The sequence below is a fragment of the Streptococcus sp. V913 genome (assembly GCF_054353455.1).
The window spans coordinates 57,672-173,014 of sequence record NZ_JBTHHX010000004.1 but is presented as its reverse complement, the minus strand read 5'-3'; the positions used below and the strand labels follow the sequence as shown (position 1 = coordinate 173,014).

At 40.4% G+C, this 115,343-nt stretch carries 111 protein-coding genes, 10 pseudogenes and 1 riboswitch (2 of these 122 cut by a window edge); of the genes and pseudogenes, 27 read left to right on the top strand and 94 right to left on the bottom strand.

The features are described 5' to 3' along the window. From infB to ACXYSL_RS07860, 31 genes and pseudogenes are all read right to left on the bottom strand, one after another. A protein-coding gene (infB, locus tag ACXYSL_RS08010) for a translation initiation factor IF-2 (protein ID WP_458624438.1) crosses the window boundary here: on the bottom strand, positions 1-97 show its 5' portion. 2,669 nt of this gene lie to the left of the window's left edge; only the first 97 of its 2,766 coding nucleotides appear in the window; the start codon lies at positions 95-97; its stop codon lies beyond the left edge, outside the window. Positions 98-113: 16 nt separating this feature from the next. Continuing rightward, a complete protein-coding gene (locus ACXYSL_RS08005; protein ID WP_001041396.1) occupies positions 114-413 on the bottom strand; it encodes a YlxQ-related RNA-binding protein in 300 nt (99 codons plus the stop codon). Then, positions 406-699, bottom strand: coding sequence for an RNase P modulator RnpM (rnpM, locus tag ACXYSL_RS08000; protein ID WP_458624437.1), 294 nt, complete (start codon positions 697-699; stop codon positions 406-408). The genes ACXYSL_RS08005 and rnpM overlap by 8 nt, the downstream gene beginning before the upstream one ends. Before the next feature lie 21 nt (positions 700-720). After that, positions 721-1,857 carry a transcription termination factor NusA gene (nusA, locus tag ACXYSL_RS07995; RefSeq protein ID WP_000032280.1) on the bottom strand — a complete coding sequence of 379 codons (1,137 nt, stop codon included), beginning with the start codon at positions 1,855-1,857 and terminating at the stop codon, positions 721-723. Between the two features lie 42 nt (positions 1,858-1,899). Then, complete coding sequence (rimP, locus tag ACXYSL_RS07990) at positions 1,900-2,379, bottom strand: ribosome maturation factor RimP (protein ID WP_000338692.1); 480 nt, start codon at positions 2,377-2,379, stop codon at positions 1,900-1,902. A 126-nt stretch (positions 2,380-2,505) separates the two neighbouring features. Further along, positions 2,506-3,141 (bottom strand): tRNA (guanosine(46)-N7)-methyltransferase TrmB, encoded by a 636-nt coding sequence (gene trmB / locus ACXYSL_RS07985; RefSeq protein ID WP_458624436.1) that lies wholly within the window; start codon positions 3,139-3,141, stop codon positions 2,506-2,508. Then, a complete protein-coding gene (ccrZ, locus tag ACXYSL_RS07980) occupies positions 3,138-3,932 on the bottom strand; it encodes a cell cycle regulator CcrZ (protein WP_000363022.1) in 795 nt (264 codons plus the stop codon). The genes trmB and ccrZ overlap by 4 nt, the downstream gene beginning before the upstream one ends. A 162-nt stretch (positions 3,933-4,094) precedes the next feature. Continuing rightward, positions 4,095-4,705 (bottom strand): annotated as a pseudogene (locus ACXYSL_RS07975) (lysostaphin resistance A-like protein). Positions 4,706-4,735: 30 nt separating this feature from the next. Continuing rightward, positions 4,736-4,984: an immunity protein BlpZ gene (gene blpZ / locus ACXYSL_RS07970; protein WP_295590090.1), complete on the bottom strand. Its 249-nt coding sequence runs from the start codon at positions 4,982-4,984 to the stop codon at positions 4,736-4,738. A 42-nt stretch (positions 4,985-5,026) separates the two neighbouring features. Then, a complete protein-coding gene (locus ACXYSL_RS07965) occupies positions 5,027-5,716 on the bottom strand; it encodes a lysostaphin resistance A-like protein (RefSeq protein ID WP_458624435.1) in 690 nt (229 codons plus the stop codon). A 31-nt stretch (positions 5,717-5,747) separates the two neighbouring features. Continuing rightward, complete coding sequence (locus tag ACXYSL_RS07960; RefSeq protein WP_000379953.1) at positions 5,748-5,981, bottom strand: ComC/BlpC family leader-containing pheromone/bacteriocin; 234 nt, start codon at positions 5,979-5,981, stop codon at positions 5,748-5,750. Between the two features lie 353 nt (positions 5,982-6,334). Beyond that, positions 6,335-6,619 (bottom strand): annotated as a pseudogene (locus tag ACXYSL_RS07955) (lysostaphin resistance A-like protein); the annotation flags it as partial. A 576-nt stretch (positions 6,620-7,195) separates the two neighbouring features. After that, on the bottom strand, positions 7,196-7,405 hold the full coding sequence (locus ACXYSL_RS07950; RefSeq protein ID WP_049537864.1) for a Blp family class II bacteriocin: 210 nt from the start codon (positions 7,403-7,405) through the stop codon (positions 7,196-7,198). Positions 7,406-7,420: 15 nt separating this feature from the next. Continuing rightward, the gene (locus tag ACXYSL_RS07945; RefSeq protein ID WP_458624434.1) at positions 7,421-7,669 is read right to left on the bottom strand and encodes a Blp family class II bacteriocin; all 249 of its coding nucleotides are present in this window, start codon (positions 7,667-7,669) and stop codon (positions 7,421-7,423) included. A 243-nt stretch (positions 7,670-7,912) separates the two neighbouring features. Then, positions 7,913-8,116, bottom strand: coding sequence for a Blp family class II bacteriocin (locus ACXYSL_RS07940; RefSeq protein WP_198459247.1), 204 nt, complete (start codon positions 8,114-8,116; stop codon positions 7,913-7,915). A 15-nt stretch (positions 8,117-8,131) separates the two neighbouring features. Continuing rightward, positions 8,132-8,386, bottom strand: coding sequence for a two-peptide bacteriocin subunit BlpM (blpM, locus tag ACXYSL_RS07935; protein ID WP_038804497.1), 255 nt, complete (start codon positions 8,384-8,386; stop codon positions 8,132-8,134). 250 nt (positions 8,387-8,636) lie between these two features. After that, positions 8,637-9,605, bottom strand: coding sequence for a thioredoxin domain-containing protein (locus ACXYSL_RS07930; protein ID WP_458624433.1), 969 nt, complete (start codon positions 9,603-9,605; stop codon positions 8,637-8,639). Between the two features lie 699 nt (positions 9,606-10,304). Then, positions 10,305-10,601: a bacteriocin immunity protein gene (locus ACXYSL_RS07925; RefSeq protein ID WP_458624432.1), complete on the bottom strand. Its 297-nt coding sequence runs from the start codon at positions 10,599-10,601 to the stop codon at positions 10,305-10,307. Next, on the bottom strand, positions 10,601-10,822 hold the full coding sequence (locus ACXYSL_RS07920) for a leucocin A/sakacin P family class II bacteriocin (RefSeq protein WP_295590069.1): 222 nt from the start codon (positions 10,820-10,822) through the stop codon (positions 10,601-10,603). The genes ACXYSL_RS07925 and ACXYSL_RS07920 overlap by 1 nt, the downstream gene beginning before the upstream one ends. Before the next feature lie 179 nt (positions 10,823-11,001). Beyond that, on the bottom strand, positions 11,002-11,406 hold the full coding sequence (locus ACXYSL_RS07915; protein ID WP_458624431.1) for an immunity protein: 405 nt from the start codon (positions 11,404-11,406) through the stop codon (positions 11,002-11,004). A gap of 28 nt (positions 11,407-11,434) precedes the next feature. Continuing rightward, entirely contained in the window at positions 11,435-11,755 is a 321-nt protein-coding gene (locus ACXYSL_RS07910; RefSeq protein WP_000645118.1) for a hypothetical protein, read from the bottom strand. Between the two features lie 13 nt (positions 11,756-11,768). Then, positions 11,769-11,984 (bottom strand): ComC/BlpC family peptide pheromone/bacteriocin, encoded by a 216-nt coding sequence (locus tag ACXYSL_RS07905; RefSeq protein ID WP_458624430.1) that lies wholly within the window; start codon positions 11,982-11,984, stop codon positions 11,769-11,771. A 93-nt stretch (positions 11,985-12,077) separates the two neighbouring features. Further along, a complete protein-coding gene (locus ACXYSL_RS07900; RefSeq protein ID WP_458624429.1) occupies positions 12,078-12,653 on the bottom strand; it encodes a lysostaphin resistance A-like protein in 576 nt (191 codons plus the stop codon). Positions 12,654-13,789: 1,136 nt separating this feature from the next. Further along, positions 13,790-13,990, bottom strand: coding sequence for a bacteriocin BlpI (locus ACXYSL_RS07895; RefSeq protein WP_458624428.1), 201 nt, complete (start codon positions 13,988-13,990; stop codon positions 13,790-13,792). Between the two features lie 39 nt (positions 13,991-14,029). Next, positions 14,030-14,206, bottom strand: coding sequence for a Blp family class II bacteriocin (locus tag ACXYSL_RS07890; protein ID WP_221161133.1), 177 nt, complete (start codon positions 14,204-14,206; stop codon positions 14,030-14,032). Positions 14,207-14,392: 186 nt separating this feature from the next. Continuing rightward, positions 14,393-14,797 carry an immunity protein gene (locus ACXYSL_RS07885; protein WP_458624427.1) on the bottom strand — a complete coding sequence of 135 codons (405 nt, stop codon included), beginning with the start codon at positions 14,795-14,797 and terminating at the stop codon, positions 14,393-14,395. 28 nt (positions 14,798-14,825) lie between these two features. Beyond that, positions 14,826-15,146 (bottom strand): hypothetical protein, encoded by a 321-nt coding sequence (locus ACXYSL_RS07880; protein ID WP_000645118.1) that lies wholly within the window; start codon positions 15,144-15,146, stop codon positions 14,826-14,828. Positions 15,147-15,160: 14 nt separating this feature from the next. Next, the gene (locus ACXYSL_RS07875; RefSeq protein WP_458624450.1) at positions 15,161-15,379 is read right to left on the bottom strand and encodes a bacteriocin class II family protein; all 219 of its coding nucleotides are present in this window, start codon (positions 15,377-15,379) and stop codon (positions 15,161-15,163) included. A gap of 67 nt (positions 15,380-15,446) precedes the next feature. Further along, complete coding sequence (gene blpJ / locus ACXYSL_RS07870) at positions 15,447-15,716, bottom strand: bacteriocin-like peptide BlpJ (RefSeq protein ID WP_001093246.1); 270 nt, start codon at positions 15,714-15,716, stop codon at positions 15,447-15,449. A gap of 298 nt (positions 15,717-16,014) precedes the next feature. Then, positions 16,015-16,176 (bottom strand): Gip family bacteriocin immunity protein, encoded by a 162-nt coding sequence (locus ACXYSL_RS07865; RefSeq protein WP_080566851.1) that lies wholly within the window; start codon positions 16,174-16,176, stop codon positions 16,015-16,017. 4 nt (positions 16,177-16,180) lie between these two features. Further along, positions 16,181-16,378 (bottom strand): class IIb bacteriocin, lactobin A/cerein 7B family, encoded by a 198-nt coding sequence (locus ACXYSL_RS07860; RefSeq protein ID WP_000379957.1) that lies wholly within the window; start codon positions 16,376-16,378, stop codon positions 16,181-16,183. A 282-nt stretch (positions 16,379-16,660) separates the two neighbouring features. Between ACXYSL_RS07860 and blpA the strand changes: the two genes are divergently transcribed. Genes blpA through blpC form a run of 3 tightly spaced genes read left to right on the top strand, consistent with a single transcriptional unit; the run spans position 16,661 to position 20,398 of the window. Then, on the top strand, positions 16,661-18,814 hold the full coding sequence (gene blpA, locus ACXYSL_RS07855; protein WP_458624426.1) for a peptide cleavage/export ABC transporter BlpA: 2,154 nt from the start codon (positions 16,661-16,663) through the stop codon (positions 18,812-18,814). 10 nt (positions 18,815-18,824) lie between these two features. Then, positions 18,825-20,186 (top strand): peptide export ABC transport accessory protein BlpB, encoded by a 1,362-nt coding sequence (gene blpB, locus ACXYSL_RS07850; protein ID WP_458624425.1) that lies wholly within the window; start codon positions 18,825-18,827, stop codon positions 20,184-20,186. A 56-nt stretch (positions 20,187-20,242) separates the two neighbouring features. Beyond that, positions 20,243-20,398, top strand: coding sequence for a quorum-sensing system pheromone BlpC (blpC, locus tag ACXYSL_RS07845; protein ID WP_000360258.1), 156 nt, complete (start codon positions 20,243-20,245; stop codon positions 20,396-20,398). 42 nt (positions 20,399-20,440) lie between these two features. On the opposite strand, the gene ACXYSL_RS07840 is transcribed toward blpC, so the two are convergent. From ACXYSL_RS07840 to ACXYSL_RS07830, 3 genes are read right to left on the bottom strand one after another with little or no spacing between them, the layout of a single operon-like run. Then, positions 20,441-21,781 carry a sensor histidine kinase gene (locus tag ACXYSL_RS07840; RefSeq protein WP_458624424.1) on the bottom strand — a complete coding sequence of 447 codons (1,341 nt, stop codon included), beginning with the start codon at positions 21,779-21,781 and terminating at the stop codon, positions 20,441-20,443. A 13-nt stretch (positions 21,782-21,794) separates the two neighbouring features. Continuing rightward, entirely contained in the window at positions 21,795-22,532 is a 738-nt protein-coding gene (locus ACXYSL_RS07835; protein ID WP_070800389.1) for a response regulator transcription factor, read from the bottom strand. Positions 22,533-22,536: 4 nt separating this feature from the next. Beyond that, positions 22,537-22,875, bottom strand: coding sequence for a LytTR family DNA-binding domain-containing protein (locus tag ACXYSL_RS07830; RefSeq protein ID WP_001106571.1), 339 nt, complete (start codon positions 22,873-22,875; stop codon positions 22,537-22,539). A gap of 278 nt (positions 22,876-23,153) precedes the next feature. On the opposite strand from ACXYSL_RS07830, the gene ACXYSL_RS07825 reads away from it, so the two are divergent. Next, on the top strand, positions 23,154-23,483 hold the full coding sequence (locus tag ACXYSL_RS07825; RefSeq protein ID WP_458624423.1) for a helicase BlpT: 330 nt from the start codon (positions 23,154-23,156) through the stop codon (positions 23,481-23,483). Positions 23,484-23,542: 59 nt separating this feature from the next. On the opposite strand, the gene ACXYSL_RS07820 is transcribed toward ACXYSL_RS07825, so the two are convergent. Next, positions 23,543-24,592, bottom strand: a complete 1,050-nt coding sequence (locus ACXYSL_RS07820) for an ABC transporter permease (protein ID WP_458624422.1) — start codon at positions 24,590-24,592, stop codon at positions 23,543-23,545. Continuing rightward, on the bottom strand, positions 24,589-25,320 hold the full coding sequence (locus ACXYSL_RS07815) for an ABC transporter ATP-binding protein (protein ID WP_295590039.1): 732 nt from the start codon (positions 25,318-25,320) through the stop codon (positions 24,589-24,591). The genes ACXYSL_RS07820 and ACXYSL_RS07815 overlap by 4 nt, the downstream gene beginning before the upstream one ends. Positions 25,321-25,387: 67 nt before the next feature. On the opposite strand from ACXYSL_RS07815, the gene ACXYSL_RS07810 reads away from it, so the two are divergent. The 3 genes from ACXYSL_RS07810 to ACXYSL_RS07800 all read left to right on the top strand — a co-directional run bounded on the left by ACXYSL_RS07810 (position 25,388) and on the right by ACXYSL_RS07800 (position 26,809). Further along, positions 25,388-25,798 (top strand): HIT family protein, encoded by a 411-nt coding sequence (locus ACXYSL_RS07810; RefSeq protein ID WP_001278312.1) that lies wholly within the window; start codon positions 25,388-25,390, stop codon positions 25,796-25,798. Between the two features lie 9 nt (positions 25,799-25,807). Beyond that, entirely contained in the window at positions 25,808-26,086 is a 279-nt protein-coding gene (locus ACXYSL_RS07805) for a hypothetical protein (RefSeq protein WP_295590036.1), read from the top strand. A 63-nt stretch (positions 26,087-26,149) separates the two neighbouring features. Then, the gene (locus tag ACXYSL_RS07800) at positions 26,150-26,809 is read left to right on the top strand and encodes a hypothetical protein (RefSeq protein WP_295590033.1); all 660 of its coding nucleotides are present in this window, start codon (positions 26,150-26,152) and stop codon (positions 26,807-26,809) included. Between the two features lie 79 nt (positions 26,810-26,888). On the opposite strand, the gene dnaJ is transcribed toward ACXYSL_RS07800, so the two are convergent. The 8 genes and pseudogenes from dnaJ to ACXYSL_RS07760 all read right to left on the bottom strand — a co-directional run bounded on the left by dnaJ (position 26,889) and on the right by ACXYSL_RS07760 (position 33,980). Continuing rightward, on the bottom strand, positions 26,889-28,025 hold the full coding sequence (gene dnaJ, locus ACXYSL_RS07795; RefSeq protein ID WP_001066316.1) for a molecular chaperone DnaJ: 1,137 nt from the start codon (positions 28,023-28,025) through the stop codon (positions 26,889-26,891). 455 nt (positions 28,026-28,480) lie between these two features. Then, complete coding sequence (gene dnaK / locus ACXYSL_RS07790) at positions 28,481-30,304, bottom strand: molecular chaperone DnaK (RefSeq protein WP_458624421.1); 1,824 nt, start codon at positions 30,302-30,304, stop codon at positions 28,481-28,483. A gap of 252 nt (positions 30,305-30,556) precedes the next feature. After that, positions 30,557-31,072, bottom strand: a complete 516-nt coding sequence (gene grpE / locus ACXYSL_RS07785) for a nucleotide exchange factor GrpE (RefSeq protein WP_250315778.1) — start codon at positions 31,070-31,072, stop codon at positions 30,557-30,559. A gap of 26 nt (positions 31,073-31,098) precedes the next feature. Beyond that, complete coding sequence (gene hrcA, locus ACXYSL_RS07780; protein WP_458624420.1) at positions 31,099-32,133, bottom strand: heat-inducible transcriptional repressor HrcA; 1,035 nt, start codon at positions 32,131-32,133, stop codon at positions 31,099-31,101. A gap of 160 nt (positions 32,134-32,293) precedes the next feature. After that, positions 32,294-32,806: a DUF2812 domain-containing protein gene (locus ACXYSL_RS07775; protein WP_458624419.1), complete on the bottom strand. Its 513-nt coding sequence runs from the start codon at positions 32,804-32,806 to the stop codon at positions 32,294-32,296. Between the two features lie 34 nt (positions 32,807-32,840). Then, positions 32,841-33,416, bottom strand: a complete 576-nt coding sequence (locus ACXYSL_RS07770; RefSeq protein WP_458624418.1) for a DUF2812 domain-containing protein — start codon at positions 33,414-33,416, stop codon at positions 32,841-32,843. After that, entirely contained in the window at positions 33,416-33,736 is a 321-nt protein-coding gene (locus ACXYSL_RS07765; RefSeq protein ID WP_458624417.1) for a PadR family transcriptional regulator, read from the bottom strand. Before ACXYSL_RS07765 ends, ACXYSL_RS07770 begins: the two co-directional genes overlap by 1 nt. Before the next feature lie 17 nt (positions 33,737-33,753). After that, positions 33,754-33,980: pseudogene (locus tag ACXYSL_RS07760) on the bottom strand (hypothetical protein). On the opposite strand from ACXYSL_RS07760, the pseudogene ACXYSL_RS07755 reads away from it, so the two are divergent. Next, positions 33,941-35,511 (top strand): annotated as a pseudogene (locus ACXYSL_RS07755) (IS1182 family transposase). The pseudogenes ACXYSL_RS07760 and ACXYSL_RS07755 overlap by 40 nt on opposite strands. Before the next feature lie 4 nt (positions 35,512-35,515). Here ACXYSL_RS07755 and ACXYSL_RS07750 read toward each other — a convergent pair. The 7 genes from ACXYSL_RS07750 to ACXYSL_RS07720 form a co-directional block, all read right to left on the bottom strand. Continuing rightward, on the bottom strand, positions 35,516-39,535 hold the full coding sequence (locus ACXYSL_RS07750) for an SHIRT domain-containing protein (RefSeq protein ID WP_458624416.1): 4,020 nt from the start codon (positions 39,533-39,535) through the stop codon (positions 35,516-35,518). Between the two features lie 589 nt (positions 39,536-40,124). Continuing rightward, on the bottom strand, positions 40,125-41,471 hold the full coding sequence (gene glnA / locus ACXYSL_RS07745; RefSeq protein WP_458624415.1) for a type I glutamate--ammonia ligase: 1,347 nt from the start codon (positions 41,469-41,471) through the stop codon (positions 40,125-40,127). A gap of 36 nt (positions 41,472-41,507) precedes the next feature. Beyond that, entirely contained in the window at positions 41,508-41,864 is a 357-nt protein-coding gene (gene glnR, locus ACXYSL_RS07740; RefSeq protein WP_007522286.1) for a transcriptional repressor GlnR, read from the bottom strand. Between the two features lie 76 nt (positions 41,865-41,940). Continuing rightward, the gene (locus ACXYSL_RS07735) at positions 41,941-42,468 is read right to left on the bottom strand and encodes an FUSC family protein (RefSeq protein WP_061588778.1); all 528 of its coding nucleotides are present in this window, start codon (positions 42,466-42,468) and stop codon (positions 41,941-41,943) included. A gap of 133 nt (positions 42,469-42,601) precedes the next feature. Beyond that, positions 42,602-47,155, bottom strand: coding sequence for an antigen I/II family LPXTG-anchored adhesin (locus ACXYSL_RS07730; protein WP_458624414.1), 4,554 nt, complete (start codon positions 47,153-47,155; stop codon positions 42,602-42,604). Between the two features lie 169 nt (positions 47,156-47,324). Further along, on the bottom strand, positions 47,325-48,524 hold the full coding sequence (locus ACXYSL_RS07725) for a phosphoglycerate kinase (RefSeq protein ID WP_001096770.1): 1,200 nt from the start codon (positions 48,522-48,524) through the stop codon (positions 47,325-47,327). A 242-nt stretch (positions 48,525-48,766) separates the two neighbouring features. Further along, positions 48,767-53,491: an endo-beta-N-acetylglucosaminidase gene (locus tag ACXYSL_RS07720; protein WP_458624413.1), complete on the bottom strand. Its 4,725-nt coding sequence runs from the start codon at positions 53,489-53,491 to the stop codon at positions 48,767-48,769. Positions 53,492-53,824: 333 nt separating this feature from the next. On the opposite strand from ACXYSL_RS07720, the gene ACXYSL_RS07715 reads away from it, so the two are divergent. Next, the gene (locus ACXYSL_RS07715; protein ID WP_458624412.1) at positions 53,825-55,456 is read left to right on the top strand and encodes a Na/Pi cotransporter family protein; all 1,632 of its coding nucleotides are present in this window, start codon (positions 53,825-53,827) and stop codon (positions 55,454-55,456) included. 201 nt (positions 55,457-55,657) lie between these two features. Here ACXYSL_RS07715 and ACXYSL_RS07710 read toward each other — a convergent pair whose 3' ends face one another. Both ACXYSL_RS07710 and pepA read right to left on the bottom strand, forming a co-directional pair. Next, a complete protein-coding gene (locus tag ACXYSL_RS07710) occupies positions 55,658-55,954 on the bottom strand; it encodes an enterocin immunity protein (protein ID WP_061853115.1) in 297 nt (98 codons plus the stop codon). Between the two features lie 21 nt (positions 55,955-55,975). Continuing rightward, the gene (gene pepA / locus ACXYSL_RS07705) at positions 55,976-57,040 is read right to left on the bottom strand and encodes a glutamyl aminopeptidase (RefSeq protein ID WP_458624411.1); all 1,065 of its coding nucleotides are present in this window, start codon (positions 57,038-57,040) and stop codon (positions 55,976-55,978) included. 236 nt (positions 57,041-57,276) lie between these two features. On the opposite strand from pepA, the gene ACXYSL_RS07700 reads away from it, so the two are divergent. From ACXYSL_RS07700 to ACXYSL_RS07685, 4 genes are all read left to right on the top strand, one after another. Next, positions 57,277-58,236 carry an ABC transporter permease gene (locus ACXYSL_RS07700; protein ID WP_458624410.1) on the top strand — a complete coding sequence of 320 codons (960 nt, stop codon included), beginning with the start codon at positions 57,277-57,279 and terminating at the stop codon, positions 58,234-58,236. Then, a complete protein-coding gene (locus ACXYSL_RS07695; RefSeq protein ID WP_458624409.1) occupies positions 58,226-59,182 on the top strand; it encodes an iron chelate uptake ABC transporter family permease subunit in 957 nt (318 codons plus the stop codon). The genes ACXYSL_RS07700 and ACXYSL_RS07695 overlap by 11 nt, the downstream gene beginning before the upstream one ends. Continuing rightward, positions 59,179-59,931, top strand: a complete 753-nt coding sequence (locus ACXYSL_RS07690; protein ID WP_458624408.1) for an iron ABC transporter ATP-binding protein — start codon at positions 59,179-59,181, stop codon at positions 59,929-59,931. The genes ACXYSL_RS07695 and ACXYSL_RS07690 overlap by 4 nt, the downstream gene beginning before the upstream one ends. A 97-nt stretch (positions 59,932-60,028) precedes the next feature. Then, positions 60,029-61,000, top strand: a complete 972-nt coding sequence (locus ACXYSL_RS07685) for a siderophore ABC transporter substrate-binding protein (protein ID WP_458624407.1) — start codon at positions 60,029-60,031, stop codon at positions 60,998-61,000. 31 nt (positions 61,001-61,031) lie between these two features. Here ACXYSL_RS07685 and yidD read toward each other — a convergent pair whose 3' ends face one another. From yidD to treP, 12 genes are all read right to left on the bottom strand, one after another. Beyond that, entirely contained in the window at positions 61,032-61,274 is a 243-nt protein-coding gene (yidD, locus tag ACXYSL_RS07680; protein WP_000821624.1) for a membrane protein insertion efficiency factor YidD, read from the bottom strand. Further along, the gene (locus ACXYSL_RS07675; protein WP_001222214.1) at positions 61,274-61,996 is read right to left on the bottom strand and encodes a pseudouridine synthase; all 723 of its coding nucleotides are present in this window, start codon (positions 61,994-61,996) and stop codon (positions 61,274-61,276) included. The genes yidD and ACXYSL_RS07675 overlap by 1 nt, the downstream gene beginning before the upstream one ends. Continuing rightward, complete coding sequence (gene scpB / locus ACXYSL_RS07670) at positions 61,983-62,552, bottom strand: SMC-Scp complex subunit ScpB (RefSeq protein ID WP_000105288.1); 570 nt, start codon at positions 62,550-62,552, stop codon at positions 61,983-61,985. Before scpB ends, ACXYSL_RS07675 begins: the two co-directional genes overlap by 14 nt. Before the next feature lie 24 nt (positions 62,553-62,576). Then, the gene (locus ACXYSL_RS07665; protein ID WP_458624406.1) at positions 62,577-63,299 is read right to left on the bottom strand and encodes a segregation/condensation protein A; all 723 of its coding nucleotides are present in this window, start codon (positions 63,297-63,299) and stop codon (positions 62,577-62,579) included. After that, positions 63,299-64,033, bottom strand: coding sequence for a site-specific tyrosine recombinase XerD (gene xerD / locus ACXYSL_RS07660; RefSeq protein ID WP_458624405.1), 735 nt, complete (start codon positions 64,031-64,033; stop codon positions 63,299-63,301). Before xerD ends, ACXYSL_RS07665 begins: the two co-directional genes overlap by 1 nt. Then, on the bottom strand, positions 64,030-64,491 hold the full coding sequence (cbpB, locus tag ACXYSL_RS07655) for a cyclic-di-AMP-binding protein CbpB (RefSeq protein ID WP_000560696.1): 462 nt from the start codon (positions 64,489-64,491) through the stop codon (positions 64,030-64,032). Before cbpB ends, xerD begins: the two co-directional genes overlap by 4 nt. Then, positions 64,488-65,009, bottom strand: coding sequence for a metallophosphoesterase (locus ACXYSL_RS07650; RefSeq protein WP_001118939.1), 522 nt, complete (start codon positions 65,007-65,009; stop codon positions 64,488-64,490). The genes cbpB and ACXYSL_RS07650 overlap by 4 nt, the downstream gene beginning before the upstream one ends. Next, on the bottom strand, positions 64,985-65,956 hold the full coding sequence (locus ACXYSL_RS07645; protein ID WP_458624404.1) for a nucleoside-triphosphate diphosphatase: 972 nt from the start codon (positions 65,954-65,956) through the stop codon (positions 64,985-64,987). The genes ACXYSL_RS07650 and ACXYSL_RS07645 overlap by 25 nt, the downstream gene beginning before the upstream one ends. Continuing rightward, on the bottom strand, positions 65,953-66,747 hold the full coding sequence (racE, locus tag ACXYSL_RS07640) for a glutamate racemase (RefSeq protein WP_000370379.1): 795 nt from the start codon (positions 66,745-66,747) through the stop codon (positions 65,953-65,955). Before racE ends, ACXYSL_RS07645 begins: the two co-directional genes overlap by 4 nt. Before the next feature lie 207 nt (positions 66,748-66,954). After that, positions 66,955-67,200, bottom strand: a complete 246-nt coding sequence (locus ACXYSL_RS07635) for a YneF family protein (protein WP_000364980.1) — start codon at positions 67,198-67,200, stop codon at positions 66,955-66,957. A 141-nt stretch (positions 67,201-67,341) separates the two neighbouring features. Next, positions 67,342-68,967, bottom strand: coding sequence for an alpha,alpha-phosphotrehalase (treC, locus tag ACXYSL_RS07630; RefSeq protein ID WP_458624403.1), 1,626 nt, complete (start codon positions 68,965-68,967; stop codon positions 67,342-67,344). A 63-nt stretch (positions 68,968-69,030) separates the two neighbouring features. Continuing rightward, entirely contained in the window at positions 69,031-70,998 is a 1,968-nt protein-coding gene (gene treP / locus ACXYSL_RS07625; RefSeq protein ID WP_458624402.1) for a PTS system trehalose-specific EIIBC component, read from the bottom strand. 290 nt (positions 70,999-71,288) lie between these two features. Between treP and treR the strand changes: the two are divergent. Next, a pseudogene (treR, locus tag ACXYSL_RS07620) lies at positions 71,289-72,002 on the top strand (trehalose operon repressor). Between the two features lie 238 nt (positions 72,003-72,240). Next, the gene (locus tag ACXYSL_RS07615) at positions 72,241-77,442 is read left to right on the top strand and encodes an SIALI-17 repeat-containing surface protein (RefSeq protein ID WP_458624449.1); all 5,202 of its coding nucleotides are present in this window, start codon (positions 72,241-72,243) and stop codon (positions 77,440-77,442) included. Positions 77,443-77,511: 69 nt separating this feature from the next. On the opposite strand, the gene mraY is transcribed toward ACXYSL_RS07615, so the two are convergent. From mraY to rsmH, 4 genes are read right to left on the bottom strand one after another with little or no spacing between them, the layout of a single operon-like run. Then, positions 77,512-78,492 carry a phospho-N-acetylmuramoyl-pentapeptide-transferase gene (gene mraY, locus ACXYSL_RS07610; protein ID WP_458624401.1) on the bottom strand — a complete coding sequence of 327 codons (981 nt, stop codon included), beginning with the start codon at positions 78,490-78,492 and terminating at the stop codon, positions 77,512-77,514. Position 78,493: 1 nt separating this feature from the next. Further along, positions 78,494-80,749, bottom strand: a complete 2,256-nt coding sequence (gene pbp2x, locus ACXYSL_RS07605) for a penicillin-binding protein PBP2X (protein WP_458624400.1) — start codon at positions 80,747-80,749, stop codon at positions 78,494-78,496. 3 nt (positions 80,750-80,752) lie between these two features. Next, positions 80,753-81,070 (bottom strand): cell division protein FtsL, encoded by a 318-nt coding sequence (ftsL, locus tag ACXYSL_RS07600; protein WP_000840795.1) that lies wholly within the window; start codon positions 81,068-81,070, stop codon positions 80,753-80,755. Between the two features lie 10 nt (positions 81,071-81,080). Next, complete coding sequence (gene rsmH / locus ACXYSL_RS07595; RefSeq protein ID WP_009730646.1) at positions 81,081-82,031, bottom strand: 16S rRNA (cytosine(1402)-N(4))-methyltransferase RsmH; 951 nt, start codon at positions 82,029-82,031, stop codon at positions 81,081-81,083. A 163-nt stretch (positions 82,032-82,194) separates the two neighbouring features. Between rsmH and ACXYSL_RS07590 the strand changes: the two genes are divergently transcribed. From ACXYSL_RS07590 to ACXYSL_RS07580, 3 genes are read left to right on the top strand one after another with little or no spacing between them, the layout of a single operon-like run. Beyond that, on the top strand, positions 82,195-82,389 hold the full coding sequence (locus ACXYSL_RS07590; protein WP_001082467.1) for a helix-turn-helix transcriptional regulator: 195 nt from the start codon (positions 82,195-82,197) through the stop codon (positions 82,387-82,389). Positions 82,390-82,403: 14 nt separating this feature from the next. After that, positions 82,404-82,946 carry a DUF3278 domain-containing protein gene (locus ACXYSL_RS07585; RefSeq protein ID WP_458624399.1) on the top strand — a complete coding sequence of 181 codons (543 nt, stop codon included), beginning with the start codon at positions 82,404-82,406 and terminating at the stop codon, positions 82,944-82,946. Between the two features lie 10 nt (positions 82,947-82,956). After that, on the top strand, positions 82,957-83,289 hold the full coding sequence (locus ACXYSL_RS07580; protein ID WP_458624398.1) for a hypothetical protein: 333 nt from the start codon (positions 82,957-82,959) through the stop codon (positions 83,287-83,289). A gap of 122 nt (positions 83,290-83,411) precedes the next feature. Here the strand turns inward: ACXYSL_RS07580 and ACXYSL_RS07575 are convergent. The 5 genes and pseudogenes from ACXYSL_RS07575 to ACXYSL_RS07555 form a co-directional block, all read right to left on the bottom strand. Next, positions 83,412-83,609: pseudogene (locus ACXYSL_RS07575) on the bottom strand (DUF5960 family protein); the annotation flags it as partial. After that, complete coding sequence (locus tag ACXYSL_RS07570) at positions 83,602-83,964, bottom strand: hypothetical protein (RefSeq protein WP_007522345.1); 363 nt, start codon at positions 83,962-83,964, stop codon at positions 83,602-83,604. The pseudogene ACXYSL_RS07575 and the gene ACXYSL_RS07570, both read right to left, overlap by 8 nt. Beyond that, positions 83,961-85,376: a Y-family DNA polymerase gene (locus tag ACXYSL_RS07565; RefSeq protein WP_458624397.1), complete on the bottom strand. Its 1,416-nt coding sequence runs from the start codon at positions 85,374-85,376 to the stop codon at positions 83,961-83,963. Before ACXYSL_RS07565 ends, ACXYSL_RS07570 begins: the two co-directional genes overlap by 4 nt. 3 nt (positions 85,377-85,379) lie before the next feature. Beyond that, positions 85,380-86,066: an XRE family transcriptional regulator gene (locus ACXYSL_RS07560; protein ID WP_458624396.1), complete on the bottom strand. Its 687-nt coding sequence runs from the start codon at positions 86,064-86,066 to the stop codon at positions 85,380-85,382. A gap of 234 nt (positions 86,067-86,300) precedes the next feature. Then, entirely contained in the window at positions 86,301-86,813 is a 513-nt protein-coding gene (locus ACXYSL_RS07555; RefSeq protein WP_458624448.1) for a GNAT family N-acetyltransferase, read from the bottom strand. Positions 86,814-86,955: 142 nt separating this feature from the next. Here ACXYSL_RS07555 and ACXYSL_RS07550 point away from each other — a divergent pair. The 3 genes and pseudogenes from ACXYSL_RS07550 to ACXYSL_RS07540 form a co-directional block, all read left to right on the top strand. Beyond that, a pseudogene (locus ACXYSL_RS07550) lies at positions 86,956-87,114 on the top strand (site-specific integrase); the annotation flags it as partial. Between the two features lie 508 nt (positions 87,115-87,622). Then, on the top strand, positions 87,623-88,831 hold the full coding sequence (locus ACXYSL_RS07545; RefSeq protein ID WP_458624395.1) for an ATP-binding protein: 1,209 nt from the start codon (positions 87,623-87,625) through the stop codon (positions 88,829-88,831). Positions 88,832-89,170: 339 nt separating this feature from the next. Then, positions 89,171-89,554, top strand: a complete 384-nt coding sequence (locus ACXYSL_RS07540; protein WP_458624447.1) for a tyrosine-type recombinase/integrase — start codon at positions 89,171-89,173, stop codon at positions 89,552-89,554. 572 nt (positions 89,555-90,126) lie between these two features. Here ACXYSL_RS07540 and ACXYSL_RS07535 read toward each other — a convergent pair. Then, positions 90,127-91,196 (bottom strand): annotated as a pseudogene (locus tag ACXYSL_RS07535) (IS3 family transposase); the annotation flags it as partial. A gap of 376 nt (positions 91,197-91,572) precedes the next feature. Between ACXYSL_RS07535 and gshAB the strand changes: the two are divergent. After that, positions 91,573-93,837, top strand: coding sequence for a bifunctional glutamate--cysteine ligase GshA/glutathione synthetase GshB (gshAB, locus tag ACXYSL_RS07530; protein ID WP_458624394.1), 2,265 nt, complete (start codon positions 91,573-91,575; stop codon positions 93,835-93,837). A gap of 120 nt (positions 93,838-93,957) precedes the next feature. Here gshAB and ACXYSL_RS07525 read toward each other — a convergent pair. Both ACXYSL_RS07525 and ACXYSL_RS07520 read right to left on the bottom strand, forming a co-directional pair. Continuing rightward, positions 93,958-94,341 (bottom strand): annotated as a pseudogene (locus tag ACXYSL_RS07525) (transposase); the annotation flags it as partial. 1 nt (position 94,342) lies between these two features. After that, a complete protein-coding gene (locus ACXYSL_RS07520) occupies positions 94,343-94,558 on the bottom strand; it encodes a hypothetical protein (protein ID WP_000456789.1) in 216 nt (71 codons plus the stop codon). A gap of 365 nt (positions 94,559-94,923) precedes the next feature. Between ACXYSL_RS07520 and ACXYSL_RS07515 the strand changes: the two are divergent. Further along, a pseudogene (locus ACXYSL_RS07515) lies at positions 94,924-95,301 on the top strand (hypothetical protein). A gap of 460 nt (positions 95,302-95,761) precedes the next feature. Here the strand turns inward: ACXYSL_RS07515 and ACXYSL_RS07510 are convergent. The 4 genes from ACXYSL_RS07510 to ACXYSL_RS07495 all read right to left on the bottom strand — a co-directional run bounded on the left by ACXYSL_RS07510 (position 95,762) and on the right by ACXYSL_RS07495 (position 97,758). Continuing rightward, the gene (locus ACXYSL_RS07510; protein WP_000469564.1) at positions 95,762-95,956 is read right to left on the bottom strand and encodes a hypothetical protein; all 195 of its coding nucleotides are present in this window, start codon (positions 95,954-95,956) and stop codon (positions 95,762-95,764) included. Further along, entirely contained in the window at positions 95,937-96,269 is a 333-nt protein-coding gene (locus ACXYSL_RS07505; RefSeq protein ID WP_049531919.1) for a hypothetical protein, read from the bottom strand. The genes ACXYSL_RS07510 and ACXYSL_RS07505 overlap by 20 nt, the downstream gene beginning before the upstream one ends. A gap of 359 nt (positions 96,270-96,628) precedes the next feature. Next, positions 96,629-97,468 (bottom strand): phage replisome organizer N-terminal domain-containing protein, encoded by an 840-nt coding sequence (locus ACXYSL_RS07500; RefSeq protein ID WP_049531917.1) that lies wholly within the window; start codon positions 97,466-97,468, stop codon positions 96,629-96,631. Positions 97,469-97,476: 8 nt separating this feature from the next. After that, complete coding sequence (locus ACXYSL_RS07495; protein ID WP_049531916.1) at positions 97,477-97,758, bottom strand: DNA-binding protein; 282 nt, start codon at positions 97,756-97,758, stop codon at positions 97,477-97,479. 148 nt (positions 97,759-97,906) lie between these two features. Between ACXYSL_RS07495 and ACXYSL_RS07490 the strand changes: the two genes are divergently transcribed. Together ACXYSL_RS07490 and ACXYSL_RS07485 are read left to right on the top strand one after the other, a co-directional pair. After that, positions 97,907-98,425, top strand: a complete 519-nt coding sequence (locus ACXYSL_RS07490; RefSeq protein ID WP_102210592.1) for a helix-turn-helix domain-containing protein — start codon at positions 97,907-97,909, stop codon at positions 98,423-98,425. A 51-nt stretch (positions 98,426-98,476) separates the two neighbouring features. Further along, positions 98,477-99,631 (top strand): site-specific integrase, encoded by a 1,155-nt coding sequence (locus ACXYSL_RS07485; RefSeq protein ID WP_458624393.1) that lies wholly within the window; start codon positions 98,477-98,479, stop codon positions 99,629-99,631. Positions 99,632-99,763: 132 nt separating this feature from the next. Here the strand turns inward: ACXYSL_RS07485 and rpsI are convergent, their stop codons facing one another. From rpsI to ACXYSL_RS07430, 11 genes are all read right to left on the bottom strand, one after another. Continuing rightward, positions 99,764-100,156 carry a 30S ribosomal protein S9 gene (gene rpsI, locus ACXYSL_RS07480; RefSeq protein ID WP_000075973.1) on the bottom strand — a complete coding sequence of 131 codons (393 nt, stop codon included), beginning with the start codon at positions 100,154-100,156 and terminating at the stop codon, positions 99,764-99,766. A gap of 18 nt (positions 100,157-100,174) precedes the next feature. After that, on the bottom strand, positions 100,175-100,621 hold the full coding sequence (gene rplM, locus ACXYSL_RS07475; RefSeq protein WP_001044624.1) for a 50S ribosomal protein L13: 447 nt from the start codon (positions 100,619-100,621) through the stop codon (positions 100,175-100,177). Positions 100,622-100,831: 210 nt separating this feature from the next. Further along, positions 100,832-102,031, bottom strand: a complete 1,200-nt coding sequence (locus ACXYSL_RS07470) for an ABC transporter permease (RefSeq protein ID WP_458624392.1) — start codon at positions 102,029-102,031, stop codon at positions 100,832-100,834. After that, positions 102,028-102,921 (bottom strand): ABC transporter ATP-binding protein, encoded by an 894-nt coding sequence (locus ACXYSL_RS07465; protein WP_458624391.1) that lies wholly within the window; start codon positions 102,919-102,921, stop codon positions 102,028-102,030. The genes ACXYSL_RS07470 and ACXYSL_RS07465 overlap by 4 nt, the downstream gene beginning before the upstream one ends. A 251-nt stretch (positions 102,922-103,172) precedes the next feature. Then, positions 103,173-105,578 (bottom strand): phenylalanine--tRNA ligase subunit beta, encoded by a 2,406-nt coding sequence (gene pheT, locus ACXYSL_RS07460; protein WP_458624390.1) that lies wholly within the window; start codon positions 105,576-105,578, stop codon positions 103,173-103,175. A gap of 75 nt (positions 105,579-105,653) precedes the next feature. Then, a complete protein-coding gene (locus ACXYSL_RS07455; protein WP_458624389.1) occupies positions 105,654-106,163 on the bottom strand; it encodes an N-acetyltransferase family protein in 510 nt (169 codons plus the stop codon). Next, complete coding sequence (gene pheS / locus ACXYSL_RS07450; RefSeq protein WP_084911780.1) at positions 106,163-107,209, bottom strand: phenylalanine--tRNA ligase subunit alpha; 1,047 nt, start codon at positions 107,207-107,209, stop codon at positions 106,163-106,165. The genes ACXYSL_RS07455 and pheS overlap by 1 nt, the downstream gene beginning before the upstream one ends. A 310-nt stretch (positions 107,210-107,519) precedes the next feature. Beyond that, entirely contained in the window at positions 107,520-107,939 is a 420-nt protein-coding gene (locus ACXYSL_RS07445) for a chromosome partitioning protein ParB (protein WP_458624388.1), read from the bottom strand. Between the two features lie 27 nt (positions 107,940-107,966). Then, positions 107,967-108,617, bottom strand: a complete 651-nt coding sequence (locus tag ACXYSL_RS07440; RefSeq protein ID WP_458624387.1) for a phosphatase PAP2 family protein — start codon at positions 108,615-108,617, stop codon at positions 107,967-107,969. Continuing rightward, positions 108,607-109,170: an ECF transporter S component gene (locus ACXYSL_RS07435; RefSeq protein WP_458624386.1), complete on the bottom strand. Its 564-nt coding sequence runs from the start codon at positions 109,168-109,170 to the stop codon at positions 108,607-108,609. Before ACXYSL_RS07435 ends, ACXYSL_RS07440 begins: the two co-directional genes overlap by 11 nt. 153 nt (positions 109,171-109,323) lie before the next feature. Beyond that, a riboswitch (FMN riboswitch) is annotated at positions 109,324-109,542 on the bottom strand. Between the two features lie 40 nt (positions 109,543-109,582). Then, positions 109,583-110,086 (bottom strand): tRNA (cytidine(34)-2'-O)-methyltransferase, encoded by a 504-nt coding sequence (locus ACXYSL_RS07430; protein WP_000181362.1) that lies wholly within the window; start codon positions 110,084-110,086, stop codon positions 109,583-109,585. A gap of 402 nt (positions 110,087-110,488) precedes the next feature. Between ACXYSL_RS07430 and trkA the strand changes: the two genes are divergently transcribed. Then, positions 110,489-111,838, top strand: coding sequence for a Trk system potassium transporter TrkA (trkA, locus tag ACXYSL_RS07425; RefSeq protein ID WP_458624385.1), 1,350 nt, complete (start codon positions 110,489-110,491; stop codon positions 111,836-111,838). A gap of 3 nt (positions 111,839-111,841) precedes the next feature. Then, on the top strand, positions 111,842-113,281 hold the full coding sequence (locus ACXYSL_RS07420; protein WP_458624384.1) for a TrkH family potassium uptake protein: 1,440 nt from the start codon (positions 111,842-111,844) through the stop codon (positions 113,279-113,281). 88 nt (positions 113,282-113,369) lie between these two features. Here the strand turns inward: ACXYSL_RS07420 and ACXYSL_RS07415 are convergent, their stop codons facing one another. Together ACXYSL_RS07415 and ACXYSL_RS07410 are read right to left on the bottom strand one after the other, a co-directional pair. Continuing rightward, on the bottom strand, positions 113,370-114,299 hold the full coding sequence (locus ACXYSL_RS07415) for an ATP-binding cassette domain-containing protein (protein WP_247946723.1): 930 nt from the start codon (positions 114,297-114,299) through the stop codon (positions 113,370-113,372). Positions 114,300-114,309: 10 nt separating this feature from the next. Continuing rightward, on the bottom strand, positions 114,310-115,343 hold the 3' portion of the coding sequence (locus ACXYSL_RS07410; protein WP_458624383.1) for an ABC transporter ATP-binding protein. Its footprint extends 34 nt past the window's final position; the window shows 1,034 of its 1,068 coding nt (coding positions 35-1,068); its start codon lies off the right edge, out of view — the gene reads right to left on this strand; its stop codon occupies positions 114,310-114,312.

Here is a 115,343-nt window from a genome sequence, read left to right as displayed (position 1 = left end):
TTTTTACATCCAAGCCCAACTCTTTTGCACGCGCTACAACTTCTTTACTTTCTTTTCCAAGTTCTTTTGCGATTTCGTACAATCTTTTCTTAGACAAATCATGTCCTCCTCTTCTATTCCATAAGAGACCTCATTTTCTTTGTAAATCCAGCATCTGTCACAGCCAAAACCTTTCTCGATTTTCCAACTGCTATGCTTAATTCCAGTGTTGAAAACACGGTTATAACTTCTACTTGATAATAGTCACTTTTATCTTGAATCTTCTTGGTTAGATTAGGGCCAGCATCATGGGCTAGAAAGACTAGCTTGGCTTTCTGGTCTTGGATGGCTTTAACCACCAATTCCTCACCTGATATGATCCGGCCTGCTCGTTGAGCAAGTCCCAAGAGATTACTTATCTTTTGCTTATTCAAGCCCTAACTCTCTTCTTTTTACTTTGTGATCCACATAAGCGATCAACTCGTCATAAAAGCTTTCTTCCACTTCCATGTTAAAGCTGCGGTTAAAGACTTTCTTCTTTTTTGCCTCTTGGGCTTCTGCATTGTCTAGCTTGATATAAGCGCCACGGCCATTGGCCTTGCCTGTCGGATCGATAAAGACTTGTCCTCCTTTATTCTTGACAATGCGGAGCAAATCACGCTTGTCAATCACTTCGTTAGACACAACAGACTTGCGCAAAGGGATTTTTCTTGTTTTCATCTTTCCCTCCTCTAGCAGCTTTTATTCTTCGATCAATTCATCCGCAACTGCGTAATCAACTTGACCTGCTTCTTCCATAGCTTCAAACTCACTGGCAGACTTGATATCGATACGGTAACCCGTCAAGTGAGCTGCCAAGCGAACGTTTTGTCCACGACGACCGATGGCAAGAGAAAGCTTATTATCAGGTACAACGACCAAGGCACGTTTGCTGTCGTTTTCATCAAAGATAACTTGGTCAACCTCTGCAGGTGCGATGGCATTGTAGATAAACTCAGCTGGATCTGCTACCCACTCGATAACGTCGATGTTTTCTTCTACAGGAATCATACGATCGCTCTTGGCGTCATAGCGAGCTGGGTGGAATTTGCTGGTGATCTTCTTGATGTTGGCACCACCACGACCAACGATTGTCCCGATAGCATCCACGTTTGGATTGTGGCTACGAACAGCAACCTTAGTACGGTCGCCTGCTTCACGAGCTACGCTCATGATTTCAACAGTTCCGTCATAAACTTCTGGAATTTCTTGCTCCATCAAACGTTTGATCATTTCTGGATGGCTACGACTGACAAAGACGTTGACACCACGAGGATTGTCTTCGACCTTATAAACATAGACTTCGATACGGTCGTGAGAAGCAAAGACTTCTCCAGGGATTTGGTCTTGTTTTGACAATTGGGCTTCAATGCTACCAAGGTTGACATAGATAAAGCGATTGTCAAAACGTTCTACTGTACCAGACATGATTTCTTGTTCATGTTCTTTGTAAGTATTATATGTGATGGCACGTGTTTGCTTGCGCATTTTTTCCATGATGGTTTGTTTAGCAGATTGGGCTGCTACACGACCAAACTCAGCTGGTGCTTCTTCAAACTTAATCTTGTCACCAAGCTCATAGGCTGAATTAATAGCAAGGGCATCTTTCAAGCTGATTTCCAAACGGCTATCAAATACTTCATCTACAACTTCACGGACAGTATAAACTGTAAAGTCACCTGTTTTTTCGTTGAAGTCAATGGCTACGCTATCAGATTGACCATAACGTCTGCGATAAGCGGAACGAAGCGACTCTACTACTGCGTCGATGATGTCTTCTTTTTTGATTCCCTTGTCTTCTTCCAAAATGCGGAAGGCCTCTAGCATTTCTTTACTCATGTTCTTTTTACTTTTGAATCCTCAAAAGCTATCCTTTCTTTTCTATAGTTTTACTGCTAAACGTGCTTTTGATACTAAACTGTATGGAATTTGGACGGTTTTCTTACGTGTCTTGTCCATATACTCCATAGTCAACTCATCCTCTTCAAAGGACAGCAAGGTTCCTTCAAAGACTTTTTGCTTATCGATGGCTTGGTAGAGCCCGACATGGATGTATTTTCCAACTGCTCCAGCGACGGCATCCTTGGTTTTCAAAGGACGTTCCAAGCCTGGACTGGTGATTTCTAGGAAATATTGTTCTGGGAAGGGATCAGGCTTGATGGTGTCTAGAACAGGACTGATAATTTCTGTCAGGTCTGCCGTGTCGTTCAAGGTAATTCCTTCAGGTTTATCTACAAAAATACTGAGAATCATGTCACTGCCAATCTTTCCATACTCGATATCCACGAGTTCAAAAGGTGCTTGGATGACAGGTTCTACAACTTCTCTGACTAATTCTACGATTGTTGCGATTGCGTCCACCTCCTCATAAGCAAGAGGCGAAGATATTTCCCCGCCTCTCTTTCTCATATTCTAACTATCAGTATAGCACGTTTATCAATTTATGTAAAGCATTAGCACTCAAACGGCTGGTTTTTAAGCTATTTCTTAAAATTCTGCCTCAACTCGGTAGATAACCTGACCCTTATTAGAGAATTTTTGCTCATATTCTGTCATGACATTGTCTTCAAAGTCACTAGCATGTAAGTCCAACCAAACACCATTGAGTTTCATCCCATACTGAGAAAAGCTCACTAGACTGTACTCAAACAAGCCACGGTTATCTGTCTTGAAATGGATTTCCCCATTCTCAGGCAAGATGCGCTTGAAGGTATCCAAGAAACTCTTGTAAGTCAAACGACGTTTTTCATGGCGTTTTTTAGGCCAGGGATCAGAAAAGTTTAGGTAGAGACGATCAGTCTCACCGTCTTCAAAGTAGTCCGTCAAATCTGAACCATCAACCCACAACAACTTGATATTAGGAACTCCAACTTCTAATACCTTATCCAAGGCATAACTCAACACCGACTTTTGGATGTCAATCCCGATATAGTTGATGTCAGGGTTTTGTTTGGCCATTCCTGATACGAAGGCCCCTTTCCCACTTCCAACTTCAACATGAATCGGATGATCATTTCCAAACAAGTCTCGCCATTTCCCTTTAGCTTCCAAGGGATTAAGGACAACATACTGGGGATTAGCCTCTAGTAACTCTGTCGCCCCTTTACGATTTCTAACTCTCATCTTTTCTTTCCATACTTGTCACGGAAGACACGCAAGGCATAAATCTCCCGGTTTACATTGTCTAAATCTTGATTTTCACAGTATTTGGCAATCTGGTTCAAATAAGAATACTGACCATACCAGTACAATTTATCTAACACTGTCTGATTGTACTTATAGCCATAGTCTCTCAACCATTGGCGCCACTGATGATCTGGAATGTAGTGGCATAGCAAATGCGCCACATCAAACATACGATCCGTCAGGCGAACCGAATCCCAATCCACTAGATAAACAAGCCCACTCTCTGTCTCGATCCAATTACTATGGCGAAGGTCTCCATGCACAATCGTTGCATGCTCTTCCCTAAAGCCTGGAACCGTCTTACCTAGTTCAGCAATCACACTGTTCAAATAGTGATTCTGCTTCAAGATTTCTGGTACTTCTTGTTGCCAAGAACGCAATAAATCAACTGGTTTTTCCATGGTATATCCCAAACGGCTCAACTGCTTCATCAAGGGACGCGAGCGGTGAAGGCGGTTCAAGATATTGATAATCTGCTTGCGATTCATGTCGTAAGGGGTCAATATTTTGCCCGTCAACCATTCCTGGGCACACATATCACTGCCATCTGGCAAACGACGAGTCCATAGTAATTGAGGAGCGATTTGTTCTCTGGCTAAGCCAGGTAGGATTGGAGAGGTGTTCATTTTTACAAAGACGCGCTTCCCATCAGGGTAGCTTCCCATATAAGCCTTGCCGCTCTTCCCAGGTATAGGGGTCAGCGTTAGCTCATTATCACCCAAGTCCATTTCTTTCCTCCGTATAAAGTTTCCTTACTATTCTACTAGTTTTTAGTCTATTCGTCAACCGCTCCACACCTGATTCTCAAAGAAAAGCATCTCAATTGGTTCAGGCTATCATTATAGTTTAAAGAAGGCAAGCACCGTCTTCTGCTTACCTTTTCATGATTTTTAGAAATAAGTTAAAAGTGGCAAACTGTTGTAAGACATGTGGACTAGAGTAGAAACCCACAAATTTTGGCTCTTTTTATAAGCAAAGCCCAGTAACAAGCTCCCAAGTAAATAATAGAAAAACGAAGGCACATCATAAGGTTCATGCATGAAAGAAAAGGGAGAGGAAGTCAGTACAAACCCTAACCAAGAATTTTCAAATATAGCTCCCTGAAGAAGTCCTCTGAACATGAGTTCCTCCTGGATTGGTCCCAAAACTGTAACACTTACAATAAAGGAAAGCGGGAGTCCTTTACTCGTTTCCTCAAGGTGTTGAGCCGAGGCACCAGAAGCAACTGAGAAAAAAGCATGATAGCCTATATTTACCAGCATAGTGAGAAAAAAGATTCCAATAAAGAGCAAGAGTTGTTTCTTGCTTAAAATCCCAAAAGAAATCATATCAAACCATTTCGCATAGCCAAAACTAAGGAAAAGCAAGAGACTCTTTACAGCAATGAATGTGTACTGGTGTTGAAAATAATCTCCTTGATTGATGGAATAACCCGCTGCACCAAGGATTTCAAATACTAAAAATCCAAAAACAAGGCGTGGCACTTATTGAAAATGGCCATAAAGCTATCCTCCTCAACAAACAAACTTCCCTACAAGTCATCCTTGAGCTCTAGTCTTTCCAAAACAAACCATTTTAGTAACCAAAATCCGACAACATAGCCAGCCCCCAAAAATATAACTATAAAAGCTAGCATGGGATTCAGGGAAGAAAAGACCGCCGCAGATACAAAGGTTAACACAAAAACATTAAAGGCAATGGTGTCAGAAGACAAGACTAGAATATAAGGTGTCAGCCAGTCTACGGTTTTTGAATCTAGGAAAAATAAGTGTTTATACATGATAACCTCCTCTATAGCTAAAAAGCAAGCCTTTTGGTTTTTTCACCCTAAGACCCTATGTAAAAAAGTCAGCAAAAATGGTAATGTCGCTACGATATTATTGATAACATGCACCGCATAGGATGGATAAATGCTCTTGGTATAGCGGGTCAAACCAGCAAAGATGATTCCAACTGTTGCAAAGACGAAGATATCTAACAGACTAGGCAGGCTTGAAAAATGAGGGAGAGCAAATAAAATAGAAGGAAGAAGCAAATCAAGACCAAATCGCGAATGCTTAAAGAAAGCGTGTTGCAGTAATCCTCTATAGATTAACTCTTCCATCAGTGGAACCAGAAAGAACAGGGCTATATAAATACCTAGCTCTGCAAAGTTAGTCCCACTATAACCAATCAATACAGCCCAACCTTCCGCAGTTGACTGAACATGTTTAGCTGTCTGAACGTTAAAAGAGATCTGGAACACTACCACTAATACTGTCAAAATCGAATACCAAAGCCATTTTTTTCTTGGAATGCGAAAGAGATAACCATGGCCTGTCTTAACAAGAACCACAATCATGACTCCAATAAAAAGTAAACTCAAGATATTTTGAATCCAGAATAAATTGCCTATCTGAGAAGAAAATTGCCAATAGTTTTGGACGATAAGCGTCAGCTGAGAAAGTCCAAATACGAAAAATAGGTAAGACAAGACTGCACTTATTTTGAAGAGAAGCTGATACTTTTTCATAGAAATTCTTCCTCATTTCTCATATTTCAGCCTATATTCCACATAAATGAAAACCTGCTCCTATATAACCAAGGTCACGATAACCACGCGGGCAGTACCCACTTACTGGAAAAGGACCTGAATTTTTTAATATAGAAGGGTAAGAACCAAATGGACTTCCCTGATAAGCATACCCTCTATAAATATCAGATACATCTCCACCCTCTATATGATCAAGCATCTCAGTATCCATAATTTCAAATTGTGACAACATTTTTGTATCCATGACAAATACTCCTTTTTTATTTTTAATTTTTGTCTTGTTACAACTTTGACAAGTTTAGTATATCATCGTTTATTAATTTTTTTCATCCAAATCTTGAATTGTCATCGAAACATCTTGAATTACTCAAAGAGCACAATCTTCCCAATCAACTAATAAGAAGAGACTGGGACAAAAAGATTTTGATTTTAGGAATTCTATATTATAAATTTTTAAAATCGATAGATTAGACAAAAAAGCGAACAAGACAGAATTCTGAGTGTTAGATAACTGATTTTGTTCGCTTTTTATATTTAAGATTAGACTTTTGTCCCAGTCTCTTCTTAGAATCGATAATTATTTTTACTCCACTATTTTTAGCTAAATATCCTGTGTAAAAAAGTCAGCAAAAATGGTGATGTCGCGACAATATTATTGATAACATGCACCGCATAAGATGGATAAATGCTCTTGGTATAGCGGGTCAAACCGGCAAGGATGATTCCAAATGTTGCAAAGACGGAAATATCTAACAAACTAGGTAGGCTTGAAAAATGAGGAAGTGCAAATAAAATGGAAGGAAGGAGCAAATCAAGGCCAAATCGCGAATGTTTAAAAAAGGTGTGTTGAAGTAATCCTCTATAGATTAACTCTTCCATCAGTATACCTATTTGTGCTTTAGAGTGTGAAGCCACTTTATCCTCTAAACGTGTCTTACTATAACATTCCTGTTCTTTAAGCCACGATTTCGCTATGCCTTCTTCTCCCCGCTACCTCACGATAGTCAGGCTTGAGAATCGCTATTGAATTCATCGGTAGCGGGTGCACACGGAGGACTTACACATCAAATACACGACATGCCCGTCGTACTCAAAAAAGAAAGGACGAAATTCGTCCTTTCTCGATCTTAGCTTTTCTTCAACTCACTACAGTTGACAATGAGCCAAAGGATAGTTAATAACCTATTGAAGTGTCAAATGTTGCTAACTCCATTTATCTTCAAATTTAAATAGACACATTATCGGAGTTATCAGTAAGAAAAAATCTAACCAATTCAGATAATTCATAATATAGGATATAATACCAGCCATAACGAAAAGGTACAAAGCCGTACGATATCCTCTCTTTGGGTTTTTATCAGCCTTGGTGTTAAAAATAATGTACACACAACAAATTGCAATGAGTATAAGCTGAATCATAGTTTCATTTAACATATTAATACCCATTCCTTTTTTAAACTATTTTGGGGGTCTCAATCCAAAAGCTATAATGCCACCTACTATAGCGCCCCCTGTTGCGCAAATCAAGTAAGCTTGAGGGCCTCCAGCGATACAAGATTGTCCTGCCTGAAATGCACCCGACAAGGCTCCTACAACTACATCTCCTCCCAATCCACCTCCAGAAATATTACTTAATTCTTGATTGTCTACTATTTTGTAATCAAACATAATTTCTACTCCCTTCTATGGCCAAATATTATCAGCAATTGCAGTAAAAGAACCACCAAGTTTAGCTCCAGCCCAAGCACAGCCAGCAGTCATAGCCCATGTGGAACCACCAGTAAGGAGTCCTCCTACCGCACACATAGCAACTCCGATACCTGCTCCATAGACAGCTCCTTTTCCTACTGTTCCCCAATCAGTTCCTCCCTCAATGCTAGCCAGCACATCAGTATCCATAATCTTAAATTGTTCCATCATTTTTGTATTCATATAGTATTTAACTTTTCAGTTACGGAACAAGTTTAATATAAAAATTATCAAAAAAACATAGGCAATGAAGAGAAAAAATAATTTATCATAGATTAGAAATAATATGACAAAACAATTCAATGATGTTAATTCAATAGTCTTTTGTTTTTTATCAGAGGTACTTATAGATAGATAAATGAGATATGTTTGGAAAGCGAAGAGAATAATATAGAATATAGCCTTCATAAAATATAGCTTCCATTTTTATGATGTAGCACTATAGGCTAAATATCCACAAATCACTGCTCCTCCAATTCCTCCTATTGCAGCGCCCCATGGTCCTAGAAACTTCCCATATTTCACTCCACCCGCTGCACAACCTAAAGCAGCAACTACAGCCGCTCCTCCGGAATTACCTCCATAGATCTCACTTAACATTGTTTCATCTACATTATAATAAGTATTCATACAAATCTCCTTTTATCAAAATCCACCCGTTGCACCTGTTACTCCTGCCCAAAGAGCCACACCAAATTTAGCTCCTATGTATCCACATGCTCCCATAAATGGCGCTCCAACACCACTCGCAGCACAAATGGCTGTTCCTAAGCCCCAGCCACCAAAAGCTGCACCACCACCTTCTAAGACATTAGTTTGCCAATTATTCTTGCCTCCTTCAATACTGGATAACATAGTTATATCCATTTCATGAAATTGTTCTATCATTTTTGTATCCATAACGAATACCTCCATTCTAATCTTAATTTTAATTTTTGTCTTGTTGCAACTTTGACAAGTTTAGTATATCACTGTATATTATATTTTTTCATACAAATCTTGAATTATCATCGAAACGTCTTGAATTGTTAAAAAATTTAAAAAGCAAGCATTAAAAACATACTTGCCCTTTCACTCTTGTCTATAGGAAAATTCTAGCCATATGTTATTACAAACAAATAATATCATTGCACCTGTTTACCATCTATTTTTATTTATGAATTCTTTGTCTCCACTTAATCATACCTGAAGTAATTAAGAGTGCAACCGCTAAACGTAATAGATTGTAACTTTCTTCCACTCCTGTATTAGGTAGTAATTGTTTACTCAAATGACTGGTTTTGGAGGGAGAATCATTCCCCTCAACCTTGGATAAAGGAGTTTGTAACTTCTCAGTATTTTCAGAAATCGTCTGAGATGACTCCCCTCGCTTCTTCTTATCTATCATTACCAAATCTTCAGACTGAACAGTTATAGTGTTAGAAGGAGGAATATTATCCTTCAATGGCTCTCTGTTATCACTGTTATTAGTCGAATTTTCCTTTGAATTCTTCACCTCTCCTGTTTTCTCATCATGCACACTTTCAGTTACTGTTTCCTCGGACGATGCTATTGTTTCCGTTTGCTTAGGTGAGTTTCTCGAGTACATATAATCATAAACCTGTTGTGCAGTCGCTCCCCCACCAACCCATCCAGATATCGGACGTCCATTTCTTAAATACAAAATTGTTGGTGTTCCTGGAATCCCGACTTTTTTAAATAGAAACTCTCTCGCCTCCCCATCAAAATCCTTACCATCCAAATCATAATACTCTAACTTTTTTTCAATCAAGTTATTAAATTCTTTCAATTCAGGAGAAAATTGACGACAATGAGAGCAAGTTTTTCTACCAAAATAAATAGTATGTTCCAATTGATCCTCTGTAAAAGATTGACGTACAGCTTCAATATCTATCTTTTTAAAGTCCGTAACATTCTGTTCATACTCTTCTGGAGTTACAACGGCAGGTTTTTTCTCCACCTTTTCCTTAGTCGATGGTAAATCTGGTGCCACAAGAGAACTATCATTAGTCTGTATAGAGGAAGAAGTTGTCTGATCTTCTGCATATACAACACCCGTAGTAATAGATGCAAATACAAGTGGCACAAGTAATAGCGATTTTATATTTTGTTTCTTCATAAGAATACTCCTTTACATTTGTTAGCTTTATCTTACCTTATTTAAGATTACAAATTCATATAAATCTTAAATGGTCATCGAAACATCTTGAATTGTACAAACTTCATTAAAAAAGGTAAGTATTTCGAAAACACTTACCTTTTATAATTCATTAGCTTCTACTTTTTATAATACTTCAAACCCCAAACGAAAGGAAGATGTTCCGTTTTTTAGCAAGAAAAGTTTTCATTTCTTTGCTCCTTTCTTTTTCATTAAAGCAAAATAGATCATAACTGCAATCACATAGGCTATAGTATAAAATAGCTGATACCAAATACTTTCCCTAAGCGGATAAAGAAAGATAGACATGATCAGATACAAGATGAAAATGATTAATATTTTTTTCTTCATAAGATTTCCTCCTAAATGTGTGCTTTATCTTAGTTGAGCTACAACCTTTACACTGCTAGTATAGCACCCATTTTGACCTTGGATCACTCAAATCATGAATGGTCATCAAAACATCTTGAATTGCAAAAACTTTATTATAAAAGGTAAGTATTTCAAAAACACTTACCTTTTAATTTGAGTTTTCTGTCTTGTTGCAACCTTGACAAGTTTAGTATAGCACTGTTTTAATTTTTTTCACTCAAATCCAGAGTCACAATAAAAATATTAGAAATACATAAACTATAATTAACATATCACCTGGACTACACCCTAGTATCCATATCTAATATTAGATAATTCTCTTAATTTTTTTATCTGATCAGACTGAATTTCAGATAAATGTAGTCCATTTTCAATTAATACATTCGAAATTTCAATGTTCATTCGACTAAGGGTATAAGGAATCGATACACTTCCTTTCTTTAATTCATATTCGTAAGAAATCAATATATTTTTCAAAGGGAGAAGTTGAGAATCACATTTTATATTTTGAATAAGTTTTTCTAATATGATGATAGCTTCACGGCGTCTTTCAACTCCTCCAGAAAACCACTTTAAACCTCTCATTATAAAGGTCCCCCCGAATTCCAACCTGCATTCCCACCTGAAAATCCATTAACAATAGAATTAGTAAGAATTTTATTTATAGCTTCAGGCCAGTTTACCCAGCAACCTTTAGAGTTATCACAATATAAACCATTACCGTAATATATTGTTTTTCCTCCTACTTTACTCGCAAGCATATCAGTATCCATAACCTCAAATTGTTCCATCATTTTTGTATCCATGAAAAATACTCCTTTTTTATTTTTGTCCTGTTGCAACTTTGACAAGTTTAGTATATCATTGTTTGTTAAAGTTTTTCATCCAAATCTTGAATTATCATCGAAACGTCTTAAATTGCAAAAACTTTATTATAAAAGGTAAGTATTTCGAAAACACTTACCCTTTTATACTTCATTAACCTCTACTTTTTATAATGCTTCAAGCCCCAAATGAGCAGAAGCATGATGATTAAGCAGAGAACAGCGCCAATATAGGCAATTAATTGCTGATAGAATTCTCCTGCTGTGATACCTCTATACAAACAGATAATAGACATAAAGCCTGTCAAGCCGATGAACATGAGTTGATTGGTTCTAGGACTAACCAAATCATCATCTTCAAACTCTCTTATCTTCATTTCCCTAGTGAGATAAACAGTAGCCAAAATAGAAGCTAAGTTAATAACCACTAAAAGAAATTGGAGGACTAAGGAAAAATTTAAAAATTGACGAGATAGAAATAGATAAGTAGAGACAAGCAAGGGCAACTGCCCTAGGAACAATCTCGCAAGGAAGATGGTCCGTTTTTTTAAAAATATTTTTTTCATTGCTTTCTCCATTACAATTAAATGACATCTAATCATTTTCTAAAATTTGATAACTTTTGTGAAATGTTTTAGCAGAAACAACTCTATGATTGGTGATATCTATATAATCACCTGGATAACCAAGAACATACATTCCATAACCAGCGAATCCTCCTCCAACTGTTCCAACTAGACCAAACTTGATATTCGTTGCGAGAGAAGTGTTGAGACCTGCCATTAGAATGCGCACATGATTATCCAACCAAACCATATAGTTTTTTTGAAAAGCTTCCTCTACCCAACTTGGTTTAGGAGTTGCTTGACCAATTTCCCAAACATCAACAATTTGATTCCCATATTTTGCCTTCATAGTTCAATCCTTTTTAAATACCATTACATGAGTTTGGAGTTCCCCCTATACCATAAGGACCACATGGTTTTGAAAAATGTATAATAGGCCACTTACCATTTAATTGATCCAAAGTTGGAGAAGGTGCTAGCCCACCCAATAAACCAGAAATCATATCTCCCCAACCTCCGAAACCTCCTTCAACTTTCGCAAAAATTTCGGTATCCATAATCTCAAATTGTTCCATCATTTAATATTGTTAATCTAAACAGTAATAGTATCCATTTCCCTATTTTTTAAGATTTTTTGTCCAATATTATGTCATATTGGTTACTTACATTTACTACAAGAATGATAAACAGTTATAACAGATATGAACTAAAATAGCCACCGATAGATTTTGACTCTTTTTATAAGCAAAGCCCAGCATGAAACCTCCAAATAGATAATAAATAAACGAAGGAAAATCATAAGGTGCATGCAGGAAAGAGAAGAGAGAGGCAGTCAGTACAAGACCCAACCAAGAATTTTCAAAAACCGCACCTTGAAGGATTCCTCTGAAAACAAATTCCTCCAGAATAGGCCCAAAAACTGTCGCGCTTGCAATAAAGGATAAGGAAATTCCTGTACTAGCAGCCTCAAGGTGTTGATATCCTGCACCAGAAGAAACTGTAAAAAAATTATGATAACCTATATTTACTAGCACGCAAAGAAGAAAGCTTCCAATAAAAAGTAGAACTTCTTTTTTCGTTAATCTTCTTAGCGAAACCATATCAAACCATTTCGCATAGGCAAAACTCAGTGAAATCAAGAAAGTCTTTGCGATAATAAATATGTGCTCGTTTTGAAAAAAATCTCCTTGATTGATGGTGTAACCTACTGTAGTAACTATTATAAAGACTAAAAATCCAACAAACACGGCATGACATTTATTACACAGGTTTGAGTTCTACGCTTAAATAAGCTTCAATTTCTCCTCGCTCAGCTTCAGATAAGTACTTGTATGATTGATTTGTGGTAGAATAGTTTGTGGACATGTTCTTCTCCCTTTATACTGTTTTTCGCAACTCTAGTATATCAGATGAACATGTCTTTTGTGTTGCACTTCATTTTACAACAGAGCGAATATATTTAATTGTAAAAGTACCAATTATGATATTTTTCGCTCTGCAGAATAGAAACATCATTTGCTTTCAAAATAATGATTAACACAATCATATTTATTTGTTACAAAGATTTCTTTAACTACCTCCTCTCTCAGGTTACATAAGCATTTTATTCGGGTGTCCTATATTTTATGAGCAATAGCCACCATTTATATTTTCATACTACCATCCTATCAAACAAATAATCAAAACAGACAATTCTACTTTCAATTGTGTAGCCTTTCGCTCCTCTTCCATTATAGAATCATCCTGACTACTATAGGATTGACTGACTTCTCATGATTCGTTGTTACTATGCTTTCAGCTATCATCATAATCTCTCCTCAATATATAAGTTGTACATCTTTCCTCATTACTATCGACCTATTTGAACTTTAGAATTCAGAAATCCCTCATCTACTATCCCTTCCTCTTCCTACTACCTCATGATTATCTTGCTTACAAGTAACTGTTTAGCCCACCAGTAGCAGGTGCTCACGGAGAACTTACACCTCAGATGAGATACTTGACCTGCTCGTCGTACCCAAATAATTAGGCTAGTCAAAAACTCATTTTTAGGAAAAATAATGCGAATCTCACTACAATAAAACGCATAATATCAAGGTTGTTCAATGCCTGATAATATGCGTTTTTCTGATTTTAAAGACTTTTCCCAGCCTCTTTGATTATTATATTGTACAAATTAGTTAAATTAAGATTATGAAATTAAACTAATTTGAAATGATTTTAACATCTTTTATACTCTCTAAAAACACCTCTGTAATACATCATAATACCTAATACAGCAATAAATTTATGAATAATAGTATTTGATCCGAATAAAATGTTTAGGACCATAGTCGTCATTATAAAACTAATTGCAAATATAAAATAACGCTTCATTTATACCTCAACTAACTGTATCGTAGCAAAAAGCTCCAGTTCCCCCAAGAAATCCTACAACAGCTCCACCAGGTCCAAAACCAGCACCACCTAAAATAGTAGAACCCAGTGTACCAATAATACATCGTGCAGCATCTAAACCACCATTAATGATAGTTAGTTCGCTCGTATCAACTGTATCAAATTTTTCTAAAATATCAAATGTCATAATTATAATTCCTTAAAATTTTGTTTTAGCTAAAAATTATTACATGCAAAAACTTGCATATCCTACTAGCACTCCTCCAAGTGCTCCCCAAGGTCCTGCTGCAGCACCAAGACTTCCTATACCAACTACACCTTCAAAGCATGAAACTCCACCTTCAATATTGGATAGCATTACTTCATCCATTACTTCAAATTGTTCCATCATTTTTAGATTCATGACAAATACTCCTTTTTTATTTTTAATTTTTGTCTTGTTGCAACTTTGACAAGCTTAGTATATCATTATTTTTTAAAATTTTTCATCCAAATCTTGAATTGTCATCGAAACGTCTTGAATTGTAAAAACTTTATTATAAAAGGTAAGTATTTCGAAAACACTTACCCTTTTATACTTCATTAACCTCTACTTTTTATAATACTTCAAGCCCCAAATGAGCAGAAGCATGATGATTAAGCAGAGAACAGCGCCAATATAGGCAATTAATTGCTGATAGAATTCTCCTGCTGTGATACCTCTATACAAACAGATAATAGACATAAAGCCTGTCAAGCCGATGAACATGAGTTGATTGGTTCTAGGACTAACCAAATCATCATCTTCAAACTCTCTTATCTTCATTTCCCTAGTGAGATAAACAGTAGCCAAAATAGAAGCTAAGTTAATAACCACTAAAAGAAATTGGAGGACTAAGGAAAAATTTAAAAATTGACGAGATAGAAATAGATAAGTAGAGACAAGCAAGGGCAACTGCCCTAGGAACAATCTCGCAAGGAAGATGGTCCGTTTTTTTAAAAATATTTTTTTCATTGCTTTCTCCATTACAATTAAATGACATCTAATCATTTTCTAAAATTTGATAACTTTTGTGAAATGTTTTAGCAGAAACAACTCTATGATTGGTGATATCTATATAATCACCTGGATAACCAAGAACATACATTCCATAACCAGCGAATCCTCCTCCAACTGTTCCAACTAGACCAAACTTGATATTCGTTGCGAGAGAAGTGTTGAGACCTGCCATTAGAATGCGCACATGATTATCCAACCAAACCATATAGTTTTTTTGAAAAGCTTCCTCTACCCAACTTGGTTTAGGAGTTGCTTGACCAATTTCCCAAACATCAACAATTTGATTCCCATATTTTGCCTTCATAGCTTCAATCCTTTTTAAATACCATTACATGAGTTCAGAGTTCCCCCTATACCATAAGGACTACATGGTTTCGAAGGATGTCTAATAGGCCACTTACCATTTAATTGATCCAAAGTTGGAGACGGTGCTAGTCCACCCAATAAACCAGAAAGCATATCTCCCCAACCTCCTTCAACTTTCGCAAGCATATCAGTATCCATAATCTCAAATTGTTCCATCATTTTTGTATCTATGACAAATACTCTTTTTTAAAAAACTAAAATAAATCAGAATAGAATCCTCATAATTTCACTATAAGTCTTACCAACTTAGTCCCAATTTATCACCAACCATACCTCCTAGGCATGTTAATCCACCCCCAATTGCACCAATGTGTGCTCCAACAAATGCACCAGCAAGTCCACCTACTCCTAAAGTGGCCAAACCTGCTCCAGTTCCACCAGTTATAATTCCCGTAGTGACTCCTGCAATCAGTGCATTTCGACAATCAGTGGAGCTATACCCGCCTTCAACTTTCGCAAGCATTTCAGCATCCATAACCTCTAACTGTGACAACATTTTTGTATTCATGATAAATACCTCCTTTTTTATTTTCATTTTTTTACCAAAGTCTTAAATTCAATAAACAAATAGAATTTTTTTATAGTATCTTTTTGATTTTTCTAAAAAAGTATGTACGTATACTATCTTCTTAAAGGTAGCAGTACCTATTTTTTAGTTTAAGATTTCAATAATCTTGAGTATCTAAAATATCTTAATTTTCGTTACTCTCCTTGCAATAAAAAGTTTTACTATACTATTTATTATCTTGCAGAAATTAAAAAATATTAGTAAATTAATAGTTTGTAGTTAAGTTTTTTTATTTCCATCAACCAAGTAAAGCATCAACAATTATATAAACTATTGATAATATAATTAAAATTTTGCTAACTACCTTATTTCCATCATTCTTAGATAGCTGTGATATTTTGTAAGTAAGTAAATAAGATAGTAAATTAATAGCAATAATAATACTATATTTAAAAATCATAATCTTACAAAGAGGACATAATTCCTGAACCTACACAAATAAGTGTTGCTGCTCCCCCAGTTATCGGACCAGCCGCAGCAGCTAATAGCACTGCTCCAATACAACCACCGATTGCAGATCCTAAATTGCCTCCTCCTCCACTAACTATTTCGAGTTCCTCAGCATCCATAATCTCAAATTGTGACATCATTTTTGTATCCATGACAAATACTCCTTTTTTATTTTTAATTTTTGTCTCGTTGCAACCTTGACAAGTTTAGTATATCGCTGTTTATTAATTTTTTTCATCCAAATCTTGAATTGTCATTGAAACGTCTTGAATTAGCTTTTTATTTCAAATCACACCTATAGATTTTTAAAGAAAGATAGTTTCTAATCACTTTTTTACCATTCAGGAAGTTTCAATGACAATTCAAGATTTTATAAAATATGGACTTAGTATCATGGTATAATAAATTCATATTTTATATGAAAGGATTTGCCAATGACTTCTTATAAACGTACATTTGTTCCTCAAATAGATGCCAGAGACTGTGGTGTCGCTGCCTTAGCCTCGATTGCCAAATTCTATGGTTCAGATTTTTCTCTAGCTCACTTGAGAGAACTTGCAAAGACCAATAAAGAAGGGACGACTGCTCTTGGCATTGTAAAAGCCGCTGATGAAATGGGCTTTGAAACAAGGCCTGTTCAAGCAGATAAAACGCTCTTTGATATGAGCGATGTTCCCTATCCATTTATCGTTCACGTTAACAAAGAAGGGAAACTCCAACATTACTATGTTGTCTATCAAACAAAGAAAGACTATCTGATTATTGGTGATCCTGATCCTTCTGTAAAAATCACCAAAATGTCAAAAGAACGCTTTTTCTCTGAATGGACTGGAGTAGCTATTTTTCTAGCTCCCAAACCCAGCTATCAACCCCATAAAGATAAAAAGAATGGTCTACTGAGCTTCCTCCCTCTGATTTTCAAACAAAAACCTCTCATTGCTTACATTGTTCTCTCAAGCTTATTAGTCACTATTATCAATATCGGTGGTTCTTATTATCTCCAAGGAATCTTGGATGAGTACATTCCAAATCAGATGAAATCAACTTTAGGAATTATCTCAATTGGTCTAATTATCACCTATATCCTCCAACAAGCCATGAGCTTCTCCAGAGATTATCTCCTAACTGTTCTGAGTCAGAGATTAAGTATTGATGTGATTTTATCCTATATTCGCCATATTTTTGAACTTCCTATGTCTTTCTTTGCGACACGTCGTACAGGAGAAATCATTTCACGATTCACAGATGCTAACTCTATTATAGATGCCTTGGCTTCTACCATTCTCTCTCTTTTTCTTGATGTTTCCATTCTGATTCTTGTAGGGAGCGTCTTACTGGCACAAAACCCTAATCTCTTCCTTCTTTCTCTTATTTCCGTTCCTATATACATGTTCATCATCTTTTCTTTTATGAAGCCTTTTGAAAAAATGAACCACGATGTCATGCAAAGTAATTCTATGGTTAGTTCTGCTATTATCGAAGATATCAATGGGATTGAAACCATCAAGTCACTCACAAGTGAAGAAAATCGCTACCAAAATATCGACAGTGAATTTGTCGATTATTTGGAAAAATCCTTTAAACTCAGTAAATATTCTATTTTACAAACTAATTTAAAACAAGGAACAAAGTTAGTTCTGAATATCCTTATCCTATGGTTTGGCGCTCAATTAGTCATGTCGAGTAAAATTTCTATCGGTCAGCTGATTACCTTTAACACACTTCTTTCTTACTTTACAACTCCTATGGAAAATATTATCAACCTACAAACTAAACTCCAATCTGCGAAGGTTGCTAATAATCGCTTGAACGAAGTCTATCTAGTTGAATCTGAGTTTCAAGTTCAAGAAAGCTCTGTTCATTCACATTTTTTGATGGGCGATATTGAATTTGATGATCTTTCTTATAAGTATGGTTTTGGGCGAGATACCTTAACGGATATTAATCTCACGATTAAACAAGGAGATAAGGTTGGCCTAGTTGGAGTTAGTGGTTCTGGTAAAACAACTTTAGCCAAAATGATTGTCAATTTCTTTGAACCTTACAAAGGACATATTTCCATCAATCATCAGGATATTAAAAACATTGATAAAAAAATCTTGCGACGTCATATTAATTACCTGCCCCAACAAGCCTATATCTTTAATGGATCTATCTTGGAAAACTTAACATTGGGCGGTAATAATATGATTAGCCAAGAAGATATTCTAAAAGCTTGTGAATTAGCTGAAATCCGTCAAGACATTGAAAGAATGCCTATGGGCTATCAAACTCAGCTCTCTGATGGAGCTGGTTTATCAGGAGGACAAAAGCAACGAATCGCTCTCGCTCGTGCTCTCCTAACTAAAGCTCCTGTTTTAATACTAGATGAAGCTACTAGCGGTCTTGATGTCTTGACCGAGAAAAAGGTTATAGATAATCTTATGTCCCTAACTGATAAAACCATTCTTTTTGTAGCCCATCGTCTCAGTATAGCCGAACGAACCAACCGTGTCATTGTTCTTGACCAGGGTAAAATCATTGAAGTTGGGAGTCATAAAGAGTTAATACAGGCGCAAGGCTTCTACCATCATCTGTTCAATAAATAAGGAGAATGTTATGAATCCTAATCTTTTTAGAAGCGTCGAGTTTTATCAGAGACGTTACCATAACTATGCGACAGTATTAATCATACCACTTTCATTACTGTTTACTTTCATCTTGATTTTCTCCCTTGTTGCCACAAAAGAAATTACTGTTACTTCCCAAGGAGAAATCACCCCTACAAGTGTCATTGCATCCATTCAGTCAACAAGTGACAATCCTATCCTTGCTAATCATTTAGTGGCAAATCAAGTAGTTGAAAAAGGAGACTTACTCATCAAATACTCTGAAACAATGGAAGAAAGTCAGAAAACTGCCTTAGAAACTCAATTACAAAGACTTGAGAAGCAAAAAGAAGGACTTGGAATTTTGAAACAAAGCTTAGAAAAAGCGACTGATCTTTTTTCTGGCGAGGATGAGTTTGGCTACCATAATACCTTTATGAATTTTACTAAACAATCCCATGATATTGAACTGGGTATCACAAAGACTAACACTGAGGTTTCAAATCAAGCTAATCTTGCCAATAGCAGTTCATCAGCCATCGAACAAGAAATTACAAAAGTGCAACAACAAATTGGAGAATATCAGGAGCTGAGAGATGCTATCATAAATAAAAGGGCACTCTTACCAACCAGCAATCCACACCAGTCAATTTTGAATCGTTATCTTGTAGCCTCACAAGGACAAACACAGGGAACTGAAGAGGAGCCATTTTTATCTCAAATCAATCAAAGTATTGCAAATCTTGAATCATCTATCGCAAGCCTCAAAATTCAGCAAGCTGGTATCGGAAGTGTAGCAACTTATGATAATAGTTTAGAAACCAAAATTGAAGTACTCCGCACTCAGTTTTTACAAACAGCTTCTCAGCAACAACTAACCGTGGAGAATCAATTAACAGAATTAAAAGTACAACTAGATCAAGCGACACAGCGTTTGGAAAACAATACCTTAACCGCTCCAAGTAAAGGTATCATTCATCTGAACAGCGAATTTGAAGGTAAAAATAGAATTCCAACTGGTACAGAAATTGCTCAAATATTCCCTATTATAACAGATACAAGAGAAGTACTAATCACTTACTACGTATCATCTGACCATCTCCCCTTACTAGATAAAGGACAAACTGTAAGATTAAAACTTGAGAAGATTGGAAATCACGGCATTACCATCATCGGTCAACTTCAGAGCATTGATCAAACTCCCACCAGAACAGAGCAAGGCAATCTCTTTAAATTAACCGCTCTTGCAAAACTATCTAATGAGGATAGTAAACTCATCCAATATGGCCTACAAGGTCGCGTCACTAGTGTAACTGCAAAGAAAACATATTTTGATTATTTCAAAGATAAAATTTTAACACATTCTGATTAATTTTCAGATAACACTCTAGAACTATTTATTATCTTATCAAAAAGGAGAATCGTAACATGGATAAGAATCAAAACCTAACTTCATTTCAAGAACTAACAACTACTGAACTCAACCAGATTACAGGTGGAGGATGGTGGGAAAATTTCTTATATAGCGTTAATAGATATTCTCATAACATCACACAAGGACTTCATCAGCCAATACAACTATAAAAAAATAAGACCGAGATACAAGAACTCTCGGTCTTATTTTCATCATTCTGTATGCATCATAGTAAGTATCTGACGAAAGACTTGATTTTGACAGATAGTATTGAGACTAGCATTGGGATAACTTTCCACTATCTTCATAACGGTATAAAGACCAACTCCTCTCTCCTCCCCTTTAGAACTAACTCCAAAAGAGAAGATTTCAGAAACATCTATGTCCTCTTCTTTGATGGAGTTTTCAATGATAAAGGTCTCCTGTGCCCCATTTTTAAAAAGGGCGATTGAAACATGAGGTTGACTGGCCTCTTCACTAGCTTCAATAGCATTGTCACAAAGGATAGACACAATGGTTAGAAAATCAAGTAGACTCATCCCCTCAACTTGAATCTCCTCAGGAACTTCGACATTAAAGACAATATCCTTTTCTCTGGCTTTTATAAATTTTCCTGCGAGGAGACTTTTGAGGGCACGATCCCGAATATTCACCAATCTACCAAGGTCATATTTGTTGTCCTGCAATTTTTCACTAGAATCCTTCAAGACGGAGTCGTAGATCTCTTTTATCTGCTCCATATTCTCCTCTTCAATGCCTAGGCTTAAGCCGGTCAAGAGGTTGGCATAATCATGACGAAAGCTCCGAACTTCCTTATAAAGCTCCTCTATATGCCGACTATACCGTTCCATATCTCTATAGCGCAGGGCCTGTTCTTGGTTCAGTTTCTCCTGAAGTTTTTCCTTCAAATAGGTATCCAGCTTCTTGATAACCCCCATAAAAAAGAGCATGTAAAACACTAGGATCAGATGGCGAACAGTCTTTGATTGAATGCTTTGTTCATATTCAAAGAAAGACAGAGTTTCCATAACTAGATAGTAGGTTCCCATTATCCAGTTAATTTTAGTCAGGGACTTTTGAAAACCTTTATCTAGAATCTCCCTTCTCAAACTAGTAAAATCATAGTCCAACCATTTCAAAAAGACTAGAGAAATGAAGAAATTGAAAATCATTATACATAACCAAATAAATGAATAACTGTCATATACTTGCCCTTGTCCCAAAAATGGAAGAACAAAATAAGAAACACCTCTATAAAAGAGATTCACCAATATCATTGGAAAGAGACCATAAAAGAAAAGGAGTTTTTTAGGAAGCCCTCTTAACAATAAGAAAGATAACCCTATGCCAAACAAAGGTTCTATAAAATATGACAAATATTCACTCACAGCTAAAAATTGAAAAGTCGCAAAAATGGCCCCTAGGAGAAATTTCAGAAGAAAGGCCTTAAAAATCCTCTCGAAAGTAAGATCAATTCCATCTACCTTAAAGAAAATGACAATTTCTAGCCCATTAGTAATAAGTGTATACAATAATATCCAGGCAATATTCATAAATTCTCCTAGCTCAATGCAAATTATTGATAGCCTCAGAAACTTCCCTAACCTTATAACGCGCGATTAGACAACTTCCACCATTGGGAAAGAAAAGCAGTTTTTCTTTCTTATCCAAATGCACCACATTTGCAGGATTGATGAGAAAAGAACGATGACACTGCAAGAGACGAGGCTCCTGCTTGAGAACCTCCTCTAGGCTCGCCGTAAATTCCAGTCTATCCGTCTTGGTATAGAGAATAACACGATGGGCTCTAGGAGACGTTTCGAGATAGTAAACCTCTTTAAAAGGATACTGGAATTGAGCAAATTTTGATTTAAAGTAAAAGCAATCTTCCGCCAGGCTTTTGCTGTCTTGACTATCGGCATAGAGAAGAGCTGTCTCGATACGAGACTCAAACTCCTCTGCCGACAAGGACTTATCAATGTAGTCCAAAGCAGACACTTGGTAGCGAAAGGACAGGGGCATAAACTCCGAGTGAGTCGTCACAAAGACGATCAGGGCATAAGGATCTCGATCCCGAATCTTTCTTGCCACTTCTAGGCCTTTCATCTCCTCATTTCGAATCTCAATGTCCAAAAAGAATAGCTGATGTGCTCCCTTCTCATGCATCTCTGCCAGAAGTTGGTCTGGCTTGCCAAAGACTTCAAAAGAGCTGGGAATGATATGATGTTCTTTCAAGAGTTTCTCAATCGTCGTTTCAATCCTAGCTTGTTGGGAGAAATCATCTTCTAAAACAAATATTCTCATCTTCTTACTCTCCTTGTTTCAACCATCTTTGGCGAATATCTCTATAGCGACGTCTGGCATACTGAACAGCATATCGACCTTCTTCTCCAAGAAAAAGAGTCTTTCTTTGGATATCCATGGATTTTAGCCGTTCAAGGTTAACCAGACAATTTCGATGACATCTCGTCAAGGTTTCTCCATATTGTTTCTCAAGATTGCTTAAATTTTGAAATAGATCAAAGCTAGCGTTTTCTGTAACAATCTGCACGGTATGGGCTTTGCTTGGATGCGTTTGGATATAGTAGATATCCTCTATGTTTAATTTGAAAATTTCTTTCTCTTTTTGGATGATAATGTAGTTCATGGATAAAACCTCCTAAAAAGAGGATAGCATAAATCTAGAAACTATTTTTCACCAAATCCTAAACGGTTCTCAAAAATTCCTAAAGTGTCGAATCATTCGTAAAATATCTATAATAATCTTACAATTATTTTATCATAAAATCCTGCAATTACCATTCAGGAAATTTCAATGACAATTAAAGATTTGAAGATAAAAAAAGAATTAAAAGTGATAAGCTATGATTATAGAAAGACAATCACTTGAAACAGCTTTAGAACCATCACAAAGGAGGCATTCTCATGACAGATACAGACCCTATTAAAAGAGCTCATACTTTGATTACTGACTTAAACAAAGCCTACCAAGTCTGCAAACAGGCAACAGCTGACGATGTCCGCTTTCAGGAGCAGCTGGACAATATCCTTGACTTTCTCTCTAAAACTGAGACAGTGGATAATCGATTCTTGATTGAACTGGAAAAATTTTACCAGACTTCCAGTCTTCTCCTGGGTCTCAGCGCTCTCAATCCAGATGCTCCTACTCGCGCCACTTGGCGGGCCTATGACCGTTTCCACTTTGACCAAGTCAAAACCAAGCTAAGTCTCTACGGACCAACTATTATCTTGTAGAAAATAAAAGAAGCTGAGACAGACTGAACTCAACTTCTTTTTGTATTGTTTAAGCAATGTTAGTCTTGCATCTGACGTTTTACCTGATAAGGCAAATACAAGACTTGTAAAACCAGTCCAGCTCCAAGCAGGGCTAGAAGGGCTAGTTTTTCTTGGAGGGTAATCAAACCAATTATCAGTTGAACCATTAAAACAAAACCTGTCAATCCTCGGATAACTGCCTGTAGTCCTTTCTCTTTTTCACCCTTTTCTAAAGGAAAGAGCTGGGTCAAGTACTGGTAGTCAAAAGCTCGATAGAGAGCCAACAACTGGAAGAGCAGGAGGTAATTAAACAGGACAACCACTGCTGTCGCAATCCAAGACTGCTCGATAAAGATTTCAGCTAACAAGGATAAGAACAAGAGGCGGAGACTGAGGGCAAAGAGGTCTCCATTTCGCAGATAAGAACGAAGATAGAGGTTTTGCCAGATCTTCCCTGGCGCCTTTTGAACAGTCTTTAGGATGAAATCCAGATAAGCGCGACGTTTGACACTATTTGAAACGCCCTTGACCTGAGTAAAGAGGGCAAAGAAACGAAGCAAGACTTGCTTGCGCTTACTTTCTTGGGAAATGACATAGTCCCAGTCCAGTCCAGTCTCTGTAAAAAATTTACTGGCTTTTTGGCGAAAGAGGAGGTATTTCCCAGTCCCCAATAAAAGCACATAGGCAAGAAAGACTGGCAAGCCATAGCCCATAGCTAAAAACAAGGGAGCAAACAAGAGTAAAAAGAGAGTTTGAACAATTGTCCAGAAAACCAGTGAACGCACCGTCTGCCCTTTGAGGTATGACTTGACCTCCTCTTCAGCTACTAAGAGAAAGAGCTTGTCAGGTGCCTCCATATAAGTGGCAATCCCTCCCCAAGCCAAAAGCAAGGCAGATACAATCCCCAAAAACAAGAGGATGGGCCAATGATTTTCAGGAAAATCTTGCAAGAGTTGACTGTACTGGTAAGATAGAAAACCGATGAGAACTAGTAGGAACAAGACAAAGTGGTCATTGAGAACATAACGCAGATAACCTACACACTCCTTACGAAAAGCCTGCTTTCGCTTTAAAAACAAGTCTTTCATAACTCCTCCTCTTTGGTCAGAGCCAAGTAAATATCATTCAAACTCGCTTCAGGCATGTCAAAGGCTTCGCGGAGTTGCTGGAGGTTCCCCTGAGCCCTCACCTCCCCCTTGTGGAGAATAACAAAGGCGTCACACATCTTCTCCGCCGAGTCCAGCACGTGGGTACTCATGAGGATAGACTTGCCTTTTTGCTTTTCTACTTCCAAAAGCTGAATCAAGTCAGAAATAGCCAGCGGATCGAGGCCAAGAAAAGGCTCGTCCACGATAAAGAGGCTCGGATCCACGACAAAAGCACAGATAATCATGACCTTCTGCTTCATCCCTTTGGAGAAATGAACTGGAAACCAGTCCAATTTTTGGTCCAAACGAAACATTTTCAACAAAGATTCTACTCGCTCAAAAGCCACATTTTGCTCAATACCATAGGCCATGGCAACCGTTTCAATATGCTCTCTGAGGGTCAATTCCTCATACAAGCTAGGCGTTTCTGGGATGTAGCCAATCTGTTTGCGGTAGTTGGTCGCATCTTTTCGCAGAGTTAGGCCATTAATCTTGATTTCCCCACTGTAAGGTGTCAAAAGACCGATAATTTCATTGATTGTCGTTGATTTCCCAGCACCGTTGAGACCAATCAAACCGACCAACTGCCCACTTTCAACTGTAAAGGACACATCTTTCAAGACAGGGACATGAATATAGCCCCCTGTCAGGTTTTTAATTTCTAACATATTTTCTCCGAATCTGGTATAATGTAGCTATATTATATCAAAATTCAATACAGTAGAGGTGGATTTTATGTCAGATTGCATTTTTTGTAAGATCATCGCAGGGGAGATTCCTGCTTCAAAAGTATACGAGGATGAGCAGGTTCTTGCCTTTCTTGATATCTCTCAAGTAACGCCTGGACACACGTTAGTCGTACCAAAAGAACATTATCGCAATCTTTTGGAGATGGATGCAGCAAGTGCCAGCCAACTCTTTGCCCAAGTGCCACTAGTAGCTCAAAAAGTTATGAAAGCTACCAAAGCTGCTGGTATGAATATCATCGCCAACTGCGAGGAAGTCGCGGGTCAAACGGTCTTTCATACACACGTGCACCTCGTACCTCGCTACAGTGCAGAAGATGACCTTAAGATTGACTTTATCGCCCACGAACCAGACTTTGACAAACTCGCTCAAGTCGCTGAAACCATCAAAAACGCCTAAGGAGTTGCCATGAAATTATCCAACCTACTGCTATTTGCAGGAGCTGCAGCCGGAAGTTATCTGGTCACAAAAAATCGCCAAACCATCACAGATGAAGTCTTGAATACCACTGACCGCGTTCAAGCTATCAAGGATGATGTGGATATTATCCAAAACAGCCTGCAAATCATCGACCAGCAAAAAGAACTCATCAAGGAATACCAAGAAGACATCACTTACAAGTTTAAAGTCTTGGAAAAGGATTTCCAAACCAGAATGGCGGTCCTCCAAGACGAAAACCAAGGATAAGAATGCCTCCAACTTTCCTTAAATCCATTTTGGGTTACTAGATTCGAACAGAAAAGGGAGGGAATGAAAGTGAAACAGTTTTTAAAAGTTCTAGCGAAGGTCATCGCGATTCCTTGTGGTTGCCTCTGCCTGCTTGCAGCCTTGGCATTTCTACTAGTGGCCAATCTTTTCAAGGCCTCACCGAGTGACATCCAAAAAGGGAATGACGACTTAAAACAAATCTTTACCTCCCTTGACCTCCCTCCCGAGAAAGTCGAATCAGATGGACACTATCAATACGAGGGTGGAGGCTTAAACTTTTATGTTACTTTCTCAGATGAGGTTATCAATAGTCACCCCGTCCTAAAAGAAAGTCCAAAACTCACCAAAAACCGACTGGAAGTCTATGTCCTACAGGCAGGGGATATTTCATACTATAAGGTAGGAGACAACTTGTTCAATCGTGGTTTAATACAATTTTTAGAGGAGGAGGGCGAGAAGTATTTCCAAGAAAAAGGAAAGAAATCAAAATCTTCTTACACAATTCTAAATTGGAAAGATCAGGAAAGTCTCAAAAAGGGAATCGCATTCTATGAAAAAGCCTTGACCTTGGTAGATATTCAGGATAATTCGGCGATCAAACACATTGATACCATCACAGTGAAATCTGGTAAAGAAGCAGAAATCAAGCAACTCATCCAGGAGATGGATGCGGCTGGTTTGCTCACTCAAAAGTATAAATAGTAGGCTAACTGGAGAAAGATTTCTCGATACTAAATTTCCCAAGATTATACAAAAAAAGAGCCCGCTGGCTCTTTTTACTTTATTCTCCTTCAAAGGCATCTTTTATGTGGTCAAAGAAGCCTTTTTTCTTTGGATTGACTTTCAAGTCACCTGCAGCTGCGAATTCTTTAAGCGCAGCTTTTTGGCGGTCGTTCAAACCTGTCGGAGTCACGACATTGACAGTCACGTATTGGTCACCAACGGCACCGCCACGAAGGCTCGGTGCTCCCTTACCACGTAGACGGAATTTCTTGCCGGTCTGAGTTCCTTCTGGAATGACCAATTCAACATCACCATGCACGGTTGGAATTTCCACAGTATCACCAAGAGCTGCTTGGACAAAGTTGAGGTTCAGATTGTAGAAGATAGTGGTTCCTTCACGTTCAAACTTATCACTAGCTTCTACTGAAACCACCACATACAAGTCACCATAAGGTCCACCGTTAAATCCTGCTTCACCTTGACCCGCTAGGCGGATTTGTTGGCCTGTTTCCACACCCGCAGGGATCTTCACATGTACGCTATGAGCTTGTTTTTCATGACCTGTTCCGTGACAAGTTGTACATGGATCTTTGATTTCTTTTCCGCGACCATGACAGACATCACAGGTTACTTGGCGGCGCATCATACCAAGCGGAGTCTGCGTATCGACGTTAATAACACCAGCGCCATGACAGCGTCCACAAGTGACTGGACTTGTCCCTGGCTTAGCACCAGATCCATTACATGTACGACAGCTAGCTTCACGATTGTATTTAACTTCCTTTTCTGTTCCGAAGATAGCTTCTTCAAAGGTCAAGTTCACACGGTACTGGAGGTCATCCCCTTGACGAGGAGCGTTTGGATTGCGCGAAGCTCCGCCTCCACCGAAGAAACTTGAGAAAATATCCTCAAAACCACCGAAGCCACCTGCTCCGTCAAAGCCACCAAAACCACCGGCACCACCAAAGCCACCGTTGGCACCTGCAGCACCATATTGGTCGTAGGCTGCACGTTTTTGGTCGTCACTCAAAGTCTCATAGGCTTCTTGAACTTCCTTGTATTTTTCCTCAGCACCAGGCTCCTTGTTGATATCTGGGTGGTATTTTTTGGAAAGCTTACGATAAGCCTTTTTGATCTCGTCTGCCGAAGCGTTTTTTGACACCCCCAGACGATCATAAAATTCAGTATTGTTCATACAAGATACTAAGAGCGAACAGAAAGCGACTGAAATTTAGGAAACCGACAAGAAATCCTGATTTCTTAGGAGGTTTATCTAATTTCCAAGCTTTCCGCTCGAGTTCAATTACGAACACCCTTATTCCTTTCTGTTAATATTGCGGAACGAGACCACGATTTAAGTCGGGTTCAATTCCTTTCTTTTATATTCCCAAACAAATCAGGTTCAGTCCCTTTTTACCGAAAAACAGAGGCTGGGTTGCAACCTCTGGATTTCTTCTTATCATTACGACGTTCGAGTTTTAAAAATCAAACTAGTAATGCTAAATCGAGCACTCCCTAACCTCTTGGTGAAAAAGAGACGTAGCTGTTTTCGTTTTAGCGAACTACAGATATGGCTACCTTTAGGTGCAAATCTTCCTAGAAACTAAAAGATTCCTATTTTCACTGTGAGGTTTTAACGGGCTTTGCATCTTATTTTTCAGTAAACTCTCCGTCTACGACGTCATCGCCTGTGTTTCCTGTTGCTTGTGCGCCCTCTGCTCCTGCTTGAGCTTGTTGAGCAGCTGCGGCTTGTTCGTAGAGTTTAACAGCAAGGCCTTGAGCTTTTTCGTTCAATGCTTCAAGTTTTGCTTTCATTTCGTCCAAGTTATTGTCTTCTTGAGCTTTTTTAAGGTCATCAAGGGCAGCTTGGGCAGCATCACGTTCTGCATCGAATCCTTTGCCTTCAGTTTCCTTGATTGTCTTTTCAGTCGCAAAGATAGCTTGGTCTACTTCGTTACGAAGATCTACTTCTTCCTTACGTTTCTTATCTGCTTCAGCGTTTGCTTCTGCATCTTTCATCATGCGGTCGATTTCTTCGTCTGTCAAACCTGAGTTTGATTGGATAACAATTGTTTGTTCTTTTTGAGTTCCAAGATCTTTAGCCTTAACAGACACGATACCGTTCTTATCGATATCAAATGTTACTTCGATTTGTGGGATACCACGAGGTGCAGCTGGGATATCAGTCAATTGGAAACGTCCAAGAGTCTTGTTATCTGCTGCCATTGGGCGTTCACCTTGAAGAACGTGGATATCAACGGCTGGTTGGTTGTCTGCTGCAGTTGAGAAGACTTGTGACTTAGATGTTGGAATAGTAGTGTTGCGATCGATAAGTTTTGTAAATACTCCACCCATTGTTTCGATACCGAGTGATAATGGCGTTACGTCAAGAAGGACAACGTCTTTAACATCACCAGTGATCACACCACCTTGGATGGCAGCACCCATAGCAACTACTTCATCAGGGTTTACTGATTTGTTTGGTTCTTTACCAGTTTCAGCCTTAACAGCTTCTACAACGGCTGGGATACGAGTTGAACCACCAACAAGGATGACTTCATCGATTTCTGACAAGCTCAAACCTGCATCTGAAAGGGCTTGACGAACTGGAGTTTTAGTACGTTCAACAAGATCACGAGTCAAATCGTCAAATTTCGCACGAGTCAAGGTCATTTCTAAGTGAAGAGGTCCAGATTCACCAGCAGTGATGAATGGCAAGCTGATTTGAGTTGAAGTTACACCAGAAAGGTCTTTCTTAGCTTTTTCAGCCGCATCTTTCAAACGTTGAAGAGCCATCTTGTCAGTAGACAAGTCAATACCATTTTCTTTCTTGAATTCTGCAATCATGTGATTGATGATTTTTTGGTCAAAGTCGTCACCACCGAGTTTGTTGTCCCCTGCAGTCGCCAATACATCGAAGACACCGTCACCCAATTCAAGGATAGATACGTCGAATGTACCACCACCAAGGTCAAATACCAAGATTTTTTCTTCTTTGTCAGTCTTGTCCAAACCATAAGCAAGAGCTGCTGCAGTTGGTTCGTTGACAATACGTTCTACTTCAAGACCAGCGATTTTACCAGCGTCTTTTGTAGCTTGACGTTGTGCATCATTGAAGTAAGCAGGTACTGTGATAACAGCTTTAGTTACTTTTTCACCAAGGTAATCTTCAGCGTAACCTTTCAAGTATTGAAGGATCATAGCTGAGATTTCTTGTGGAGTGTATTCTTTTCCGTTAGCAGAAACTTTTTCAGAAGTTCCCATCTTAGATTTGATAGAGATAACTGTATCTGGGTTTGTAACTGCTTGACGTTTTGCGGCATCACCAACGATGATTTCACCGTTTTTGAATGAAACTACAGATGGAGTTGTGCGATTTCCTTCTGGATTTGCGATGATTTTGCTTTCAGTTCCTTCAAGAACTGCTACTGCTGAGTTTGTTGTACCTAAGTCAATACCGATAATTTTAGACATGTGTTTTTCTCCTTAAATTTTATATTCTATTTTCTTTTTGATACTCTTCTTAGGTGGCGGCGCCGTCAGAGCTTGACTCGTCAATCTCTTTGACTAAACTTTGAGCCTAAGATCTCAAAGTTTGCGCAAATAACGCCACGGCGAAGAGTATCGTCTTTAGTTCGCTTCGCTCACTATTGCAAAGTTGACCAACATTCTTAACTTTCTTCATAGTTTATTGTCGTTTCGGACAAAATTTTTAAACTCTATTGCCTAGTTATAGACTACCACCATGGCTGGGCGTAGAATGCGGTCATGGAGTTTGTAGCCTTTTTGAAAGACTTGGGCGATGGTATCTGCTGGATGTTCATCGTCTGCTGGGAGAGTTTGGATGGCCATGTGATAGTTATGGTCAAATTCGCCGTCAGCTGCGATTTCTTCGATTCCTTCTTCTTTCAAAGCGTGAATCAAGCTCTCTTGCACCATCTCCAATCCTTTTTTCACATCATCTGTCAAACCTTCAACTGCTAGTGCACGTTCTAAGTTGTCGAGCGATGGTAAGATTGCTTTTGCTAGGTCCTGGCTACGGTAACGTTGCAAGTTTTGACGTTCTTCATTGGCACGGCGCTGGATATTTTGCATTTCCGCATGAGCACGAAGGTATTTGTTTTCGAACTCATCCGCACGTTCATTTGCCAAGTCCAACTCAGACTTCTCAGGAGTTGTTTCTTCAGTTGTTTCCACAACTTCCTCTTCTTTTATTTCTTCGTTTTTTTTATCTTGGGCCATTTTCGCCTCCTTTAATGATTTCAAAATTAATTTACTTCGTAATGATTACTGCTGAGGTAGCGATAAAAATCTGTCAACTTCATGGTCAAAACACGATTGACCACATTGACTTGGTTGACCAATTGCTGGTAATCCAGGTTGACTGGACCGATAATCGCTAGAATTCCAAAACCTCGATAAGGAATGAGGAATTTACTGCTAATCACCGCCAAGTTTGCTAGACAAGACTCCTGACTGTCCGCAACACGGACATTTTGCATCTGATCTTCATGCAGACCCTCACGAATCTCCAAAGCCACCTTTTGCGGTTGGTCAAAGAACTGATAGGCCGCTAGATTGGCAAAATTCAAGAGATTGACTTTGCCCGATACCACAATGTTTTCGTTGAACATTTCTTTAAAAATGTGTTCAAAGAGATCCATGACATTGTCCGTTGTTGTAAAGTAACGCTGGATAATCTGCGGAATCTCCGTCCGAATCTTGTAGTGAATATCTAGAACGGTATGACCGAGGAAACGTTCCTGAATGATGCTCTTCAGTTTCAGCAAATCCTCCTGCAAAAAGTTTCTTGGAATCAGAAACTGACTAGTAACTGTTCGTGACTCGTCTAGAGTGAATACTGCCAAGGCTGTATGTTGCCCTAAAACAACGATATCAAAGGCTGTCAACCGCTGCCTACTGGGCTCAACATCCAGTGCTACTACCGTACAGCCACTCAGGTCTGTTAGTAGATTAGCAGCCTCTTGTAGAATATCCTCCAATTTGAAGAACTCCTGATCAAAGGCTTTGACAATCTCATAAACCTCATTTTCAGCCAGTCGGTCAAAATCCAGTGAGTGTTTCACATAGTACTGAAAACCAGCAACACTTGGCATCCGACCGCTTGAAGTATGAGCTTTCTCAAGCAAACCTTGCTTTTCTAAAGCCGCCATATCATTACGAATGGTAGCACTGCTAGAGTTAATAGACTCTTGCAAGGCTTTGGATCCGACAGGTTCGTGCGTTTTGGTAAAGATGTCAATAATCAGATTTAAAATATCCTGCTGACGCTCTGTAACCATCTCATCACTCCTCTCTGTCCGATCGATTAGCACTCTATGCACTCAAGTGCTAACTCATGATTCTATTATACACCCTTAGAAGAGAATGTCAAGACAAAAACTCAAAAAATTAGCACTCTTTTACCAAGAGTGCTAAAAATCAGTCTGAAGACCTAGAATCTCACTTCTCATCTACTTGGTATTTCCTTTTAAGCCTGAAAAAACCATAGATTAGATAAGAAATTAAACAAGCGTATAAAAAGAAAATAATAAAGAAAGACCGAGACAAGTTTTCTCGATACAAACTCATGCAAACAACAAGACCACCTGAAAAAGTGGCTATACAGGAACGAAGTCTAGACCGCATAACTTCCCATCTGAGACCTTTACTCATATAGACTTTCTCCTCTGAAAGTATATCAGAAGTTGGTTTACGAAGAATTGAACAAAAACCTGTTTCTATCAATTCCCAACCGCTATTTCTAAAATCTTGTAGTTCATGCTTATACTTTTTAAGAAATCTAGAATCACAGATATGATAGATGACATCATCTGGTTGACATTGTTCAAAATAGAAAAAACCAAAACGGTTAGTTCTATATCTCCAACCTTTCAAGTGCATCTCATGTAAATATTCTTCTTCCTTGTCCAAATCAACAATGGTGAAAATCCGAAATTGCTTTTTATTTATCATGTCTTTCCCTCCAGATTAGAAAACAGGTATTGCTTCATTTATCAGATAATTCTTTCCACTTTTGACTCAATTTCCAAAAAATATAAGAAATCTGAATCGCAAAAACGATCAATAAAATCCAATCTATTATGAAAATCAAAAATACTTCCCATCTGAAAGAACTAGCTCCACTGACAAACTTTGAGAAAACCGGTAGTAGAGCTAAAAATAGAATCAAAATAGGAAGCATCCGCATTATTAAAATCCGTTTGATCATAGCTAACTTCCCTGTAGCGTCATTATAGATTTCAAACTCAGTATCCGATTCAATTTCAGAATGTGCTTTTCTAAAATAGGAAAAACTATTAAAGTCTGTAATATGCTCCCAGCCACAGTCTTTAAATAGTTGTAAATAGGAGGCTCTCTCTGATTTTTTCATGGGATAAAAGTCCAACTGATAAGACACCTGCTCCGGTTGGCACTTTTCAAAAGTATACTTAACCGCAACTACTAAGTTAGAGTAGCTTACTTCCTTAAGTTTCCAGCCCTTAGCATGCATTTCCCCAAGGTATAAAGCCTCTCTATCATAATCTGCAATTGTAAAAATTCGATAAACATTTTTCTTTTCCATCAACCTTCCTCCCGACTATTTCTATAGAGCCGTTCAATACGTTTCAGTTCAATCTCCAAAACTTTTCGTCCCAAGTCTGTGATCTGATAGATTTTACGTTTTTCCTCTTCTCGGACAAAGGAGATCAAGCCATCCTTTTCCATTTTTGACAAGGTTCCATACATAGTTCCAGGACTAATCAAAACTTGCGAATCAGTCATCTCCTTGACCTTTTGTGTGATACCATATCCATGATTCTCCTTCTGTAAACAAAACAAGATATAAAAACCTGTTTCAGTCATGGGAAGGTAAACACGCCTGATCTTATCTGTTAATTCCATTTAACCACACCTCCTATTTAATTCGATATATCGCACTTCGTTATATAAAATGTATCACAGCTCGATATAAAACACAAGAAAAAAATCTGGGACAATAGTCCCTTATCTCCAAAAAAAGCAACGGATTTGCCGTTGCTTTTTGCATGATTGCGATAGTCTTGCTAAAATAGAATTGCTCAATAAACCATTTAGAAAGGCTATCCCATGCACATTCACTATAACACAAATCAAACGACTTTACCACTAGAAATCAGTTCTTTCTTGCCACAAGACCATCTTGTCTTTACCATTGAAAAAGTGGTGAATGCCTTGGAGGATCGTCACTTCCACGCCTTTTATCATGCCTTTGGTCGCCCGTCTTATCACCCTAAAATGCTTGTATCTACTCTTCTATTTGCCTATTCACAAGGGATTTTCTCTGGTCGATAAAATGATGATTGAAAATCTGGCTATGCAGTACCTAACAGGAAAGTTGGTTGTCAGCTATCGCACCATCAATCGATTTCGAGTCGCTGAAGGGATGGAAGAACTCATCCGTGGTCTGTTCATCGACCTCAATCTTCGTTTAAAAATGGAAGAGTTAGTGGCCTTAGATTGTCTGTTTATTGACGGGACTAAGATTGAAGCCAATGCCAACAAGTATAGTTTCGTGTGGAAGAAAGCGACAGAGAAATTCTCCGCCAAACTTCAAGAACAGATACAGGTCTATTTTCAAGAAGAAATCACTCCCCTGATCCATCAAGCTATCGAACTGGATACACAAGAGCCTATCTCCTCAGAGCAGTTGCTTGCATTCGCTCAAGTCCTTGAAGAAGAATTGGAAAAATTGAACCAAGACATTGAGGAGACACCCGTTAAAGGGAAGGATGAACGTAAAACCCAGCGTCGTAAACTCAAGAAAATCTTGCGTAAAGTCAAGGAGGATTTTTCAGTACGTGCTGAAAAATTTGAGAGCTATCAGGAGACATTTGAAGGTCGTAACAGCTTTTCCAAAACAGATCCAGATGCCACTTTTATGCGCATGAAAGAAGACCATATGAAAAATGGCCAACTCAAGGCTGCTTATAATCTTCAAATCGCTACTGAAAACCAATTTGTGCTTCACTATGATGTCTTCTCAAATCCGACAGACACCCAGACTCTTCTACCCTTACTTGAAACCTATCCGCATGACTTGAAGACAGTTGTCGCAGATGCTGGATATGGAAGTGAAGAGAACCTCCTTCGTTTAGATGAAAAGAAGGTGAACCATCTGATTAAATAGGCCATGTTTGATCAGGAACAGAAGAAAGGGTATAAACAGTCGGCTAGAAACTTAGCGAATTGGCACTATAATGACAAGGAGGATAGCTATACACATCCTGATGGCTGGTGCTATCGTTTTCATCATATCAAACATCAGAAAACACAGGCGGACTTTCAACAGGAAATCAAGGTTTACTACGCTGATCAACCTGAATCAGCCCCTCAAAAGGGACTGTATATGAACGAACGCTATCAAAACTTGAAAGCTAAAGAATGTCAGGCGTTTTTATCTCCCCAAGGTAGACAGACAGATTTTCGCTCAACGCAAGATTGATGTGGAACCTGTCTTTGGGCAGATAAAGGCTTGTTTGGGTTACAAGAGATGTAATCTGAGAGGGAAGCGTCAAGTGAGAATTGACATGGGATTGGTACTTATGGCCAATAACCTCCTAAAAAACCCAACTAATCGCTTGATTAGTTGGGTTTTCATTTATGAAATTGAATTCCTTTGTTTAATCTTTAATGATTAAAACATTAGTCTTCTTTTTTCTTGCGTGCCACAAGACCAAATCCGCTCAATACTCCAAGAAGTCCAAGAGCTGCTAGGCTAGAGTGAACTTCTGCACCAGTATTAGGTAATTCTTTGGTTGCTTTAGTCGGTTTTTGTTGAGGGGCAGTAACAACTTTTTCGTAGACATGTTCAGTGTCGCCGTTTGGAAGTTTCTTAGTTTCTACGAAGCGGTAGCCTGGAATGTCTTTCTTAGGTTGTTCGCCATCTTCACTTGGATATCCTGGAATGTCGTTGCCTTCCTTATCCTTGTGACTGGTCTTCACTTTTTCGTAGACATGTTCAGTGTCGCCGTTTGGAAGTTTCTTAGTCTCTACGAAGCGATAACCTGGAATATCTTTCTTAGGTTGTTCGCCGTCTTCGCTTGGATATCCTGGAATGTCGTTGCCTTCCTTATCCTTGTGACTGGTCTTCACTTTTTCGTAGACATGTTCAATGTCGCCGTTTGGAAGTTTCTTAGTCTCTACGAAGCGGTAACCTGGGATGTCTTTCTTAGGTTGTTCGCCGTCTTCTGTTGGATAGTTTGGAATCTCGTTTCCTTCTTTATCCTTGAATGATGTCTTAACTTTTTCGTAGATGTGCTCTGTATCTCCATTTGGAAGTTTCTTAGTTTCTACGAAGCGGTAGCCTGGAATGTCTTTCTTAGGTTGTTCGCCATCTTCACTTGGATATCCTGGAATGTCGTTGCCTTCCTTATCCTTGTGACTGGTCTTAACTTTTTCGTAGACATGTTCAGTGTCGCCGTTTGGAAGTTTCTTAGTCTCTACGAAGCGATAACCTGGGATGTCTTTCTTAGGTTGTTCGCCATCTTCACTTGGAATTAATGTATTCCCCTTAGTATCTACAAAAGAAGTAATTGGATGTACAGTTGGAGCTGGGGTTTTCTTCTTGTAGACATAAATCACATGGCTGTCACCTTCAGTCACCTTACCATTAGCTGACGCGGAATTTGGAGATAATTTCACAAATTCATAGCCGTCAACATTTTTCGGACTTGTAGTGTAGTCTTCGCCCACTGGAGCGTTGGTCTTCACTTGCGTTGGACCTTCTAACACATTGCCGTCTTCATCAACGTATTTCACGTCCACATTACCAGTCTTCGGTTGTGGTTGAGGAGCTGGAGTGAATTCCCAAGTACCGACGAAGTGGGCATCCGCTCCATTGATGGTTTCTGATGCCTTGTCATAGGACTTGAAGCTCCATGTGCCTTCTGCCGTCTTCACTTCTGTTTGACTTGGTTGAGTCGGAGTCGCTTGACTACCGTCTTTCAAGTCTGTTTGGTCTGCTGGAAGCAAGGATTTCACTTCTTGTGGAAGGTCTTTTCCTGGCGTTCCGCTTACAAATTCATGTGTTGCCTTGTAAGTTGGTGCTGGAGTGAATTCCCAAGTACCGACGAAGTGGGCATCCGCTCCATTGATGGTTTCTGATGCCTTGTCATAGGACTTGAAGCTCCATGTGCCTTCTGCCGTCTTCACTTCTGTTTGACTTGGTTGAGTCGGAGTCGCTTGACTACCATCTTTCAAGTCTGTTTGGTCTGCTGGAAGCAAGTCTTTTACTTCTTGTGGAAGCTCTTTGCCTGGAGTTCCGCTGACAAATTCATGTGTTGCCTTGTAAGTTGGTGCTGGGGTAAATTCCCATGTACCGATGAAGTGGGCATCCGCTCCATTGATGGTTTCTGATGCCTTGTCATAGGACTTGAAGCTCCAAGTGCCTTCTGTAGTCTTCACTTCCGTTTTACTTGGTTGTGTTGGAGTCGCTTGACTACCGTCTTTCAAATCTGTTTGGTCTACTGGAAGCAAGTCTTTTACTTCTTGTGGAAGCTCTTTGCCTGGAGTTCCGCTGACAAATTCATGTGTTGCCTTGTAAGTTGGTGCTGGGGTAAATTCCCATGTACCGATGAAGTGGGCATCCGCTCCATTGATGGTTTCTGATGCCTTGTCATAGGACTTGAAGCTCCAAGTGCCTTCTGTAGTCTTCACTTCTGTTTGACTTGGTTGTGTTGGAGTCACTTTGCTGCCATCTTTCAAGTCTGTTTGGTCTGCTGGAAGCAAGGATTTCACTTCTTGCGGAAGTTCTTTTCCTGGAGTTCCGCTTACAAATTCATGTGTTGCCTTGTAAGTTGGCGCTGGGGTGAATTCCCAAGTACCGACGAAGTGGGCATCCGCTCCATTGATGGTTTCTGATGCCTTGTCATAGGACTTAAAGCTCCATGTACCTTCTGCTGTCTTCACTTCTGTTTGACTTGGTTGAGTCGGAGTCGCTTGACTACCATCTTTCAAGTCTGTTTGGTCTGCTGGAAGCAAGGATTTCACTTCTTGCGGAAGTTCTTTTCCTGGCGTTCCGCTGACAAATTCATGTGTTGCCTTGTAAGTTGGCGCTGGAGTGAATTCCCATTTACCGATGAATTTCACATCTCCATTTTCAACAACTTCTGAATCCTTATCATAACCTTTGAATACCCAGTTTCCTTCTGGAACAGATACTTTAGTAGTTGTTGGTTGAGTAGGATTTACAGTCGTTCCATTTGCAAGACCTGATACTTTAGCTGGTAACAAGTTTGTAACTTCTTGTGGAAGGGTCTTACCAGGTGTACCGCTCTCAAATTCATGAATCTTGTTGTAAAGTAAGGTCGTTGTTACCTTGTTTGATGCGAAATAAAGGTTATCTGGTTGCATAGCTACAATGTTTTCGATAGGTCCTGAAGCTTTGTCACCAACCTTATTATTTGTTACTGTATTATAAGTAATACGAATAGGTGTTCCGGCCTTATCTTTGTTCAAGTAGGCAGTAGCCATCTTGACAGTTACTTTTTGACCTGACTTCTCAACAGTATAGTCTGTATCCTTTGCCAACACAACACCATCTGCATCAACTGTAAGATCTTTGAAATCTAAACGATCATCAAAGGTATCAACGAAATCAAGGCTTGATAAAGCTGCAATGATTTCTTTACCTGGTTTTGGAATCTTGAAAAGAGTTTTATAAGTAACTGCCTCTCCTGCTTGTGCTGGGATTTGAGCTGGATCTACCTCCTTTTCTGGGGCAAACTGTACTTGTTCCATGTAAAGAGAGAAAGTTGCAGAGGCATAGTTCGCTGAACGGTAACCAAAGTTCATGGTGTTGTTAACTGAGCGTAGGGCTAAACCGGAAATATTATTTTCGGCCTCCGCACCACTTGTACCACCACCTGGGCCTGCATTCCAAACAGTTTTATCACCTTCTTGAACCGCTTCCAAATTATTGCGGTTGTTCATCACTCGCTTGTCAACGCTAGTGTTGTAATTGGTAACATAGAAAGCTTCCTTGGTATTCCATAGACCATTTGCATCAATATCAGTTGGTTTCATCACCAATTTCATGTCAGGTTCTGAACCATCTGAATACTTAAGTTCTGCTGTTATATCTGCATCAACCGTAAAGGTATTTTTCATGACATCGTCATGTGCCTCATCAACATATGCGATATTCCCAATTTCAAATTGGTTTGCTCCCCATAAATTAGAAACGTTGAAAAAGTTAACTGTTTTCTTATTAACATCAGCCATTTGAGCCGGAGCTTCTGAGTTGTTGATATAATGAAGAGTAACTTTATTAATCGTTAAATAAGCATCTACTTGCTTACCATTGACTGTTCCAGCATTGGCAAATTTCAAAGACAAAGGTTTATCAAAGGTTTGATCTTCCTTTTTGGTTTTATCTACCTTGAGGGTGAAATTTTCCATTGGATAACCAGGATATTTATGTTGTAGATCTCCAAAACCTGGAGCATCCATATGGTATTGCTGCACGGCAGATGACTTAGATACAACACTCATGTTATCCGTAGTTAACTGAAACTGGTAAAGACTTAGTGCAGAAAGATCTGTGTCATCCTTTATTTCTTGCGGTGCCGCAAAAAGGCCTTGAAACGGCAGTAAGAAAAACGCTAAAACAAAGGTTATCATTCCAACGATTGTCTTTTTAAGCCTGTTTTTCGACTTTATCATTCTTTTTCTCCTTATTAAATTTCTTTTTACTTTTTATGATTACACATAAAAAGAAATTTATTGCCATTCTCCATATGGTAAGAACTCCGTTATTAGTACCCAAATTAGTAGTTTTCCCAGCTAACCTACCAATTCTTATCAAAAGAGCTTGTCAATAAATGCTTTTTAGTTTAGCACTCAAAGTAAAAGTTAAAGACAAGAGTTATAGCTCTCAGAGAGACTAGTAACCCACACTCAATTATATCATTAATCAAGCATTTTGGGCAAGCACTTCATTAAATTTTTCTTAAACAAAAAAAGGTCAATTAAAAGCAGATATAAAAAATATTTACTTTTTTTGTAGTGTTACAATAGATGTGAGACAAAGTAGAAAATCGCCATTAAATACGATCTTTATAAAGAAAATCTAAAGATAAACTTAATATCTCTTTCTGAGATTTGTCAGAATATTCCCATTCTGATGCATAATTGTAAGCTAGACAAAAAAACATAAATAGCCTATATTATCTATACTAAAAACTGTATCAAAATACATTTATAACTTAGCAAACAAAAAAGATTGCCCATTCGGACAACCTCTTTTCTACTATTAATACAAATCTAGATAATTATCAACTTCCCATTGTGACACAAAGGTCGCATAGCTAGCCCACTCGATACGCTTGGCTTCAAGGAAGCTCGTATAGATGTGCTCACCTAGTGCAGCCTTGACCACTTCGTCTTCAGTCAAAGCTTTCAAAGCGTTGTGAAGAGTTGATGGAAGGTCTGTAATACCAGCTTCCTTACGCTCTTCTGCTGTCATGATGTAGATATTTTCTTCGATAGGAGCTGGTGCTTCGATTTTGTTTTCAATACCGTGCAAACCAACTTCCAACAGAACCGCCATAGCGATGTACGGGTTAGCCATTGGATCCACTGAACGCAACTCAAGACGAGTTCCCATACCACGTGAAGCTGGTACGCGCACAAGTGGCGAACGGTTACGACCAGCCCAAGCGATGTAAACCGGCGCTTCATAACCTGGAACCAAACGTTTGTAGGAGTTAACAGTTGGGTTCATGATGGCAGTATAGTTGTAAGCATGCTTGATCAAACCACCAAGGAAATGGTAAGCTATTTCTGACAACTGCATTCCTTTTGGATCATTTGGATCAAAGAAGGCATTGTTTCCTTCTGCATCAAACAAAGACATATTACAGTGCATACCTGAGCCAGCAATACCAAATTTTGGTTTCGCCATAAAGGTTGCGTAAAGACCATGTTTACGAGCAATAGTTTTAACAACGAGTTTAAAGATTTGAATCTTATCACAAGCGCGGAGCACTTCATCATACTTGAAGTCAATTTCATGTTGTCCAACCGCAACCTCGTGGTGACTCGCTTCTACTTCAAATCCCATTTTGGTCAAGACATTCACGATTTCACGACGTGTATTGTCTGCAAGGTCAGTAGGGGCCAAATCAAAGTAGCCACCCTTGTCATTTACTTCAAGTGTTGGGTCTCCATTTTCATCTAGTTTAAATAGGAAGAATTCTGGCTCTGGTCCAAGGTTGAAGGATTTGAATCCTACTTCTTCCATATGGCGAAGAGCACGTTTCAAATTGCCACGAGGGTCACCTGCAAATGGTTTACCTTCTGTTGTATAGACATCACAGATCAAACCTGCAACACTTCCGTTTTCATCTCCCCAAGGGAAGACTCTCCATGTATCCAAGTCTGGGTACAAGTACATATCTGACTCATTGATACGTACAAAACCTTCAATAGAAGATCCATCAAACATTGCCTTGTTAGTCAAGACTTTGTCTAGTTGTTCATCTGTAGCAGGAATTTCGACGTTTTTCATCGTTCCCAAAATATCTGAGAACATGAGACGAATAAAGGTAACATTTTTTTCCTTGACTTCACGACGAATATCTGCAGCTGTGATTGGCATGGTTATTCTCCTTAATATATGACTACTTGCGGTTGCCTAACCGCGACCAAAAGGTGAATGTGCTGAAGCAAAGCGTCCCTGCTGGAGGAGTTCATTATGAAGTGCGCGACGCACCTCCGTCTGACTCACCACTTTCTTGGACTTCGCCTCACGTTCAGCATATTTTTTCTTAATGGCAGCGATATTGTAGCCTTCAGAGATATAATCTTTGATTTCAAGCAGACGATCCATATCATTCAACGAATACATGCGACGGTTCCCTTCGTTTCGATCAGGTTTAATCAACTCTTGATCTTCATAATAACGAATCTGACGCGCTGATAGATCGGTCAACTTCATCACACTACCGATAGGAAAAACAGCCATATTTCGGCGAAATTCTCTTTCCTTCATTTACAATTTCCTTCTTTCTGTCTATTATAGTCTAAAAAAATAAATACGTCAATCGATAATGTTATAAAATGTAACATTATTTTTCTTTTTTCTCTAAAAAGAGATGAATACGATCAATATCATAATTTACGAGAATTGCGACAAAAACTCCCATAAAAGTTTCCGATACACGCGCAAACACGTACAAAATTGTTTCACCGCTCGGTATTGAGAGGGTAATGATTAACATAGCTGCTACACCACCAATAACCCCCGATTTATTATTCATGGCCACATTTGTCATAATGGTTAACATAGTGCAGATTGGAACAACCACCAAGGTCACCCAAAAGGCTCCGTGAAATAAGGTATTTAAGAGAAAAAAGATAAGAGCATAGAAACCACCGATACTATTTCCTAGAATACGTGAAGTTCCAAAATGAACACTCTTATCAAAGCTTTCTCTCAAACTAAAGACTGCTGTCAAAGCCCCAATTTGAAGTCCCTTCCAACCAAAAAATCCAAAAATCAAGAGAACTAAAAAAACAGCAATTCCGGTTTTAAAGGTTCGTAGACCAAACTTGAACTGTGACTTGTCAAATTTATATTTTTTAAAATAACTCATAATCTCAACTTTCTACTTCCATTTTATCATAAATTAGTTGATTTTATGAGTAAAAATCAATAGGAAACGTTTTTAATTCAAATAACAAGAAAAAGAGAAAACTAAGTTCCTCTTTTAATCGAGTTTTCAGGCATTACTTGCTTTCGTCTTCTTTTCGTTTCAACTGACCAAGTCCTAAAACTCCCACTAAGGCAGCTAGACCAAGATATGGCATGTAGCTTGAATCATTTGTTCCTGTTTTTGGAAGTGTAGTTATTTCTTTACCAACAGAAACAGGAATTGGTGTTGAAGGTTCTTCAACTTTTGGACTAGGAACTCTTGGTTCTTTTGGTGTCTCAGGTTTGTCAGGATCCTTTGGTTTTGGAGTTGGAATTGGTGTCGGTTTGTCTGGATCCTTTGGTTTTGGCGTTGGAATTGGTGTCGGTTTGTCTGGAGTTCTTGGTATTGGAGTTGTTGTACGTACTGTGTTAGATGCATAAGTAACCTTATTAACAGTATTTACATAAGTATTTTCAAATGTTCCAATAGCAATTCTGCGCATTTGAAGGTAGGTTTCAGCTTGGAATGGTGAATCCAAACTAATCTTTTGTAAGAATTCTTCCTTGAAACGAACAGTTACAATACCATTTGCAGCATCTGTTTCAGCAGTTGTTTGAGATGTTAGATCTGTACCTGCCTTAATCACTGAACCATCTTTCATTGTCAAGTTCAGAGAGCTGAATGTCTTGTAATTACCAGTATACTGATCACCAGCTTGGTCATAATCATCCACAAAGTTGTAATCTTCTAATTCCTCTGAATGATTTTGTGGAATGAGGCCACCAATCAGACGATAGTTAAATGTTTGATAAAATTGAATTGTTTTACCATCCAGATTTTCACTAGTTGGATCTAGACTTACTGTTACATCTTTTTTCGGTGTGATTTTCGGTACGTTGTTAACCACTACTTCTGTAGCATAGCCATTTCCGAAATCAATTTGATAGGCCTTATTTTCATACTTACCACCTGTCTTACCAAATTCAGACTTAACAGTCATCGGATCTGTAATGACTAATGATGTTCCAGTTGCTACATATTGCTTGTAAAATTCTTCTGGATTATCAGCAGAGAAGAGTTGGAAAGCACCCTTAACAGTAATGTTAGCTTTCTTCAACAAGTCTTGAACTTTCTTAGGAGCAGCTTCTAGACTGTCATATTTTTGAACGCTGACACCTGATACTTGATTTCCTTTTTCATCTGCAACCTTAATCAAATCAGGACGAACATCTAAAGCTTCTTCTGGATAATCATCTACATAGTAGAAGCCGTTTTGGATTGCTTCCTTAGAAGATTTATCACCCTTATATTGATCCAAATCCCATGTTAATTCGTAGTAGTTGGTTGAACCAGCTAAAACTTCTTTTCCATCGATATTAAGGCCTTCTTTATTCTTATTTACTTTCGTTGGCTTAATATAGTTGTTATTTGGATTATCAGGATCATTTGGTTTACCAGGAGTCGTTACACGAACAACATTTGACTTAATACCATAAGCATCATTGACTGTCAAAGTGAAGTTATTCGTATAAGTTGCCCCATCGTTCAATACTCGACCAACAACCGTTGGATGAAGAGTCTCAACAGGTTTAGTTAAGTCAGCATTGTATGTTGCCAATGTCTCATCAGTCGCCTTAAAAGTTACAGTATGACTGGCTTCATCATAAGTTGTATCAAAGCCTGTACTTGCAGCCTTAGTTGCATCCAAGTCAAACTTATAACCAGTTGGAAGCGGATCTACCAATACAAATGAAGTAGTTTTTGGACGTCCAGCTGTCAAGGCTTCAGTTTTCAATTCAAACTTAACAATTGACTGTTTAGCAACCAATGTCCGGTCAATATCTACACCATCCTCATTCTTAATTTCTTTATTAATCTGAGGCTGAGCTAATAAACTGCTATAGTGGAAATGAACTGTCGGTACCACTGGTGGAGTTGGCAACTGCTTAGGAGTTGGTGCTAGCGGTGGAGTTGGCAATGGATCATATGTTGGCTCTTCCGGTTTTGATGGCTCCGGTTGATCTGGAGTCTTAACTGGTGGAGTTGGCTCATTTTCATATGTTGGTGCTACTGGAGCTGGTTCCAATGGTTTCTCTGTCTCATATGTTGGCTCTTCTGGTTTTGATGGCTCCGGTTGATCTGGAGTTTTTACCGGTGGAGTTGGCTCATTTTCGTAGTTTGGTGCTACTGGAGCTGGTTCCAATGGTTTCTCTGTCTCATATGTTGGCTCTTCTGGTTTTGACGGCTCTGGTTGATCTGGAGTTTTTACCGGTGGAGTTGGCTCATTTTCATATGTTGGTACTACTGGTGCTGGCTCCAATGGTTTTTCTGTCTCATACATTGGTTGAGTTGGAGCTGTTGGTGCAACAGGTTTCGTCGGAACCCCAATTGCATTAATGTTTGAATTGAAAGCAAACCAAATATTTCCACTTTTAGAAGAAGCCATATTAAAGCTAATCTCCGATTGAGTTATTTCACCGACAATAGCTCCGTACCAATTATTTGGACTAGAGGTTGTATCCCATTCCGATGTATTCCAACGAGCGCCTAGCGATTTTTCTGCATTTGATGAATCTGCATAAGCAGAGTTATTTTCATGAATCTTGATAGATGAACCAGAAATTGGAATATATCGACCGTTAAAGTTTCTAACACTTTCAATTGCATCTTTATCAATTGCTCCACTACCGTTACCTCTATTTAGAGATGAAAAATTAACTAATCCTCCTGTGAGATTCATAAGTTGACCTTCTTCATCATAAAACTTGACTTTTACATTAATGTTTGTAGAAGTAAAATAATCATTATACCATGCTGTCACAGTTGGATCACTCGAGGCAAACATAGTCATTTTGGTTCCATCGTTAAAACCTGTTTCTTTTAATGTGTAAGTGTAAACTACTTTTGAAATTTTCTTACCATTAAAACTTGAATTTTTTAGACCAGTATAGGTAACATCGACTGGTTTATCCTTTTCTAATACAAGCTTTGCATAAGTGTTATTCGAATTGATTGCATTGAAATATGAATATGCTGTAGATTTTTTCCTATCAGGATTTGTTGGCGAAATCCCCCATGATTTTACCAGAGCATCCAATTCCTGCTGCCCATATTGATGTACAGATGAATCAATTGTTCGTATTGCATTTGGTTCTGATTTAAAGTTCAACGATTGTGATCTTGGTTCTGAAAGATAACCATCTTGTTTCTTTTTACTCTCCGCTTCTGCGAGTGCTGCAGTATAAGCTGCGAACTCTTTCTTATATTTGGCAAGATCTGCTTCATACTGCTTCATCGCCGCTTCATAAGTTGCTTTTGCAGTTTCATTACGTTGTTTAATCGCTTCATTTTCAGCTTGAAGCGCTGCATTTTTTGCCTTGTTGTCTTCAACAGCCCTTTCATAGGCTGCTTTTGCATCGGCATTTGCTTTTTGAACGCGAGCTAGTTCTGTCTGATAAGCCGCTAGCTTAGCTTGGTAGTCTGCTTCATTGGTAGCATTTGCTTGCTTAACTGCCGCCAAATCTGCTTCGTATTTCTTCACCGCTGCGTCATAAGTCGCTTTAGCCGTCTCATTACGTTGCTTAATCGCTTCATTTTCAGCTTGAATGGCTGTATTTTTTGCAGTATTTTCTTTTACTGCTTTATCATATGCCTCTTTAGCTTCAGCATTAGCTTTTTGTACTCGAGCTAATTCTGTCTGGTAAGCTGCTAATTTAGCTTGATAATCAGCATCATTATCTTCTTTAGCTTTCTTAATAGCTGCAAGATCTGCTTCATACTGCTTCATCGCCGCTTCATAAGTTGCTTTTGCAGTTTCATTACGTTGTTTAATCGCTTCATTTTCAACTTTAAGCGCTTCGTTTTTCGCAGTGTTTTCTTTTACTGCTTTTTCATAAGCTTCTTTAGCTTCAGCATTAGCTTTTTGTACTCGAGCTAATTCTGTCTGGTAAGCTGAAAGTTTATTTTGATAATCCACTTGACTATCTTCATTTGCTTTTTTGACAGTTGCTAAATCTTTTTGATATTGTGCTAGCTTAGCCTCATATTCTGCTTTAGCTGTTGCATTGGCAGTGTTGATTTTTTCAACTTCTTCTTGATGACTTTTTAGATCTTTTTGATACTTGTCATCCGCTGCTTTGTTTTCAGCATTGATTTTATCTGTTTCTGCCTGATGAGCTGCGACTTCTTTTTTATATGCTTCAGTTGTCTTCTTTATTTCTTTTGCTTGTTTAGCATAGTCGCTTTTAATTTCATCTTGTTTTTGAGCATTTTCTGTAGCAGTTGTGGCTGTTCCTTTGTCTTTTGTTTCATCTTGAACCACCTTAACTCCTGCAGATTTTGCATCAGCAACTGTTTTATCCAAATCAGCTGATGATACTTCTACTGGCAAAGCTGAGTCTTTAGAACCAGCCTTAGCTTGGCTTTCTTTGGCAACTTGGCTCATTTCACCCTGTGCCTCAGGTAGATTTGTGGCTGGGTTTCCTGTAGTAGCTACCTCAACTGTACTTGTGCTCTTCGTCTCTGTGACTTCGTCAGCAAAAACTGCCTGATCTGCAAAAGCAATCAAAGCAGTTCCTAAAACAGCACCACACAAAGTTTTCGCAACTTTGCTTTTACGAAATCCATAGACTTCTTTTTTATTTTTCATTATAAGCCATTTCCTTATCTAAATTTAGTCGTTACTTCTTATACTAGCACTTTACAAGGCAAGATGCAAATATTTACTCTTTTTTCTCTCTATTTATAGAAAAATTCCACATGTTTATAAATTAAATTAAAAAGAAGATGATCAAACCATCTTCTTTTAGTTAAACTATTTATTTTTCAGTCAAGGCTGCAAGTCCTGGAAGAACTTTACCTTCGAGGAGCTCCATTGAAGCTCCACCACCAGTAGAGATCCATGAGAACTTGTCTGCGCGACCAAGGTTGATCGCTGCAGCAGCTGAGTCACCACCACCGATGATTGATTTCACACCTGGTTGTTTCACGATAGCGTCCATGACACCGATTGTACCAGCTTGGAAGTCAGGGTTTTCAAATACACCCATTGGTCCATTCCATACAACTGTTTTGGCACCAGTCAAAGCTTCGTCAAATTTAGCGATAGATTTAGGACCGATATCCAAACCAAGGAATCCTGGATCTACTGCTTCACCTTCAGTGTCTTTCACTTCAGTGTAGTCAGCAAATGCGTTTGCTTCTTTTGAGTCAACTGGCAAGATCAATTTGCCGTTTGCTTTTTCAAGAAGAGCTTTCGCAACATCCAATTTGTCTTCTTCTACAAGTGAGTTACCGATTTCGATACCTTGTGCTTTGTAGAATGTGTAAGTCATCCCACCACCGATAAGAACTTTATCAGCTTTTTCAAGCAAGTTTTCGATAACACCGATCTTGTCTGAAACTTTTGAACCACCAAGGATAGCCACGAATGGACGTTCTGGAGCTTCGACAGCTTCTTGGATGTAGGCAATTTCGTTTTCAAGAAGGAATCCAGCAACTGCTTTTTCAACGTTTGCTGAGATACCAACGTTAGATGCGTGTGCACGGTGAGCTGTACCGAATGCATCGTTTACGAAGATACCATCTCCAAGTGATGCCCAGTATTTACCAAGTTCAGGATCATTTTTAGATTCTTTCTTGCCGTCAACATCTTCGAAACGAGTGTTTTCAACCAAGAGAACTTGTCCATCTTCAAGAGCGTTAACAGCGGCTTCCAATTCAGCACCACGTGTAACACCTGGGATAAATTTAACTTCTTGTCCCAATTTAGCAGCCAAGTCAGCAGCTACAGGAGCAAGTGATTTACCTTCTTTGTCTGCTTCTTCTTTTACACGTCCAAGGTGAGAGAAGAGGATTGCTCGTCCACCTTGTTCAAGGATGTACTTGATAGTTGGAAGAGCTGCAGTGATACGGTTATCATTGGTAATCACGCCATCTTTAACAGGTACGTTGAAGTCAACACGAACGAGAACTTTTTTCCCTTTCAAGTCAACGTCTTTAACAGTCAATTTTGCCATTAGATATGACTCCTTCTTTTTTTATACGTGTTAATTATATCACAAAATCAACAAAAGAGATAGAAAAACCCTAAACTTTTCTTGTTCTTTCTTATAATTAAAACTAGCATTTTTTAAAATCAAATCTAGAAAAACCTTATCAAATAAGTAATCAATGCGAGATAAAATAATCAAAACAAGGTTTGACTGCAGCCAAACCTTGTTTTTAGTTTTTATGAGGAAATCCAAGAATTCTAAATTGATTAGTCTTCTTTCTTCTTTCTAGCAAGCAAGCCATAACCACTCATTGCTCCGAGAAGTCCCAGAACTACTAGACTGGCATCTCTTGTCGCTCCTGTATTTGGAAGCTCTTTACTTACTTCTTCAACTTTTGCTGGTGCTGCTGAAAGAGCTTGATCCCTCGTTTGTGAGACTTGCTCTTCTTTCGTTCCTACTTCAACAATTTCTGGAAGAGCTTCCTTGAGAACCTCAGTCGAATGAAGGGTGCGTTTGCCCTGAGCATCAACTTCTACAAAGCGACGAACTTGGCCTTCAACTCCTACTTGTACTAGCTGACGTTGGCCTTTGAGAAGGGCTGCATTTGGTCGTTCTTGACGTTTGAAGGAAACTGTCCCCTCTTCAATTTCCAGTTTCGGAGTTTCTAGCACTAAATCTTTCACACCTTCAGCTGGTTGGTTGCTCGATAGAACTTTTGTACCAACTTCGGTGATTTCTGAGATTGATTCCTTGACTACCTCAGTCGAACGAAGGGTGCGTTTACCCCGACCATCGACTTCTACAAAGCGACGAACTTGACCTTCAACTCCAACTTGCACAACACGGCGTTGGCCTTTGAGAAGTTCGGAGTTTGGTCGCTCCTGACGTTCAAAGGCTGTTGTTTCAGTTTCAACAACTAGTTCAGGGAGAGCTTCAACCGTTGGAGCCACTTCATTTGGTTCCATGCTACCAACATGGTGTCTTTCTTCTGTAGGAGCTAGTTTCTTGTTCAGCTTTTCTTTCATGTCCGCAAAAGCTTGTGGAGTTGGCATCTCTGAAGCTAATAAAGTTTCTGCTTGTTCAATCAACTCAGCTTGAGAATCTTTTTCACGGACGGATTCGAGCAAGCCTTCCAATTCTTCTCTAGCAGTCTGATAACGTTGATTTCCATCCAAGTCTGTCCCTGCTTGTTTCAACTCATTCAAAGCCCGGTTGACTTCTTCTTGGCTAGCATTATGGTTTTCTGCTACAGCTTTCGCTGTATTGAGCTTCTCTACTAGTGCTGCTTGTTTGTCCTCGCTTGAGAAGGTGTAGGCAAGGGTTGACTGACGGCCTTGGGCAGCAGTAATTTCTTGTTTGAGGTACTCATCGTTGACAGCTGCTTTTGGAGAAACCAAGACATCAAACTCAGCGGTGTGCCCCTTGTAATGCAAGGTCAAGGTCTGACGACCAGTCTTTTGAGCATCGTAGCCCGTAATTTCAACACCTTGATCTGTGAAGGCATGGCTTTCTTCTGTCTCATCATCATAGAGAACACCGAAGCGACCTTCTGCAAGATCCAGTTGCTCTCCTACTAGATAGTCTGTTTTCGGTTTCTTAGTAATGTACAAACCTGCTACTTCTTTTGGTTTTCCTTCATCTTGACCAGTCACTTGTACGTTTAAATTACCAGCAACTGGAAGTCCAAGGTAGCTGACTGTGAGCTTCTGTTCCCCTTTTTGATGAGCGTCATACCCAGATACCGTCACACCTGAGTGAGTAAGGTTAATCAGCTCGTCAGCTTGTCCCCCTTCGTATTGAACGCGGAGTGTTCCGCCTCTGAGGTCCAGTTTTTCTCCCTCTTTATAAACCGTCTTCTTAAGTCCTTTTTCAAGACTAACTGCAGCAATCTTTCTCTCATCCTGTGGAATCGCTACAGCCAAGGTGTTACTGATTTCTTTACCAGGTAGTTGGGTATGATAATAGAGTAGATTTGGTTGCTTGTCAAAGGCCAATGGTGCTGTTGCTAGGTCACCACCATTTTCAGACTTCAAAGTTGCAATCGGTGTTTGTGAATCAGCCTTGTCGTAAACGGTGATGGTTGCGCCTGCTGGAACATCAGAGAAGCCGAGTTGAACTTGATGGTTTCCAAGCGAACGAGCAGCTACCTTAGCCATTGGAATATTTTGACTTTCTGTGTCCAGGGTTTCATACATCTTCCAGTTGTAGATACGAATGGCCTTCCAAGGTGTTCCGTTATCAGAAGTGATAACTTTTAGACGCCAGTATTGAGCGATGATTGGTTTATCAAGAGTGATATCTGTCACGTGTGCTTTATTGCCACGGACCTCCTTAGCTAACTTCCATTCACCATCCGCATCTTTATAATAAAGGTCAAAATCCTTGGTGTTCATCAAACCGTCGTTTACGGATTCTCCACCAGCTCCCGCATGATCCATGACCCATCTAACAACAGTACGTGGCTTGGTCAAGCGAATATCCACACTACCGCTCAACTGAGCTGAAGACCATTTATCTGACAAGCTAGTAATGGTGCCGTTCAACATACCTTCAATGCCTTCTCCACCTTCAGTATTTGGGAAAGTGCTACCGATAACCTTTGCACCTGGAACAATATTTTCAGCTAAAGGTCTTGGGAGAGTGGTATCTTGAACAGTCATCCCCCAGTTAAAGGATGCCGTCGCCGCTTCGGAACGAAGTCCATTTTTACCAACTGCAACGACTTTCAATTCCTGAGTCCTACCAGTCGCATTAGCTGAGCGGCTAACTTTTGGCAAGTAGATAGTGGAAGCAGATGATCCTGTTAACAAACGCCAGTTATCTCCATCTTTTTCGTAGACTTCATAGAAATCTGCATCTTGGTTACCCGCAAACTGGACCACTGCTTCAGCTTCTTGGGCATTCTTGAGAGATTGTTTCACAACAGAAAGTCCCGTCGGCGCTTGTGGTGCTTGGTGGTTATCTGAAATTGTTAATTGACCTAAGTTGAACTGATAATCTTTTACAGCACCTTCATGTTCGAAGAAGAGTTTAACTGCATAAATGGTTTTACCTGCTAGTGAGCCAAGGTCAAATTCTTCATTCTTCCAGTCATCAGATAAAGTCAGTTCTTTCCATGCGGCTGCATCCTCAAATCTGTAGTCTGGAGTCGTAGAGAAGGCCATATAAACTTTCGAGCCTTTTCCTCCCTTGTGGGCAACCCGAAGTTTGGTTTTCTCCGTTACTTCTAGTTTAGTAGAATACAAATTCACATCTTGGTCCGTCTTACCAGCTACATCACCTGAGAATTTAAGGGAGTTCCCACCATTATAGGCATCTGTAAAGTCATATTCTGCATGGAGTTTTTCACCCGTTGAAGTCTGCCACCAACGCCATGTTGGCAAGACACCTGAAACCGAACGGTAGTTCCACTCAGAATCCTTAGAAACTTTACCGTCTACAAACCACTTTCTACCATGTCCTGTATTAAAAGAGGTCGTGAAGGTCCGGCCTACTGCTGGAGTGCGGTCCGCAACCAAATTGGAAATTCCATACCACTCTTTGTCTGCTGGTTTTTGAGCTGTTGGATTCCCTTGGTAACCTGTAAAGAAGATATCTTCATTCTTGTGGTAGTCTTCACCTGTTTTACCGAGACTGGTAATCGTATCCGGCGCAAAAAGTCCAAGTGACAAGCGCAACTTGCCATTTTCATCTAAGAGAGCATCCCAGTTGACTTTGGTCTTATACGAACCACCTTGTTGCAATTCCAAGCCTGCAAAGACATCATATTGACTACGTTCTAGCCATTTGGCCATCTCTACAGAGTAGTCATTCTTTTCCTTGTTCCAGTTGAAGTTGGCAAAGAACTGATCTGCAGGAACCTTGTCACCTTCTTTTTGCATGAACTGGTAATTGTATTCACCAAGGCCATCTTCGTGGTAACGACCGTATTTGTAGGTCATAGCATCGTACCAAGCATACTTGATTGGATGGTTGACCTTAGCTGCGTATTCTTTTGTATAGAGCATGAATTGGCGCATTTTTTCACCAAGAGGTGCTACCAATTCACCCGTTGTTTCCTGGTTGATGAAATAGCCATCAAATCCGTAATACTTAGCAAGATCGACAAGTTTTCGTGCGATAGGGAAGGTGCCATCTGCGTCTTGTTTCAAGGCAGCGGCAAATTTCTCTTGGTCGGCAATGCTGTTTGACCAGTTGAAAAAGAGGGTTCCATAAACGGGAACTCCGTTGCGGTGCCCGGCATCAATGACATCTGGAGTAGGGACTAGGCCTTCCCAGAAGACCATTGAATCCAAGTATTGCCAGTAATCGAAGGCGTAGGCCTTGAATTCTTCTCCACCTACAGAAGCGTGGTCTTTGGCCTTTGAGTTGGTATTTGCTAGCGCCTGAACCTTGGCTCTTCTGCTTGCTTTTTCATTGACCAACTGCCCTCTATGGCGCTTGGCGAGTTCAACTGAGGAACGGTTAATAGGATCATCCTCACGCGCACCCGGTTCCCATTTCAACAAATCATCCCAAGTATCAAACTTGATTTCTTTTGGCCGGAGACTCTTCTCTTCATTTTTAGGAACGTCTGCTAGATTTGGTTTGTCGGCTTTTTTATCAGCTACTTGAGGCGCCTCCTCTGGCTTGGCTCCTTCTTTGTCAGTTGCTGGAGCTGGCTCCTCAACTTTATCTGTCGGAGCCGGCTTTGCCTCTTCTTTTTCATTGAGCAAATCAGCTATTGCTGGAGAGTTTTCTGAAATTGGTTGCTCAGCTACTTTGTTTTCAGTTTCTTCTAATTGTTTTTCGATGGTTGCAGTGTCTGGACTCGCTGTTTCACTAGCGCTTGTAGCTTGAGCGCTCGTATTAGTAGCTGTTTCAGGGGCAGTGACTTGTTCAGCAAGGGCTGGACTCGCAAATAGAGCTGAACCAATCATCAAGGAACAAGCTCCGATTGACAGCTTGCGAATACTGTAACGGCACCGTTTTTCAAAAAATAGATCTTTCATCTTATCCTCCTAATAAAATAAAAAGTAAGCGCTTTACTTTTTAGATAAACAGTAACTGTTCTCAGTGCACAACACCAGAACAGGATCATCTTCATTTTATCTTATATGAAAGCGTTGTCAATATACTTGACACAAAAACTATAGCTAGGATAATAATCAGTAAAATTTGGACATGATTGAATAAAACCACTCTTGGAAAGTAAATTTACTCCCTATTTTTAAAGCAAGTTGCCTTTTCTTAGGAAAATTTCATCTAAACACTTGTGAGATTTACTTTTATCCTTTAAAATAGAATGGGAGAAATTCCGCGATTATTTTTCGGAGGAAAAAGAAATGTCCATTAATTGGCAGGAAATTTTATTTCACTTTTTAGGTGGTCTGGGGCTATTCTTATATAGTATCAAGACCATGGGAGACGGTTTGCAACAAGCTGCTGGAGATCGCCTTCGTTTTTACATTGACAAATATACCAGCAATCCCTTCTTCGGTGTGCTAGTTGGTATCGGTATGACGGCGCTGATTCAATCAAGTTCTGGTGTTACAGTCATTACAGTGGGACTTGTCAGTGCAGGACTTTTGACCTTGCGTCAGGCTATCGGTATTGTCATGGGTGCCAATATTGGAACCACCGTTACATCCTTTATCATCGGTTTTAAGCTAGGAGATTACGCCTTACCTATGCTCTTTATCGGAGCGGTTTGTCTCTTCTTCACCAAGAATCGCTCCATCAATAACATCGGACGGATTATCTTTGGTGTAGGAGGTATCTTCTTCGCTCTCAATCTTATGAGCGGTGCAATGGAACCCCTAAAAGACCTGCAAGTCTTTAGAGACTACATGGTTGAACTAAGTAAGAGTCCTATTCTAGGTGTCTTTGTCGGAACTGGACTGACCCTACTCATTCAAGCTTCATCCGCAACTATCGGTATCTTACAGAACTTATACGCAAGTGGTTTGATTGACCTGCAAGGTGCTCTACCGGTCTTGTTTGGTGATAATATCGGAACGACCATTACAGCCATCATTGCTTCTCTTGGAGCCAATATCGCTGCCAAACGTGTTGCTGGTGCCCACGTTGCCTTTAACGTGATTGGTACGGTTATCTGTATTGTCCTCCTTGTTCCTTTCACTGGCTTGATTCAATGGTTTGAATCTGCACTCAATCTAGCTCCAGAAATGACCATCGCCTTTGCACACGGGACCTTTAATATTACAAATACCATTATCCAGTTCCCATTCATCGGTGCCTTGGCTTACATTGTTACCAAGCTCATTCCTGGTGAAGATGAAGTTGTTAAATACGAGGCTCTCTACTTGGATGAACAACTCATCAAACAGGCGCCTTCTATCGCTCTAGGAAATGCCAAAAAAGAACTTCTTCACTTGGGGAACTATGCTGCAAAAGCTTTTGACCTTTCCTACGACTACATCGTCAATCTAGATGAAAAACTAGCTGAGAAAGGCCATAAGACTGAAGAAGCAATTAACACAATTGACGAAAAACTCACTCGTTACCTGATTAGCCTTTCAAGCGAATCCTTGAGTCAAAAGGAAAGTGAAATTTTAACCAATATTCTTGACTCATCACGTGATTTGGAACGGATTGGAGACCACGCAGAAGGCTTGATCAACCTAACAGACTATCTCCAACGCAAGAATATTCAGTTCTCTGAAGCTGCTTTGCAAGAGCTAGCTGAGATTTATCACGCTACCACTGAGTTCATCAAAGATGCCCTTGATAGTGTGGAAAACAATGATATTGAAAAAGCTCAAAGGCTGATTGAACGCCATAAAGAAATCAACAATATGGAACGCATCCTCAGAAAGACCCATATCAAACGCCTTAATAAAGGTGAATGTTCAACACAAGCCGGGGTCAACTTTATCGACATTATTTCCCACTACACTCGTGTGTCTGACCATGCTATGAATCTAGCCGAAAAGGTCATTGCTGAACAAATCTAATACTCTTCGAAAATCAAATTCAAACCACGTCAACGTCGCCTTGCCGTACTCAAGTACAGCCTGCGGTTAGTTTCCTAGTTTGCTCTTTGATTTTCATTGAGTATAAGTGCCAAGAAGCTATCCTGAATGGGATGGCTTTTTCATTTCCTCATCAAAAATGTTTTTTCTGACATATAAAAAATGCTTTGATTCCATTGTGAATCAAAGCATTTTAAAGAGTTCTCCAAACATGATAGCAGAAACTGCAGTGCCCCTGTACTTGGCTTCCTCTCTTTTGATAAAGCGCGCCAAGTTGATCAACTCTGGTGCTGGGTGTTTGGGATTTCTGAACAATTCAAGATTGACCAGACCTGAGAGACGGACTGCTAGTAATTGCTCATTTGTAGTAGGCAGTTTCTTAGCAGTCTCTAGGAGAGCAGCGACTAAATCTTCACTCAAGCCCTGACGGGCATGATTATAGAGATCTTTTATAAGGCTTTCTAGGTTTGGTTCTGCCATTCCGAGCAACCTCCCTTATGTTTAATAATTTTTAATCAAATCAACCGTTGAACGATCCAATTTTTTCACCAAGGCTTGCAAGAAAGCTTGAGCTTCTAGGAAGTCATCCATAGCGTAGAGGGTTTGGTGAGAATGGATATAACGAGCGCAAACACCGATAGTTGTAGAAGGAACACCACCATTTTTCAGATGAGCTGCTCCAGCGTCCGTTCCACCTTTTCCACAGTAATATTGGTACTTGATACCAGCTTCTTCAGCCGTTGTCAAAAGGAAATCCTTCATACCTGGGAGAAGCAAGTGACCTGGATCGTAGAAGCGAATCAAGGTTCCATCCCCAATCTTGCCTTGTCCTCCATAAACATCACCAGCAGGTGAACAGTCAACTGCCAGAAAAACTTCTGGGTCAAACTTAGTTGTAGAAGTATGAGCCCCACGAAGCCCAACTTCTTCTTGGACATTGGCACCAAGATAGAGTTCATTTCCGAGCTTTTGGCCTGAAAGGGCTTCTGCTAGCTCGCTTACCATGAGAACACCATAGCGGTTGTCCCAAGCTTTTGAGATGATATTTTTTTCATTGGCTGTAAGGATCGCGCTACTATCAGGTACGATGGTATCGCCAGGGCGGATGCCAAAACTTTCTGCTTCAGCCTTGTTCGCAAACCCACCATCAAAAACGATATCGGCAATGGCTGGCATGGTTGGTCCACCCTTTCCACGTGTCAAATGTGGAGGGACAGAACCTGAGATCACTGGAATTTCACGACCGTCACGAGTAAAGAGTTTAAAGCGTTGGCTGCTGACCACCATAGGATTCCAGCCACCGATTTCAACGACACGGAAGGTTCCATCTGGCTTAATCTCGCTGACCATAAAACCAACTTCGTCCATGTGAGAAGCGACCAAGACGCGTGGTGCATCGGCAGCTTCTGAATGCTTGATACCGAAAATACCACCTAAGCCATCTGTCACCACTTCATCCACATGTGGTGTCAACTTTTCACGAAGATAAGTCCGGACAGGTGCCTCATGACCTGAGATCGCAGGGATTTCTGTTACTTCTTTGATTTTTGAAAATAATGTTGTCATATCAGTTCCTTCTTTCTGTCCTCCATTTTACCACTTTTTATAGGAGAAGGATAGTGGGAAGGTAGGTTGGGTTTTACAAGTTTATCCTATAAAAGAGGGGACTAGCACTTGTTTCAGGAAGTTTTCCTTATTTTTACATTAAATTGTCAGAATATTTATTGACAGATTAAAGAAATCGTGTTACATTTATATCCGCAGGTATCTTTCGATACCAAATCTATTTGAAAGGACGGGGTATGAAACTCTCTCATATTTTAACAGGCTTACTTCTACTCCTAGTCTTTCTCTCCATTACCATTGGAACCAGTGATTTTTCTTGGGAAAAATTCTTTGCTTTTGACCAACAGACCTGGCTTCTCTTTCAAGAGTCGCGTCTTCCAAGAACCATCAGTATTCTCCTTGCAGCCTCCAGTATGAGCATGGCAGGACTCCTCATGCAGACCATTACTCAAAATCAATTTGCTGCTCCGAGTACAGTCGGAACGACAGAAGCTGCCAAACTGGGAATGGTACTAAGCCTCTTTGTCTTTCCATCTGCGAGTCTGACCCAAAAGATGCTCTTTGCTTTTGTTTCATCCATCGTATTTACCCTCTTCTTCCTGGCCTTTATGACTATTTTTTCTGTAAAGGAAAGGTGGATGTTGCCTCTGATTGGAATCATCTATAGTGGGATTATCGGTTCTGTCACAGAAGTTATCGCCTATCGTTTCAATCTGGTTCAGAGTATGACTGCTTGGACCCAAGGCTCCTTCTCCATGATTCAGACCCATCAGTATGAGTGGCTCTTCTTAGGCCTCATTATCCTGATAGCCGTTTGGAAATTATCCCAAACCTTTACCATCATGAATCTGGGCAAGGAAACCAGTGAGAGTTTGGGGATTTCCTACTCCCTACTTGAAAAGCTGGCCCTCTTTCTAGTGGCACTAACAACTAGTGTCACCATGATTACCGTGGGTGCCTTGCCTTTTCTCGGAGTCATCGTTCCCAATCTTATCCGCAAGCGCTATGGAGATAATTTGAGTCAAACCAAACTCATCGTCGCACTGGTCGGAGCCAATCTGGTTCTGGCCTGCGATATCCTCTCTCGAGTTCTCATTCGGCCCTATGAGCTGTCTGTCAGTCTCTTGCTAGGAATCATCGGTAGCCTTGTCTTTATCCTACTTCTCTGGAGAGGGGGACGAAAAGATGCAGTTTAAAAGCAAACATACCAAGCTCTTCTGCCTTCTCATTATTCTGTCCATCGGAGCTTGTCTCCTCTACTTTTGGCCCATCACTAACCTGTCTGCCTTTGCCTGGAAGCTACGTTCCCAAAAAATCATCGTTTATCTCTTGGTAGCCATCGCGACAGGGATTTCGACCATTAGTTTTCAAACCCTGACGGAAAATCGCTTCCTAACGCCAAGTATTTTGGGAATCGAATCCTTCTATGTCTTGCTACAAACCCTGCTACTGGTTTTTGAAAGCAAATTTCTACAGCTTGAAAAGTCTCCTATCTTAGAATTTTTAATCTTACTTCTTGCCCAATCCCTCTTCTTTCTTGCCTTACAAGGCTACTTGAAGACACTGATAAAACAAGACCTGGTCTTCATTCTGCTAATCTGTCTAGCCCTCGGAAGTCTCTTTCGAAATATCAGTACCTTCCTCCAAGTCCTGATGGATCCAAATGAATACGATAAACTGCAGAACAGTCTCTTTGCCTCCTTTCAGCATCTCAACACTTCCATCCTAGCCATCGGTTCTCTGATCATCCTCGCTTTGACAATCTTTTTCTTTCGAAAAGCAGTCGTTCTGGATGTCTTACACCTGCAAAGAGAAACGGCTCAGATACTGGGACTCGATGTTGAAAAAGAACAGAGAGAACTCCTCTGGGGCATCGTACTTTTGACCTCAACGGCAACTGCCTTGGTAGGACCTATGGCCTTCTTCGGCTTTATGCTGGCCAATCTCACTTACCTGATTGTCAAAGATTATCGACACAAGTTACTCTTTATCGTGGCTATTCTGATTGGATTTATTAGCTTGACCTTGGGGCAAGCCCTCATTGAACGAGTCTTTGCACTGGAAATTCGCATCAGCATGATTATCGAGAGTGTGGGTGGCTTCTTATTCTTTATCTTACTTTATAGGAGGGCACGTCGGTGAAACTGGAAAACATTGACAAATCCATTCAAAAACAGGATATTTTGCAAGGCATTTCGCTTGAAGTCAGTCCTCAAAAACTGACTGCCTTTATTGGTCCAAATGGTGCTGGAAAATCAACTCTCCTCTCCATTATGAGCAGACTGACCAAGAAAGATCAGGGAGTTCTCAGTATCAAGGGCCGTGAAATTGAGAGCTGGAATTCGCAAGAACTGGCTCAGGAGCTTACCATCTTAAAGCAGAAAATCAATTACCAAGCCAAATTGACTGTTGAAGAACTGGTCAGTTTTGGGCGTTTTCCCTACAGCCGAGGTCGACTGAGAGCAGAAGACTGGGAAAAAATCCGACAAACTCTAGACTATCTAGAACTGACCAATCTAAAAGACCGCTACATCGATAGCCTGTCTGGAGGACAGCTCCAGCGGGTCTTTATCGCTATGGTACTGGCCCAGGATACGGACTTTATCTTGCTGGACGAACCGCTTAACAATCTCGATATCAAGCAAAGCGTCAGCATGATGCAGATACTTCGACGACTGGTGGGAGAGCTCGGCAAGACCATTATCATCGTCCTCCACGATATCAACATGGCCAGTCAGTATGCGGATGAAATTGTCGCCTTCAAGGACGGCCAAGTCTTTTGCAAGGGAACGACTGCTCAAATCATGCAGGCTGACCTGCTCAGTCAACTCTATGAGATTCCCATCACGCTGGCTGATATCAATGGCAAAAAGATCTGTATCTATAGCTAGCTATTCTGAATTCATGTTAGAGAACCCTCAGTCTCTTAGCTAAAAAGCCTGTCTAAGAGACCCCTACATCGTTATCACATTTTAAAAAGGAGAAATCATGAAAACATCCCTTAAACTTTATCTCACTGCCCTAGCGGCTAGCTTCTTGCTCTTACTTGGTGCATGTAGTACAAATACAAACTCAAGCACTAGCCAGACAGAGACAAGTAGCTCTGCTCCAACAGAGATAACCATTAAAAGTTCACTAGATGAGGTCAAACTTTCAAATGTTCCTAAAAAGATTGTGACCTTTGACCTCGGTGCTGCCGATACTATTCGCGCTTTAGGTTTTGAAAAGAATATCGTCGGAATGCCTACAAAAACTGTTCCGACTTACCTAAAAGATCTTGCGGGAAATGTCAACAATGTGGGTTCCATGGTTGAGCCAGACCTAGAAGCCATTGCTGCTCTTGAACCAGACCTAATTATCGCTTCACCACGTACCCAAAAATTCGTAGACAAGTTCAAAGAAATCGCGCCAACCGTTCTCTTCCAAGCAAGTAAGGACGACTACTGGACTTCTACCAAGGCTAATATCGAATCCTTAGCAAGCGCCTTTGGTGAAACTGGTACACAGAAAGCCAAGGAAGAATTGGCTAACCTAGATAAGAGCATCCAAGAAGTCGCAACTAAAAACGAAAGTTCTGACAAAAAAGCCCTTGCTATCCTCCTCAATGAAGGAAAAATGGCTGCCTTTGGTGCCCAATCTCGTTTCTCTTTCTTGTACCAAACCTTGAAATTCAAGCCAACTGATACTCAATTTGAAGACTCACGCCACGGACAGGAAGTCAGCTTTGAAAGTGTCAAAGAAATCAATCCTGACATCCTCTTTGTCATCAACCGTACCCTTGCCATCGGTGGAGATAACTCTAGCAACGACGGCGTCCTAGAAAATGCCCTCATCGCTGAAACACCTGCCGCTAAAAACGGTAAAATTATCCAACTAACACCAGACCTCTGGTATCTAAGTGGTGGCGGACTTGAATCTACTAAACTCATGATTGAAGACGCTCAAAAAGCTTTGAAATAAGCAAGAAAACCCAACATCAAATGATGTTGGGTTATTTTTCTTCTTGATTTCGTTTGAGGGAAAAGTGGTCTGGGACGGGATCCTTACCTGTTTTCGACCAGGGATGGCAACGCAAAATCCGAGCCAAGCCCATCAGAACACCCTTAAAGCCATGCTTTTCAATAGCCTGAATCATGTAGTTGGAACAAGTCGGCTCAAAGCGACAAGAGGGGGGAAAAGCTGGTGAGATAAAACGTTGGTAAAAGCGTACAGGCGCTATTAAGATTCGTTTCATTATTTCTTGGTTACAGCCATGGTGTGTAGTTGGCTGATTTCTTTTTTATTAAGGCGACGGGATTCTCCCGGACGAAGACCTGTCAAGTCTAGGTGCCCAAAACGTGTCCGAGACAACTTATCCACTTGAAGACCGACGGCTTCAAACATCTTTTTAACCTGATGATTACGCCCTTCGTGGATGGTCAACTGTACCACAGAGCGATTTTTAACTGGATCCACTTTGAGAATTTCATAAACAGCTGGCTTGGTTTTCTTGCCATCAATCTCAAGACCACGGGTCAAGGGACGGAGATTTTCTTTATTGGCCACACCTTTAACACGCGCGACATAGACCTTGTCTATCTCATTACGAGGGTGAATCATTTCATCCGTAAAGTCCCCATCATTGGTCAAAATTAAAACACCTGATGTATCCCAGTCCAAACGTCCCACAGGATAAATACGTTCTTTTACATTGGGCAAGAGGTCCACAACAGTCTTACGACCCTTGTCATCCGTCACACTGGAAATCACTCCACGTGGTTTATTAAGCAGATAGTAAACCTTTTCTTCGTTGTAGATGGGCTGACCTTCAACTTCGACTTTATCACCAGCCTTGATGGTCGTTGCGAGTTCACGCACTACCTGTCCGTTGACGGTTACCAAGCCTTGCTTGATCAACTCTTCTGCTTTTCTCCTACTGGCCACACCTGCGTGGGCAATATACTTATTGATTCTCATCTTCTTCTATCCTTTCACCAAATAATTGGCTTTCTTGGGCTTGAATCTCAAGCTCATCAATCACTGGCAGTTCTTCCAAATGGTTAATTCCCATGTAATCTAGGAAATAATCCGTAGTCACATAGAGGTTGGGGCGACCCAACACTTCTTTTTTCCCGTCTTCTCGTATCAAGTCAAATGCCTGCAACTTTGCCAAAGCCCCACTCGAATTGACCCCACGGATAGCATCAATTTCTATCCGCGTAATCGGTTGCTTGTAGGCAATGATAGACAAGGTCTCAAGGGCAGCCCGAGATAAACTCTGGTTAATGGGCGCCTTGGAGTATTCCTTCAAAATCGCTGCAAATTGAGGCTTAGTAACCAATCTGTATGCACCACCTGTCTCAATCAGGGACAAGCTCGACTCTTGGTCTTTTTCATACTTCTGGGCTAATTTTTCTAAACTCTGTTGGATGCCTGTCGGTGGAAGTGATAGGAGTTCAGCCAACTGACGGACTCGAATTCCATCTTCACCTGCTACAAACAAGAGCGCTTCTATTTCTGCTAAAGTACTCATCTTTCCTCTCTATCAAGTCTAGCTTTATGCCTCTTGATTTTCTTCCTTCTTTTCCATGAGATAGATATCTCCGAAACTCTCCTCTTGCACGAGGGTCAATTCCTGAGTTTTGATTAACTCTAAGGTCGCCAAAAAGAGGGTAATGACCTCTTGGACATTCTGAGCTTCCTTGAACAAATCCTGCAAACGCAACTGATCTCGTCCAGACAAGGACTCTTTTACGATAACCATCATGTCCTCAATCTTATACTCATCGCGCAAGATGGTCGTGTGGTTCTGAGCGAACTCCTCTTTTTTCTTGGCTAGGATATTTGAAAAAGCCAAAAAGAGGTCAATGGTCGTCTTGTCATGTACAAGCTCCGCATCTTCGTAAATCAACTCTGTCGGCGCTTTGGAATAGTACTGGGCCCGATCTTGGTGCTTAGCCTCCAAGTGCTCACCCAAGAGCTTGAACTTGCGGTATTCTTCGATTTGGGAGAGAAGGTCCTGCTCCAGGTCATCCTCTAAGTCTGTCACTTCTGCTACCTTTGGCAAGAGCTTACGGCTCTTGATCAGCATTAGCTGACTAGCCATGACCATATACTCGCCCGTCACTTCCAGACGCATGGCCTGCAGAGTTGAGACATAGGCTAGATACTGCTCGATGACTTCTGTGATCGGCACATCGTAAATATCCATCTGGTACTTAGAAACCAGGTGCAAAAGCAAGTCCAGCGGCCCTTCAAAATCTTTTAATTTAATATCCATTATCTGTATTTTTCTAAGGTCAGAACTGTTTTTAATCCTAATTTTTTTGCAATTTCGTACAAATCGACCTTGTTTTCTATTTGTCTTAGAATAAACTGTTTCCGCAAGGCTTGGGCTGATAAGGTTGGGAAACCTTTCTCCTTGACAAAGGACTCTAGCTGACGAAAGGCCCACTGACGAGAATAGGCTTTTCCTCCCCTTTCAAAGAGATAGGTTTGCCCCATCAAGGGTTCTAGCTCTGGAATCAAGATCGTGGGTATGGTGACAATCCTCTGTTGGGAAGCCTTGTTAATTCGCAACACCTGAAAATCCAGATTGATATCTGCAACCTTAAGGGCTAAAATCTCACTTGGCAAGAGCCCTATTTCCAAGATAAGAAGCGCCAGCAAGCGTCCTTCTGGATAATTACTTTCCTGCCAAAAAGAGTCTAAATTTAGAATCTCTGGTTTTTCAGTCTTCTTTTCAGCTTTTTTGGCTAATTCCAGACGGTAGAAGCTGTCCACTTCTCCTTTTCGATAGAGAAAGTAGAGAAATTGGTTACAGGCCGAAAGTTTTCTCTTCTGGGCACTCATTTTTAGATTGGCTAGCTGGCCTTGGTAAATTTTGAGACTAGTCTCAGAGATCCGACCACCTACAATATCTAAAAATTGCTCCAGATCATACTTATAGGACTGCTTGGAATTGGCAGACAAGTCCTGTTTTTCCTCTAAAAAGGCTGAAATCCTATCTCTCATTTGCATCGAATCTCATATTCCTTACTAAAGTCATGCAAGAGGGCATTGACGGCCTTGAGAATAGACTTGCGCGTGATGATTCCTTGAAAAATCCCTTCATCATCTACCACTGGCAAGAAGGGTTCATCCACCAGTTTATGGAGGACCTCTGTGATGTTATAGTCAGGAGCGACGACTGCCACATCTGTCTTGGTCATATTGACGATGTCTGTCGTTGCCATCTGCTCATCCGTCAAACCTTGCTCCATCTGATAAGCCAAAATGTCTCTCAGCCCAATGGTTCCAACAAAGCGTTTGTCAAAGGTCACAACAGGGATACGGGTATAGGTGATTTGACTCAATACCAAAATTGCATGGTCAGCGTTATGGGTATCAATCAAGGCTGCTAGATTCTCAGCAGGGGTAAGAAAAGTCTCTTCCTGCTCCAGTAAAAATGCTTCAAATTCCTTGGCAATCATCGAGCAAACTCCTTGGACAAGCCTGGATAAACCTCATGATCACGTGTCAAAAAGTCTACTTTAAAATAGCTGTCATCAATCTCCACTCGAGCATAGAGACATTCTCTGATAGTCCCTCGTGGTTGGCTGATGGAGCCTGGATTTAAAAAGAGTGTTTTACCTTCCATCCAAGCATTTGGCACATGCAAGTGACCATAGAGACAGATATCGGCATCTTCTTCCTGAGCCCAGTAGTCCAACTTTTGAAAGTTGAAATTGATGTCAAACAAGTGTCCATGCGTCTGGATGATCTTGGTTGGACCAAGTTGAGTCACCAAACGTTCTGGATAACCAGCATAAAAGTCCATGTTTCCTTTGACGACATGGATGCCTTCCCAGAGCGGAGAGTCTGGACGGAGTTCTGAGTCACCATCGTGAAAAATGGCATCGACTTTACCCAGATAGCGGTCACGAATTTCTTCGACAATCAAGCTATCGCCATGGGAGTCACTCATTACAATGATGGTTTGCTTTGCCATGATGGAAATACCTCCAAAAGTTTCTTAACGGCTAAGGCACGGTGGGATTGGCTATTTTTTTCTTCAAGGGTTAATTCTGCTGATGATTTGCCTGTCTCTCCTACCAGGAAGAGCGGGTCATAGCCAAATCCATTTTCACCCTTAGGTTCAAAGTTGATATAACCTGGCCAGTCAGCTTCGACAACCAAACTTTCCTTTTTTGGACTAGCTACGACTAGGGTTGTGTGGAATTGTGCCGAACGGTCCTTGAGTTCAAAGACCATGGCCAATTCGTGCAAGAGTTTGGCATTGTTTTCTCGGTCAGTAGCTCCCACACCTGCGAAACGGGCTGACCAGACTCCTGGCAAACCGCCGAGGACATCGACTTTGAGACCTGAGTCATCTGCTAGCACCATCTTGCCTGTTAATTTGGAAATGGTTTCTGCTTTCAGGCGAGCATTTTCTTCAAAGGTCATACCTGTTTCAGCTACTTCAGGTAGGTCAGGGTAGTCATTGAGATTTTCGACATCATAGCCTAGCTTGTCAAAGATAGCTCGGAATTCCTTGGTCTTGCCCTCGTTACGAGTAGCAATCAACAAGGTTTCTCTAACCTTACTAGTTTCAAAGAAGTCTTGAACATTGACCCCTTCTTTAGGTAGTTCGACATGCAAAAGCTGCCCATTTTCAACCAAGAGCAGGGCTCCCTGACGTTGGATGACTTCCAAGTTACGTCCTGCTTCTGCATTTAAAATCTCAACGATAAAAGAGAGTAAACGGAAGTTAGAAGACCAGCGCATCACCGTTATCGTAATTGGAAAGCCATTTTCCTCATCACGAAAAATCCGCGCCAAATCCATAAAATCAAGATTAAGCGGATCTTTGATGAGACTGTAGATGCCTCCATAGACGTCCCAGACACCGACATACCAGTCCTGGTCATCCTTGTATTCATAAATTTTGTTTGTCATAATGTTACATGCTCCACATGAATCTCTTTTTCCAGCCATTCTGCTCCAATCTGGGCAAAACTTTGGCTATTGGCGGTTGTATAAAAACGATGTTGAAGAGGTCCCGCATCTCGGCTACGATTGATTTCAAAATAGTTCAGCAAAACCGAGATATCCCGTACACACTCTGCCCCACTATCGATGAGCTGAACCTTTGGTCCCATGACATTTTGGATGATAGGGCGAAGGAGTGGGTAATGGGTACAACCCAAAATCAAACTATCCACCTTTCCAACCAAGGGGCGCAGGGTTTCATAAACCACTTTCTTGGTTACACTGGTTGACAGGGCACCAGACTCGACCAAGGGGGCAAACTTGGGACAGGCCAAACTCTCCACCTGTAAATCCGGATCCAGATCATGGATTTTTTGACGGTAGATGTCTGATTGTACCGTCATGGGTGTTCCAATCACTCCGATTTTCCCACCTTGACTGGACTTGATAGCTGCCGAAGCTCCTGGCAAAATCACGCCTAAGACAGGAATATCTAGTTGGGCCTTGATTTCTTCCCAGACGACCGCAGTCGCAGTGTTGCAAGCAATGACAATCATCTTGACATCCTTGGTCAAGAGAAAGTTGACCAACTGCCAAGTATATTCACGGATTTGCTCAGCAGGACGGGGACCGTAGGGCGCCCGTGCCGAATCTCCAATATAGACGATTTCTTCATGGGGAAGCTGGCGCATGAGCTCACGAACAACGGTTAAGCCACCGACACCCGAATCCAAAAAACCAATTGGTCGATTATCCATACAGTCTTCTTTCTAGTCTTCTTTTTCTGATTGATAGTTCATCATAATTACTCGTCCTAAATGAACGGATAGACAGCTTGATAGAATGGCAACTGCCTCTCTTTTAATCATAATCAAATATCAATAGAATGCAAGGAAAAAGTCTTATCCTTGAGAACTATTGAACATAGTGAGAAGTCTGGAACTTTCATCCCAGACTTTTCCTATTTATTTCTTTTTATTGTTAGCAAGGGCTGCTTTTTGTTGACGGATGATTTGGTGGTAAACTTGTTGTACCTTGGCTTCGCTTGGTTTTTGACCATTTGCGCTCAAGAGAGCACGAACTGCCTCAGCGTTCAAACGTGGGTTGTCAGCAAATTCTTTTTCGATTTGCTTACGAACCAAATACATACCTCCAAGAGCTCCTCCTAGAAAAGCTAGCACAATCAAGATAATTGCTAAAAGTAAATCCATTCTTTTTCTCCTGTTTCTTTTTGAGTCTTCTATATTATACCATAAAGTGGCTTTTCTGACTAGTTTGTTTTACGCTTTCAGGGAGGGTATATACAGCAAAAAGAACCCTGCTTTTCTGCAAAAGAGGGCTCCTTGCTGAGTTCAATTTACATAAATAGCAAGTGTTTGATAAGGTTCTAGTACCATTTTTTCAGACACTCCTGTAGCTTCATAGTTAGAAAGCAAAATTTGTCCATTTTGGTAGACTTCTGGTAAGTCGATTTCCACTTCTGTGGCATAAAAATTATTGAGCACCAGTAATTTTTCATCCTCATACTGGCGTTCATAAGCATAAACCTGCTTGCTATCTTCAAAGGCTGGTTTGTAACTTCCTTCTGAAATGATAGGCATTTCCTTACGAAGCCGAATCAAGTCTTGGTAGAAGGTAAAAATCGGACCTTGGATTTCATTTTCTACGTTGATATGAGGGTAGGATTTTCCTGCCTTCAGCCAAGGAGTTCTTTTTGAGAAACCAGCATTTTCTGAAGCATCCCACTGCATGGGAATGCGTGAATTATCTCGTGACTTGGCCTGGATAATCTGGAAAGCTTCTTGTTCACTTTTCCCTTCTTTTAAGAGCATCTGATAAGCATTGATGGACTCGACATCCACATAGTCAGCCATGGAATCATAGTCTGGGTCAATCATCCCAATTTCCTCACCCATGTAGATATAAGGCGTTCCACGTGACAAGTGAATGCTTGCCGCCAACATAGTCGCCCCTTCGTTTCGGAAATGTTGAATATCAATAAAACGGTTCAAAGCACGAGGTTGGTCGTGATTGTTCCAGAAAAGGGCGCTCCATCCGTTTTTGTCACTCATCTCTTTACCCCAGCTATGATAAAGACTTTTCAACTCTTCAAAATCAAAGGGAGCTCGGGTCCACTTTTGCCCGTCCTTGTAATCTACCTTGAGATGATGGAAATTGAAGGTCATGGATAATTCCTGACGGTCAGGTGAAGAATAGAGGACACAATTTTCCATGGTTGTAGAGGACATTTCCCCAACTGTCATAAAGCTATCGTCTGTTCCAAAAGTGGCTTGGTTCATCATGCGCAAATAGTCATGAACAATAGGCTTGTCTGTGTAAGCTGGCTTTCCTTCATTGTCAGGGCAATCCACTAAGACCTCATCCTTGCCAATCAAATTGATCACATCAAATCGGAAACCTTTGACACCCTTATCCCGCCAGAAGTTGACCACTTTGAACAACTCTTTGCGGACATTGGGATTGCGCCAGTTAAGATCTGCCTGAGTCTCATCAAAGAGGTGGAGATAATATTTCCCTGTCTCCCCGAAAGGTGCCCAAGCAGAGCCACCAAACTTAGAAATCCAGTCTGTCGGTTGATCTTGGATGAAGAAAAAGTCTTGGTAATACTTGTCACCAGCCAGGGCTTTCTGAAACCATTCATGCTCGGTCGAACAATGATTGAGCACCATATCTAACATAAAGTCAATCTTGTACTCTTTACCAACACGCACCATCTCTTCAAAATCAGCCATATCACCAAAAAGGGGATCCACAGCCATATAATCTGAAATATCATAACCATTATCCCGTTGAGGACTTGGGTAGAATGGATTGAGCCAGACCATATCCACACCTAGCTTGGCTAGATAGGGGATTTTTTCGATAATCCCACGGAAATCTCCAATGCCATTTCCAGTAGTGTCTTTGTATGATTTTGGATAGATTTGATAGACTACTTTTCGTTTATCAAGTGTCATCTATTTCTCCTTTTCCGATAAAAGGGAGGAACCTCTGTTCCTTCCCTATTTGTGCTATTTTAATTAGATCCGTGTTGCAAGCATGAGCGGTTGACCAGCTTGAATCATTGTCGGATACGTTCCAGTGATGGTCGCTGTATAAGCATCTTGGTTGGTGATGATAACTGGAGTTTCTGTTACGAGACCTGCATCCTTAATGACATCCATATCAAAACGAATCAGTTTCTGACCAACTGTGACGTGGTCTCCTTGAACTACAAGACTTTCAAATCCTTTGCCATCAAGACTGACTGTATCCATACCGATGTGGATGAGCAATTCCACCCCTTCATCAGAGACAATACCAATGGCATGCTTGGTAGGGAAAAGAACCGTCACTGTCCCATTGACTGGCGAAGTCAACTCACCTTGGCTTGGTTCAATGACTAGACCTTGTCCCATGACACCTGATGCAAAAACAGGATCTGTCGCTTGACTTAGTTCTTTTACTTGACCTGCAAGTGGACTGACAATTTCTACTGGAACAAGGGTTACTAGTTCGTGAGTCACAAATTCTGCTTCTTCTTGGGCAACGAATTCTGCTTGCAAGGCTGTATCATCTTCTGTTTTTGTAAAGAGGCCTACCTTGCGGAAGAAGAAAGTCAAGAGCATTGGAACAACAATCGCAACTAGCATAGTTCCTGCAAATGGCAACATGTATTGAGGTTGAATAGAGAGGATACCTGGCAAACCACCGATACCAATAGAAGCCGCCGTTACATTGAAAGTAACGGACAACATGCCTGCAAGGGCTGAACCGATCATCCCAGCTACAAATGGATAGATGTATTTGACATTGACCCCAAAGAGGGCTGGTTCTGTAACACCGAGATAGGCTGAAATGGTTGCAGGAAGTGAAATCTGAGCCTCACGCTCATCATGGCGGTGCATGAAATAATAGGCAAATACGGCTGAACCTTGGGCAATATTAGAAAGAGCTATCATTGGCCAAAGGGCAGTTCCGCCAGCATCTGCGATCAATTGTGTATCGATGGCATTGGTCATGTGGTGTAGACCTGTGATAACAAATGGGGCATACAGGGCACCAAATATCGCGCCAAAGAGCCATTTAACTGGTCCAGTTAACCCTGCCAAGACAACTGTGGAGAGTCCTTGCCCAATTGTCCAACCGATTGGTCCCAAAACAGTGTGAGCCAAAATCAAAGCTGGAATTAAAGACAAGAAAGGTACAAAAATCATGGAAATGACTTCTGGGATATGCTTGCGCCAGAAAATTTCAAGATAAGATAAGCTCAAACCTGCAAGTAAGGCTGGAATAACTTGGGCTTGGTAACCGATACGATTAACAGTGAAGTATCCAAAATTCCAAACCCAGTTTGCTGCAATCTCTTCTGTTGAAGTAGAAGCAACCGCATAGGCGTTGAGCAACTGAGGCGATACCAAACAGATCCCGAGCACAATTCCCAAGATTTGGCTGGTTCCCATCTTACGAGAAACAGACCAAGTAATCCCTACAGGTAGGAACTGGAAGATAGCTTCACCAGGCAACCAAAGGAAGTGATTGACACCTGACCAAAACTGAGAAGATTCTGTGATGGTCTTGCCATCCAACATCGACCAATGCACACCTTCCAAGACATTACGAAAACCGAGGATCAGTCCTCCGACAATCAAGGCTGGAATAATCGGCGTAAAGATTTCTGCTAGAGTGGTCATGACACGTTGGACCAGGTTTTGATTGCTCTTAGCTGCGGACTTGGCTGCTTCTTTGGAGACACCCTCAATTCCAGAAACAGCTGTAAAATCATTATAAAAAATCGGTACGTCATTCCCGATAATCACCTGAAATTGACCCGCATTTGTAAAGGTCCCTTTGACGGCTGGAATCGACTCGATAGCCTTAACATTGGCCTTCTTTTCGTCACCGAGAACAAAGCGCATCCGTGTCGCACAGTGAGTTACGGCAGTGACATTCTCCTTACCTCCGATCGCCTGAAGCAGATCTTTGGCTTCTTGTTCAAATTTTCCCATTTGATTCTCCTTATACTTGTCAAAGCAAGTTTGACTTGATAAGACTATTGTAAACGATACCAAACTTGTAGGCAACTTGTTTGGTATAAATAGAGGATTTTTTTGTAAAATTTCGTACACTTGTATGGTAAAATAGATACAAGTATGTATAGAATAAGACTCAAAACCCATTTAATACTCAATGAAAACCAAAGAACAAACTAGGAAGCTAGCCGCAAGCTGTACTTGAGTACGGTAAGGCGACGCTGACGTGGTTTGAATTTGATTTTCGAAGAGTATAAGGAAGCAAGATGAAGAAATACCAACAATTATTTAAGCAAATTCAGGAAACCATTCAAAATGAGACTTACGCTGTCGGAGATTTTCTTCCTAGTGAGCACGACCTCATGAACCAGTATCAAGTGAGTCGTGACACCGTACGAAAGGCTCTGTCCCTCCTCCAAGAGGAAGGATTGATCAAGAAAATAAGAGGTCAGGGTTCTCAAGTTATCAAAGAAGAAACCGTCAATTTCCCTGTCTCCAACCTAACCAGCTACCAAGAACTGGTCCAGGAACTTGGACTCCGCTCGAAAACAAACGTGGTCAGTCTAGATAAAATCATTATCGATAAAAAATCCTCACTGATAACCGGCTTTCCAGAGTTTCGGATGGTTTGGAAGGTGGTCCGCCAACGTGTAGTGGATGACCTGGTATCGGTTCTGGATACGGACTATCTGGATATGGAACTAATCCCGAATCTCACTCGCCAAATCGCTGAGTAGTCTATCTACTCGTATATAGAGGACGACCTCAAACTCCTTATTGATTATGCTCAGAAAGAAATCACCATTGACCACACGGGTGATCGAGACAAGATTCTCATGGACATTGGTAAAGACCCTTATGTCGTTTCGATTAAATCAAAAGTCTATCTCCAAGACGGGCGCCAGTTTCAGTTCACCGAAAGTCGCCATAAATTAGAAAAATTTCACTTTGTTGACTTTGCCAAAAGGCATCCGAAATAAACACTTACAGTTGGGGATACTCTCAACCGTTTTTTGGTAATAAATGATCTTCTAGTTGATCATTGGAAAAGAGTGACTCTATCCTGCTTATTCTACTATTTTAAGAAAAAGCAATCTCAAATATGTTTTTCACTAGAAACCTCTTGACAAATAATAGGTAATCAGTAGAATGGGATTTAAATAGAAAAAATATAGGGCTTTGTTTTACAAAATATAAACGGTTCCAAAACAAATAGAAATTTCTAGGGAGAAAATATTTTGGGAGAAATCCTGTCGCTATAGCATCCGCAAACTAACGGTTGGGACTGCTTCTGTTTTGCTGGGGGCTGTTTTTCTATCTAGTCATACAGTCTCAGCTGATGGTATTGAAGTACAACAAAATGCCCCAAGTATTGTCGGGACTACTATTAAACCTGATAGTGGATCAGAGCAGATTGAACCGACTGAGACCACTAAACCAGCTCTAGTTGAGAAGTCAGATGTCGAAAGCAATCCTGCTGAAAGTAAACCTGCTGAGACTCCACAAGCTACAAATAGCCAAACTAGTGCTGAGGCTATTGTTGAATCAAACGAAAACAAGGAGAATGAAAATACCGAGCTACCCGTGACAAAGCAAGAAAACTATCAACTCAACTACGATCAGCCAACAGCTCCCTCCTATGATGGGTGGGAAAAACAAGCCCTTCCAGTCGGAAATGGCGAGATGGGAGCTAAGGTCTTTGGTCTGATCGGTGAAGAGAGAATCCAGTATAACGAAAAGACCCTCTGGTCAGGAGGTCCCCGGCCCGATAGCACCGACTATAATGGTGGAAACTACAAGGATCGCTACAAGGTCCTAGCAGAAATTCGTAAGGCTCTCGAAGATGGTGACCGCCAAAAAGCCAAACAACTGGCTGAACAAAATTTAGTTGGGCCAAATAATGCCCAGTATGGACGTTACCTAGCCTTTGGTGATATCTTCATGGTCTTTAACAATCAGAAGAAAGGCCTGGATACCGTAACAGATTATCACCGTGGTTTGGATATCACAGAGGCCACTACGACTACTTCTTACACCCAAGATAGGACGACCTTCAAACGCGAAACCTTCTCCAGCTATCCTGATGATGTCACCGTGACCCACTTGACTAAAAAAGGAAACAAGACGCTTGACTTTACTCTTTGGAACAGCTTGACTGAGGACTTGCTTGCTAATGGTAATTACTCTTGGGAATATTCCAACTATAAGGACGGACATGTTACTACAGATGAACATGGAATTCTTCTAAAAGGAACTGTTAAAGATAACGACCTCAAATTTGCATCCTATTTAGGAATTAAAACGGATGGAACAGTCACTGTTCAGAATGAGACCCTAACCGTTACAGGCGCAAGCTATGCGACCCTCTATCTCAGCGCCAAGACAAACTTTGCTCAAAATCCTAAAACCAACTATCGAAAAGACATTGACCTCGAAAAAACGGTTAAGGGTATTGTAGAAGCCGCTAAGGCCAAAGACTACGAGACACTTAAAAAAGACCATATCAAGGATTATCAAAGTCTCTTTAATCGTGTTAAACTAAATCTAGGTGGAAGCAAGACTGCTCAAACGACAAAAGAGGCCCTTCAAGGCTATAACCCAGAAAAAGGGCAAAAATTGGAAGAACTCTTCTTCCAATACGGACGTTATTTATTGATTAGTTCGTCTCGTGATCGGACAGATGCCCTTCCTGCCAACCTACAAGGAGTCTGGAATGCTGTAGACAATCCACCTTGGAACGCTGACTACCACCTCAATGTCAATTTGCAAATGAACTATTGGCCAGCCTACATGAGCAACCTTGCTGAAACAGCCAAGCCAATGATTAATTACATTGACGACATGCGTTACTATGGCCGTATCGCTGCCAAGGAATACGCTGGTATCGAATCCAAAGACGGACAAGAAAATGGTTGGCTGGTCCACACCCAAGCAACACCATTTGGCTGGACTACTCCTGGTTGGAATTACTATTGGGGTTGGTCTCCAGCTGCTAATGCTTGGATGATGCAGAACGTCTATGATTACTACAAATTCACCAGGGACGAAACTTATCTAAAAGAAAAGATTTACCCAATGCTCAAGGAAACAGCTAAGTTCTGGAACTCCTTCTTGCACTATGACAAGGCCAGTGATCGTTGGGTGTCTTCTCCATCCTACTCACCAGAACACGGGACCATCACCATCGGAAACACCTTTGACCAATCGCTAGTCTGGCAGCTATTCCACGACTATATGGAAGTCGCCAACCATCTGAATGTCGGCCAAGACTTAGTCACAGAGGTCAAGGCTAAATTTGACAAACTCAAACCCCTTCACATCAACAATGAAGGCCGTATCAAGGAATGGTACGAAGAAGACAGCCCACAATTCACCAATGAAGGCATTGAAAATAACCACCGCCATGTTTCCCATCTGGTTGGTCTCTTCCCAGGTACACTCTTTAGCAAGGATCAGGCTGAATACCTAGAGGCTGCGCGTGCAACCCTCAATCACCGCGGAGATGGTGGGACTGGTTGGTCTAAGGCCAATAAAATCAACCTCTGGGCTCGTCTCTTAGACGGCAATCGTGCCCATCGCTTGCTCGCCGAACAGCTCAAGTATTCAACTCTAGAAAATCTTTGGGATACCCACGCTCCTTTCCAAATCGACGGAAACTTTGGAGCAACTAGTGGTATGGCAGAAATGCTCCTGCAATCTCATACCGGCTATATTGCGCCATTGCCAGCCCTTCCAGATGCTTGGAAAGACGGTCAGGTTTCTGGCTTGATTGCCCGTGGCAACTTTGAAGTCAGCATGAAGTGGAAAGATAAAAACCTTCAAAGCTTGTCCTTCCTGTCAAATGTCGGTGGAGACCTGGTTGTAGACTATCCAAATATCGAAGCCAGTCAGGTTAAGGTCAATGGCAAAGCAGTCAAGGCAACTGTCCTCAAAGATGGCCGCATCCAACTGGCAACACAAAAAGGTGATGTCATTACCTTTGAACATTTCCCTGGTCGCATAACCAGTCTGACAGCAGTTCGACAAAATGGAGTCACTGCCGAACTCACCTTCAATCAAGTAGAAGGCGCTACCCACTATGTCATCCAAAGACAAGTAAAAGACGAATCTGGCCAAACCTCTGCAACTAGAGAATTTGTAACCAATCAAACGAACTTTATCGACCGATCACTAAATCCTCAACTCGCCTATACTTATACCGTCAAGGCTATGCTGGGCGAAGTTTCCACACAAGTATCTGAACAGGCAACTGTAGAAACTCCTAGTGAATTGATGGATGACCGAGACAGTCGTATCCAGTACGGAGCTGCCTTTGGAAACTGGGCAGACTCAGAATTATTTGGAGGAACGGAGAAGTATGCGGATCTTTCAAAAGGAAACTACACAGACCAAGACGTGACTGCTACTATTCCTTTCAATGGTGTTGGCATCGAAATCTATGGACTAAAATCGTCCGAACTAGGTCTTGCAACTGCTAAAATTGATGGCAAAGAGGTCGGCGAGCTTGACTTCCATACTGCTGGGGCAACTGAAAAAGGTAGTCTCATCGGTCGCTTCACTGGATTGTCTGACGGACCTCACACATTGACTCTTAGTGTTAAACGTGAACACAAAGGACGTGGTAGTGAGTGCTCGAAAATTTCATTAGACTACTTCAAGGTCCTAGCAGGAACAGGCAACACGATTGAAAAAATGGATGATCGTGATTCGCGCATCCAGTATGGTCCCCAGTTTAAGGACTGGTCTGACCCTGAACTCTACGGAGGTACGGAAAAATACGCTGACATCAACAACAGCGACTCTAGCGTAGCTTCAGAAGCTCAGGCAACCATTACCTTCACAGGAACAGGCATTCGTATCTATGGTTTGAAGAGCCTTGCCCTTGGACGAGCACGTGTTACACTAGATGGCAAAGAAATGCCAAGTCTAGACTTCTACACTTCAGGTGCAACTGAAAAGAGAGCTTTTATTGGCGAATTTACAAACCTTACTGACGGTCCGCACACCTTGACATTACAAGTTGACCCAGATTCGCCAGAAGGTCGCAAGAAAATCTCTCTAGACTCCTTTGATATCATCAAAGCACCTGCTGTTGGTCTAGATAGCCCAAGTATCGCTCCTCTCAAGGAAAATGACAAAGAAATTTCCTTAACCCTACCATCTGGAGACTGGGAAGCCATCGCTGTAACCTTCCCTGGTCTCAAAGATCCTCTGGTATTACGCAAAGTGGACCAAACGCATCTGGTTACAAGTGGGGATCAGACCGTGCTATCAATCCAAGACAATCAAGTTCAAATCCCAATCCCTGAAGCTACTGATCGACAAACTGGAAAAGCGATTGAAGCTTATGCCATTCAAGAAACTACCACAAGTAGCCCTGTCGTAGCTTTCTTTACTAAAAAAGATGAGAAGAAGGTTGACGAGAGCCAGCCAACTACAAGCAAGGGGGATGAACCAGCTCCTACTGTCGAGAAACCTGAGTACACTGAGCCTATCGGAACTGCAGGACAAGAAGAGCCACCTACAGTTGAAAAGCCTGAATATACTGATCCTATCGGAACTCCGGGAGAACAAGAAGCTCCAACAGTAGAAATTCCTGAATACACCAACCCTATCGGGACTGCAGGTCAAGAGGAACCGCCTACAGTGACAATTCCTGAATACACCGAGCCTGTCGGAACTGCAGGGCAAGAGGAAGCTCCTACTGTTGAAAAACCTGAGTACACCGAGCCTATCGGAAAGGCAGGGCAAGAGGAAGCTCCTACTGTTGAAAAACCTGAGTACACTGACCCTATCGGAACTAGTGGGGATCAGGCTACTCCAACCCTTACTCTTCCTGATTATCCAGTTCGAGTCTTAAAAGATAAGGAAACTGGAGTGGAAATCATTGGTGGAGTCAGTGACCTAGAAGGAATTTCTCACATCTCTAGCCGACGTGTCCTAGCTCAGGAACTCTTTGGCAAGACCTATGATGCTTACGACCTACAACTTAAAAATCCAACAGATCATAGCTTGCAGCCACAAGGCTCTGTCTTGGTTCGCTTGCCTATTTCAGCTAGCGTAGAAAATATCTACTACATCACTCCGACCAAGGAGTTGCAAACCCTTGATTTCACCGTTCGAGGCGGAAAGGCAGAATTCATCACTAATCATTTCAGTACCTATGCTGTCGTCTATCAAGCTGCTGGAACAAGCTCTAACACAGAGGAGAAACCAAGTGCTTCAGATGAAGAAACCTTGACACACGAGGCTGAACAACTTTCAACTAGTCCTAGCCTAGCTAAAGCTGGAAATCATTCTCCTAAGGAACAACTTCCAGCAACAGGGGACGCATCCAACCCACTCCTCTTCTTAGCAGGCCTCAGTCTAGCCCTTACAGCCACTTTTATGTTAAAAGGAAGAAAGGATGAGTCCAACTAACTTTTAACATCACAAAAATAGGATGAAGAACAACTTCATCCTGTTTTGTTTTGTAATCAAATGTTACCTTTACAGCAGGTATAAAAAGGCTAGGGTCAAGAGACTTGCTAGAAGTCCAACTCCCCAAAAGAAGAAGTCAACTTTCCACTCACTCCAAGGATTGCCCTTGCCTGAGAATCCTCCAAGCTCGAAATGGTGATGGACAGGTGTCATACGGAAGATACGTTTCCCACCACTAAGCTTAAAGTAGGTAACCTGCATCATAACAGAGCTTGTCTCAAAGACATAGATAATCCCAATCAACAAAAGGGTCCATTCTTGGTGGAGAGCCATAGAAATAGCTGCCAGCATCCCACCAAGAGCCAAACTTCCCACATCTCCCATGAAGACCTTGGCAGGTTTGTGGTTAAAGACGAAGAAGCCTAGCAAACCACCAATCATAGCAAGAATCACAAGAAGAATATCCAGTTGATTTTGCACATAAGCAATCACACCATAGGCCGATAAGCTAATCACTACGGAAATACTTGCTAAGCCATCGATCCCGTCCGTCAGATTCACCGCATTTGAAAAGCCAACTAGCCAGAAAAGGGCAAAGAAGATATAGAAAATACCCAGATGAACTTGGTAGCCAAAAACTGAAAGCATGTCACCACCACGCTCATAAAAGAGGTAGAAAATCACTCCTCCAAGCAGCTGGAGAGCAAGCTTTTGCTTAGGATTCAATCCTTCGTTGATCTTACGGAAAATTTTGAGGAAATCATCCAAAAAACCTACCAAACCATACAAAACCAAGATAAACAAAATCATGCCTACATTGTTAGTCAATTGTTGGGTAAAGAGAGCGACAAGGAAGCTCACTACTACTGCAACGATCAGGAAGACAAGACCTCCCATGGTTGGAGTCCCAGCTTTAGCTTGGTGTTGCTTGACATCCTCGTGCATCTGCTGTCCTGTAATCTGCGCTTTTCGATAAAATCGGATAAAGGCTGGAATACCTATCAAGGTCAATAGAAAGGCTAGAACTCCAGCATTAATGGAACTAATCATGTTAATCTCCTAGAGTTATTTTCATTTTTTTAAGGTCTTTGAGAGCAGTATTGGCACGGACACTTTGTTTCTTGACCGTTTTGCCACTACCTTCCCACTCGACTTCTATATTTAGCCATTTAGCAAATGTTTGCACATTTTCATCTGTCCAGCCATACATATCAGGCATTTCTTCGACCTTATCAGATAGGATCAAGATCTGCTGATTAGCTTCCAAATTATCTCCTTCAGAAACCGAGAGCTCCTTGATCTTGGTTCCTGTTCCGATAACGATTGGTTGGACAAGGTTACGACGCAATTCCTCTGCTAGGTCACCCGGAGTAAAGTCCTTGGTAGCTGGCATAGCATAGCTTGTCGTCTTGCTGACCTGATCCAAGCTCTTGGCAGTTGACTGAAGATTGAGGGATTCTTTCATAGCAGAGGCTCGCTCAAGGATCGGGTTGGCAAACTCTCCCAGCTGAACACCCGAATAATGCACTGGCTGTTGCACCGTCACATAGAGGATAAAGTCAGGATTTTCTGCAGGATGCATCGACACAACAGAGAAGATATAGTTGGTCTCACCTGTAAGGTAACCCCCATTCTTCTCATCGGCAATCTGAGCAGTCCCTGATTTCAGGGCGACATTCTGACCTGGAACATTGACATTCGGCTTTCCTATGCTGTGGTTGTACATGGTACCGTAGACAGGATCTGTTCCGACCATGACCATGTGCTCCCGAGTAGAGGACGCTGCTGCTTTTGACACAGGATTTCCGACAATTTCCTTTTGAGACTTACGGACAGACTGGTCATTTGGATCATAGAGGGCACTGATAAATTTCGGCTCCAACATAACCCCATCGTTGGCAATAGCTGTAAAAGCACGAAGCATCTGGGTCTGGGTGACAGAGATCCCTTGTCCAAATGCACTCATGGCAATATTGACAATGTTATCAGCAGGTAATTGACCTGTGTACTCATCTGTCAGACCAAAACGGGTCGGTACTCCAAACTTAAAGCGGTTAAGGTAGTCCAACCAGGTTGCATCTCCCATCTTTTGCTCAAGCAAGGTCATTCCGATATTACTTGAGTGAGCAAATCCTTGAGAGAAGGTCATGGTGCTACCACTAGTCAATCCTTCATTGACGTCCCAGTCTCGAATGGTCGCATCTGCTATTTTCAATTCACTACTGTTAAAGTACTCGCCACCAGGGAAGGTATTGTTATCAATGGCTGAAGCCAACATCATCACCTTCATGGTTGATCCTGGCTCGTAGTTACTTTGATAAAGAATATCTCGCCAGACAAAGTCTTTTGTGATGCCATCCTTGGTATCTGCATTAAAGGTCGGCCGTTGGGTCGTAGCCAGGATTTCCCCTGTTTTAGCGCTAACCAAGGTAGCCGTCATATACTTGCCTTTTACTTTTTCATGGAAGGCATCCATCTGAGTTTCCATAAAGGATTGCAAGGGACTAGAAAGGGTTGTGTAGACATCTTTTCCATCTACCGTTTGTTGAGAAGCTTGATCTGTACCCGGAACAATATTTCCCAGACGATCTTTCTCATAGGTGATGATCCCATCTGTACCCGCCAGAATGCTATTTAAAGAACTCTCCAATCCAGATGTCCCAATCAACCTTTTGGTGCCATCCTCATTTTCATGGAGTTGCGCTAAACCGATAAAGGATGAAGCAAACTGTCCATTGGGATAACTGCGGTTAGGGCTAGTTGTAAAGTCAACTCCCTCAACGCCAGCTGTTTTAAGGTCATTTTTAATAGCCATCATATTGGCATAGGTGATCCCATTTCCCTTGGTACCAAAAGACACCTGTTTTAGATCTGGCTGAGAAAGTTGTTCCTTGACATAAGACTCTTCCATATCTAGGTATTTATGGAAAATTTCAGCTACCTTATTAAATTGAGAATCCTCTACATAGAGGATTTTACCAGTTGCTGACTTGTAGTTCTTGTCAATAACGGCATATATATTATAAGAAGTCGCATCCTCAGCAATAGGCGTTCCATTACGATCGTAGATGGTTCCCCGTTTTGCAGGAATCATCTTGGTTGTTTGGTGAACCTTTTTGGCCTCTTGAACCAAGTCCTTACCAAATTTACTACCCGTTCCGATAATGACCGCAAAGTTGACCAAAAAGACAGCGAAGAGTACGACTGCCAATAAACTCAGGCTTTTTCCTACTCTTCGGCGGTTTTCTTCTGGAGATTTGCGATTACGAACGGCATAACGGATGATTTTTTCTTTCCACTGTTTCATATCTTACTCCGCCGCTCGGATATTTTCGTTATTCAGCTGCAAATCCTTGGAGTTTGCAATTTCTTTCAAACGCTCTGAACGAATCAATTCATTGACCTCTTGCTTAGCATCGTCGAGCTCGGTTTTCTTTTCTTCGATTTGAGCATTAACCTTAGTTAATTCATTCTGAACTTGTAATAGCTTGGTTTGCATAAACACAACACTAATTGCCAGGATAATCATTGTTGCAGCAATCGAAACATAGAAGGCCTTTTCCACACGTGAAAAACCCTTAAACTTCGTTTGCAATAACTGGCTTGTTTTTTCGATTCTTTCTGCCATGTTTTTCCTCTTACTTGTGAATTTTTCTGGCCACGCGCAACTTGGCTGAATGCGAACGGTTGTTGGCTTCTAGCTCTTCTGCACTTGGCAAGATTGGCTTACGGGATACCAATTCCATCTTAGGCTTAAGATCATCTGGAATGAAGGGCAAGCCTTTGGGAACTTCCACTGTTGAAGCTTCCTTAAACAATTGCTTGGTTAAGCGGTCTTCCAGCGAATGGAAAGTAATGACTGAGATTCTACCATCCAGAGCCAGCATATCCATAGCCTGCTGGATAGACTCATCTGCCGCCCCCAGCTCATCATTAACTTCGATTCGGATAGCCTGGAAAATCTGCTTGGCAGGGTGCCCCTTTTTCTTGAGTTCCTTGGCAGGTTTGGCAGACTTGATAATCTCTGCCAACTCAGTCGTCGTCTCGATTGGTTTCACCTCACGCGCCTGCTCAATCTTGCGGGCAATCTGTTTAGAGAATTTGTCCTCGCCATATTTGAAAAAAATCCGAACCAAGTCATGATAGTCATAATGATTGACCACCTCATAGGCCGTCAAACTAGCTTCCTGATTCATCCGCATATCCAGTGGCGCATCCTTTTTATAAGAAAAGCCACGCTCACGCTGATCCAGCTGAGGACTGGACACTCCCAAGTCATAACAAATTCCATCAATTTCCTGGACACCAGCCTCCTGCAAACGTGCCTGCAAATGACGGAAGTTATCCCTGATAAAGGTTACCATCCCTTTTTCGATATAGGGTGCCAACCGTTTTTGCGCATTGTCAATGGCATTCTGGTCCTGGTCAAAGGCATAGAGATGCCCTTTTTCGCTCAATTTACTTAATAAATATTCGCTATGGCCCGCACCTCCCAAAGTCGCATCAACGTAGATACCGTCAGGTTTTACGTCAAGCATATCAATCGTTTCATGAAGCAAGACCGTTACATGATGAAATTCTTTTGTCATATCTTATCTATTTTACCACAAATCCGACCAGCTTGCACTTGTCAGACGAGGCTAAGTTTCTTCGAAAAAAATTCCCCCAAAAAATGTCATATATACTTGACGCCTCACCTCCAAAAGAATATAATATAGTCAAATATATGCGACATATCAAAAAGGAGACCCTATGAATCGTGTCAAAGAATTCCGCAAGGAACTGGGCATTTCTCAGCTCGATCTCGCCAAGGATATCGGTGTCTCGAGACAGACCATCAATATGATTGAAAACGACAAGTACAATCCAACCCTGGAACTCTGTCTCAATCTCGCCCGCAGCCTCCAAACTGACCTTAACAGTCTCTTTTGGGAGGATGATTTTTAAAAAGGAGAAGAAAAATGAAAAAAGAAACTCTCACTGAAAAACTCATCAAACGCATTTACAGAATTTCTGGCCCTCTTGACGAACACAAACGGCACGAGGCCGATCGTATCGGGAATCAGGTTTTTATTGTCCTCTTTTATCTGATGACATTTGGCAATCTCATTCCCTTTGTCCTTGCTTATAAATACCCGCAAATTGTCGCTATCGGTTATCCTCTCGTGGTGTTTGGCATTTCGATGGTAGCTGCCCTCTATGTGGTCTCTCAAACCAAGAAAACGGGCATCACAGCTATTGATCCCGAAATGCTGAGTCAAAAAGAAAGTAAACAGCTACATTTTCCGGCTCTAAAAGCCGGTCTGATCTACGGCATAGCGATATTTTTTATAATGCCACTCATCGATACCCTAACCAGTGAAAATCCAAATTTCATCAGTTCTCTTCTGAATTCAAAACATATTTTAAAAACTATACTGGGAGCGTTCTTTTTTGGACTGATGATGCAAATTGTTGTCTCTCTTCGCATTCGAAAAGCCAAGAAAGAGCAAGAAGACGACTAGGAGGTGCCTTATGAAATCACTAGCTAGACTACTGATCGGTCATGTTTTTATCAGTATTTTCCTTTCCTTCGCCCTTGTTTCAGGAGCTGTTTCTCATACAGTTTTAATACTCTTACTCCTCTTTCTTCCTGCACTCAATAAAGGACTTGAGAAAATGCAATCAAAACGGGTACCTGTCCTCAACGCCGCCCTCTTCTTCCTCCTTATATCCTTTCCACAGCTTCTAACCAACCCTGTCCAATGGAAATTTTCAATATTCCTAGTCGTAACCATCATCTCAAGTTTGGTCTACTTCTATAACTTTTATCAAGTGGTTAAAGAAGTACATCAAAAGCTATTGTAAACTACATCAATTACTGCAACAACAAACAAATAAAGATCAAACTAATATGACCTAATCCTATGCAATACAGAGCTAAAGCCTTTACTTAAATTATTTGTCTAACTTTTCGGAGTCAGTATGCCCCCATCCTTGGCATTTTCCTTGTTTAAGACGAAGTAGTTTTTCTGATTCATCGCCATGGTTCGTAGGATGTCGTCAATCAAGAAAGTCAAGGGCACGTTCATGGCAGAGTATTTTTGAAAATCCTCTTCAAAACGGATATAATTATCTGAAAAATAATCCATCTGCAGTTTGTTTTCATACAGCTCTTTTCTAGTCATAAACTCCCTCCTCCCACAGTCGAATTTCGAGGACATCTACAATCTCTACCAGCCTATATCCCTCATTTGTCCTAATAGATAGAGTTTGAGGTGATAATTCGCTCACCTCACCGATGATTGTCGTTTTTTGCTTTCTTTCCTTGACAACAAAACATCCCTTCAATTGACCAACATAAAGCTGAGAAAGCAAGAGTAGCTTCTCAACTGAATTCAAATTCGTCGAAAAATCAACACGATTTTTTTCGTCACCAAGCGAGCTGGTATGCTCCGAGAGGAAAAAGCCCATCCACTTCTGCATCCCTGGATCTTGATAGTCTCGCGCAGATTGAAAAGGTAAATAAGAACGATCAATCATTGTAATCCATCTAATCCTCCAGCAGAATGCCCACCAATCAGCTTGCTTCTGGCAAGACTCCTAGAGGCTTCTTCCAGTGCATTGGCCTTTAGGAGAGAAGTGAAGCCAAATTGTTCCCGAATGGAGTCAATGGCCGTCTGGAGCCTTTCTTCTTTTTCTAACTTGTCAACATCATCAAAGAGGGAAATCAAACCAAAGGACTCGTCCACAAATCCTGAATAGTTGACTCCGACACTTCTGACCGCCCCAGAAGTGTATTTGTTATAAAATAGCTTCAAAACATAATCCGTTAAGATAACCGTATTATTGGTAGGTTCGACTTTCATTTGTGTGTGAATAGACGGCCTAACCTCCTGTTTAGAGAAACCAACATAAATAGAGACAAGGGTTGTTTTCTTGCCCGCCCTTCTCAGTCTAACAGCCACCTGCTCTGCCATTTCTCGGAGAATAATTTCGATATCCCGTAACTTCACGTAGTCTCTCGGCAAGATTTGAGAATTTCCCAAACCTTGGGACTTAGCTTTATAGGGCTTATGAACATTGCTCTCGTCAATTCCGTTAGCATGAAACCACAAACGCAGACCAGCCTGACCCAGAGCTTTCTTTAGCTGGTCTGGATTGCTGGTTGCCAATTCCTTGATGGAAAAAATCCCCAGAGCATGCAAGCGTTTCTCCATCCGCCTGCCAATCCCCCAAAAATCTGTCATCTTGGGAATAGCCCAGACCTTCTCTTCCACATCCTGGTAAGACCAGTTAGCCCTCATGGTCGGGGTATGCTTGGCCTCATTATCCAGAGCCAACTTAGCCAGTAAGGGATTGGCATTGGACATTCCCACCGTAGAGTAGATCCCTGTCTGCCTCCAAATATCCCTCTGGATACGAGCAGAAAGCATATCCAGCTTGTCTTTGCGAGAGAGACTCTTGTCTGGGATAAAATAGTTGAGCGAACTAGTCAGATCAATAAAGCCCTCATCGATAGAGTAGGGATAAATATCATCTGGACTACCATAGTTTTGAAAGATTCGCTGGATTTCCATATTGACCGCTATGTACTCGTCCATCCGAGGAGGGACAATCAAGGTGACTTGTGCCCAATCTTCAATATAGCGCACATAGTCTGAATCTGTAGGCAACCCCTGCTTTCTGGCGTTATAGTAGGAAAATTTGCGGGTCTTGATATCAAAGGGCAGATCATAGGCCCGACCAACATTGGACTTGCCAAAAATCTTCTTAAACATGGGAGAGGAGGCTAGGATAAGGCCAGTTGAATTATCCGCGCGACTCATGACACAAAGTGAGGTCTTCAGCGGATGCAAGCCTCTTTTCACACACTCGACACTGGCATAAAAGGATTTCATATCGACAAAGGCAATATCACTTTTGGGCTCTCTGGAATAATCAAAGTAGCCCATGAGCTAGCCCTCCATCGGCACAAAATTCCCAACGATAATCCCCACAATCCGAGGATCTTCCTCATAGGAGATGAAAATATCCTTGTATTTGGGATTGATAGAGACCAGACGCAAGCCATCTTCCTCACGATAGACCCGTTTGATATAGGTCTGGTTGTTGCAAACCAGTGCATAAACCGCCCCATCATAATCAAATCCGGTCTCTCGAATCAAAGCCACGGAACCATTTTGATATTTAGGTTCCATGGAGTCCCCAGCCACCCAGGAAGCAAAATCGTGGGCTAGTTCCTCATTAAAGTAAACCGTATCAAAATTCCGATCATCATAGACCGAAGCCCCGATCCCTGCTGACATGCGTTCATAGACACGATATTCGTAGAGTCGTTTTGGCATATCCATAACCTTCTGGGCTTGTTCCTCTTGAGCTAGGTTGCGAGCATAAAGCACAACCTTATCCTTCCCTTGCTTGGAAAGGCTATTGTAGAGATGGACGATCTCAATCTGAGTAAAATAGCCTTTTGCCACTTTTAAAATCTTCTCTAGTTGAGCAACCTTCTCCTTGGATGGTTCCTTAATCCCGCGTTCCCAAGCGGAGTAAGCCTGAAAACTAATCCCTAATTCCTCTGCAATTTCCTTCTGTGTCAATTTTAACTCTTTTCTCCGAGCCTTGAGTTTTTCTGGTTGGTACATGATTCACCTCCTAGTGTGATGCTTTCGTTGCAGGTTGACTCTGTTTTGAAACTCAACCATTTTGGTTTAGTTTTATTATATAAAAAAAGTGGACGATTGTCCACTGGGAAAATCAAGTTTAAGCAACAACACTTATCTATTTTGAACAAAAAAAGACATCCAAGAGTAAATTCTTAAATGTCTGGAAAGATTGATGCCTCCATTAACCTTGTTAATAGACCGGAATTGATGATATTATGGTCTCCTTATCTCAAATACTGCTGTATGAACCCACTCATTATGAATGTGTAAGTCATTTTCTATCATTCTACTAAAGGTGAAGCCATTTTTTAAAAGCACCCTCTGAGAGGCTAGATTACCCGTTGCCGTTCCTGCAATGATTCTATTGAAAACATAAGTCGTAAAGGCCTTGTCTAAAATGAGCCTAACTGCTTCACTTGCATAGCCTAAATTGGTGACATTTTTCCCAATTCTATACCCAAGCTCTGCTGTTGTTCGATCATTCTCTAAAACACTTAAATTGATTCTTCCGACCATAACGCCTTGCGAATCTCTAATAAGATGCATATAGACATCACGATTCCTTTGTTCCGTTAACAATTCCCTTGTAATTTCTTTAAAACCTTCTAAATCAAAATAGTTAGCTGGTCTAGGAGGTAAATTTCGTTCAAAATACTCTCGATTTTCTTTTTCAAAAGAATAAACGTCTAGACTATTTTCTTCAGACAACAACTCTAAACTGATCATTGCAAGCCCTCTCCCATCATTATCTACATTCAACATTTTCTCATGTTTACACAAAGTGAAATTTACAGAATTTAAAGAGATTCTTTTATTTTCTGTATAGTTTCTACATTATAACACAAAATACTATGGATAAGCATAATGTTCAAGCACCACACCAGCAAAACAAGCTGGAGTTTCGCTTGAAGAAATTTCTGAAGCGCTAACCCATAGTGATACGATTACAACTAAGACCTATGTTAACACTTCTAATGTGATTCCAATGGCTGTTGGAAAATTTGCTTTAAAGTCTCTAAAACAATAAGGTAAAAATAAGGTGAACTTTGAGGTAAACTTTTCAAAAAAAACACGAAAAAAGCACCCATAAGGTAAACTTTTGAGTGCTTTGAAACGTTGATAGTATCGTATTGATTAACGTTTTGAGAATTGTGATGCTTTACGAGCTTTCTTAAGACCTGGTTTTTTCTACATCATGATATTTATGGTAAATTATCACTAAACTCAAGTTCTTTTGAGAGATAAATCCTCAATCCTTACATATATAACCCTTTTAAAAATCGAGAGGTTATCAAAGGGTTATCACTTTTTTAGTTTTCGGAGCTTATGTAATTAAGAAAGACGAACTACTGTATCACAAAGATGATGTACAGTTTAACAACAAATGTACAGTTTCTTCATTCCTGGACAATTTCTTTTTCTATTCTGAAGATATTATTTCTAGATATTTAAAAATAACAAAACAAATAACAGATTATTTCTAAATATTTGAAAATAATTACTATTTGTATTATACTATCTTTGAGGTAACTATTATGAATTATATTAAAAGACCACATTATTTAGACTTTTTAAGAAGACATCGTGATCGGCCAATCATCAAAGTTGTGAGTGGAGTTAGACGAGCTGGTAAATCTGTTCTCTTTCAACTCTATAAAGAGGAGTTACTAGCAGCTGGAGTAGACGAGGATCAAATCATATCCATCAATTTTGAAGATCTGAGTTATTATGACCTGCGAGATTTTCAAACATTATTCGCTTATATAAAAGAAAGATTAGTTGAGGAAAAAACATACTATATCTTTTTAGATGAAATTCAACATGTTGAAAAATTTGAACTGGTAGCAGATAGTCTATTCATCTTACCAAATGTAGACCTCTATTTGACTGGATCTAACGCCTACTTTATGAGTAGCCAATTAGCAACAAACTTGACTGGTAGGTATGTTGAGATAGAGGTTCTTCCTTTGTCATTTGAAGAATATCTATCAGGTCAATCTCTCTCAGAGAATCTGAATACAACAGAAATTTTTAACAATTATCTCTTTAGTGCTTTCCCTTACTTATTGCAAACATCATCTTACGCTGAAAAAATTGATTATCTCAGAGGAATATATAACTCAATACTGTTAAATGATATTGTCACTAGATTGGGAAATCCAAATCCTACTATTATTGAGCGCATTGTCCGAACCCTTCTCAGTAGTACAGGTAGCTTAATATCAACAAATAAGATTCGCAATACCCTTGTCAGCCAAAATGTTTCAATATCCCACAATACTTTGGAAAATTATTTGACGACTTTGACAGACAGTTTACTTTTTTATTCCGTTCCACGTTTTGATGTAAAAGGCAGAGCATTATTACAACGCTTAGAAAAATATTATCCCGTTGATTTAGGTTTACGACACCTCTTATTGCCAGACCACAAAGAAGATATTGGTCATATCTTGGAAAATATTGTTTATTTGGAATTGAGACGTAGATATTCACAAGTATATGTTGGTAATTTAGATAAATATGAGGTTGATTTTGTTGTTGTAACTGATCTTGGTCACTACGCTTATTATCAGGTCAGTGAAACAACACTTGCTCCAGAAACACTAGAAAGAGAACTTAGACCACTAGAAGCCATTAAAGATCAATTCCCAAAATATCTATTAACAATGGATACAATTCAGCCAACAGCAAATTACAATGGAATTGAGAAAAAAAATATCATAGATTGGTTACTAGAAAAGTAAATAAGTATAAATCATATAGCTAACTAGATTTGCAACAGTCTGTTATCAATGATTCTCCCTAAAACCTAACAAGATATAGTGAATTTAGAACACACTATCTAATGGGATAAAGTGGAATCTATAACTTCTGGAAGAACTATTATTACTCATAATGACGAATCTCCATTGAATTTTAATAACGATTTAATAATCAAACAGACTATAAAGAGACTGAGCAATCAGGCTTTAAAATCAGAAAAACGCATAATATCAAGGATTGAATGAACAACCTTGATATTATGCGTTTTATTATGGAAATATTTGCTTCATTTTCTCCGCAAATAGAGTTTTTGCTATCCTATTTTCTCTATTTTTAATGACTTACTTCAACTTCATACCTCTTGGAAAAAACAACAAAAATACGAACTAGCACAGTTCGGTATCATCAGCAATCCAGAACAATTTGTCTTTACCTATATAGATACAAAGGAAAACATAAACAAACCTCTCCACTCTGATTACCTAAATAACAAAATGAAAAGCATTCGAAAACGTCACAAAGAGTTAGCACACGCTACACCTCATAAATTACGACATACAGGGGCAACGGCTGGAACATCTATTGAAGCTATTTCTGAGGCTCTAACACATAGTGAGACAGGCACAACTCAAATTTATGTCAACACTTCTAATGTAGTTCCTATGGCAGTTGGTGAATTTGCTTTAAAGTCTCTAAAACAATGAGGTGAAAATAAGGTAAACTTTTCAAAAAAACACGAAAAAAGCACCCATAAGGTAAACTTTTGAGTGCTTTGAAACGTTGATATAATCGTATTGATTAACGTTTTGAGAATTGTGATGCTTTACGAGCTTTCTTAAGACCTGGTTTGGAAAGTATGAGTTTCAGTTGGACTAAAAATAGCGTAATATCAAGGTTTTTATGAACGATATTTACTGATTGATTTCATAAAATTTGAATCAATATTTCTTAAATAGGGGAATAGTTCGGTTCTGTAAGTATTAATATAATACACCTACAAAGCTTATTATATCAGATTTTCCCCAGTTTTAGAAAAATAGGTAGAGAAAAAAAACAACATCTGGATTTTCCAAAAAATCTTGACAAAGTCCTCATATAACCGTTTCTGCATTTTATTATATCATTTTTGACTTAGAAAATAATATATAATAGAAGATGATTCGTCTTTTTAAACGGACTTATCAAAAACTGGAATTCTATCAATATTTTGGACACATTTTGGGAGGAAAATTTGAAGGCTAGCGCCCTTCGGTTGCTGGACCCCTTCTACGACCAATTCTCTGTACTCTACAGGGGACTGGTCATTCAATTTTTGTTGAATTCTAGTTTCATTATAAAATATGATGTAATTTTTGACAATATCTGTTATACTATCTCCAGTTATGTTTCTTCACTTATGGAGATAGAAGGTTTCAGACTTTAGGACGGAATGAAACCATTCGATACAGGCATTATCTGCTGGTGTTCCCTTACGGGACATGGAGCGGGTGATGCCTTTTTCTACACAAGCCTGATAGTAAGCTTTTGAGGTGTAAACCGATCCCTGATCACTGTGTAAGATCGCTCCTTGAGGTAATTCCAATTGATGGAGCGTGTCCAACACAAAGTCCGTATCCTGACAATCTGAGATGGTATAAGCCACAATCTCACGATTATAAAGATTCATGATGGAGGACAAGTATAGCTTACATTTACCTAAGTATAAATAAGTAATATCTGTGACAAGCTTCTCCATAGGCTTGTCTGCTTGAAAATCACGATCCAGCTTATTGTCTGTTACATGGTAAGGCTTCCCTAATTTAGGTTCCTTCTTGGGACGGGCACGGCAAAGGTAGCCCTTTTCCTTCATGATACGATAGACCTTCTTGCGATTAACGACGAGGTTATAAACTTTCTTTAGTAAGCGAGTGATGGTTCGATAGCCGTAAATAAAGTGATTTTCTATACAGAGTTGTTCGATTTTATCTGCTATTTCGCCTCTTTTCTGAGAATTCTTACACTCCTGTTTCCAGCGATAAAAGGTGGAGCGTTTGACGCCGAAACATTCTAAAATAATAGATACAGGGAACGTTTTCTTATACTCTTCTACTAGCTTGATAAGACTTACTTTGTCGATTCTCTTATCAAGCTCTGATACTTTTTTAGTAATTCTACCTGCAATCGTAACTGTTCCACTTCAGATAACTGTTTCATCCCATTACCATAAGTATATTGTTTCCCCACGGGTTGGTGGAAACGGTACAATTCATCATTCTGATACCATCGCTACCAGGTCTTGGCCTGACTAGCATTTTTGATGCTGAGGGTATCCATGATAACTTTATTTGATTTGCCTGCCTTCTTCATTTCGATACAGGCTAGCTTAGTTTCTACTGAATATGCTTTTTGACCATAACAAAACACCCCTGTTTCTAGTTTACCACAACAGGAGTGTTTTCTTGTGTCTCATTTTATGGGTGCAGTGCCGACCCTAGGGATTCTTTCGTTCTCATATATACGTCATTAGTATAGGCTAATTTGATTTAAATTGCAAGAGAAATAACATTTTACATAAAAATCGGTGGGTATTTTACAATTTTTGCATATAATAGAGCTAAAAAGCAACTGGTTTTAAGAATTCTTATCTAAAACATTCGAAAATTCCCCTTAACCGTAGCGGAAAGTTGTTTTCTTTGCCCTATTATAATATACTATTACTTACATTAGATGAAAAGGTGACTCTATGACTATAAATCAACTGCTTCAAAAGCTGGAGCCTACTAGCCCTATCCTTCAAGCTAACTTTGGAATTGAACGCGAAAGTCTTCGTGTCGATATACAGGGAAAATTAGCACATACGCCTCACCCTTCCTGCCTAGGAGCTCGAAGTTTCCACCCTTATATTCAAACAGATTTTTGTGAGTTTCAGATGGAACTCATCACACCAGTTGCTAAATCTACCACTGAGGCTCGTCGATTTCTTGGAGCCATTACCGATGTAGCTGGACGTTCCATCAGTAAAGATGAACTTCTCTGGCCCTTGTCCATGCCTCCTCGTATCAACGCCCAAGAAATCCAAGTTGCCCAACTGGAAAATGAATTTGAACGCCATTATCGTAACTACCTAGCCGAAAAATACGGAACTAAACTACAAGCTATCTCAGGTATCCACTATAATATGGAACTAGGGAAAGATTTGGTTGAAGCCCTATTCCAAGAAAGTGACCAGATTGATATAATTGCTTTCAAAAACGCCCTCTATCTCAAGCTGGCTCAGAACTATTTGCGCTATCGTTGGGTGATTACCTATCTCTTTGGTGCTGCACCTGTTGCTGAGCAAGGCTTCTTCGACCAAGAAGTGCCAGAACTCGTGCGTTCCTTCCGAAACAGCGACCATGGTTATGTCAATAAGGAAGAAATACAAGTATCTTTTGCAAGCCTAGAAGACTATGTCTCTGCCATCGAAAACTATATCGAACAAGGTGATTTGATTGCGGAAAAGGAATTTTACTCGGCTGTTCGTTTCCGTGGACAAAAGGTTAATCGCTCCTTCCTTGACAAGGGAATCACCTACCTAGAATTCCGTAACTTCGACCTCAACCCCTTTGAGCGTATCGGTATTAGCCAAACTACCATGGATACCGTACACCTACTCCTTCTAGCCTTCCTCTGGCTGGATACCCCTGAAAATGTTGATCAGGCTCTGGCTCAAGGTCATGCGCTGAATGAAAAAATTGCCCTCTCTCATCCTTTAGAACTTCTACCTTCTGAAGCTGAAACTCAGAACATTACGACAGCTCTAGACCAACTGGTGCAACATTTTGGGCTTGGTGACTATCATCGAGGTCTGGTCAAACAAGTTAAAGATGCCTTTTCAGATTCCAGTCAGACACTAGCTGCTCAACTTCTTCCTCATATCAAAGACAAGTCCCTTTCTGACTTTGCCCTTGACAAGGCGCTTGCCTATCATGATTACGACTGGACTGCCCACTATGCCCTTAAGGGTTATGAGGAGATGGAACTTTCTACCCAGATGCTGCTCTTTGATGCCATTCAAAAAGGGCTTCATTTTGAAATCCTAGATGAGCAGGATCAATTCCTTAAACTCTGGCATAAAGATCATGTTGAGTACGTCAAAAATGGTAACATGACCTCAAAAGACAACTATGTAGTTCCTCTTGCCATGGCTAATAAAACCGTGACCAAAAAAATCCTGGCTGATGCTGGCTTCCCTGTCCCTGCCGGCGACGAATTTACCAGTCTAGAACAAGGTCTAGCCTACTATCCTCTTATCAAGGGCAAACAAATTGTGGTTAAACCAAAATCAACCAACTTCGGTCTGGGCATTTCCATTTTCCAAGAGCCTGCCAGCCTTGATAACTATAAGAAAGCTCTCGAGATTGCCTTTGCAGAAGATACAGCTGTTCTTGTTGAAGAATTTATCCCAGGAACCGAATACCGTTTCTTCATTCTGGACGGGCGTTGTGAGGCTGTCCTCCTTCGTGTCGCTGCTAATGTTGTCGGTGATGGCAAACACACCATTCGTGAATTAGTCGCTCAGAAAAATGCCAATCCATTGCGAGGCCGTGACCACCGCTCACCTCTGGAAATCATTAAGCTAGGAGACATCGAACAATTGATGTTGACTCAGCAAGGTTATGCACCTGATGATATTCTCCCAGAAGGGAAAAAGGTCAATCTCCGCCGTAACTCCAACATCTCTACGGGTGGTGACTCTATTGATGTCACTGAGACAATAGATTCCTCTTACCAAGAATTGGCAGCAGCTATGGCAACTAGCATGGGGGCCTGGGCTTGCGGGGTTGACCTCATCATTCCAGATAGAACTCAGCCTGCTAGCAAGGAAAAACCTCATTGCACTTGTATCGAGCTCAACTTCAATCCCTCTATGTATATTCACACCTACTGTGCTGAAGGTCCTGGACAAGCTATCACTCCAAAAATCCTAGACAAGCTTTTTCCAGAAGTTACCACAAGTCAAACCTAAAACCTAATTCTTAGGAACAAACAAATCACCTTTATCTCGATGATATGATACCTCTTAAGTAGACAAGGTAAATACCTAAAATCTACGGCTCTTTGTCAACTGTAGTGGGTTGAAGAAAAGCTAAGCTCGAGAAAGGACACATTTCGTCCTTTCTTTTTTGATATTCAGAGCGATGAAAATTCGCTTCTTGAAGTTTTCAAAGTTCCGAAAACCAAAGGCATTGCGCTTGATAAGTTTGATGAGATTATTGGTTGCTTCCAATTTGGCGTTGGAATAGGGTAGTTGAAGGGCGTTGACGATTTTCTCTTTGTCCTTTAGAAAGGTTTTAAAGACAGTCTGAAAAAGAGGATGAATCTGCTTTAGATTGTCCTCAATGAGTCCGAAAAATTTTTCTGGTTCCTTATTCTGAAAGTGAAAAAGTAAGAGCTGATAGAGATGATAGTGGTGTTTCAAGTCTTCTGAATAGCTCAAAAGCTTGTCTAGAATTTCTTTATTGCCTAAATTGTCAAATTAAGTTAGACTTTTCAAGTAACTCAGAAAAACTTGGTAGGGTGATTGAAATAGTTCTATATAGTAATTCATAGACTACCCTCTGTTCAACTATTCCCCATTCATCTGTAACAAAAAAATATTTCTCATGATGTCGCCAAATATGTTGTCCATAACCTTTTATTTCCTCAAACTTACTAACTTCTTCCCAGCCTAGTTTACTATATTCCATGTATGTTCTCCGATCTTTTCACTAATATCTTACATTACACCTTCAGGAATATCTCCTGTTGATCATTGTAACTATCTAGTTGACTGTTATACCAAACCCTGGAATTCTGTCAATATCTTCTTTTCCCTATTTTGATTTATTTCTCAGCTATATGGTATATTAGGATACTTTGAATTCACCTTAAACAAAAAAATGCACAAGTTAATTACAACCTGCACATCTTTTTAATTTTATATTTCAAAGAGACTATAAATCAACTTTCCGAAAAATAATGATTTTCCCGAAAGAAATAGATCAACCTAAAAAATCACTGTCTTACTTATGTAATGTTTCTTTAATATAATATAGAAATAAAAAGTATGTAAATGAAAAGATTTATCACATTACTTTTAGTGTCTCTATCTACAATTTTATTAATTGCATGTTCTAACCAATCAAGCAATTCTTTAGATGGCGAATACCGTTGAATAAACGAGAGTAGAAATGAAGTTGCCTTTACCATTTCAGGTAACAAAGGAAATAGCAACAAAGGAGAGGCCGACACCTTTACAATTGATAAAGATAGTGCAACAATCGAACTGACTGGCTCTAATATCATAAACCGAAAAGAGAATTATACCTTCAAGGATGATGTATTCACTGTAGATATTTCAGGAACAAAGCAGGAGTATTACAAAAAGGATAGTGAAGAAATACAGCGACAAGTAAAACACTCAAACTATTTGATATTCTTTATACAATAAAAACGCTTTTGTACTGACCCCAAAAGTTAGATTTTTTCTGTCTAACTTTTTGGGGTCAGTACACACCCGCATAGCGGGTATTTTTTTGTCTCGCACCTAGCGGAGTGAGACAGACTAATAGTCACATAATAAAAAATTTACTTAAAGTCAGATTTCAAATACTGTAGAATAGTTCTTTCTAAAACTTACTCCCAATTTTTTTTGCTCGTATAATTCATCAGGGGTTTGGGGATTCCCCAAAATTCAAATCATCCCAAAAAATACATACACTTTGTGTATACAAATTTTGAGATGATTTTGGGAGTGTGTGTATACAGACTCTGAGCTCGCAAAGTCATATTATGATAAATCTTTCCTTCTCGATAAAATAATTCCAAAAATCGATTTGACTGTCATTTGTGTGTACAAATATTTTAAGAAGATATATAAAAAACGCTGCAAAATTTTTAACAGCGTTTCCTTATTTTAAAATTCTCATATGTCTTTCTTTTTTATGGTTAGCATCGTAGTATTCCAGCATCGCATGATACAAACGAGCCTTCGTTTTATCTTGTTGTTTAATCCCATGAAGAAATAATTCTGCTCGCTTTAATTTCAATATGTATTCGCATATCTGATCAAAATCCTTATCCATATTACTTTTGAAAATAAACATCTTTTTCCTCCATCACATCAACTATTTTTTGCATCAAAATAGACATATCCATTTTGTTTTCATAGCTTATTCTCCCAACTACAGTTGCAAGACGGGCTATAGAATTGATATTCTTTCCTACCTGTTCCAACTCTTCTGTCAAAGGAACTAACGCTTCAAAAGAGACTTTGTGAATGTTCAAATCTGTTCGGATTAATTTTTTTCTAGCAAACTCAGAAAAATTATGAATATTTTCCTTCCTCATACAATCATTTAATTTTTTATTTTCTTCTTCTGTCAAAAATACCTGTTTCAACACCGATTTTATTCTCATAATCTTATCACCTCGTTTTCTTATTTAGTCGTTTCACAAGTTCTTTCACTTGTTTGCTTGTCTTCTTTTCATATCCTATCATCAGCTCAACACAGCAGTGAAATATCCTTACATTATCGAAATCTTCACTTTGTTCCGCTATTCTTTCTAACTGACGTAAGTTATTGATAATTCTTCTAACTTGAAATATAAAGTCATGATAAGATTCAAAATCAAATTGAAGATAAATAGGCGAACTCTTAAACAACATTTTCCTAGCATAAGAGGAAAAATTTAGATGGTTTGTCATTTCAATCAAGTTATTCACTATTTCATTCTGCTCTTCAGTGATATAACATTTCTTTAGAACAGTCCTATATCTACTCATTTATCATATACTTCTTTCGGGCATTTTCATGGGCAATAGCTTTGCACTCTAGCATCCGTTCCTGCTTTAAATTCTCCATAGACTTAAATAAATACGCTAACGGAGAAGTCGCATCCTCAGGAATCCGTTCAATCATGCTAATAACTTCATCACTAGTTACATATCCACTAGCTAAATACTCTCCTATCTTCATCTTCTGAGCATGTGTTAAAGTGTAATTGTTAGGATACAAAAATCTATCATTGTACTTATAAGAAATGGATTCTAACAAAGAATAATATTTAGGCAGAATATAAGTTTCAGGCTTTCTAGAACTATTATCCAGTATATTCTCAATCTCTTTCTTATTCTTACTCTTGTTCTTAATCTCTTGCGTTACATTCTCATTTTCATCCGTTACTGTAACGTTACAGTCTAAAACAAGTTGTGGCTCGCCTGTAATTAGTGCTTTCTGTTTTTGTCTATGACGAGCAACACGTTCCCTAGTTTGTTTCCTAATCTTTTCTAGGCCATCTATATTCTGATGTTTCTCCCATTTTGGAATGGTAATAGCGCCATCTATGATTTCTATCATGCCAAATTCTTCAAACATGCTAAGAGCTAATTTTACAGATGTCGCTTTTCGTCTAAACACTGTTGAAAGCATCTCTTCTGTGTAATATACCTTGTTTCCTAGACTCAGTATGCCACTATTATTTTGCTTTCCTGCAAGTACCAGAATTTTGAACCATATTACAATAAGTGTATCTCCTTCTGGCATCGATTCTATCAACTGAATTTTTTCATCATCAAATATATCTGTTGTTATCTTGATCCACTGAACACCATTCATACGAGTACCTATCTTTCATATTGCTTCAACCATCTTGTTACTGCTCTTTTATCGTATAAAGTCACTCCATCAATCACCATGGTTGGCATTCCTTCTTTCGTCCATTTTTGGATTGTAGTCGTAGATACATCTAACCACCTAGATAGACCTGACATACGAACCATGGGTTTATAAAGTTCTTTATCTTCAAATACTCTTGCCACAGCATTTGAAATCATCTCATCATAATGAGCACGTAATTGATTCTCTAATTCTTTAGGAAGCTGGACAACTAAAGTAGTTTCCGACATAAATTCACACCTCATTTCTAAATTAAATAAGCTCCGAAACTATTTAATTTGTTATTCATTTCGAATTATATATCCTTTTTGAATTTTTGTCAAGCTTTTTTTATTCAAAAAGAATAAAATGTGTTATAATGATAAAAAGGAGGTTCTTATGACCAATCATATTACTAAACTGATAGAAAATAGCGGAAAAAAATTGACAGAAATTAGCGAAGCTACAAATATAGCCTATCCTACACTTTCTGGATACAATCAAGGAATCCGCAAACCTAAAAAAAATAATGCTGAAAAATTAGCAAAATACTTTAATGTTTCCGTCGCTTACATTATGGGGCTTGATAGCAACCCACACGCTCCATCAAATCTTAAAATTGTTACAGACAGTTTCAAAACATCTAAAATTGGTTCTGTGACACCTTTTAAAAGCGATATGGAGAAGTTAAAGAAAAGTATCGAATTTGGCGAAAGGGCATTAACACTACCACTTGATGATAGTTTTTCAGATGAATTTCGTCATATATTCTCAGAATACCTAGCTGAGAAAAACAAACGTTTTATGTCTGAGTTTATAGACTATATGAATCACCAAAATAAAGATTCTAAAGTTTGGCAGAGCTGGATTAAAACAGACGAATACGCTATTCGCCAAGAAGATAGAAAAAATAGATAGACACTCATTTCTCAATTACATAAGCTCCGAAAACTTAGATACGGAGAAAAAATGTCTATACACAAATACAAAACAAAAAAAGGAATCCTATACTATGTCAGCTTTTACATTGGCTTAGATGCTTATGGAAAGAAAAAAAGGCACTTAAAGAGAGGATTCAAAACCAAAAAAGAGGCAAAATTGTACGAAGCTCGTTTAGAAGCTGGTGTCGTCGCCCCCACAGTAAATACCGACAAAACTAACCCCAAAGTCACTTATAAAGAACTGTATCAAGAATGGTTTAAGGCCTATGTTGGTACCGTTGAAGAAACAACTTCTTCCCAAACAAAGAATATCTATCGAATACATATTCTACCAATATTTGGCGATAAATTTATTGACCAAGTCAGTCCTTTAGATTGTCAAAATTTTATCACACAAAAATCTCAGACTTTCAAAAATATCAAACAGATAAAATCCTATACCTCAAAAATTTTTGATTTTGCAATCAACATGAACTACATTGATCGAAATCCAATGAAGAATGTTATCATGCCTAAAATCAAAAAAACTAGATCAGATAATTTTTGGTCTCTGGAGGAATTACATCATTTCCTTGATATAGTGAAAGAAACTGAGCCATTTAAACATTTTGCTTTATTTAGACTGCTTGCATTTAGTGGACTACGAAAAGGGGAGTTATACGCTTTAAAATGGGCTGATATTAACTTTGACAGCAATCTATTGAACATAGATAAAAGTCTAGGAAGAATTGACGGTAAAGCGATTGAAAAGAGCACAAAGAATGAATCTTCAGTTCGTACAATCTATCTTGATGATGAGACAATCGATATTATTAAGCAATGGAGAAATTTCTATCTGAAAGAACAATCTCAGTTTCCTCTTACAAAGCTGAATATTAGTAACGAATATATGTTCTATTACATATCAAGTAATGACAAAATTGAACCTTTGCATGCTGATTACATTAATAACGTACTGAATCGAATTATTAAAAAGCATAAATTAAAACCAATTAGCCCACATGGGTTTAGACATACACATGCAACACTTATGTCTGAAATTGGAATCGATCCTTCTAATACATCAAAACGTCTCGGTCATGCAAGCAGTCAGATGACATTAGATGTCTATACTCACACCACAAAAACTGGTGAGAAAAACTCTATTGACAAATTTGCAGATTATCTCAATAAAGCAAAATAGAATTATGATTTTTAAAATTTTGAAGAGGTTATCAGAAAGTTATCACAAAGCTATTCTAGCTCAAAAATCGACAAAAAAGCACTTTGCAAAATCTTTGCAAAGTGCTTTGAAACGTTGATATAATCGTATTGATTAACGTTTTGAGAATTGTGATGCTTTACGAGCTTTCTTAAGACCTGGTTTCTTACGTTCAACTTTACGTGAGTCACGTGTAAGAAGTCCTGCGCGTTTCAATGAATCGCGGAAGTCTGGGTCTACTTGAAGAAGGGCACGAGCGATACCGTGACGGATAGCTCCTGATTGACCAGCGTATCCACCACCTACAACGTTAACGAAAACGTCGTATGAACCTACAGTTGAAGTAACTGCGAATGGTTGGTTGATTACAAGACGAAGGTCAGCGTGTGGGATGTACTCTTCAACATCTTTTTTGTTAACAGTGATTTTACCAGTTCCTGGAACAAGGCGAACGCGTGCAACAGCGTTTTTACGACGTCCAGTACCTGCATATTGTGCTTGTGACATACTTTATTGTTCCTTTCCTTAGATAAGTCCTGAAATATCAAGAACTTCTGGTTGTTGTGCAGCGTGAGTGTGCTCAGCTCCAACGAATACTTTCAATTTCATACCTTGAGCGCGGCCAAGAGTATTGTGTGGAAGCATACCTTTAACTGATTTTTCGATCAAACGTACTGCATTTTTAGAACGAAGTTCACCAGCAGAGATTTGTTTCAATCCACCTGGGTGGTTTGAGTGAGTGTAGTAGATCTTATCAGTTGCTTTTTTACCAGTCAATTTAACTTTTTCAGCATTGATAACGATTACGAAGTCACCTGTATCAGTGTGTGGTGTGAATGTTGGTTTGTTTTTTCCGCGAAGTACGCTAGCAACAACTGCTGAAAGGCGTCCAAGAGGTACATCAGTTGCGTCAACAACGTACCATTTGCGTTCTACTTGGCCTGGTTTAGCCATGAATGTAGTTTTGTTCATGATTTCTCCTATATGAATATCGTTTTTGTTTACTGGGCGGATGTTCCGGTCCGCGGGGTATTTGAAAGGTTCCGGGGCCTTACAAATGGGGTAAACAATACCGTCTACTATCATACCAAATTTTACTACTAAAAGTCAATAGATATGAAAAATATTTTTGCCGATTTCAGTGTTTAACATCTAGAAAAACCTCGCTTTTGCGAGGCTCTCCTATTTATAAGCTAAAGCGCGTTTAAAGGTTTTCCAGATTCCCAAATCATCCGTTTGAAGGACTAGACTAGCATACATGCGTCCGATAAAGGCTGTTGCGGTTACTGCAAAAACAACCGTTATGGCAAGTGAAATCCAAGCTTCTAGACCACTTGCATATCCATTTATAGCTCTAAATGGCATAAAGAAGGTCGATATGAAAGGAATATAGGAACCAATTTTCAAAACCAAATTGTCTCCTGCAGCACCTAGAGCAGTCACTCCAACGAATCCTGCGATAATCAAGATCATCAATGGTGACAAGGCTTTCCCTGAATCCTCAGGGCGAGAAACCATAGAACCTAGGAAGGCTGCCAAAACAACATACATAAAGAGACTAACCAATACAAACAATAAGGTATTGAGCGAGAAGGCATCTCCTAGATGATTTAAAATACCAGATTGAGCCAAGATTGGTAGGTCTTTAAAGAGAAGAATGGCAGCCAGCCCACCCACGACGTAAATGCCAATATGGGTCAAAATCACAAGAAGCAGAGCCAGCATGCGAGCATAGAAATAATGACTAGCTTGAATACTAGAGAAGACCACTTCCATGATTTTGGTCCCTTTTTCACTAGCCACTTCCTGAGCAGTGACACTAGCATAGGTAATCAAAATCATATAAAGGAAGAAACCAAGCCCTGCGGCCGCAATGGTTTGAACAATTTTTTTGTTTTCCTTAGATTCATCAATCTTCTCAGTAAAGTCAACGGTTTGACTCAGGCGCTTTTCCTGCTCTTGAGACAAATTAGCTGCCGAGCGATTAAGTTGGTATTGAAGCTCATTGAGTTTATTGGTTACTGCTAGCTTGATACCACTTTCAAGAGAAGTTTCACCATGATAGACGGCCTTGAGGACGCTGTCCTCTTGGTCAATGGTTAGGTAACCCTTGATTTTCTCATCTTTGATAGCAGCTTGGGCACTGGCTTCATCCTTGTAATCAAAGTTGATACCATTGGTACCCTTGAGTCCCTCAGCTACAGATGGCACTGTTGTTACTACCGCTACCTTGCTATTTTTAGCCATCGAAGAATTTTGGAGATAGCCGATTCCTGCAGATAAAGCCAAAAAGAGGAACGGCGAAATCACCATAAAGAAGAAACTCCATGACTTGACATGTCGCAGATAAGTTTCTTTAATAACTACCCACATATTTCTCATACTTCCACCCCTGATTCTAGTTTAAAGATTTCATCGATTGTTGGAGCTTGTTGGTCAAAGGTCGCGATGTATTGACCTTGAGTGAGGATGGGGAAGAGTTCCCTTCCAGCTCTCTCATCATCTAGGATTAATTTCCAACTGCCTTGCTTGGTCAAGCTCACCTGTTTGACATGAGGAAGACTTTCCAGTTCTTCCTTGCTTCGTTCACTTGAAACAAAAAGACGTGTTTTCCCGTATTGATTGCGAACATCCTGAACTGGTCCATGCAAGACCACACGCCCATCTCGAATCATCAGGATATCATCGCAAAGTTCCTCAACGTTGGTCATGACATGGTCAGAAAAGATAATGATTGCACCGCGCTCTTTCTCTTTCAAGATGACCTGTTTGAGCAACTCGGTATTGACTGGATCCAAACCACTAAAAGGCTCATCCAAGATAATCAAGTCTGGCTCATGGATCAGGGTGATAATGAGCTGAATTTTCTGCTGATTCCCTTTGGAAAGACTCTTGATTTTGTCGGTCAATTTACCCTTCACTTCCAATTTTTCCATCCATTGAGGGAGTTTCTCCTTGACTTCCTTGGCATCCATGCCCTTTAGAGTCGCCAAGTAGCGAACTTGTTCAAAGACTGTCAGCTTGGGCATAAGACTGCGTTCCTCAGGCAGATAGCCAATCCGAGCGTAGGTTTCCTGACGAATCTCCTGCCCATCCAGACTGATCTCTCCTTGATACTCTAAAAATTTCAACATACTGTGGAAAATCGTTGTTTTCCCAGCACCATTTTTCCCGACCAAGCCCAGAATTCGTCCTGGGCTTGCCTGAAAATCGATACCAAACAGGACTTGCTTGGAACCGAAACTTTTCTCTAGATTTCTTACTTCTAGCATTTTCCACCTCCGAAATATGTTGCACTTATTATACTCCTTTTTGATAGCCTTTACAAGGATTTATGTACATTTTTATCTTGTCCATCCCAGCTTAAAAACTACGTCCCCTAAGGGTCTTAAGTGCCTAAGTGATAGAACAATTATAGCCCATTAAAGTGCATACAAGAACTTTTACTCCTCAATTGTCCATTTTTGATCCTGAATTGTCATTTTAAAAAGCAAAAATCCACCCCGAAGGATGGATTGATGATTTAACGCACTTCTGCCTTCACTTTTTCTTCAAGTGATGCTTGGATTTTTTCCATGTAGCGTGCGACTTCTTCGTCTGTTAGGCTGTCTTCTGGATTTTGGAAGGTCAAGCTATAGGCCATTGACTTCATACCAAGTCCTAATTTTTCACCTGAGAAGACGTCAAAGAGTTTGATATCTGTCAAACGTTTCACGCCTGCAGCTTGGATAGCGTCTACAACTTCTTGATGAGTGACTTCCGCTTTGAGGAGTAGAGCTACATCACGACTGACTGCTGGGAATTTGGTGATTTCCACAAATGGAGCAGCTGGTTGAAGCGCAGCTTCGATGGCTGAAAGGTTGAGCTCAGCTACATACGTTTCTGGAATATCGTAAGCCTTGGCAGTGACTGGATGCACTTGGCCAAGGAAACCAAGAACTTGGTCACCGAGTGAAATCACGGCTGTACGTCCTGGGTGGAGACTTGCAATCTCAGCTGTTGCTGTATAAGTCACTTCTAGTCCCAAGCGAGTAAAGAGCGCTTCAAGGATTCCCTTAGCATAGAAGAAATCAACTGGAACTGCTGCCGTTTGGAAGTCTTTTTCAGCAACCAAGCCTGTCAAGGCAAAGGCAAAGCTGTTGATCTCGTTTGGTAGATCTTCTTTTGGATTGCCTGTTTGTTCAAAGACTTTTCCAATCTCGTAAAGTGCCAAGTTTTTGTTCTTACGAGCCACGTTGTAGGCCACCGTATCCAAAATACCTGAGATCATATTTTGGCGGAGGACTGAACGGTCCACAGTCATTGGCCACATGAGTTCTGTAAGGTTACTTGGTTGAGCTGTAAACTCAACTGCTTTTTCTGGAGTTGTCAGAGCGTAGGTAATGATTTCTGTCAAACCTGCTCCTTCAGAGATAGTACGGACTTGGCGACGCAATTTTTGTGTTGCAGTCAATTCACCTGCTGTACCATCATCTTTTGGAAGACTGGTTGGCAAACGGTCATAACCATAGATACGAGCGATTTCTTCAAAGAGGTCCGCTTCGATGGCGATATCCCAACGACGACGTGGAACGCTAACGGTAAAGCCGTCTTCATTTCCAGAAAGACCAAAGCCAAGACGACGGAAGACATCTTCGACATCAGCGTATGAAAGTTCTGTTCCAAGGACACGGTTGACATCGGCAAGAGTTGAAGATACTTCTACATCTGAAGTGTCAAGCTCACCCGCTGAAACGATGCCCTTACGCACCGTCGCACCTGCAAGTTCTGCAATCATGCTAGCTGCAGCATCCAAGGCCTCATTGACTGTTGCCACATTGATCCCTTTTTCAAAGCGAGAAGATGATTCTGAACGAAGGTTGAGGCGACCGCTGGTCTTACGGATAGATTTTCCATTGAAAACAGCAGCTTCAAGGACAACACGACTAGATTTTTCAGAGATTTCTGTTGCTTGACCACCCATGACACCTGCAAGGGCTACTGGTTTGTCAGCAACAGTGACGACTAAGTCATTTGTTTCCAACTCACGTTCTTCACCGTCCAAGGTCACCAACTTTTCACCAGCACGCGCTTCACGCACACGGATGTCAGTCCCTTCAAAGGTATCCAAGTCAAAGGCATGCATAGGCTGACCAAAGTAGAGTAGGATATAGTTGGTCACGTCGACCACATTGTTAATCGGACGGATGCCTTCGTTCATAAGAAGGTTTTGCAACCATTGTGGACTTGGTGCGATGGTCACATTGTCCAAGATACGGGCCGCATAATATGGCGCCTTATCTGTTTCAATGCTGACAGAAAGAGCATCTGCTGCACTTTCATTTGTTTCTGTTAAACTGAATTCCTTAAAGCTAACTGCCTTGTCATAGATAGCTGCCACTTCGTGCGCTACTCCACGCATAGATAGAGCATCTGCACGGTTTGGAGTGATGGAAAGTTCGATAATTTCATCATCCAAGTCTAGGTAAGAAAAGACCTCGTCCCCAGGAATAGCATCTTGAGGCAAGATTTGGATACCATCTGCGAATTCCTTTGGCACAACGGAGTCAGAAATACCTAATTCACCAAGTGAGCAAATCATTCCGAGAGACTCTAAACCACGGATTTTCCCTTTTTTGATCTTGTAATTGTCCGCGATACGAGCTCCCGGAAGTGCCACCATGACCTTGATACCAGCACGCACATTTGGAGCACCACAAACGATTTGACGGGCTTCTTCTTCGCCAACGTTAACCTGACAAACATGAAGGTGAGTTTCTGGCACATCTTCGCAAGACAAGACCTCACCGACGACAATTTTTGAGAGACCGGCAGCCGGTGATTCGACACCTTCGACCTCAATCCCTGTAGTTGACATTTTTTCAGCCAACTCTTGTGATGGCACATCAATGTCCACCAATTCTTTTAACCATTTATAAGATACAAGCATAATTTAGTTTTCCAGAATGACAGTTGTCACTCTAGTTTTTTCCTTTCCTATCATTTCAATAGAAGAATCCTCTTCTTACCTTAATTTCTTTTTCAGTAACCAATCCGTATCTACTTTTTGACCAACCATAAAATGATGTTGGCTAAATTTTTCAAAACCATATCGATTATAAAACGCTTGAGCTTTTGTATTATGCTCCCAAACACCTAGCCAAGCCCAGGAAAAACCATTTTTTTCAGCAAGTTCAAGAGCGAATTCAAACAGTTGCTTACCAAGTCCAAATCCTTGATATGTTTGTAGCACATAGAGGCGTTGAATTTCAAAAGCGTTCTCTAATTCCCTCTCAGTTTGAGCATTTCCCCAGTTGACTTTGAGAAAACCGGCTATCTCCTCTTCATGCATAATGAAATAAGTTTCGGAGTCAGGATTTTCCAACTCAGTTGACAAAGTTCTCAGGCTATATGCCTCTTCAAAGTATTCCTGTAACTGCTCTTCCCTATTATCATGCGCAAATGTTTCACGAAAGGTTTGTTTGGCAATTTTAGCCAACATCTCAACATCTGCCATTTCTACTTTTCTAATCATTATTTAAACTGTTCTGAGAAGCGGACATCTCCTTGGTAGAATCCACGGATATCGTTGATTCCGTAACGGAGCATAGCTACACGCTCTTGTCCAAGACCAAAGGCAAATCCAGAGTAAACAGTCGCATCGATTCCACTCATTTCAAGGACACGTGGGTGAACCATACCGGCTCCCATAATCTCAATCCAACCTGTTTTCTTACATACGTTACAGCCTTCTCCACCACACTTGAAGCAAGAAACATCCACCTCAACAGATGGCTCTGTGAATGGGAAATAAGATGGGCGCAGACGAATTTGACGCTCTTCACCAAACATCTTTTGGACAATCAACTGAAGGGTTCCTTGAAGATCTGCCATGGAGATGTTTTTCCCAACAACCAATCCTTCGATTTGGTGGAACTGGTGACTGTGGGTCGCATCGTCCGTATCACGACGGAACACACGCCCTGGTGAGATCATTTTCAAAGGACCTTTTGAAAAATCATGGGCGTCCATGGCACGCGCTTGAACTGGAGACGTGTGAGTACGAAGCAAGATTTCTTCTGTGATGTAGAAAGTATCCTGCATATCACGAGCTGGGTGATCTTTTGGAAGGTTCATACGCTCGAAGTTATAGTAGTCTTGCTCCACTTCAAAACCATCCACGACTTGGTACCCCATCCCGATGAAAATATCTTCGATTTCTTCACTGGTTTGTGTAAGAACATGACGGTGACCAGTCGCAACTGGACGACCTGGAAGTGTTACATCGATACTCTCACTAGTCAGTTGAGCTGCGACTTTCTTTTCTTCCAAGAGCTTAGCCGTTTCTTCAAAAGCGGCCGTCAAAACATCACGAGCCTCGTTGACGTGTTTCCCGATGATTGGGCGCATCTCAGCCGACACATCTTTCATCCCTTTGAGGATTTCAGTAAGCGAACCTTTTTTACCTAGGACAGAGACACGCAAATCCTGCATCTCTTTTTCATTTTCAGCAGAAATCTGCTTCAAGCTAGCCAGCGTTTCTTCACGAAGCGCTTTTAATTGTTCTTCAATAGTTGACATAATTCCTCCATCAGTCGCTCGTAGATAAAAAGAAAACCACATGTCAAAAACTCCACTCGGAGCGTTGACACGCGGTACCATCCGTTTCATCTGACAAGTCAGACCTTCATTTCTAAATCCATGCGCAAGTGAATTCACTCAGCTTTCATATAGAGAGCTTGCAGTCATGGCTCTCCTCCCTAATATACTTCCCTTGAGTTACTAGTCTTGCGGATTCCTATTCAATTACTACATAGTTTATCAGATTTTTAGTTAAAAAACAAGTTAGACCAGACTAATTTCAATATAAAAAGGAACAAGACGCAATGCACTACCTATTTGTAAGATCTGTTTCATCCGCTTTCCTTTTCAATAAAAGAGTTGCTGCTTGATTAAAACCATCGCACCAGTTATACCATTTTGCTTCATACTCATCTTGAGCTAAGATACAGTCTTTTAAATCCAAAACAGAGTAAATCTTTCTTTCCTCGCAAGCTTGCGCATAGAGATGATATAGTTCATCGCCACCATCTCTATCCCACTCAGCAGAAATCATATTCCTACCCGCCAATAAAGCCTGATAAGCCCTGTGATGGCCATCTGTAATAAACAAGCAATCTCCGAACGCAAGAATACTGATTGGAGCAACATTGATTATTTCTGCCGACTGATAAAGTGTCTGGATGCCTTCTAGTTTCTTTTCTGATAAGTATAGTTGAGTCGGATGGAGAGCTTTTATGTCGACTTTCATTTCTTTCTACTCAAGGGAATTCGATATTTACTTCTGCTTGCCTTTAAATCGCCATTGAAATCGAAGCTTGTCATAGAAAGGAAATTCGATAAACAAGATTCCCAAACCCACACAGAGACTGGCAAGAACATCTGATGGGTAGTGAACTCCCAGATAGACTCTTGATGCCAGCACACTGACTAGGTAGAGGCCAAGGACGATTTGCACGATTTTTCTCCAGACTGGATTTTTCATCCGTTGACTGAGAATGACAATCAGAGTGCCTACCATCAAGGTTACAGCCAGAGAATGGCCACTTGGAAAAGAAAAACCCTTCTCCTCTACCAAGTGTAAGATAGCTGGCCGTGGGCGCTGGTAGATGTTTTTGAAGGTCACGATTAAAAGACCGGCTAAGGCTAGATTACCCGCCATGAAGTAGCTTTCTATCTTCCACTGCTTACGATAAAAGATAAAGGTTGCAATGGCAACCCAGGTGATGATTACTGGGATATCAATCAAATGCGTAAGGGAACGGAACAGAACTGTCAAATAATCTGGCAAGTCCCCACGAATGACAGTCTGAATTGGTTGATCAAAACCGACCAGCGTTTCAGGATAGAACTTAACCATATAGCCAAGAAGGACGAAAAGTAAAAGGGCAAAACTGCCCTTCATTAAAAATGTTTGTTTATCTCTCATAATGTTTTAAGGTTGGTTTCAAGAGGACGTACAACAACCAGAATGAAACGGCAAAGATTATACCTTCAATCAGGTTAAAAGGTAAAACCATGGTCATTAGGTAGTTAGAAAGTCCCAAAATTTTTCCAATATCAAAGTTGGCAAACTGCGCGTACAAAGGAACCGCATAAACATAGTTGAGAGCCAACATAGCAACAGTCAATCCGATGGTTCCCGCTAGAGATGCTAGTAGGAAACGAAGGGTGCTGCGTTCCTTTTTCCAAATCAAGCCAAAAGCGATAACAAAAACTCCCACGGCCACGATATTCATTGGCAAACCAATGTAGGTATTCACTCCCTGGCTATTGAGAAGTAACTTCAAGAGTGATCGCAGCAAGAGAATCCCGAGAGCAGCAGGCAAATCCATCACCACCAAGCCCACAAGGACTGGCAAAATACTAAACTCGATCTTGAGGAAGCTTGCCGCTGGCAAGAGCGGAAAGTCAAAGTACATCAGCACAAATGAAATGGCTGATAAAATCGCAATGGTCGAAAGTCGACGTGTGTTTGTCATAACAGGTTCCTCCAATTTTCTATAAAATCAGAAGAAGTTGGAAAGGATCCCTCTATCTATTCTCACTTTTTATATCCCAAAAGTTCCCCCTCACTCTTTTGAGCAAGCGGTTGCAATTTATCTATAAACTCATCAGAACAGACAAGGCTATTCTTTCGTCTTCTCCCATCCAGACTATACTGTCGGTTGTGGAATCACACCACATCAGCTTGCGCTCGCGGACTTCTTTAACTAAGATATTTTGGAGTAATCTAGGCGTCGCAGTCGAAGATAATACTTAAAGTATATCGAGACAAGACAACGACGAGAAAGCCAAAATAGCTAGTTAAAGTCACCGCCGGTCGGGAATTTCACCCAGCCCTGAAGACCCTTTAATCATAACAAAAAACGCTTGCAAGTGCAAGCATTTTGTTTATTTCAATTTATCCGCTTCATAGGTGTGAACGAGCTCTAAACCAGCAAAATGTTGCTGACGAAGAGCCTCATAGACAATCATGCAGACCGTATTGGAAACATTGAGACTGCGGACATGTTCATCATTCATCGGGATACGGAGAGCTTTCTCAGGATGTTCTCTCATAAAGTCCTCAGGCAAGCCCTTGTCTTCACGTCCGAAGAGAAAATAATGGGCTTCGTCAGTCGATAAATCTGCCTCAGAGTACACCTTTTCCGCGAATTTCGAAATCAGATAGAGTTTACCCTTCATCTGAGACATAAAATCTTCCAAACTGTCATAAAAATGGATCTCTAACTTATCCCAGTAATCCAAACCAGCCCGCTTCATCTTGCGATCATCAATAGGAAATCCCATCGGTTTGATGATGTGAAGGGGAGAATTGGTCGCAGCGCAAGTACGCGCAATGTTACCTGTATTTTGTGGAATCTGAGGTTCAAATAATACAATGTGATTTGTCATGACGGGTTTCCTTTTATCATTGCAAAAAAATAGCCACACTGCCCGGAGTCAAGCTCAGCAAACAGCGTGGTTAAGGCATCGTTAACTTACCTCACAACAGGTTTGAAGTAAATCAGCGAAACTACTTCCTTAGTATAACACTTTCAGAATCATTGTCAATAGAAATGACTTGATTTTTTTACTTTTTTTGATAATATTTCCATACTTAGTCATTCTTTTTCTGAGAAAGGATATTAAATGAGCGAAATCATTTCATATGATAGACATTTCTATGAAAGGTGACCGATTTTATCTTTAAACACTTAAAAAAAGGCTTTTCTTATCCTCTAAAATGCCTTGGCAAGTGCATTTTTTGCGAAAAAAGGGTATGATAGTTACATCATGAAAAAGTAGGGTTTTTATATGAAAATTGTCCTTGTTGGTGGAGGGAAAGTCGGTTTCGCCCTCTGTCGTTCACTGGTTGCAGAAAAACACGACGTTGTCCTCATCGAACAAGATGAGGCTGTTCTCAATCATATTGTCAGTCGCTTTGATATCATGGGACTCCTTGGAAATGGAGCAGACTTTGCTATCTTAGAGCAAGCCGGCGTTCAAGAGTGTGATATCTTTATCGCTCTAACGGAACACGATGAAGTGAATATGATTTCAGCAGTACTTGCTAAAAAAATGGGCGCTAAAGAGACTATCGTTCGAGTGCGAAATCCTGAATACTCCAATACCTATTTCAAAGAGAAAAATATTCTTGGATTCTCACTTATCGTTAACCCAGAACTCCTAGCCGCCCGTGCTATCTCAAATATCATTGATTTTCCGAATGCACTCTCAGTTGAGCGGTTCTCAGGGGGAAGGGTCAACCTGATGGAGTTTGTTGTCAAAGATTCCAGTGGTCTCTGTCAAATGCCAATCTCAGATTTTCGTAAAAAATTTGGCAATATCATTGTCTGCGCTATGGAACGAGACCATCAACTTATGATTCCGAGCGGTGATATCACCATTCAGGATAGAGATAGAATTTTTGTTACTGGGAATCGTGTGGATATGATGCTTTTCCATAACTATTTCAAATCACGTACAGTGAAAAGCTTGCTCATCGTTGGTGCTGGAAAAATTGCTTATTACCTACTTGGCATTTTAAAAGATAGCCGTATTGACACTAAAGTTATCGAGATTAATCCTGAGAGAGCTCGTCTCTTCAGTGAAAAATTTCCAAATCTCTATATCGTACAGGGAGATGGAACTGCCAAAGATATCTTGCTTGAGGAAAGTGCTCCCAACTATGATGCAGTTGCAACTTTGACTGGAGTTGATGAGGAAAACATCATTACCTCTATGTTCTTAGACCGTGTTGGTGTCCATAAGAATATCACCAAGGTGAATCGAACTAGCCTTTTAGAGATTATCCATGCACCTGATTTTTCAAGTATCATCACACCCAAAAGCATTGCAGTGGATACCATTATGCACTTTATCCGTGGTCGAGTAAACGCTCAATACTCAGACCTTCAAGCCATGCACCATCTAGCAAACGGTCAAATTGAAACTCTTCAATTCCAAATCAAGGAAGCTAATAAAATGACTGCCAAACCTCTTTCACATCTGAAATTGAAGAAAGGGGTTCTCATCGCAGCCGTTATCCGAAAAGGAAAAACAATTTTCCCTACTGGAGAGGATAGACTTGAGGTAGGAGATCAGTTACTCGTGACGACCTTATTACCAAATATCACCAAGATTTATGATCTGATTGAGAGGTAAAAGATGAATAAAAGTATGATTCGTTACCTCCTCTCAAAACTTCTCTTGATTGAGGCGGTTCTTCTCCTAGTCCCTGTTAGTGTAGCAACCTATTACCAAGAATCCAGCCAAGTATTTACAGCTCTCTTTACAACAATTGGAATTTTAATACTTCTTGGTAGCTTGGGAATTTTACGGAAACCCAAAAATCAGCGAATTTATACTAAGGAGGGAGTCTTAATCGTCGCCCTCTGTTGGATTCTATGGTCTTTCTTTGGAGCGCTTCCCTTTGTCTTTTCAGGACAAATCCCAAGTGTCATCGATGCCTTCTTTGAAATCAGTTCTGGTTTTACAACTACAGGAGCAACCATTCTGACAGATGTCTCCGTTCTCAGCCGTTCCCTCCTCTTCTGGCGAAGTTTTACTCACTTGATTGGAGGGATGGGGGTACTCGTCTTCGCGCTTGCCATTATGGACAATGCCAAGAATAGTCACTTAGAGGTGATGAAGGCTGAGGTCCCTGGGCCTGTCTTCGGTAAGGTTGTATCCAAACTAAAAAATACTGCCCAGATCCTCTATCTGCTTTATTTAGGGCTCTTCTCACTTTTTGTAGTCATCTACTATCTAGCTGGTATGCCCCTATTTGATAGCTTTGTCATCGCTATGGGAACGGCAGGAACCGGTGGCTTCACCGTCTATAACGACGGAATTGCCCACTACGGCAGCTCACTCATCACCTATCTCGTCAGTATCGGAGTTCTGGTTTTTGGGGTCAACTTTAATCTCTACTACTACCTCATGCTCCGTCGGGTCAAGGCTTTCTTTGGAGATGAAGAACTTCGTACGTATGTAATCATTGTCTTAGTTTCTACCGGCTTGATTACTCTCAATACGCTCCACCTCTACCAAGGTGTCTCTAAGAGTTTTGAGATGGCTCTCTTCCAAGTTTCCAATATCATTACGACAACTGGATTTGGTTACGGAGATATTACCAACTGGCCCCTCTTCTCCCAATTTATCCTCCTCTTCCTCATGGGAATCGGTGGCTCTGCTGGATCAACCGCAGGTGGACTCAAAGTCATAAGAGGACTCATCCTTTCAAAAATCGCAAAAAATCAGATCTTGTCCATCTTATCTCCTCATCGCGTATTGACTCTCCATGTCAATAAAACTGTGATTGATAAGGATACCCAGCACAAGGTCCTAAAATATTTTGTCATTTATGTGATGATTTTACTGTCACTTATCTTCATTCTCAGTCTAGATAACAATGATTTTCTAGTTGTTACCAGTGCTGTCTTCAGCTGTTTTAACAATATCGGACCAATTCTAGGTACAACATCGAGTTTTGCTATCTTTAGTCCCATCTCTAAAATCCTTCTCTCATTTGCAATGATTGCAGGTCGTCTAGAGATTTATCCCATTTTGCTTCTCTTTATGAAACGTACCTGGTCCAAACGCTAATTATAATACAACTCCCCTTTTACAAGCTAGTGAAAGGGGATTTTTTCTATTAAAAATGAGAAGACCTTTCGGTCCTCTCTTAATCTGTTTATTTTTTAAGAGCTTCCTTGTAACGAGCAAGTTCTGCTTGATTGGCCCAAACATAGTGACCTGGACGAATTTCCACCATAGACGGCTTGTCTGTCTCATAGTCATGTTGGCTAGGATCATAGACTTTCAAGACCTTCTTACGTTCCAAGATTGGATCTGGAATCGGTACAGCAGATAGAAGTGCTTGAGTGTACGGATGAACAGGATTGTTAAACAACTCCTCTGTCTCCGCTACTTCAACGATAACACCCTTATAGATAACTGCGATACGATCTGAGATAAAGCGAACAACTGACAAGTCATGCGCGATAAAGAGATAGGTCAAGCCCAATTCTTTTTGAAACTTCTTGAGCAAGTTCAAGACTTGCGCACGAACAGATACGTCCAAGGCAGAGATCGGCTCATCCGCAATAACGAAATCAGGTTCCATCACAAGAGCACGAGCAATCCCGATACGCTGACGTTGACCACCAGAAAACTCGTGTGGGTAACGAGTCAAGTGCTCTTTCAAAAGACCAACTTCATGAATCATCTTTTGAACTTTTTCTTTTCGCTCTTCTTCATCTTTAAACAAGTGATAGTTGTAAAGACCTTCAGAGATGATATAGTCAACCGTCGCACGTTCATTCAAGCTGGCTGCAGGGTCCTGGAAAATCATCTGGATACGACGGATCAAGTCTGAAGATTCCTTATGAGATTTTTTCCCATTGATCTTATGACCGTCAAAGATGATTTCACCTTTACTAGTATTATTCAAACCAATAATGGCACGACCAATCGTCGTTTTCCCACTACCAGATTCACCAACAAGAGAAAAAGTTTCTCCCTTGTTGATAAAGAAGTTAGCGTTTTTAACGGCAACAAACTTCTTACTTCCTTCACCGAAGGAAATTTCTAAATCTTTAATTTCTACTAATTTTTCAGACATTTCCTTCCTCCTAGTCTTCTAGATGAGCAAAGCCCATTTTATCACGAATTTTATCATGTAAATCTGCGATGATTTCTGGTTTTTCAACCTTAGGAGCATTCTCATGAAGCAACCAAGTCTTAGCCCAGTGAGTATCAGTGACTGAAAACTGAGGCGCTTTCTGTTCAAAGTCAATTTGCATCGCATAATCTGAACGAAGGGCAAAGGCATCACCTTTCAACTCAGTATAAAGAGACGGTGGTGTTCCAGGGATAGAGTACAATTCCCCTTTATCGTCAGCAAGCTGAGGCAAGCTAGACAAGAGACTCCAAGTATATGGATGACGTGGGTCGTAGAAGACTTCCTCAACAGTACCGTATTCTACAATTTCACCAGCATACATAACCGCCACCTTATCGGCAATACTTGCTACCACACCAAGGTCATGGGTGATAAAGATAATGGTGAAGTGGTACTCATCTTGCAAAGTTTTAAGCAAATCAATGATTTGCGCTTGAATGGTTACATCAAGGGCCGTCGTTGGCTCGTCACAGATCAAAATATCTGGGCGACAAGCAAGGGCAATCGCAATAACGATACGTTGGCGCATCCCTCCAGAATATTGGAAAGGATACTCGTCAAAACGTTTTTCAGCGTCTGTAATTCCGACCTTGTTCATATAGTCGATTGCCATTTCTTTGGCTTCCTTAGCTGTTTTCCCTTGGTGTTTAACGATAACTTCTGTGATTTGGCTACCGATTGTATTAATTGGATCCAAACTTGTCATTGGGTCTTGGAAGATGGTCGCAATTTTAGCACCACGGATTTTCTCCCACTCTTTGTTTGAAGTCAAGGCTGTCAAGTCTTGTCCACGATAATCGATGCTTCCTTGGGCAATGCGCCCATTGTCTTCTAACATCCCTGTAAAGGTTTTTGTTAATACAGATTTACCAGAACCAGACTCACCTACCAAGGCAAGAACTTCTCCTTCAATCAGTTCTAGAGAAACGCCTCTGATAGCCGTCAGAACCTTGTCACGAACGTCAAATTCCACGACGATATCGC

What these genes read in the sequence shown, in the direction of transcription:
- rnpM (WP_458624437.1), bottom strand. Translation starts at nt 699, where the DNA reads ATGAAAACAAGAAAAATCCCTTTGCGCAAGTCTGTTGTGTCTAACGAA.
- nusA (WP_000032280.1), bottom strand. Translation starts at nt 1,857, where the DNA reads ATGAGTAAAGAAATGCTAGAGGCCTTCCGCATTTTGGAAGAAGACAAG.
- trmB (WP_458624436.1), bottom strand. Translation starts at nt 3,141, where the DNA reads ATGAGAGTTAGAAATCGTAAAGGGGCGACAGAGTTACTAGAGGCTAAT.
- ccrZ (WP_000363022.1), bottom strand. Translation starts at nt 3,932, where the DNA reads ATGGACTTGGGTGATAATGAGCTAACGCTGACCCCTATACCTGGGAAG.
- blpZ (WP_295590090.1), bottom strand. Translation starts at nt 4,984, where the DNA reads ATGTATAAACACTTATTTTTCCTAGATTCAAAAACCGTAGACTGGCTG.
- ACXYSL_RS07965 (WP_458624435.1), bottom strand. Translation starts at nt 5,716, where the DNA reads ATGAAAAAGTATCAGCTTCTCTTCAAAATAAGTGCAGTCTTGTCTTAC.
- ACXYSL_RS07960 (WP_000379953.1), bottom strand. Translation starts at nt 5,981, where the DNA reads ATGGATACAAAAATGTTGTCACAATTTGAAATTATGGATACTGAGATG.
- ACXYSL_RS07950 (WP_049537864.1), bottom strand. Translation starts at nt 7,405, where the DNA reads ATGTTTGATTACAAAATAGTAGACAATCAAGAATTAAGTAATATTTCT.
- ACXYSL_RS07945 (WP_458624434.1), bottom strand. Translation starts at nt 7,669, where the DNA reads ATGAATACAAAAATGATGGAACAATTTAAGATTATGGATACTGATGTG.
- ACXYSL_RS07940 (WP_198459247.1), bottom strand. Translation starts at nt 8,116, where the DNA reads ATGAATACTTATTATAATGTAGATGAAACAATGTTAAGTGAGATCTAT.
- blpM (WP_038804497.1), bottom strand. Translation starts at nt 8,386, where the DNA reads ATGGATACAAAAATGATAGAACAATTTCATGAAATGGATATAACTATG.
- ACXYSL_RS07930 (WP_458624433.1), bottom strand. Translation starts at nt 9,605, where the DNA reads ATGAAGAAACAAAATATAAAATCGCTATTACTTGTGCCACTTGTATTT.
- ACXYSL_RS07925 (WP_458624432.1), bottom strand. Translation starts at nt 10,601, where the DNA reads ATGAGAGGTTTAAAGTGGTTTTCTGGAGGAGTTGAAAGACGCCGTGAA.
- ACXYSL_RS07920 (WP_295590069.1), bottom strand. Translation starts at nt 10,822, where the DNA reads ATGGATACAAAAATGATGGAACAATTTGAGGTTATGGATACTGATATG.
- ACXYSL_RS07915 (WP_458624431.1), bottom strand. Translation starts at nt 11,406, where the DNA reads ATGAAAAAAATATTTTTAAAAAAACGGACCATCTTCCTTGCGAGATTG.
- ACXYSL_RS07910 (WP_000645118.1), bottom strand. Translation starts at nt 11,755, where the DNA reads ATGAAGGCAAAATATGGGAATCAAATTGTTGATGTTTGGGAAATTGGT.
- ACXYSL_RS07905 (WP_458624430.1), bottom strand. Translation starts at nt 11,984, where the DNA reads ATGATGGAACAATTTGAGATTATGGATACCGAAATTTTTGCGAAAGTT.
- ACXYSL_RS07895 (WP_458624428.1), bottom strand. Translation starts at nt 13,990, where the DNA reads ATGACATTTGATATTTTAGAAAAATTTGATACAGTTGATACGAGCGAA.
- ACXYSL_RS07890 (WP_221161133.1), bottom strand. Translation starts at nt 14,206, where the DNA reads ATGAATCTAAAAATGATGGAACAATTTGAAGTAATGGATGAAGTAATG.
- ACXYSL_RS07885 (WP_458624427.1), bottom strand. Translation starts at nt 14,797, where the DNA reads ATGAAAAAAATATTTTTAAAAAAACGGACCATCTTCCTTGCGAGATTG.
- ACXYSL_RS07880 (WP_000645118.1), bottom strand. Translation starts at nt 15,146, where the DNA reads ATGAAGGCAAAATATGGGAATCAAATTGTTGATGTTTGGGAAATTGGT.
- blpJ (WP_001093246.1), bottom strand. Translation starts at nt 15,716, where the DNA reads ATGAATACAAAAATGTTGTCACAGTTAGAGGTTATGGATGCTGAAATG.
- ACXYSL_RS07865 (WP_080566851.1), bottom strand. Translation starts at nt 16,176, where the DNA reads ATGATTTTTAAATATAGTATTATTATTGCTATTAATTTACTATCTTAT.
- ACXYSL_RS07860 (WP_000379957.1), bottom strand. Translation starts at nt 16,378, where the DNA reads ATGGATACAAAAATGATGTCACAATTTGAGATTATGGATGCTGAGGAA.
- blpA (WP_458624426.1), top strand. Translation starts at nt 16,661, where the DNA reads ATGACTTCTTATAAACGTACATTTGTTCCTCAAATAGATGCCAGAGAC.
- blpB (WP_458624425.1), top strand. Translation starts at nt 18,825, where the DNA reads ATGAATCCTAATCTTTTTAGAAGCGTCGAGTTTTATCAGAGACGTTAC.
- blpC (WP_000360258.1), top strand. Translation starts at nt 20,243, where the DNA reads ATGGATAAGAATCAAAACCTAACTTCATTTCAAGAACTAACAACTACT.
- ACXYSL_RS07840 (WP_458624424.1), bottom strand. Translation starts at nt 21,781, where the DNA reads ATGAATATTGCCTGGATATTATTGTATACACTTATTACTAATGGGCTA.
- ACXYSL_RS07835 (WP_070800389.1), bottom strand. Translation starts at nt 22,532, where the DNA reads ATGAGAATATTTGTTTTAGAAGATGATTTCTCCCAACAAGCTAGGATT.
- ACXYSL_RS07830 (WP_001106571.1), bottom strand. Translation starts at nt 22,875, where the DNA reads ATGAACTACATTATCATCCAAAAAGAGAAAGAAATTTTCAAATTAAAC.
- ACXYSL_RS07825 (WP_458624423.1), top strand. Translation starts at nt 23,154, where the DNA reads ATGACAGATACAGACCCTATTAAAAGAGCTCATACTTTGATTACTGAC.
- ACXYSL_RS07820 (WP_458624422.1), bottom strand. Translation starts at nt 24,592, where the DNA reads ATGAAAGACTTGTTTTTAAAGCGAAAGCAGGCTTTTCGTAAGGAGTGT.
- ACXYSL_RS07815 (WP_295590039.1), bottom strand. Translation starts at nt 25,320, where the DNA reads ATGTTAGAAATTAAAAACCTGACAGGGGGCTATATTCATGTCCCTGTC.
- ACXYSL_RS07810 (WP_001278312.1), top strand. Translation starts at nt 25,388, where the DNA reads ATGTCAGATTGCATTTTTTGTAAGATCATCGCAGGGGAGATTCCTGCT.
- ACXYSL_RS07805 (WP_295590036.1), top strand. Translation starts at nt 25,808, where the DNA reads ATGAAATTATCCAACCTACTGCTATTTGCAGGAGCTGCAGCCGGAAGT.
- ACXYSL_RS07800 (WP_295590033.1), top strand. Translation starts at nt 26,150, where the DNA reads ATGAAAGTGAAACAGTTTTTAAAAGTTCTAGCGAAGGTCATCGCGATT.
- dnaJ (WP_001066316.1), bottom strand. Translation starts at nt 28,025, where the DNA reads ATGAACAATACTGAATTTTATGATCGTCTGGGGGTGTCAAAAAACGCT.
- dnaK (WP_458624421.1), bottom strand. Translation starts at nt 30,304, where the DNA reads ATGTCTAAAATTATCGGTATTGACTTAGGTACAACAAACTCAGCAGTA.
- grpE (WP_250315778.1), bottom strand. Translation starts at nt 31,072, where the DNA reads ATGGCCCAAGATAAAAAAAACGAAGAAATAAAAGAAGAGGAAGTTGTG.
- hrcA (WP_458624420.1), bottom strand. Translation starts at nt 32,133, where the DNA reads ATGGTTACAGAGCGTCAGCAGGATATTTTAAATCTGATTATTGACATC.
- ACXYSL_RS07775 (WP_458624419.1), bottom strand. Translation starts at nt 32,806, where the DNA reads ATGATAAATAAAAAGCAATTTCGGATTTTCACCATTGTTGATTTGGAC.
- ACXYSL_RS07770 (WP_458624418.1), bottom strand. Translation starts at nt 33,416, where the DNA reads ATGGAAAAGAAAAATGTTTATCGAATTTTTACAATTGCAGATTATGAT.
- ACXYSL_RS07765 (WP_458624417.1), bottom strand. Translation starts at nt 33,736, where the DNA reads ATGGAATTAACAGATAAGATCAGGCGTGTTTACCTTCCCATGACTGAA.
- ACXYSL_RS07750 (WP_458624416.1), bottom strand. Translation starts at nt 39,535, where the DNA reads ATGATAAAGTCGAAAAACAGGCTTAAAAAGACAATCGTTGGAATGATA.
- glnA (WP_458624415.1), bottom strand. Translation starts at nt 41,471, where the DNA reads ATGCCAATCACAGCTGCAGATATTCGTCGTGAAGTCAAGGAAAAAAAT.
- glnR (WP_007522286.1), bottom strand. Translation starts at nt 41,864, where the DNA reads ATGAAGGAAAGAGAATTTCGCCGAAATATGGCTGTTTTTCCTATCGGT.
- ACXYSL_RS07735 (WP_061588778.1), bottom strand. Translation starts at nt 42,468, where the DNA reads ATGAGTTATTTTAAAAAATATAAATTTGACAAGTCACAGTTCAAGTTT.
- ACXYSL_RS07730 (WP_458624414.1), bottom strand. Translation starts at nt 47,155, where the DNA reads ATGAAAAATAAAAAAGAAGTCTATGGATTTCGTAAAAGCAAAGTTGCG.
- ACXYSL_RS07725 (WP_001096770.1), bottom strand. Translation starts at nt 48,524, where the DNA reads ATGGCAAAATTGACTGTTAAAGACGTTGACTTGAAAGGGAAAAAAGTT.
- ACXYSL_RS07720 (WP_458624413.1), bottom strand. Translation starts at nt 53,491, where the DNA reads ATGAAAGATCTATTTTTTGAAAAACGGTGCCGTTACAGTATTCGCAAG.
- ACXYSL_RS07715 (WP_458624412.1), top strand. Translation starts at nt 53,825, where the DNA reads ATGTCCATTAATTGGCAGGAAATTTTATTTCACTTTTTAGGTGGTCTG.
- ACXYSL_RS07710 (WP_061853115.1), bottom strand. Translation starts at nt 55,954, where the DNA reads ATGGCAGAACCAAACCTAGAAAGCCTTATAAAAGATCTCTATAATCAT.
- pepA (WP_458624411.1), bottom strand. Translation starts at nt 57,040, where the DNA reads ATGACAACATTATTTTCAAAAATCAAAGAAGTAACAGAAATCCCTGCG.
- ACXYSL_RS07700 (WP_458624410.1), top strand. Translation starts at nt 57,277, where the DNA reads ATGAAACTCTCTCATATTTTAACAGGCTTACTTCTACTCCTAGTCTTT.
- ACXYSL_RS07695 (WP_458624409.1), top strand. Translation starts at nt 58,226, where the DNA reads ATGCAGTTTAAAAGCAAACATACCAAGCTCTTCTGCCTTCTCATTATT.
- ACXYSL_RS07685 (WP_458624407.1), top strand. Translation starts at nt 60,029, where the DNA reads ATGAAAACATCCCTTAAACTTTATCTCACTGCCCTAGCGGCTAGCTTC.
- yidD (WP_000821624.1), bottom strand. Translation starts at nt 61,274, where the DNA reads ATGAAACGAATCTTAATAGCGCCTGTACGCTTTTACCAACGTTTTATC.
- ACXYSL_RS07675 (WP_001222214.1), bottom strand. Translation starts at nt 61,996, where the DNA reads ATGAGAATCAATAAGTATATTGCCCACGCAGGTGTGGCCAGTAGGAGA.
- scpB (WP_000105288.1), bottom strand. Translation starts at nt 62,552, where the DNA reads ATGAGTACTTTAGCAGAAATAGAAGCGCTCTTGTTTGTAGCAGGTGAA.
- ACXYSL_RS07665 (WP_458624406.1), bottom strand. Translation starts at nt 63,299, where the DNA reads ATGGATATTAAATTAAAAGATTTTGAAGGGCCGCTGGACTTGCTTTTG.
- xerD (WP_458624405.1), bottom strand. Translation starts at nt 64,033, where the DNA reads ATGAGAGATAGGATTTCAGCCTTTTTAGAGGAAAAACAGGACTTGTCT.
- cbpB (WP_000560696.1), bottom strand. Translation starts at nt 64,491, where the DNA reads ATGATTGCCAAGGAATTTGAAGCATTTTTACTGGAGCAGGAAGAGACT.
- ACXYSL_RS07650 (WP_001118939.1), bottom strand. Translation starts at nt 65,009, where the DNA reads ATGGCAAAGCAAACCATCATTGTAATGAGTGACTCCCATGGCGATAGC.
- ACXYSL_RS07645 (WP_458624404.1), bottom strand. Translation starts at nt 65,956, where the DNA reads ATGACAAACAAAATTTATGAATACAAGGATGACCAGGACTGGTATGTC.
- racE (WP_000370379.1), bottom strand. Translation starts at nt 66,747, where the DNA reads ATGGATAATCGACCAATTGGTTTTTTGGATTCGGGTGTCGGTGGCTTA.
- ACXYSL_RS07635 (WP_000364980.1), bottom strand. Translation starts at nt 67,200, where the DNA reads ATGGATTTACTTTTAGCAATTATCTTGATTGTGCTAGCTTTTCTAGGA.
- treC (WP_458624403.1), bottom strand. Translation starts at nt 68,967, where the DNA reads ATGACACTTGATAAACGAAAAGTAGTCTATCAAATCTATCCAAAATCA.
- treP (WP_458624402.1), bottom strand. Translation starts at nt 70,998, where the DNA reads ATGGGAAAATTTGAACAAGAAGCCAAAGATCTGCTTCAGGCGATCGGA.
- mraY (WP_458624401.1), bottom strand. Translation starts at nt 78,492, where the DNA reads ATGATTAGTTCCATTAATGCTGGAGTTCTAGCCTTTCTATTGACCTTG.
- pbp2x (WP_458624400.1), bottom strand. Translation starts at nt 80,749, where the DNA reads ATGAAACAGTGGAAAGAAAAAATCATCCGTTATGCCGTTCGTAATCGC.
- ftsL (WP_000840795.1), bottom strand. Translation starts at nt 81,070, where the DNA reads ATGGCAGAAAGAATCGAAAAAACAAGCCAGTTATTGCAAACGAAGTTT.
- rsmH (WP_009730646.1), bottom strand. Translation starts at nt 82,031, where the DNA reads ATGACAAAAGAATTTCATCATGTAACGGTCTTGCTTCATGAAACGATT.
- ACXYSL_RS07590 (WP_001082467.1), top strand. Translation starts at nt 82,195, where the DNA reads ATGAATCGTGTCAAAGAATTCCGCAAGGAACTGGGCATTTCTCAGCTC.
- ACXYSL_RS07585 (WP_458624399.1), top strand. Translation starts at nt 82,404, where the DNA reads ATGAAAAAAGAAACTCTCACTGAAAAACTCATCAAACGCATTTACAGA.
- ACXYSL_RS07580 (WP_458624398.1), top strand. Translation starts at nt 82,957, where the DNA reads ATGAAATCACTAGCTAGACTACTGATCGGTCATGTTTTTATCAGTATT.
- ACXYSL_RS07570 (WP_007522345.1), bottom strand. Translation starts at nt 83,964, where the DNA reads ATGATTGATCGTTCTTATTTACCTTTTCAATCTGCGCGAGACTATCAA.
- ACXYSL_RS07565 (WP_458624397.1), bottom strand. Translation starts at nt 85,376, where the DNA reads ATGGGCTACTTTGATTATTCCAGAGAGCCCAAAAGTGATATTGCCTTT.
- ACXYSL_RS07560 (WP_458624396.1), bottom strand. Translation starts at nt 86,066, where the DNA reads ATGTACCAACCAGAAAAACTCAAGGCTCGGAGAAAAGAGTTAAAATTG.
- ACXYSL_RS07555 (WP_458624448.1), bottom strand. Translation starts at nt 86,813, where the DNA reads ATGATCAGTTTAGAGTTGTTGTCTGAAGAAAATAGTCTAGACGTTTAT.
- ACXYSL_RS07545 (WP_458624395.1), top strand. Translation starts at nt 87,623, where the DNA reads ATGAATTATATTAAAAGACCACATTATTTAGACTTTTTAAGAAGACAT.
- gshAB (WP_458624394.1), top strand. Translation starts at nt 91,573, where the DNA reads ATGACTATAAATCAACTGCTTCAAAAGCTGGAGCCTACTAGCCCTATC.
- ACXYSL_RS07520 (WP_000456789.1), bottom strand. Translation starts at nt 94,558, where the DNA reads ATGGAATATAGTAAACTAGGCTGGGAAGAAGTTAGTAAGTTTGAGGAA.
- ACXYSL_RS07510 (WP_000469564.1), bottom strand. Translation starts at nt 95,956, where the DNA reads ATGTTTATTTTCAAAAGTAATATGGATAAGGATTTTGATCAGATATGC.
- ACXYSL_RS07505 (WP_049531919.1), bottom strand. Translation starts at nt 96,269, where the DNA reads ATGAGAATAAAATCGGTGTTGAAACAGGTATTTTTGACAGAAGAAGAA.
- ACXYSL_RS07500 (WP_049531917.1), bottom strand. Translation starts at nt 97,468, where the DNA reads ATGAATGGTGTTCAGTGGATCAAGATAACAACAGATATATTTGATGAT.
- ACXYSL_RS07495 (WP_049531916.1), bottom strand. Translation starts at nt 97,758, where the DNA reads ATGTCGGAAACTACTTTAGTTGTCCAGCTTCCTAAAGAATTAGAGAAT.
- ACXYSL_RS07490 (WP_102210592.1), top strand. Translation starts at nt 97,907, where the DNA reads ATGACCAATCATATTACTAAACTGATAGAAAATAGCGGAAAAAAATTG.
- ACXYSL_RS07485 (WP_458624393.1), top strand. Translation starts at nt 98,477, where the DNA reads ATGTCTATACACAAATACAAAACAAAAAAAGGAATCCTATACTATGTC.
- rpsI (WP_000075973.1), bottom strand. Translation starts at nt 100,156, where the DNA reads ATGTCACAAGCACAATATGCAGGTACTGGACGTCGTAAAAACGCTGTT.
- rplM (WP_001044624.1), bottom strand. Translation starts at nt 100,621, where the DNA reads ATGAACAAAACTACATTCATGGCTAAACCAGGCCAAGTAGAACGCAAA.
- ACXYSL_RS07470 (WP_458624392.1), bottom strand. Translation starts at nt 102,031, where the DNA reads ATGAGAAATATGTGGGTAGTTATTAAAGAAACTTATCTGCGACATGTC.
- ACXYSL_RS07465 (WP_458624391.1), bottom strand. Translation starts at nt 102,921, where the DNA reads ATGCTAGAAGTAAGAAATCTAGAGAAAAGTTTCGGTTCCAAGCAAGTC.
- pheT (WP_458624390.1), bottom strand. Translation starts at nt 105,578, where the DNA reads ATGCTTGTATCTTATAAATGGTTAAAAGAATTGGTGGACATTGATGTG.
- ACXYSL_RS07455 (WP_458624389.1), bottom strand. Translation starts at nt 106,163, where the DNA reads ATGATTAGAAAAGTAGAAATGGCAGATGTTGAGATGTTGGCTAAAATT.
- pheS (WP_084911780.1), bottom strand. Translation starts at nt 107,209, where the DNA reads ATGTCAACTATTGAAGAACAATTAAAAGCGCTTCGTGAAGAAACGCTG.
- ACXYSL_RS07445 (WP_458624388.1), bottom strand. Translation starts at nt 107,939, where the DNA reads ATGAAAGTCGACATAAAAGCTCTCCATCCGACTCAACTATACTTATCA.
- ACXYSL_RS07440 (WP_458624387.1), bottom strand. Translation starts at nt 108,617, where the DNA reads ATGAGAGATAAACAAACATTTTTAATGAAGGGCAGTTTTGCCCTTTTA.
- ACXYSL_RS07435 (WP_458624386.1), bottom strand. Translation starts at nt 109,170, where the DNA reads ATGACAAACACACGTCGACTTTCGACCATTGCGATTTTATCAGCCATT.
- ACXYSL_RS07430 (WP_000181362.1), bottom strand. Translation starts at nt 110,086, where the DNA reads ATGACAAATCACATTGTATTATTTGAACCTCAGATTCCACAAAATACA.
- trkA (WP_458624385.1), top strand. Translation starts at nt 110,489, where the DNA reads ATGAAAATTGTCCTTGTTGGTGGAGGGAAAGTCGGTTTCGCCCTCTGT.
- ACXYSL_RS07420 (WP_458624384.1), top strand. Translation starts at nt 111,842, where the DNA reads ATGAATAAAAGTATGATTCGTTACCTCCTCTCAAAACTTCTCTTGATT.
- ACXYSL_RS07415 (WP_247946723.1), bottom strand. Translation starts at nt 114,299, where the DNA reads ATGTCTGAAAAATTAGTAGAAATTAAAGATTTAGAAATTTCCTTCGGT.